Source organism: Alcaligenes nematophilus (assembly GCF_026344155.1).
Lineage (GTDB): Bacteria > Pseudomonadota > Gammaproteobacteria > Burkholderiales > Burkholderiaceae_B > Alcaligenes > Alcaligenes phenolicus.
Genome location: NZ_JAPKMZ010000001.1, coordinates 400,127 through 509,612, shown reverse-complemented (window position 1 = coordinate 509,612; position 109,486 = coordinate 400,127). Strand labels below are relative to the sequence as shown.

Annotated in this window: 124 protein-coding genes, 4 tRNA genes, 1 pseudogene and 1 riboswitch (1 of these 130 only partly in view); of the genes and pseudogenes, 68 read left to right on the top strand and 61 right to left on the bottom strand. The window is 54.8% G+C overall.

The features are described from left to right. The 7 genes from OSH04_RS02480 to xdhA all read right to left on the bottom strand — a co-directional run. Positions 1-90, bottom strand: partial view of a sensor histidine kinase gene (locus OSH04_RS02480; RefSeq protein ID WP_266107897.1) — the start only. 1,215 nt of this gene lie to the left of the window's left edge; the window shows 90 of its 1,305 coding nt (coding positions 1-90); it begins with the start codon at positions 88-90; the stop codon falls past the left edge of the window. A 3-nt stretch (positions 91-93) separates the two neighbouring features. Continuing rightward, positions 94-768 (bottom strand): response regulator transcription factor, encoded by a 675-nt coding sequence (locus OSH04_RS02475; RefSeq protein WP_266107896.1) that lies wholly within the window; start codon positions 766-768, stop codon positions 94-96. A gap of 59 nt (positions 769-827) precedes the next feature. Further along, a complete protein-coding gene (locus OSH04_RS02470; RefSeq protein WP_266107895.1) occupies positions 828-2,129 on the bottom strand; it encodes a methyltransferase family protein in 1,302 nt (433 codons plus the stop codon). Positions 2,130-2,321: 192 nt separating this feature from the next. Beyond that, positions 2,322-3,647 (bottom strand): guanine deaminase, encoded by a 1,326-nt coding sequence (guaD, locus tag OSH04_RS02465; protein ID WP_266107894.1) that lies wholly within the window; start codon positions 3,645-3,647, stop codon positions 2,322-2,324. A gap of 24 nt (positions 3,648-3,671) precedes the next feature. Further along, a complete protein-coding gene (gene xdhC, locus OSH04_RS02460) occupies positions 3,672-4,640 on the bottom strand; it encodes a xanthine dehydrogenase accessory protein XdhC (protein WP_052159430.1) in 969 nt (322 codons plus the stop codon). Then, positions 4,637-6,964, bottom strand: coding sequence for a xanthine dehydrogenase molybdopterin binding subunit (xdhB, locus tag OSH04_RS02455; protein ID WP_266107893.1), 2,328 nt, complete (start codon positions 6,962-6,964; stop codon positions 4,637-4,639). Before xdhB ends, xdhC begins: the two co-directional genes overlap by 4 nt. Further along, positions 6,964-8,457 carry a xanthine dehydrogenase small subunit gene (gene xdhA, locus OSH04_RS02450; protein WP_266107892.1) on the bottom strand — a complete coding sequence of 498 codons (1,494 nt, stop codon included), beginning with the start codon at positions 8,455-8,457 and terminating at the stop codon, positions 6,964-6,966. Before xdhA ends, xdhB begins: the two co-directional genes overlap by 1 nt. A gap of 143 nt (positions 8,458-8,600) precedes the next feature. Between xdhA and OSH04_RS02445 the strand changes: the two genes are divergently transcribed. Together OSH04_RS02445 and OSH04_RS02440 are read left to right on the top strand one after the other, a co-directional pair. Next, the gene (locus OSH04_RS02445) at positions 8,601-9,542 is read left to right on the top strand and encodes a LysR family transcriptional regulator (protein ID WP_266107891.1); all 942 of its coding nucleotides are present in this window, start codon (positions 8,601-8,603) and stop codon (positions 9,540-9,542) included. Then, positions 9,539-10,297 carry a LamB/YcsF family protein gene (locus OSH04_RS02440; RefSeq protein ID WP_009458868.1) on the top strand — a complete coding sequence of 253 codons (759 nt, stop codon included), beginning with the start codon at positions 9,539-9,541 and terminating at the stop codon, positions 10,295-10,297. The genes OSH04_RS02445 and OSH04_RS02440 overlap by 4 nt, the downstream gene beginning before the upstream one ends. On the opposite strand, the gene OSH04_RS02435 is transcribed toward OSH04_RS02440, so the two are convergent. From OSH04_RS02435 to OSH04_RS02425, 3 genes are all read right to left on the bottom strand, one after another. Next, the gene (locus OSH04_RS02435) at positions 10,298-10,486 is read right to left on the bottom strand and encodes a DUF3008 family protein (protein ID WP_009458869.1); all 189 of its coding nucleotides are present in this window, start codon (positions 10,484-10,486) and stop codon (positions 10,298-10,300) included. Positions 10,487-10,606: 120 nt separating this feature from the next. Continuing rightward, a complete protein-coding gene (locus OSH04_RS02430) occupies positions 10,607-11,809 on the bottom strand; it encodes a benzoate/H(+) symporter BenE family transporter (protein ID WP_052159431.1) in 1,203 nt (400 codons plus the stop codon). Positions 11,810-11,837: 28 nt separating this feature from the next. Then, positions 11,838-12,602: an AraC family transcriptional regulator gene (locus tag OSH04_RS02425; RefSeq protein ID WP_009458871.1), complete on the bottom strand. Its 765-nt coding sequence runs from the start codon at positions 12,600-12,602 to the stop codon at positions 11,838-11,840. A gap of 96 nt (positions 12,603-12,698) precedes the next feature. On the opposite strand from OSH04_RS02425, the gene OSH04_RS02420 reads away from it, so the two are divergent. Then, positions 12,699-13,895 (top strand): MFS transporter, encoded by a 1,197-nt coding sequence (locus OSH04_RS02420; protein ID WP_266107890.1) that lies wholly within the window; start codon positions 12,699-12,701, stop codon positions 13,893-13,895. A 212-nt stretch (positions 13,896-14,107) separates the two neighbouring features. Here the strand turns inward: OSH04_RS02420 and OSH04_RS02415 are convergent, their stop codons facing one another. Then, positions 14,108-15,280: an MFS transporter gene (locus OSH04_RS02415; RefSeq protein WP_009458878.1), complete on the bottom strand. Its 1,173-nt coding sequence runs from the start codon at positions 15,278-15,280 to the stop codon at positions 14,108-14,110. Positions 15,281-16,469: 1,189 nt separating this feature from the next. Between OSH04_RS02415 and OSH04_RS02410 the strand changes: the two genes are divergently transcribed. Further along, positions 16,470-17,258 carry a deaminated glutathione amidase gene (locus OSH04_RS02410; protein WP_266107889.1) on the top strand — a complete coding sequence of 263 codons (789 nt, stop codon included), beginning with the start codon at positions 16,470-16,472 and terminating at the stop codon, positions 17,256-17,258. 11 nt (positions 17,259-17,269) lie between these two features. On the opposite strand, the gene OSH04_RS02405 is transcribed toward OSH04_RS02410, so the two are convergent. Next, entirely contained in the window at positions 17,270-17,917 is a 648-nt protein-coding gene (locus tag OSH04_RS02405) for an alpha-ketoglutarate-dependent dioxygenase AlkB (protein ID WP_266107888.1), read from the bottom strand. Positions 17,918-17,996: 79 nt separating this feature from the next. Between OSH04_RS02405 and OSH04_RS02400 the strand changes: the two genes are divergently transcribed. Beyond that, positions 17,997-18,863, top strand: a complete 867-nt coding sequence (locus OSH04_RS02400; protein WP_083053383.1) for a pirin family protein — start codon at positions 17,997-17,999, stop codon at positions 18,861-18,863. 6 nt (positions 18,864-18,869) lie between these two features. Here the strand turns inward: OSH04_RS02400 and OSH04_RS02395 are convergent, their stop codons facing one another. The 4 genes from OSH04_RS02395 to OSH04_RS02380 all read right to left on the bottom strand — a co-directional run bounded on the left by OSH04_RS02395 (position 18,870) and on the right by OSH04_RS02380 (position 21,380). Further along, entirely contained in the window at positions 18,870-19,361 is a 492-nt protein-coding gene (locus tag OSH04_RS02395; RefSeq protein WP_266107887.1) for an OsmC family protein, read from the bottom strand. 318 nt (positions 19,362-19,679) lie between these two features. Then, complete coding sequence (locus OSH04_RS02390; protein ID WP_009458889.1) at positions 19,680-20,387, bottom strand: glutathione binding-like protein; 708 nt, start codon at positions 20,385-20,387, stop codon at positions 19,680-19,682. 99 nt (positions 20,388-20,486) lie between these two features. Further along, positions 20,487-20,711, bottom strand: coding sequence for a DUF3820 family protein (locus tag OSH04_RS02385; protein WP_003799391.1), 225 nt, complete (start codon positions 20,709-20,711; stop codon positions 20,487-20,489). Positions 20,712-20,717: 6 nt separating this feature from the next. Beyond that, entirely contained in the window at positions 20,718-21,380 is a 663-nt protein-coding gene (locus tag OSH04_RS02380; protein ID WP_266107886.1) for a dienelactone hydrolase family protein, read from the bottom strand. A gap of 146 nt (positions 21,381-21,526) precedes the next feature. Here OSH04_RS02380 and OSH04_RS02375 point away from each other — a divergent pair, with 146 nt between their 5' ends. Beyond that, positions 21,527-21,769 (top strand): hypothetical protein, encoded by a 243-nt coding sequence (locus OSH04_RS02375; protein WP_223254053.1) that lies wholly within the window; start codon positions 21,527-21,529, stop codon positions 21,767-21,769. 151 nt (positions 21,770-21,920) lie between these two features. Here the strand turns inward: OSH04_RS02375 and OSH04_RS02370 are convergent, their stop codons facing one another. The 6 genes from OSH04_RS02370 to OSH04_RS02345 form a co-directional block, all read right to left on the bottom strand. Further along, a complete protein-coding gene (locus tag OSH04_RS02370; RefSeq protein WP_266107885.1) occupies positions 21,921-22,463 on the bottom strand; it encodes a GNAT family N-acetyltransferase in 543 nt (180 codons plus the stop codon). A 325-nt stretch (positions 22,464-22,788) separates the two neighbouring features. Next, positions 22,789-23,919 (bottom strand): TIGR03364 family FAD-dependent oxidoreductase, encoded by a 1,131-nt coding sequence (locus OSH04_RS02365; protein ID WP_021446490.1) that lies wholly within the window; start codon positions 23,917-23,919, stop codon positions 22,789-22,791. Further along, on the bottom strand, positions 23,919-24,938 hold the full coding sequence (locus OSH04_RS02360; protein WP_035272329.1) for a putative 2-aminoethylphosphonate ABC transporter substrate-binding protein: 1,020 nt from the start codon (positions 24,936-24,938) through the stop codon (positions 23,919-23,921). Before OSH04_RS02360 ends, OSH04_RS02365 begins: the two co-directional genes overlap by 1 nt. A 38-nt stretch (positions 24,939-24,976) precedes the next feature. Further along, the gene (phnX, locus tag OSH04_RS02355) at positions 24,977-25,807 is read right to left on the bottom strand and encodes a phosphonoacetaldehyde hydrolase (protein ID WP_251196244.1); all 831 of its coding nucleotides are present in this window, start codon (positions 25,805-25,807) and stop codon (positions 24,977-24,979) included. Positions 25,808-25,853: 46 nt separating this feature from the next. After that, positions 25,854-27,662: a putative 2-aminoethylphosphonate ABC transporter permease subunit gene (locus OSH04_RS02350; protein ID WP_080748075.1), complete on the bottom strand. Its 1,809-nt coding sequence runs from the start codon at positions 27,660-27,662 to the stop codon at positions 25,854-25,856. Next, entirely contained in the window at positions 27,649-28,725 is a 1,077-nt protein-coding gene (locus OSH04_RS02345; protein ID WP_035272334.1) for a putative 2-aminoethylphosphonate ABC transporter ATP-binding protein, read from the bottom strand. The genes OSH04_RS02350 and OSH04_RS02345 overlap by 14 nt, the downstream gene beginning before the upstream one ends. A gap of 140 nt (positions 28,726-28,865) precedes the next feature. Here OSH04_RS02345 and OSH04_RS02340 point away from each other — a divergent pair, with 140 nt between their 5' ends. After that, on the top strand, positions 28,866-29,741 hold the full coding sequence (locus OSH04_RS02340; RefSeq protein ID WP_266107884.1) for a LysR substrate-binding domain-containing protein: 876 nt from the start codon (positions 28,866-28,868) through the stop codon (positions 29,739-29,741). An 8-nt stretch (positions 29,742-29,749) separates the two neighbouring features. On the opposite strand, the gene OSH04_RS02335 is transcribed toward OSH04_RS02340, so the two are convergent. Further along, a complete protein-coding gene (locus OSH04_RS02335) occupies positions 29,750-31,783 on the bottom strand; it encodes a DUF4139 domain-containing protein (RefSeq protein ID WP_266107883.1) in 2,034 nt (677 codons plus the stop codon). A 224-nt stretch (positions 31,784-32,007) separates the two neighbouring features. On the opposite strand from OSH04_RS02335, the gene OSH04_RS02330 reads away from it, so the two are divergent. Next, on the top strand, positions 32,008-32,688 hold the full coding sequence (locus OSH04_RS02330) for a prepilin peptidase (protein WP_321387000.1): 681 nt from the start codon (positions 32,008-32,010) through the stop codon (positions 32,686-32,688). Positions 32,689-32,899: 211 nt separating this feature from the next. Further along, on the top strand, positions 32,900-33,973 hold the full coding sequence (locus OSH04_RS02325) for an NAD(P)/FAD-dependent oxidoreductase (RefSeq protein ID WP_137430241.1): 1,074 nt from the start codon (positions 32,900-32,902) through the stop codon (positions 33,971-33,973). Positions 33,974-34,304: 331 nt separating this feature from the next. Here OSH04_RS02325 and OSH04_RS02320 read toward each other — a convergent pair. Continuing rightward, positions 34,305-34,389 (bottom strand) — tRNA-Leu (locus tag OSH04_RS02320). 162 nt (positions 34,390-34,551) lie between these two features. Here OSH04_RS02320 and OSH04_RS02315 point away from each other — a divergent pair. Together OSH04_RS02315 and OSH04_RS02310 are read left to right on the top strand one after the other, a co-directional pair. Beyond that, entirely contained in the window at positions 34,552-35,124 is a 573-nt protein-coding gene (locus OSH04_RS02315) for a PadR family transcriptional regulator (protein WP_022983141.1), read from the top strand. Between the two features lie 2 nt (positions 35,125-35,126). Then, complete coding sequence (locus OSH04_RS02310) at positions 35,127-35,927, top strand: siderophore-interacting protein (protein ID WP_083053396.1); 801 nt, start codon at positions 35,127-35,129, stop codon at positions 35,925-35,927. On the opposite strand, the gene OSH04_RS02305 is transcribed toward OSH04_RS02310, so the two are convergent. Continuing rightward, on the bottom strand, positions 35,924-36,268 hold the full coding sequence (locus OSH04_RS02305) for a hypothetical protein (RefSeq protein WP_083053397.1): 345 nt from the start codon (positions 36,266-36,268) through the stop codon (positions 35,924-35,926). The two genes, OSH04_RS02310 and OSH04_RS02305, sit on opposite strands and share 4 nt — an antisense overlap. A gap of 117 nt (positions 36,269-36,385) precedes the next feature. Then, a riboswitch (SAM-I-IV-variant riboswitch) is annotated at positions 36,386-36,479 on the bottom strand. Between the two features lie 153 nt (positions 36,480-36,632). Here OSH04_RS02305 and OSH04_RS02300 point away from each other — a divergent pair. Further along, positions 36,633-36,717: transfer RNA gene (locus OSH04_RS02300), tRNA-Leu, on the top strand. Between the two features lie 64 nt (positions 36,718-36,781). Here OSH04_RS02300 and OSH04_RS02295 read toward each other — a convergent pair. Beyond that, positions 36,782-37,675: a LysR family transcriptional regulator gene (locus OSH04_RS02295; protein WP_266107882.1), complete on the bottom strand. Its 894-nt coding sequence runs from the start codon at positions 37,673-37,675 to the stop codon at positions 36,782-36,784. A 146-nt stretch (positions 37,676-37,821) separates the two neighbouring features. Between OSH04_RS02295 and OSH04_RS02290 the strand changes: the two genes are divergently transcribed. The 3 genes from OSH04_RS02290 to OSH04_RS02280 all read left to right on the top strand — a co-directional run bounded on the left by OSH04_RS02290 (position 37,822) and on the right by OSH04_RS02280 (position 40,964). Next, positions 37,822-39,204 (top strand): M20 family metallopeptidase, encoded by a 1,383-nt coding sequence (locus tag OSH04_RS02290; RefSeq protein ID WP_266107881.1) that lies wholly within the window; start codon positions 37,822-37,824, stop codon positions 39,202-39,204. A 54-nt stretch (positions 39,205-39,258) separates the two neighbouring features. Beyond that, the gene (locus tag OSH04_RS02285) at positions 39,259-40,536 is read left to right on the top strand and encodes an MFS transporter (RefSeq protein WP_221079392.1); all 1,278 of its coding nucleotides are present in this window, start codon (positions 39,259-39,261) and stop codon (positions 40,534-40,536) included. Positions 40,537-40,709: 173 nt separating this feature from the next. Next, positions 40,710-40,964, top strand: coding sequence for a heavy-metal-associated domain-containing protein (locus OSH04_RS02280; protein ID WP_031231948.1), 255 nt, complete (start codon positions 40,710-40,712; stop codon positions 40,962-40,964). A 497-nt stretch (positions 40,965-41,461) separates the two neighbouring features. Here OSH04_RS02280 and OSH04_RS02275 read toward each other — a convergent pair. Next, positions 41,462-41,546: transfer RNA gene (locus OSH04_RS02275), tRNA-Leu, on the bottom strand. Positions 41,547-41,654: 108 nt separating this feature from the next. Here OSH04_RS02275 and rnr point away from each other — a divergent pair. From rnr to OSH04_RS02260, 3 genes are all read left to right on the top strand, one after another. Beyond that, positions 41,655-44,132 (top strand): ribonuclease R, encoded by a 2,478-nt coding sequence (rnr, locus tag OSH04_RS02270; RefSeq protein ID WP_083053400.1) that lies wholly within the window; start codon positions 41,655-41,657, stop codon positions 44,130-44,132. A gap of 69 nt (positions 44,133-44,201) precedes the next feature. Continuing rightward, positions 44,202-44,948 (top strand): 23S rRNA (guanosine(2251)-2'-O)-methyltransferase RlmB, encoded by a 747-nt coding sequence (gene rlmB, locus OSH04_RS02265; RefSeq protein WP_035272375.1) that lies wholly within the window; start codon positions 44,202-44,204, stop codon positions 44,946-44,948. A gap of 158 nt (positions 44,949-45,106) precedes the next feature. Continuing rightward, positions 45,107-46,342, top strand: coding sequence for a cystathionine gamma-synthase family protein (locus tag OSH04_RS02260; protein WP_035272377.1), 1,236 nt, complete (start codon positions 45,107-45,109; stop codon positions 46,340-46,342). Between the two features lie 13 nt (positions 46,343-46,355). On the opposite strand, the gene pdxR is transcribed toward OSH04_RS02260, so the two are convergent. After that, the gene (gene pdxR / locus OSH04_RS02255) at positions 46,356-47,828 is read right to left on the bottom strand and encodes a MocR-like pyridoxine biosynthesis transcription factor PdxR (RefSeq protein WP_247966709.1); all 1,473 of its coding nucleotides are present in this window, start codon (positions 47,826-47,828) and stop codon (positions 46,356-46,358) included. Between the two features lie 319 nt (positions 47,829-48,147). Here pdxR and OSH04_RS02250 point away from each other — a divergent pair, with 319 nt between their 5' ends. Genes OSH04_RS02250 through OSH04_RS02240 form a run of 3 tightly spaced genes read left to right on the top strand, consistent with a single transcriptional unit; the run spans position 48,148 to position 51,094 of the window. After that, positions 48,148-49,707 carry a nitrite reductase gene (locus OSH04_RS02250; protein WP_235332508.1) on the top strand — a complete coding sequence of 520 codons (1,560 nt, stop codon included), beginning with the start codon at positions 48,148-48,150 and terminating at the stop codon, positions 49,705-49,707. A gap of 13 nt (positions 49,708-49,720) precedes the next feature. After that, positions 49,721-50,065, top strand: coding sequence for a c-type cytochrome (locus OSH04_RS02245; protein ID WP_026483439.1), 345 nt, complete (start codon positions 49,721-49,723; stop codon positions 50,063-50,065). Positions 50,066-50,113: 48 nt separating this feature from the next. Next, positions 50,114-51,094, top strand: coding sequence for a precorrin-2 dehydrogenase/sirohydrochlorin ferrochelatase family protein (locus tag OSH04_RS02240; RefSeq protein ID WP_266107880.1), 981 nt, complete (start codon positions 50,114-50,116; stop codon positions 51,092-51,094). Between the two features lie 338 nt (positions 51,095-51,432). Here OSH04_RS02240 and nirJ read toward each other — a convergent pair whose 3' ends face one another. The 7 genes from nirJ to cobA are packed head-to-tail and all read right to left on the bottom strand — an operon-like array spanning position 51,433 to position 56,835. Further along, entirely contained in the window at positions 51,433-52,566 is a 1,134-nt protein-coding gene (gene nirJ / locus OSH04_RS02235) for a heme d1 biosynthesis radical SAM protein NirJ (RefSeq protein ID WP_266107879.1), read from the bottom strand. Between the two features lie 2 nt (positions 52,567-52,568). Beyond that, positions 52,569-53,066: a siroheme decarboxylase subunit beta gene (gene ahbB / locus OSH04_RS02230; protein ID WP_266107878.1), complete on the bottom strand. Its 498-nt coding sequence runs from the start codon at positions 53,064-53,066 to the stop codon at positions 52,569-52,571. Between the two features lies 1 nt (position 53,067). After that, on the bottom strand, positions 53,068-53,553 hold the full coding sequence (locus OSH04_RS02225; protein WP_035272387.1) for an Lrp/AsnC family transcriptional regulator: 486 nt from the start codon (positions 53,551-53,553) through the stop codon (positions 53,068-53,070). Then, positions 53,546-54,541 carry a siroheme decarboxylase subunit beta gene (gene ahbB / locus OSH04_RS02220; protein ID WP_266107877.1) on the bottom strand — a complete coding sequence of 332 codons (996 nt, stop codon included), beginning with the start codon at positions 54,539-54,541 and terminating at the stop codon, positions 53,546-53,548. Before ahbB (OSH04_RS02220) ends, OSH04_RS02225 begins: the two co-directional genes overlap by 8 nt. After that, the gene (locus tag OSH04_RS02215; protein WP_266107876.1) at positions 54,522-55,682 is read right to left on the bottom strand and encodes a cytochrome D1 domain-containing protein; all 1,161 of its coding nucleotides are present in this window, start codon (positions 55,680-55,682) and stop codon (positions 54,522-54,524) included. The genes ahbB (OSH04_RS02220) and OSH04_RS02215 overlap by 20 nt, the downstream gene beginning before the upstream one ends. Next, positions 55,679-56,002 (bottom strand): c-type cytochrome, encoded by a 324-nt coding sequence (locus tag OSH04_RS02210; RefSeq protein WP_238441784.1) that lies wholly within the window; start codon positions 56,000-56,002, stop codon positions 55,679-55,681. The genes OSH04_RS02215 and OSH04_RS02210 overlap by 4 nt, the downstream gene beginning before the upstream one ends. Positions 56,003-56,052: 50 nt before the next feature. Continuing rightward, complete coding sequence (gene cobA, locus OSH04_RS02205; protein WP_137430256.1) at positions 56,053-56,835, bottom strand: uroporphyrinogen-III C-methyltransferase; 783 nt, start codon at positions 56,833-56,835, stop codon at positions 56,053-56,055. 574 nt (positions 56,836-57,409) lie between these two features. Here cobA and OSH04_RS02200 point away from each other — a divergent pair. The 3 genes from OSH04_RS02200 (at position 57,410) to OSH04_RS02190 (ending at position 59,147) form a co-directional block, all read left to right on the top strand. Then, positions 57,410-57,682 (top strand): HU family DNA-binding protein, encoded by a 273-nt coding sequence (locus tag OSH04_RS02200; protein ID WP_003799450.1) that lies wholly within the window; start codon positions 57,410-57,412, stop codon positions 57,680-57,682. Positions 57,683-57,773: 91 nt separating this feature from the next. After that, positions 57,774-57,849: transfer RNA gene (locus tag OSH04_RS02195), tRNA-Val, on the top strand. Between the two features lie 179 nt (positions 57,850-58,028). Then, positions 58,029-59,147, top strand: a complete 1,119-nt coding sequence (locus OSH04_RS02190; RefSeq protein WP_266107875.1) for a site-specific integrase — start codon at positions 58,029-58,031, stop codon at positions 59,145-59,147. Here OSH04_RS02190 and OSH04_RS19725 read toward each other — a convergent pair. The 10 genes from OSH04_RS19725 to OSH04_RS02145 all read right to left on the bottom strand — a co-directional run bounded on the left by OSH04_RS19725 (position 59,095) and on the right by OSH04_RS02145 (position 63,156). Further along, positions 59,095-59,349, bottom strand: a complete 255-nt coding sequence (locus OSH04_RS19725; RefSeq protein ID WP_035272393.1) for a helix-turn-helix domain-containing protein — start codon at positions 59,347-59,349, stop codon at positions 59,095-59,097. The two genes, OSH04_RS02190 and OSH04_RS19725, sit on opposite strands and share 53 nt — an antisense overlap. An 87-nt stretch (positions 59,350-59,436) precedes the next feature. Further along, on the bottom strand, positions 59,437-59,667 hold the full coding sequence (locus OSH04_RS02185) for a hypothetical protein (RefSeq protein WP_239055370.1): 231 nt from the start codon (positions 59,665-59,667) through the stop codon (positions 59,437-59,439). Then, positions 59,664-60,533, bottom strand: a complete 870-nt coding sequence (locus OSH04_RS02180) for a ParB/RepB/Spo0J family partition protein (protein WP_266107874.1) — start codon at positions 60,531-60,533, stop codon at positions 59,664-59,666. Before OSH04_RS02180 ends, OSH04_RS02185 begins: the two co-directional genes overlap by 4 nt. Next, positions 60,530-60,814, bottom strand: a complete 285-nt coding sequence (locus OSH04_RS02175; RefSeq protein WP_266107873.1) for a hypothetical protein — start codon at positions 60,812-60,814, stop codon at positions 60,530-60,532. Before OSH04_RS02175 ends, OSH04_RS02180 begins: the two co-directional genes overlap by 4 nt. After that, positions 60,807-61,007: a hypothetical protein gene (locus OSH04_RS02170; RefSeq protein ID WP_266107872.1), complete on the bottom strand. Its 201-nt coding sequence runs from the start codon at positions 61,005-61,007 to the stop codon at positions 60,807-60,809. Before OSH04_RS02170 ends, OSH04_RS02175 begins: the two co-directional genes overlap by 8 nt. Further along, a complete protein-coding gene (locus OSH04_RS02165) occupies positions 61,004-61,291 on the bottom strand; it encodes a hypothetical protein (protein ID WP_266107871.1) in 288 nt (95 codons plus the stop codon). Before OSH04_RS02165 ends, OSH04_RS02170 begins: the two co-directional genes overlap by 4 nt. Further along, the gene (locus OSH04_RS02160) at positions 61,284-62,114 is read right to left on the bottom strand and encodes a hypothetical protein (protein ID WP_266107870.1); all 831 of its coding nucleotides are present in this window, start codon (positions 62,112-62,114) and stop codon (positions 61,284-61,286) included. The genes OSH04_RS02165 and OSH04_RS02160 overlap by 8 nt, the downstream gene beginning before the upstream one ends. Beyond that, complete coding sequence (locus tag OSH04_RS02155; protein ID WP_155274656.1) at positions 62,111-62,269, bottom strand: hypothetical protein; 159 nt, start codon at positions 62,267-62,269, stop codon at positions 62,111-62,113. The genes OSH04_RS02160 and OSH04_RS02155 overlap by 4 nt, the downstream gene beginning before the upstream one ends. Continuing rightward, positions 62,266-62,517 (bottom strand): hypothetical protein, encoded by a 252-nt coding sequence (locus OSH04_RS02150; RefSeq protein ID WP_266107869.1) that lies wholly within the window; start codon positions 62,515-62,517, stop codon positions 62,266-62,268. Before OSH04_RS02150 ends, OSH04_RS02155 begins: the two co-directional genes overlap by 4 nt. 423 nt (positions 62,518-62,940) lie before the next feature. Further along, positions 62,941-63,156: a hypothetical protein gene (locus OSH04_RS02145; RefSeq protein WP_266107868.1), complete on the bottom strand. Its 216-nt coding sequence runs from the start codon at positions 63,154-63,156 to the stop codon at positions 62,941-62,943. A gap of 153 nt (positions 63,157-63,309) precedes the next feature. Between OSH04_RS02145 and OSH04_RS02140 the strand changes: the two genes are divergently transcribed. After that, entirely contained in the window at positions 63,310-64,050 is a 741-nt protein-coding gene (locus tag OSH04_RS02140) for a hypothetical protein (RefSeq protein WP_266107867.1), read from the top strand. A 132-nt stretch (positions 64,051-64,182) separates the two neighbouring features. On the opposite strand, the gene OSH04_RS02135 is transcribed toward OSH04_RS02140, so the two are convergent. Further along, entirely contained in the window at positions 64,183-65,124 is a 942-nt protein-coding gene (locus OSH04_RS02135; protein ID WP_266107866.1) for a phosphoadenosine phosphosulfate reductase family protein, read from the bottom strand. Between the two features lie 164 nt (positions 65,125-65,288). On the opposite strand from OSH04_RS02135, the gene OSH04_RS02130 reads away from it, so the two are divergent. Beyond that, positions 65,289-65,948: a hypothetical protein gene (locus OSH04_RS02130; protein ID WP_266107865.1), complete on the top strand. Its 660-nt coding sequence runs from the start codon at positions 65,289-65,291 to the stop codon at positions 65,946-65,948. 37 nt (positions 65,949-65,985) lie between these two features. Here the strand turns inward: OSH04_RS02130 and OSH04_RS02125 are convergent, their stop codons facing one another. Beyond that, positions 65,986-66,873, bottom strand: coding sequence for a recombination-associated protein RdgC (locus OSH04_RS02125; RefSeq protein ID WP_266107864.1), 888 nt, complete (start codon positions 66,871-66,873; stop codon positions 65,986-65,988). Between the two features lie 78 nt (positions 66,874-66,951). Here OSH04_RS02125 and OSH04_RS02120 point away from each other — a divergent pair, with 78 nt between their 5' ends. After that, positions 66,952-67,635, top strand: a complete 684-nt coding sequence (locus OSH04_RS02120; protein WP_266107863.1) for a hypothetical protein — start codon at positions 66,952-66,954, stop codon at positions 67,633-67,635. A 64-nt stretch (positions 67,636-67,699) separates the two neighbouring features. Here OSH04_RS02120 and ssb read toward each other — a convergent pair. The 5 genes and pseudogenes from ssb to OSH04_RS02095 form a co-directional block, all read right to left on the bottom strand. Beyond that, positions 67,700-68,026: pseudogene (gene ssb / locus OSH04_RS02115) on the bottom strand (single-stranded DNA-binding protein); the annotation flags it as partial. Between the two features lie 2 nt (positions 68,027-68,028). Beyond that, on the bottom strand, positions 68,029-68,256 hold the full coding sequence (locus OSH04_RS02110) for a hypothetical protein (protein ID WP_203145718.1): 228 nt from the start codon (positions 68,254-68,256) through the stop codon (positions 68,029-68,031). 170 nt (positions 68,257-68,426) lie between these two features. Then, the gene (locus OSH04_RS02105) at positions 68,427-69,095 is read right to left on the bottom strand and encodes a hypothetical protein (RefSeq protein ID WP_266107862.1); all 669 of its coding nucleotides are present in this window, start codon (positions 69,093-69,095) and stop codon (positions 68,427-68,429) included. Between the two features lie 1,292 nt (positions 69,096-70,387). Beyond that, a complete protein-coding gene (locus OSH04_RS02100) occupies positions 70,388-70,924 on the bottom strand; it encodes a hypothetical protein (RefSeq protein WP_266107861.1) in 537 nt (178 codons plus the stop codon). 136 nt (positions 70,925-71,060) lie between these two features. Next, positions 71,061-71,459, bottom strand: coding sequence for a S24 family peptidase (locus OSH04_RS02095; RefSeq protein ID WP_266108049.1), 399 nt, complete (start codon positions 71,457-71,459; stop codon positions 71,061-71,063). 416 nt (positions 71,460-71,875) lie between these two features. On the opposite strand from OSH04_RS02095, the gene OSH04_RS02090 reads away from it, so the two are divergent. After that, complete coding sequence (locus OSH04_RS02090) at positions 71,876-72,133, top strand: hypothetical protein (protein WP_266107860.1); 258 nt, start codon at positions 71,876-71,878, stop codon at positions 72,131-72,133. A gap of 17 nt (positions 72,134-72,150) precedes the next feature. Here OSH04_RS02090 and OSH04_RS02085 read toward each other — a convergent pair whose 3' ends face one another. Then, positions 72,151-72,636 carry a hypothetical protein gene (locus OSH04_RS02085; protein WP_266107859.1) on the bottom strand — a complete coding sequence of 162 codons (486 nt, stop codon included), beginning with the start codon at positions 72,634-72,636 and terminating at the stop codon, positions 72,151-72,153. Between the two features lie 156 nt (positions 72,637-72,792). Between OSH04_RS02085 and OSH04_RS02080 the strand changes: the two genes are divergently transcribed. Further along, positions 72,793-73,068, top strand: coding sequence for a hypothetical protein (locus tag OSH04_RS02080; protein WP_266107858.1), 276 nt, complete (start codon positions 72,793-72,795; stop codon positions 73,066-73,068). A gap of 165 nt (positions 73,069-73,233) precedes the next feature. Here the strand turns inward: OSH04_RS02080 and OSH04_RS02075 are convergent, their stop codons facing one another. Both OSH04_RS02075 and OSH04_RS02070 read right to left on the bottom strand, forming a co-directional pair. Next, the gene (locus tag OSH04_RS02075) at positions 73,234-73,467 is read right to left on the bottom strand and encodes a hypothetical protein (RefSeq protein WP_266107857.1); all 234 of its coding nucleotides are present in this window, start codon (positions 73,465-73,467) and stop codon (positions 73,234-73,236) included. A 67-nt stretch (positions 73,468-73,534) separates the two neighbouring features. Then, positions 73,535-73,738 carry a hypothetical protein gene (locus OSH04_RS02070; protein ID WP_266107856.1) on the bottom strand — a complete coding sequence of 68 codons (204 nt, stop codon included), beginning with the start codon at positions 73,736-73,738 and terminating at the stop codon, positions 73,535-73,537. 103 nt (positions 73,739-73,841) lie between these two features. On the opposite strand from OSH04_RS02070, the gene OSH04_RS02065 reads away from it, so the two are divergent. From OSH04_RS02065 to OSH04_RS02035, 7 genes are read left to right on the top strand one after another with little or no spacing between them, the layout of a single operon-like run. Then, positions 73,842-74,363 carry a phage regulatory CII family protein gene (locus OSH04_RS02065; protein WP_266107855.1) on the top strand — a complete coding sequence of 174 codons (522 nt, stop codon included), beginning with the start codon at positions 73,842-73,844 and terminating at the stop codon, positions 74,361-74,363. Further along, on the top strand, positions 74,360-74,620 hold the full coding sequence (locus tag OSH04_RS02060) for a hypothetical protein (RefSeq protein ID WP_266107854.1): 261 nt from the start codon (positions 74,360-74,362) through the stop codon (positions 74,618-74,620). The genes OSH04_RS02065 and OSH04_RS02060 overlap by 4 nt, the downstream gene beginning before the upstream one ends. Beyond that, positions 74,617-75,141, top strand: coding sequence for a hypothetical protein (locus tag OSH04_RS02055; protein WP_266107853.1), 525 nt, complete (start codon positions 74,617-74,619; stop codon positions 75,139-75,141). The genes OSH04_RS02060 and OSH04_RS02055 overlap by 4 nt, the downstream gene beginning before the upstream one ends. Continuing rightward, the gene (locus tag OSH04_RS02050; RefSeq protein WP_266107852.1) at positions 75,135-76,013 is read left to right on the top strand and encodes a hypothetical protein; all 879 of its coding nucleotides are present in this window, start codon (positions 75,135-75,137) and stop codon (positions 76,011-76,013) included. Before OSH04_RS02055 ends, OSH04_RS02050 begins: the two co-directional genes overlap by 7 nt. Next, complete coding sequence (locus OSH04_RS02045; RefSeq protein WP_266107851.1) at positions 75,997-76,704, top strand: hypothetical protein; 708 nt, start codon at positions 75,997-75,999, stop codon at positions 76,702-76,704. The genes OSH04_RS02050 and OSH04_RS02045 overlap by 17 nt, the downstream gene beginning before the upstream one ends. Beyond that, complete coding sequence (locus OSH04_RS02040; protein ID WP_266107850.1) at positions 76,701-77,081, top strand: RusA family crossover junction endodeoxyribonuclease; 381 nt, start codon at positions 76,701-76,703, stop codon at positions 77,079-77,081. The genes OSH04_RS02045 and OSH04_RS02040 overlap by 4 nt, the downstream gene beginning before the upstream one ends. Further along, positions 77,078-77,491: a hypothetical protein gene (locus OSH04_RS02035; RefSeq protein ID WP_266107849.1), complete on the top strand. Its 414-nt coding sequence runs from the start codon at positions 77,078-77,080 to the stop codon at positions 77,489-77,491. Before OSH04_RS02040 ends, OSH04_RS02035 begins: the two co-directional genes overlap by 4 nt. 192 nt (positions 77,492-77,683) lie before the next feature. Here OSH04_RS02035 and OSH04_RS02030 read toward each other — a convergent pair whose 3' ends face one another. Further along, a complete protein-coding gene (locus OSH04_RS02030; protein WP_266107848.1) occupies positions 77,684-78,169 on the bottom strand; it encodes a type II toxin-antitoxin system HicB family antitoxin in 486 nt (161 codons plus the stop codon). A 315-nt stretch (positions 78,170-78,484) separates the two neighbouring features. On the opposite strand from OSH04_RS02030, the gene OSH04_RS02025 reads away from it, so the two are divergent. The 30 genes from OSH04_RS02025 to OSH04_RS01885 all read left to right on the top strand — a co-directional run bounded on the left by OSH04_RS02025 (position 78,485) and on the right by OSH04_RS01885 (position 105,041). After that, a complete protein-coding gene (locus OSH04_RS02025) occupies positions 78,485-79,264 on the top strand; it encodes a hypothetical protein (RefSeq protein WP_266107847.1) in 780 nt (259 codons plus the stop codon). After that, positions 79,261-79,752, top strand: a complete 492-nt coding sequence (locus tag OSH04_RS02020) for a terminase small subunit (protein ID WP_266107846.1) — start codon at positions 79,261-79,263, stop codon at positions 79,750-79,752. Before OSH04_RS02025 ends, OSH04_RS02020 begins: the two co-directional genes overlap by 4 nt. Next, on the top strand, positions 79,752-81,809 hold the full coding sequence (locus tag OSH04_RS02015) for a phage terminase large subunit family protein (protein ID WP_266107845.1): 2,058 nt from the start codon (positions 79,752-79,754) through the stop codon (positions 81,807-81,809). Before OSH04_RS02020 ends, OSH04_RS02015 begins: the two co-directional genes overlap by 1 nt. Beyond that, complete coding sequence (locus OSH04_RS02010) at positions 81,809-82,018, top strand: phage head-tail joining protein (RefSeq protein WP_009459028.1); 210 nt, start codon at positions 81,809-81,811, stop codon at positions 82,016-82,018. Before OSH04_RS02015 ends, OSH04_RS02010 begins: the two co-directional genes overlap by 1 nt. Beyond that, the gene (locus OSH04_RS02005) at positions 82,018-83,526 is read left to right on the top strand and encodes a phage portal protein (RefSeq protein WP_266107844.1); all 1,509 of its coding nucleotides are present in this window, start codon (positions 82,018-82,020) and stop codon (positions 83,524-83,526) included. Before OSH04_RS02010 ends, OSH04_RS02005 begins: the two co-directional genes overlap by 1 nt. Before the next feature lie 20 nt (positions 83,527-83,546). Further along, on the top strand, positions 83,547-84,653 hold the full coding sequence (locus OSH04_RS02000; RefSeq protein WP_266107843.1) for a head maturation protease, ClpP-related: 1,107 nt from the start codon (positions 83,547-83,549) through the stop codon (positions 84,651-84,653). 14 nt (positions 84,654-84,667) lie between these two features. Then, positions 84,668-85,021: a head decoration protein gene (locus tag OSH04_RS01995; RefSeq protein ID WP_266107842.1), complete on the top strand. Its 354-nt coding sequence runs from the start codon at positions 84,668-84,670 to the stop codon at positions 85,019-85,021. Between the two features lie 64 nt (positions 85,022-85,085). Continuing rightward, a complete protein-coding gene (locus OSH04_RS01990) occupies positions 85,086-86,084 on the top strand; it encodes a major capsid protein (protein ID WP_252606338.1) in 999 nt (332 codons plus the stop codon). 1 nt (position 86,085) lies between these two features. Then, entirely contained in the window at positions 86,086-86,412 is a 327-nt protein-coding gene (locus OSH04_RS01985) for a head-tail joining protein (protein ID WP_266107841.1), read from the top strand. Beyond that, positions 86,409-86,828 (top strand): hypothetical protein, encoded by a 420-nt coding sequence (locus OSH04_RS01980; RefSeq protein ID WP_266107840.1) that lies wholly within the window; start codon positions 86,409-86,411, stop codon positions 86,826-86,828. Before OSH04_RS01985 ends, OSH04_RS01980 begins: the two co-directional genes overlap by 4 nt. Positions 86,829-86,836: 8 nt before the next feature. Continuing rightward, positions 86,837-87,040 (top strand): hypothetical protein, encoded by a 204-nt coding sequence (locus tag OSH04_RS01975; RefSeq protein ID WP_035267789.1) that lies wholly within the window; start codon positions 86,837-86,839, stop codon positions 87,038-87,040. 3 nt (positions 87,041-87,043) lie between these two features. Next, positions 87,044-87,973: a phage tail tube protein gene (locus tag OSH04_RS01970; protein WP_266107839.1), complete on the top strand. Its 930-nt coding sequence runs from the start codon at positions 87,044-87,046 to the stop codon at positions 87,971-87,973. Positions 87,974-87,997: 24 nt separating this feature from the next. Next, complete coding sequence (locus OSH04_RS01965) at positions 87,998-88,408, top strand: phage tail assembly chaperone (RefSeq protein ID WP_252606341.1); 411 nt, start codon at positions 87,998-88,000, stop codon at positions 88,406-88,408. A 68-nt stretch (positions 88,409-88,476) separates the two neighbouring features. Further along, positions 88,477-88,779, top strand: coding sequence for a DUF1799 domain-containing protein (locus OSH04_RS19720; protein WP_407066149.1), 303 nt, complete (start codon positions 88,477-88,479; stop codon positions 88,777-88,779). A 5-nt stretch (positions 88,780-88,784) separates the two neighbouring features. Further along, positions 88,785-92,099: a phage tail tape measure protein gene (locus OSH04_RS01960; RefSeq protein ID WP_266107838.1), complete on the top strand. Its 3,315-nt coding sequence runs from the start codon at positions 88,785-88,787 to the stop codon at positions 92,097-92,099. Continuing rightward, entirely contained in the window at positions 92,099-92,440 is a 342-nt protein-coding gene (locus tag OSH04_RS01955; RefSeq protein ID WP_009459055.1) for a phage tail protein, read from the top strand. Before OSH04_RS01960 ends, OSH04_RS01955 begins: the two co-directional genes overlap by 1 nt. 150 nt (positions 92,441-92,590) lie before the next feature. Then, positions 92,591-93,322 carry a phage minor tail protein L gene (locus tag OSH04_RS01950; RefSeq protein ID WP_266107837.1) on the top strand — a complete coding sequence of 244 codons (732 nt, stop codon included), beginning with the start codon at positions 92,591-92,593 and terminating at the stop codon, positions 93,320-93,322. Beyond that, positions 93,319-94,092 (top strand): C40 family peptidase, encoded by a 774-nt coding sequence (locus tag OSH04_RS01945; protein WP_266107836.1) that lies wholly within the window; start codon positions 93,319-93,321, stop codon positions 94,090-94,092. Before OSH04_RS01950 ends, OSH04_RS01945 begins: the two co-directional genes overlap by 4 nt. Beyond that, positions 94,089-94,751: a tail assembly protein gene (locus OSH04_RS01940; protein ID WP_252606345.1), complete on the top strand. Its 663-nt coding sequence runs from the start codon at positions 94,089-94,091 to the stop codon at positions 94,749-94,751. Before OSH04_RS01945 ends, OSH04_RS01940 begins: the two co-directional genes overlap by 4 nt. Then, the gene (gpJ, locus tag OSH04_RS01935) at positions 94,751-99,622 is read left to right on the top strand and encodes a TipJ family phage tail tip protein (protein ID WP_266107835.1); all 4,872 of its coding nucleotides are present in this window, start codon (positions 94,751-94,753) and stop codon (positions 99,620-99,622) included. The genes OSH04_RS01940 and gpJ overlap by 1 nt, the downstream gene beginning before the upstream one ends. A gap of 12 nt (positions 99,623-99,634) precedes the next feature. Next, the gene (locus OSH04_RS01930) at positions 99,635-100,015 is read left to right on the top strand and encodes a hypothetical protein (RefSeq protein WP_266107834.1); all 381 of its coding nucleotides are present in this window, start codon (positions 99,635-99,637) and stop codon (positions 100,013-100,015) included. Beyond that, positions 99,990-100,181 carry a hypothetical protein gene (locus tag OSH04_RS01925; RefSeq protein ID WP_266107833.1) on the top strand — a complete coding sequence of 64 codons (192 nt, stop codon included), beginning with the start codon at positions 99,990-99,992 and terminating at the stop codon, positions 100,179-100,181. The genes OSH04_RS01930 and OSH04_RS01925 overlap by 26 nt, the downstream gene beginning before the upstream one ends. 23 nt (positions 100,182-100,204) lie before the next feature. Next, a complete protein-coding gene (locus OSH04_RS01920; protein ID WP_266107832.1) occupies positions 100,205-100,405 on the top strand; it encodes a hypothetical protein in 201 nt (66 codons plus the stop codon). Continuing rightward, a complete protein-coding gene (locus OSH04_RS01915; protein WP_266107831.1) occupies positions 100,392-101,915 on the top strand; it encodes a hypothetical protein in 1,524 nt (507 codons plus the stop codon). Before OSH04_RS01920 ends, OSH04_RS01915 begins: the two co-directional genes overlap by 14 nt. Continuing rightward, entirely contained in the window at positions 101,912-102,313 is a 402-nt protein-coding gene (locus tag OSH04_RS01910) for a hypothetical protein (protein WP_266107830.1), read from the top strand. The genes OSH04_RS01915 and OSH04_RS01910 overlap by 4 nt, the downstream gene beginning before the upstream one ends. Next, positions 102,297-102,731, top strand: coding sequence for a DUF4376 domain-containing protein (locus OSH04_RS01905; protein ID WP_266107829.1), 435 nt, complete (start codon positions 102,297-102,299; stop codon positions 102,729-102,731). Before OSH04_RS01910 ends, OSH04_RS01905 begins: the two co-directional genes overlap by 17 nt. A 49-nt stretch (positions 102,732-102,780) precedes the next feature. Further along, on the top strand, positions 102,781-103,212 hold the full coding sequence (locus OSH04_RS01900) for a hypothetical protein (protein ID WP_201024840.1): 432 nt from the start codon (positions 102,781-102,783) through the stop codon (positions 103,210-103,212). Beyond that, on the top strand, positions 103,209-103,784 hold the full coding sequence (locus tag OSH04_RS01895; protein WP_266107828.1) for a lysozyme: 576 nt from the start codon (positions 103,209-103,211) through the stop codon (positions 103,782-103,784). The genes OSH04_RS01900 and OSH04_RS01895 overlap by 4 nt, the downstream gene beginning before the upstream one ends. Further along, positions 103,777-104,025, top strand: coding sequence for a hypothetical protein (locus OSH04_RS01890; protein ID WP_266107827.1), 249 nt, complete (start codon positions 103,777-103,779; stop codon positions 104,023-104,025). Before OSH04_RS01895 ends, OSH04_RS01890 begins: the two co-directional genes overlap by 8 nt. A 323-nt stretch (positions 104,026-104,348) precedes the next feature. Next, entirely contained in the window at positions 104,349-105,041 is a 693-nt protein-coding gene (locus OSH04_RS01885) for an HNH endonuclease (RefSeq protein ID WP_266107826.1), read from the top strand. 540 nt (positions 105,042-105,581) lie between these two features. Here the strand turns inward: OSH04_RS01885 and OSH04_RS01880 are convergent. The 5 genes from OSH04_RS01880 to OSH04_RS01860 form a co-directional block, all read right to left on the bottom strand. Then, a complete protein-coding gene (locus OSH04_RS01880) occupies positions 105,582-106,091 on the bottom strand; it encodes a hypothetical protein (RefSeq protein ID WP_266107825.1) in 510 nt (169 codons plus the stop codon). Between the two features lie 414 nt (positions 106,092-106,505). Beyond that, on the bottom strand, positions 106,506-107,177 hold the full coding sequence (locus OSH04_RS01875) for an SOS response-associated peptidase (RefSeq protein ID WP_266107824.1): 672 nt from the start codon (positions 107,175-107,177) through the stop codon (positions 106,506-106,508). An 11-nt stretch (positions 107,178-107,188) separates the two neighbouring features. Then, complete coding sequence (locus OSH04_RS01870; RefSeq protein ID WP_108727211.1) at positions 107,189-107,521, bottom strand: hypothetical protein; 333 nt, start codon at positions 107,519-107,521, stop codon at positions 107,189-107,191. 140 nt (positions 107,522-107,661) lie between these two features. Continuing rightward, positions 107,662-107,838, bottom strand: a complete 177-nt coding sequence (locus OSH04_RS01865; RefSeq protein WP_203145752.1) for a DUF2158 domain-containing protein — start codon at positions 107,836-107,838, stop codon at positions 107,662-107,664. Between the two features lie 175 nt (positions 107,839-108,013). Further along, positions 108,014-108,196, bottom strand: coding sequence for a YodC family protein (locus tag OSH04_RS01860; RefSeq protein WP_203145753.1), 183 nt, complete (start codon positions 108,194-108,196; stop codon positions 108,014-108,016). A gap of 167 nt (positions 108,197-108,363) precedes the next feature. On the opposite strand from OSH04_RS01860, the gene OSH04_RS01855 reads away from it, so the two are divergent. Both OSH04_RS01855 and OSH04_RS01850 read left to right on the top strand, forming a co-directional pair. Continuing rightward, complete coding sequence (locus OSH04_RS01855; protein ID WP_266107823.1) at positions 108,364-108,597, top strand: hypothetical protein; 234 nt, start codon at positions 108,364-108,366, stop codon at positions 108,595-108,597. A gap of 603 nt (positions 108,598-109,200) precedes the next feature. Then, on the top strand, positions 109,201-109,410 hold the full coding sequence (locus OSH04_RS01850; protein ID WP_009461560.1) for a cold-shock protein: 210 nt from the start codon (positions 109,201-109,203) through the stop codon (positions 109,408-109,410). The last annotated feature ends 76 nt before the right edge of the window (positions 109,411-109,486 follow it).

Below are 109,486 nucleotides of genomic sequence, written 5' to 3'. Positions count from 1 at the left end.
GACCAGCAAGGTGGCAATCAGGGTCAGGGCCCAGGATACACGCTGGGTAAGGGTGCTCATGAAGCGGCTGCGGCGCGGGGCTTTGGCCATCCCTTAGCTCTCCTGTTGCAAACGCCAGCCCATGCCGGGCAAGGTTTCAATGGTGCCTGCGCCAGCCTCGGACAAGGCGCGGCGCAAGATATGGATTTGACTGCGCAAGGCTTCTGGCGACGGAGCGCCTTGGGGCCACAGGGTTTTTTCCAGGGAGCGGCGTGTCAGAATGGCTTGCGGGTCGCGTAACAGGGCCTCCAGTAACTGGCGGGCTTTGAGGCTCAGGTGCAGTTCCTGACCGCTGACGCTGACCAGTGCCGTATCCAGGTTGTATTCCAGACGGCCCCAATGCAGTGAGCCGTGCTGCACTTGTGGTGGGCCACGACGCATCAGAGCGCGTAGCCGGGCTTCGACTTCAGCCAGGGCAAAAGGTTTGATCAGATAGTCGTCCGCCCCTAGGTCAAAGGCCGTGAGCTTGCTTTCCAGCTGGCTGCGGGCTGTCAGTACCAAGGTCGGGATGGGGGTTTGACTGGACTGGCGCAGGGCCTGGAGTACACCAAAACCATCCAGACCGGGCAAGCCCAGATCCAGTACCAATGCATCAAAATCCTGTTCTTGCAGCAGTGTCAGTGCACCATTGCCGTCGTAGGCGGCATCCACAGCAAAGCCTTTCAGTTCCAGATAGGTATAAAGATTTTCGGCAATGGTCGTATCGTTTTCAACAATCAGGACACGCATGACAGCTTGTTCCACAGGGTTGGGACAGTTCTTGTGCAGCTTACTGCACTTGGGGACGATCAGGGTAGACGCAGAAGTACGGGTACCCAGCCATTGATTTGCAACCACTGTGCCAGGGCAAAGACGGGCCAGATCAGGAAGTAGGGCAAGGCATCGCGCAAGGTGCGGGCCAATCCTGTCAGGGACACTTGCAGTTCGTTCGGGCTGTTCCAGAGGCTCAGGCGTGGGATCAGGCGGGGCACGCGCTGGCAGTAGTCCTGATAATCCTGACCAAAGACTTTGTGCAGCAGAACCTGTTCTTCGTCGATCACATTGTTGAAGACGGCGTAGACAAACAAGGCGAGTATGGGGCCAAGCAGCAGGCTGCCGGACAGTGCACCCATGCCGGTGACGGCGCACAGGGAAAACAGATACAGCGGGTTGCGGCTGATGGAGTAGGGGCCTTGGCTGATCAGGCTGGAGCCTTTATGACCGCCCAGGTACAACATGCACCAGCAGCGGCCCAGGACGGCAATCAGGACCAGCCCCAGACCGGCCATGCGGGTGAATTGAAAGACCAGCGAGTCGACCGCCCAGGTGGAGGCGAAGAAAGGCAGAATCACGACCATCAGGCCACCAAACACCCCCAGGCTGCGGCGACGTTGTACCTGAATGCTGGCCAGATGTTCCCAGGCCTCTGCAACCGTGGCGCGTTCGCTATGGGAGGCTGACCAGCGTTTGGGATTCACGATCAAGGGGTAGAAGGCGATGCTGCCCAGCAACCAGACAATCGCCAGTGAGGCAAACACTTGGGTCAGATTGATACGCTCTTGATCCGCTTCCAGCAAGCCCAACAAAAAGGCGCAGATCAAACCGGCCAGCAGGCCCCCCCAGCGCAGGCGGGCCTGGTTCAAGGCCCAACCGGCAAAGTACAGGTGTAGCAAGCCAGCGCCCACGGCGACGATGGCACCCACTTCCAGCAAGGGTTTGATCTCGGGTATCTGGTGATACAGCGATTCCAGGCTTGGGGAGGCAGCGGAGTATTGCAGAAGCAGCATCAGCAAAGGCACGGCCAGGAACAGGCTGGTGCCCAGCAACAGGATGCGTTTGCCTGGCAAGGCCTCTTGTCCGCGCAGTTGGCGCAGTTTCCAGGCAGCCAGGAACAAACCCGCGGTGGCAATCAGGCCGGTCAGCAGACCTTGAGCCTCTTTCATTTCATGGGCCATATGGCCAGGTTGCTGGCTGGATGCCAACAAGGGATTGAGCGGAGACCAGTCCTGGGTCAGGCTGGCCAGCCAGAGAAACAAAAAGGTCACTCCCACAACCTGCGTCAGCAGGTAGAACAGGGAGTTGCGTTGCACCAGGGTTGATGTGCCGGACATAATCAAATCTCGCCAAGAAGAGGGGGAGCCGGGGCTGGCTTCCTACTGACGGGATCAATGTATCGTTGGCACCGTAAAATCCGCGTTAAATCGAAAAAACGTGTGCAGATATTTTTTGGGTAGACGGAAAAGAGTCCCTGGCGGCGGTTGTAATGATTGGAGTTGCCCGCCAGGAACCGGCTTCAGTTCTGTTTAGTGATCGCGCTGATGCACGCAGCGGCCTGCGCTGTAGCTGGCTTGAATGCAGCGATCGTCACCCAGCAGGGCCAGCATGAACAATTGCTCTTCCAGCGAGTTCAGCATGGTGCTGCGGCGGGCCATCAAGGGGGTGGCCTTGGGGTCCATCACAATAAAGTCCGCCTCGGCACCAGGAGCCAACGTGCCGATTTGACCCTGCATGTCCAGTGCCCGCGCGGCTCCTTCGGTGGCCATGTAGAACATGGATGCGGCGGTCAGATGGTAGTTGTTCAGACGGGCCACTTTGTGGGCCTCGTTCATGGTGCGCAGCATGGAGAAAGATGTCCCGCCGCCCACATCGGTGGCCAGGGTGTGCAGCACCTTGCTTTGGCGAATGGACTGGAAATCGAACAAGCCAGAGGCCAGGAACAGGTTGGAGGTGGGGCAGTGGGCGGCGATACTGCCGGTATCGTGCATGCGAGCGCGGTCCTGTTCGTCCAGCCAGATACTGTGGCCGTAGATGGCGCGGGGGCGTAGCAGACCAAAGCTGTCGTACACGTCCAGATAGCTGCGGTTCTTGGGGAACAGCTCGCTTACCCATTTGATTTCGTCCTTGTTTTCTGCCACGTGGGTTTGCAGAAACACATCGGGATAGGCGCGGGCCAGTTCACCACAGGCGGCTAATTGCTCCGGGGTGGAGGTGGGCGCAAAACGGGGTGTCAGAGCGTACAGTTGGCGGCCTTTGCCGTGCCAGCGCTTGATGAGGTCTTCCGAATCGCGTGCGCTTGACTCGGCAGTATCTTGCAGATAGTCCGGGCAGTTGCGGTCCATCATCACCTTGCCTGCAATCATGCGCAGATTGCGCTCGTGGCTTTCTTCAAAGAAGGCATCCACAGATTGGCGGTGCACACTGCCATAGACCAGGGCGGTGGTGGTGCCGTTGCGCAGCAGTTCGTCCAGAAACACGCCAGCCACTTCGCGGGCGTGTTCGCTATCGCCAAAACGACCTTCAGTTGGGAAGGTATAGGTTTCCAGCCAGGGCAACAGGCCGCTGGAGGGGGAGGCAATAATATCGGTTTGCGGAAAGTGCAGGTGGGTGTCGATCATGCCAGGCATGATGATTTTCCCGCTCAAATCCACGGTTTTTGTACCGGCTGGCAGGCTCTGCGACAGTTCGGCCCAGTCGCCACAGGCCTGAATCTGGCCTTGTTCGTTGACCAGCAGCAGGCCGTCACTGTGATAGCGCACGGCTTCGGAAGGATCTTCCAATGTGGCAGGGTCCGCGACAAAGTACAGCAGTTGGGCACGGTAGGCGCAGGCGGAGTGTAAAGAGGTAGTCATAGTGTCCTTGAAGTCGAGGTCGCATCAGCGACTGAGTTGCCCCATTTCATAGGCGTGGGCCAGCAATTCAGCGGCGACAGCCACGGCAATAATCGAGGGGGCCTTGCCCTTGATACCTGGCACGCCAATGGGGCAGACCAGTTCCTGAATACGGGATTCGGGCATGCCGCGTTGTTGCAAGCGGCGCTCGAATTGACGACGTTTGGTCATGGAGCCGATCAGGCCCACATAGGCCGTATCGGGCCGGCGCAAGATCTTTTGGCACAGAGCCAGATCGAGGCCGTGATTATGCGTCATCACCAGAAAATAGCTATTGGTCGGGGCTTGTTCGATCAGCGCATCGGGGATGTCGGTAATTTCCAGGCTGACATTGCTGGGTACCTGAGCGGGAAACAGTTCAGGGCGTTCGTCAATCCACAGAACCCGGCATGGCAGGGTGCCCAGAATCTGCACCAGTGCCTCGCCCACATGACCGGCCCCAAATAGCAGAATGGTCAGGGGCGGGGGCGGCAGGTCCTCCATCCAGACGCCTTGCGAGCCGTCGTAGTCCAGCCGGGATTCGTCCACAATTGAAGGGCTGTGGATATCAACCTGCTTGCTGCCATCCGACAGCAATTGTGAACGGCGGCTGGTCGCCTGACCGGCCCGCACGGCGCTATCGAGCTCTTCCAGCCAGCTCAGATCCTCGGTACCCAAGGTCTCGTACAGCAAGGTCACGACCCCGCCGCAACATTGACCCAGGCTGGGACCCAGTGGCAGGCGGCTCATGCTCCAGCCGGGTCCGGAGGACTGGCTGAGCATGACACGGGCCTGTTCTGCCGCTACCCATTCCAGGTGCCCGCCACCAATGGTTAACCACTGCTCAGTTTGGCTGAACAGCATGGCCGTGCCCGTGGTGCGCGGGGTGGAGCCTTTGGCCAGCGCCACCGAGCACAAAACCAGCCGCTCGCCCGCTTTTACACGGGCGAGGGCAAGAGATGGCCAGCTACTCATTTCGCTTTGCGAATAGCCGCAACAGCCCGCATGACGGCTTCCGCAGTCGCAGGTGCGTTCAGCACGGGTTCGATCTGGTAGTTGCCTACACTGGCAACGGCATCACGAATCGCGTTAAAGACGCAGAATGGCAACAGCAAAGGGGGTTCGCCCACGGCTTTGGAGCGGTGAATCGAATCCATGGCGTTGCGGCCATCGAACAGATTGACGCGGAAGTCCATGGGGCAGTCGCTGATGGCCGGGATCTTGTAGGTCGACGGTGCATGCGTGGTGAGCTTGCCTTGAGCGTTCCACACCAGTTCTTCTGTTGTCAGCCAACCCATGCCTTGAATAAAGGCGCCTTCAACCTGGCCAATATCCAGGGCCGGATTGATGGATTTGCCCACATCGTGCAGCACGTCAGCACGCAGAAGACGAGATTCCCCGGTCAGCGTGTCGATCAGCACTTCAGCGACGGCAGCCCCGTAGGAGAAGTAATAGAAGGGATTCCCCTTCATGACTTTGGAGTCCCAGTGCAGGCCAGGGGTGGCGTAAAAACCATCGGACCATAACTGGACACGGGCCTGGTAGGCGTGTTCCACCAGTTGGAAGAAGGGCATGGTCTGGTCACCGATCTCGACCTGACCGCGCTCGAACTTCACGCTGGATTCTTCAACCGAGAACAGCTGGGCAGCCACCGTCGTCAGGCGCTGGCGAATCTGGTAGGCCGCATCCTGGGCGGCTTTGCCGTTCAAGTCTGTCCCCGTGGACGCGGCGGTGGCCGAGGTGTTGGCTACTTTGGTGGTATCGGTGGCCGTGACCCGGATGTGCTCCAGATTCAGGCCCAGTTCATGGGCTACCACCTGGGCGACCTTGGTGTTCAAACCCTGGCCCATTTCCGTGCCACCGTGGTTCACCAAAACCGTGCCGTCACGGTAGACGTGGACCAGAGCACCAGCCTGGTTGAAGGCGGGTACGTTAAAGGAAATACCGAATTTCACCGGGGTCAGTGCCAGACCCTTTTTCAGCACCGGACTGCTGGCATTGAATTCACGGATGTGTTCACGGCGCTGACGGTATTCGCTGGTTTCCTCCAGTTCGGCCACCAGTTCGTGAATGACGTTGTCGACCACGGTCTGATCGTAAGGCGTGACATTACGGTCTTCTTTGCCGTAGAAGTTGATGCGGCGCACATCCAGTGGATCTTTGCCCAGACGGCGGGCAATCGTGTCCAGCGCTACTTCCATCACCAAGGCCCCTTGCGGGCCACCAAAGCCTCGAAAGGCCGTATTGGATTGGGTATTGGTGCGACCACACAAGGCGCTCATGTCTACATCAGACAGATAGTAGGCATTGTCAAAGTGACAGATGGCGCGGGTTGCCACGGGGCCGGACAAGTCGGCGGAAAACCCCGAGTTGGCCGTCATGTCCAGACGGGCACCCAGCAGGCGACCTTCGTCGTCGTAGCCAATATCGTATTCGTAGTAGAAACCGTGACGCTTGCCGGTAATCATGAAGTCGTCGTCGCGGTCCAGGCGCAGTTTGATCGGGCGTTGCAGCTTGACGGCGGCCACACTGGCCACGCAGGCGTACAGGGCCGATTGAGATTCCTTGCCACCGAAACCACCGCCCATGCGACGGCATTCTACGTGTACCTTGTGTGCACCAACGCCCAGACAGTGAGCAACCAGCTGCTGCATCTCCGAAGGGTGCTGGGTGGAGCACCAGATATGCACGGCGCCGTATTCCTTGGGCACGGCGTAGGAAATCTGGCCTTCCAGATAAAACTGTTCCTGACCATTGCACTGGAAGGTGCCTTGCAGGCGGTGTGGAGCCGATTCCAGTGCTTTTTTGGCGTCGCCTTGTTTCAGGCTCATCAGGGGCAGAACACCGGCATTCGCGGCCTTGGCTTCTTGCGGAGTCAAGATGGCAGGCAGCTCTTCATAGGTGATCTTGCCCAGACGCGCTGCACGGCGTGCCTGGTCGTGGGATTTCGCAATAACCGCAAAAATGGGCTGGCCAAAGTAATGCACCACGCCATCGGCCAGAATGGGGTCGTCATGCAGAATAGGGCCACAATTATTTGCGGCGGGAATGTCGGCAACCGTCAGGACGGCAATGACACCGGGCGCTTGACGCACAGCTTCCAGATCCATGTCCAGCAAACGGGCATGGGCTTTTTCCGATAGGCCCAGCGCAATATGGGCCGTGCCCTGCAATTCAGGCAAATCATCGGTATATGTGGCCGTGCCGCTCACGTGCAGGTCTGCCGACTCGTGCAGAAAGGACACGCCGACTCGTTGAGCCGTGGCGGTGTTCAGGTGGTCGATATTGTCAATTTTCATCACAAAGTCTCCAGGCTGGCTTGAGCTCGGTGAAAGACATTCAGCTGGGCGGGACTCAAAGCGTTTTCAGGGTGGGTTTCCAGGAAGAAGCGGTACAGCAAATTGGCCGCACTTTGATTGCGGTATTCGCTGCTAGCACGCATATCGCTCAGGGCCTGGTAGTCCTGTTGCAGCGCTTGCATGGCAGCTTGTACGTTTTCCTCGTTCCATTCCTGACCTTGCAGCACTTGCTCGGCGTGGCTGGCGCGTTTAGGGGTGGCAGCCATACCGCCAAAGGCGATGCGAGCCTGTTTGACGATCTTGCCGTCCAGTTCCACCGCAAAGGCGGCGCACACGGCAGAAATGTCCTGGTCGAAACGCTTGGACAGCTTGTAGGTACGGAATTGCCATTGTCCCTTGTTGCGTGGGACCAGCAGGCCTTGCACGAACTCGCCCGGTTCCATGGCGGTTTTCTGGTAGGCCAGATACAGATCTTCCAAAGGCAGCACGCGCTCGACTGCGCCTTTGCGCAGCACCACACGGGTACGCATGGCAATCAGGGCGGGCATGGAGTCGCCAATGGGCGAGCCGTTGGCCACGTTGCCGCCCAGGGTACCGGCGTTGCGGATAGGGAAGGAGGCAAAGCGTTGGCGCAGTTCTGTCAATTCGGGGTGGTCTTTGATCAGGGCGTCAAAAGCGTCGTTCAACAGCACGCCTGCACCGATATACAGATCGTCCTCGGTGGTTTTCAGTTCGCGCAGCTCGGCCACCTGACCGATATAGATCAGATGCGGCAAATCGCGGAATTGCTTGGTCACCCATAGGCCGATATCGGTGCTGCCAGCCAGAATGCGGGCTTGCGGATATTGCTCGCGCAGCTGGGCCAACTGGTCCAGCGTGCGGGGGGCATGGAAGGTCTGGCCCCGGTATTCATAGGCCAGCATGCCGTCCTGACGAATGGCACGCAGCTTGTCTTCAATGGATTGGCAATCCATGCGGACAGCCGGATAGCTATGCATGGCCTTGGCCGCATCAATAATGGGGCGGTAGCCGGTACAGCGGCACAGATTGCCCGAGAGCACATCGTCGATCTGTTCCCGGGAAACCGGGCCGTCTTCGGGCGAGTGCGTCATGTACAGGCCCCACAGCGACATGATGAAGCCGGGCGTACAAAAGCCGCACTGGGCACCGTGCCAGTCCACCATGGCCTGTTGCACGGGGTGCAGGGTGCCATCGTCCTGGCGCAGATCCTCAATGGTGTAGAGCACCTTGCCGTCCAGCGTAGGCAGCAGCTGGATACAGGCGTTTACGGCACGCAATTGCAGTTGATTGTTCTGGTCCAGTTCGCCAATCATGACCGTGCAGGCGCCGCAGTCACCCTCGGCACAGCCTTCTTTGGTGCCGGTGCAGTGCAGATCCTCACGGATATACTGTAAAACGGTTCGCGTGGTTGGGGCCTGAGCCACTTCCTGTACTTCGCCGCGATAAATAAAACGAATTGGTCTTGTCTCCATGATCTCACTCGACTGGTTTTTTACGGATCGAAGATAGCATTTGCTTAGGATGCGAACATTTGCTTGGAATGATGTTCACTATATAGGCGTATGAGTGTCTACACCGATCAACGAGGCGGGCCAGCGCTTGTATTATTTAAACCATGCCAAAATTACGAGAACAACTAGACCTACATTTGCTGCGGGTATTGCAGTCGCTGCTCAAAGAGCATAGCGTCTCGCGTACGGCTATCCGCTTGGGCATGTCCCAGCCAGCCGTTAGCAATGCCTTGCGGCGCTTGCGCGAAATCACGGGCGATCCGATTTTGTTGCGCGGTAAAAAGGGAATGGTGCCTACCGAGCGCGGCCCCTTTTTGCTGGCACATGCCACGGAAGCTTTGCAAGCTATCGAGCGAATTTCTGCCACGGCAGAGCCTATGGATCCCAGTCAGTCTACCCGCGTTTTCAATCTGGGCGCGCCGGATTATCTGGACGGCGCTTTTATCCCGGATATTGCGGAGCGGGTGCGTCGTCAGGCGCCGCAGGCCCGACTGGTGGTCCATACCATCAATCCGGACCTGGATTACGTACAGGCCCTGGAAGAGGGCGAACTGGACGTGGTGATCGGCAACTGGCTCGAGCCCCCTGAAAAGCTGCACCTGGCGCGTCTGTTTGATGACGAGGTGGTCTGTATGCTGGGCCGCCATCATCCCTTGGCGCAGCGTGGTCTGTCCTTGCAGCACTATCTGGACATGCCGCATCTGGCCCCTTCGGCCCACGTGACGGACAAGCGCGGCTTTATTGACGGTTGCCTGGCCGAGCAGGGCATCAGCCGTCACGTACAGATGGTGGTGCCGTATTTCGGCCTGGTTCCGGGGATTTTGAGTCGCACGGACATGGTGTTCACCACGAACCGCCAGTTTGCCGAGTACTATGCCCGCATTCTGCCGATTACGGTTTTGCCTTGTCCGGTTCATTTTCCACTGATGCGTTTTTACCAGCTGTGGCATCCGCGCACGCATAATGCGTCAGAACTGCTGTGGTTCCGGCGTTGCATTGCCCAGGCCGCAGGCAGGTTGGATGGATTATCAGAGGGAACTCCATGAGCTTGAGTATTGATTTGAATTGCGACATGGGCGAGAGCTTTGGCCCCTGGGTCATGGGCCATGACGAGCAGGTGATTCCGTGGGTGACGTCGGTAAATATCGCCTGTGGCTTTCATGCCGGAGATCCGGGCACCATGCGTCAGACGGTGGCCCTGGCCCTAAAGCATGGCGTGAAGCTGGGCGCACATCCCGGCCTGCCGGATCTGGCTGGTTTTGGTCGCCGGGTGATGGCGGTTACCCCCGAGCAGGTGTATGACATGGTGGTGGTGCAGGTGGGAGCCCTGGCTGCCGTTGCACGCACCCAGGGTGCTGCTTTGCATCACGTCAAGGCACATGGTGCTCTTTACAATATGGCCGCCCGTGATGGGGCCTTGGCAAAAGCCATTGCCCAAGCTGTGGCCGATATTGATCGCAGCCTGATTCTGTATGCGCTGGCAGGCAGTGTGCAAGTGCAGGCCGGTCGTGATGCGGGTTTGACGGTGGCTCAAGAGGTGTTTGCCGATCGCAGCTATCAGGACGACGGCAGCCTGACCCCTCGTCAGCAAGCTGGCGCCATGATTACCAATGCCGATCAGTCCGTACAGCAAGTGATGCAGATGATAGAGCAAGGCACCGTTACCAGTCTGTCGGGTAAAACGGTGCCTTTGTCTGCTGATACCTTGTGCCTGCATGGGGATCAGGCGGGGGCGGCCGAATTTGCGCAGCGTTTGCATCAAGCCTTCGAGCAAAGCGGCGTGCGCGTTCAGGCTGTCTGATTACTCCTTGTGTTCAGGCAGGTTGCGGCGCGCGGTATCGGTGCTGGCCAGTTCTTCCAGCTCCTTGGTACTCATGGTGTTGTACATTTCCAGCGATGCCCCTTTCAGACTGGCTACCGGAGTTTCCCCGCGTTTGGCGGACAAGGCTGCACCGGCAGCTTTTTGTTGGGCTTGAGATAAAGCAGGCATGAAGCACCTCCGTTAAAGAAAAGTGGTCATGCCTTTAGTGTGCCAAATGAAAAAGACGGCAAAGCAAGCAAATGTGAGGCTTGTTTGCCGTCTTGAACAGACGCCGGGGGGATGGCCGGATCAGGACACTTTTCGTTTCTGAATCAAGTACATAGCCATACCAAAAACCAGACCCCAGAAGGCACTGCCGATATTGAGCAGGCTCATGCCTGACGCGGTGGTCAGAAAGGTGACCAGGGCGGCGTCACGGGTGTCTGGGGCTTCCAGCGCCATGTGGATGCTATTGCCTATGGTGCCCAGCAGGGCCAGACCGGCAATGGCCGCAATCAGTTCGGTTGGGAAGGCGGCAAACAGGCTGACCACGGTGGCACCAAAGATACCGGCGGCAAAATAGAAAATCCCGGCCCAGACACTGGCGCGATAACGTTGACGCGGGTCCGCATCCACTTCGGGAGTCATGCACAGGGCGGCGCTAATGGCGGCCAGATTGTAGGCGTAGCCACCGAAGGGGCCAAAGATCAGGCCCACAATCCCGGTCCAGCTAATGACGGTGGAGTTGGGCGCATCGTAGTTATGCGCCTTCAATACAGCCACGCCCGGAATGTTTTGCGAGCTCATGGTGACGATGAAAAAGGGAATGCCCACACCAATGAGTGCCGTCCAGGAAAACTCGGGCCAGACCAGCACCGGCGTGGCGGGTGTCCAGCTCAGAATTTCCATTTTCAGCAAACCTTGCATGGCAGCAATCGTGACACCGGCCACCAGGGCCAGCGGCACGGCGTAGCGGGGCGACCATTGGCGCACCACCAGAAACACAATGAACATGCTCAGGCACAGCAGCCATTGGGTTTGCATGGCTCCAAACAGATCCAGGCCAAAGCGCAGCAAGATGCCGCCCAGCATGGCGCCGGCAATGCTGCGCGGCATGTACTGCATCAACTTCTGAAAGCTGCCGCTAAGACCGCAAATGGTGGTCAGCAGGGACGAAAACAGGAAAATGCCCACGGCCTGGGACATGGGCAGGCCCACCAGACCCGTGGCCAGCAGCGCTGCGCCAGGTGTGGACCAGGCAGTCAGAATTGGAATCTTGTAGCGCAGCGACAGACCTGCCGACAGCAGGCCCAGACCAATACCCAAAGACCACATCCAGGAGCCCAGCTCGGCGGTGTTGGCACCGGCCGCTTGAGCGGCCTGAAAAACAATGGCAGCAGAACTTGTGTAGCCCACCAGCACGGCAATCAGCCCCGCCGACATGTGAGAAATCTGGAACCAACTCAATAAGCGCTGCAGATATCCGGGGCGGGACAGGTGTGTGGAAGACATGGATGCGTGTGGTGAGGGTAGTAGGGACTTAAGAAGAATGGGTTTGGCTCAAGTAACGGCTGGGGGTTTCGCCCAAAATAGATTTGAAAACGGTAATAAAGGCACTGATAGAGGTGTAACCCAATTCCCTGGCCGTGCTCTTTACGGACATTCCCGAACCCAGTTTTTGCAGGGCCAGCATAATCATGAATTGTTGCCGCCAGCGCCCGAAGCTCATCCCTGTGTGTTTTAGCATATGTCGGGCCAGGGTGCGCTCACTCATGGCCAGTTCTTTTGCCCAGTCGGCCATCGTAGGGCGCGAGTCGGGCTGTTGCAGCATATGTTGCGCAATCGTCTGCAAAACTTTGTCCTCGGGCACCGGTACATGCAGCTGCCGGGTGGGCATTTGATTCAAGGTTTCCAGCAGCACCAGTGCCAGGCGATGCGTCTGGCTGCCCGGTTCGTAATGGGGATTCAGATCACTTAAATGAATGATCATTTCGCGCACCATGGGGCTCAGGTCCAGGGTGCTGCAGTGATCGGGCAGTTCATCCAGACCGGGCTGTATGTACAGGAAATGAATCAGGGCCTGATCGTCGGCGCGGGCACGGTGACGGATACCCACCGGCACCCAGACGGCGCACAGCGGCGGCACCATCCAATAGCCCTGGTCGGTTTGCAGGGTGACGGAGCCATATTGCGTCATGATCAGCTGTCCATTGGGATGGGTATGCAATGGATTTTCAGTATTGCTGCCCATCGCCATCTTGATGCTGAAAATAGGCCCGCCTTGCGGATTGGAGCTAAAACTCATGCTTTGTCTGGTTTGAGGTATAAGTTGTCATAATATCCTGTTTGCGTCGGCATCGAAACAGGATAGAGTAGGGTTTTCACCTACTGGCTACATTTCATGTCCCTCTCTCGACTCTCCTGGCTCTCCCACCCCTTACTGGTGTTGATTGGCGTCTTGCTGATTGCCGGCAATCTGCGAGCCCCGATCACGGGTATCGCCCCCTTGCTGGAGCTGATCCAGGCAGACCTCTCCCTGTCGTCCACGCAGGCCGGTCTGCTGACCGCCATGCCCTTGTTCATTTTTGCGGTGATCTCCCTGCTGGCCGCCTCCATGGCGCGGGTGGTGGGCTTGTCCCGTTCCTTGTTTATTGCTTCCGTACTGATTGCGGTAGGTGTGGTGGTACGTATCCTGGGCGGCACGATAGAGCTGTTTGCCGGTATCGGTTTGCTGGCTATCGGGATTGCCTTGGGTAATGTGCTGTTGCCTTCTCTGGTGAAACGCCATTTCCCCATGCGCATCAGTTTTGTGACGTCGCTGTACGTTTTGTTCATGGGTCTGGTCGCGGCGTTCAACTCCGCGATGGCGGTCCCTATGGCGGAGTGGACAGGCCAAAGCTGGCGCTGGTCGTCCCTGATGGTGGTGGGTGTGATGGCATTGGCTAGCGTAGTTGTCTGGGCTACCCAGTTGGACGCGGATCGACGTGCGGCACAAAATACGCCCGCTGGCGCGGCAACCAGTTCTTCGGTGTGGCGTTTGCCCCTGGCCTGGCATATCACCCTGTACATGGGTTTGAACTCGGTGGCTTACTACATGATTGCCAGCTGGTTGCCTGTGATGCTGGTGAACTATGGCTTTGAGCCGGATCATGCGGGCCAGATTCATGGTTTGATGCAGTTGGCTACCGCCGTACCGGCCTTGCTGCTGATGCCCGTGTTGAGCCGTGTGCACGACCAGCGTGCGGTGGCCTTGGCGGGTGCCTTGTTGCAGACCCTGACCTTTGTGGGCTTTCTGCTCTTGCCGTCCTGGTCCTTGCTGTGGGCGGTGCTGTTTGGCTTTGGTAGTGGCAGCGTATTCCTGATTGCCTTGGCCTTGATTGGGGTACGTTCTACGTCTACTTCGCAGGCGGCGTCCCTGTCGGGTATGGCGCAGTGCATGGGCTATTTGCTGGCCGCGTTTGGGCCTCCCGCCATGGGCGGTTTGCATGACCTGTTCAATAGCTGGGGCTGGGCCTTGGGCTTGTGCATTCTGGTCAGCTTTGGAATGGGCTACGCCGGTTGGTTGGCGGCTCGCCCCGCAGCTGCAAGCAAAGCCTGAGCTGAATTGCTGAAAGCCAGGTAGTCGGACCTCCGAGAGAGGGCTAAACAAAAGTGGCCTGTAATTGAAATACCCTTAGGGGCATCCAATTACAGGCCGTTTTGTTTTTTGGGTTACTGGCAGAGTTCAGTTTTGCAAAGGCTATTCCTGTGTTCAGCTTCTGTCGCCTACGACAAAATTGCCTGCTCCGAGTCACCCGCTCTGAGGTCTGACTATTCTTTAATGCGCAGCGAAATGGTGTGCAAGGCTAGGCCACCCAAGGCCAGCAAGGCACCTACCCAGGCGGTCGAAGTCCAGCCCCAGCCAGCGGCAATCGTCAAACCACCCAACCATGCACCTAGCGCATTGGCCATATTGAAAGCCGAGTGATTCAGCGCAGCCGCTAGTGTTTGGGCATCACCTGCCACGTCCATCAGGCGAATCTGCAAAGCGGGGCCCAAGGCCACCAGGGTGCCAATCAGCATGATGTTCAAGGGGCCAAGGATTGGATGGTGGGCCGTGATCATGAACAGCAAGAGCACGCCGGTAGCCCAGATCAGAACCAGGCGAATGCTGCGATCCAGGTAGCGGTCCGCATAGCGGGCGCCCAGTAAATTGCCCAGCACCATGCCAACGCCAAACAAGGCCAGCACGACAGGGATGGCGCTGACCGACAGGCCCGCCAGTTCCATCAAGGTGGATTTTACGTAGCTGAACACCGAGAACATGCCACCAAAACCAATTGCGCCTATGCCCAGCGTCAACCAGACTTGCTTGCGCTTCAGGGCCCCCAGTTCGCGCAAAGGGCTGGCCAGCGTGTTGGCGGGAATGAAAGGCACAAAGCGTAGTACCAGCCCCATCGTCAGCAAGGCGATCAGGCTGACGAAGGTAAAGGCCGCCTGCCAGCTCAGCCATTGTCCCAAGGTGGTGGCAATGGGCACACCCAATAAGGTAGCGACTGTCAGACCCAGCATGACGTAGGCCACGGCCTGTGCGCGGCGATGCGGCGGCACCAGGCGAGCGGCTACCAGGGCGGCAACACCAAAGTAGGTGCCATGCGGAAAGCCGGCCAGAAAGCGGGTGATCAACACGGTTTCATAGCTGGGGGCGATCACGGTCAGGAAATTGCCCACGGCATAAGCGCCCATCAAGGCTATTAACAGACGGCGCCAGGGCCAGCGTGCACCCAGTACGGCCAGTACCGGAGCGCCAATCACCACGCCTAAAGCGTAAGCGCTGATCAAGTGGCCCGCGGTGGGAATATCGATACCCAGATCCTGGGCCACATCGGGTAGCAAACCCATGATGACAAATTCGCCGGTGCCGATGGAAAAACCACCCACAGCCAAGGCCAGAATGGCCAGTAAAACCTGGCGGGGGGATAAGGAAGAGTGCGAAGAAGACAAGATAAACGCCTGAGAATCAAGAAGGGTAGTGTGTCCAACCCGTAAGAGGCCTTATTGTCGCGCAGTCATGGGGCAAGGCTCAAGATTTCTAAGGACGGAATAGGGTCATGTAACTGTAGGGAATTGAAGATCTTTTTAAGTTTTTAATCCTTATTACGTCCTAGCACAAATTAATTTATCAAGCTATAGCGTCAGCCCTAAACAACGTATGCAGATTTTTTTTAGTTTTTTATATAGAATCACGGTATTGGGTGTTTTGTATCCAATCATTTTCCTGTGGTAGCTTTCCCCTGATTTTGCAAGAAATCGGGGGTTTTTTTTATTCTGATTATTTTGGATTTCAATCATTAGTGCATTGAAAGTCCAATGCCAAAGCGGCTTGTCAGCTTGACAGGCGGGCATGTCGGACGAAGTGGCGTCGCAAGGATAATTCATGAATGGGCCAGTGCTGGTTTGCACTTGGCCCATTATTTTTAGCTCGATTTTATCCGGATTTGATTCATTTTTATTTAATCGCGTTTTATCGATTCTAATTATGTCCGGTCATATTTGGGTTGGAGATTTGCCCTCGAAAATTCTGGATGGGTGCAGAGATGCTTGCCAGAGTTAAGAACGTCTTTTTGTGCCGTCTATGAGATTTTGTCCGGCTTAATAAAAGAATCAATTTTGCCGATTTGCATAATGTTTATGGTATTGCAAATATAAGAGTTGTTTATATCTCATTATCATATATCTGCTGATTAAAGCCGAGCTTGAGAACTGAGCTCAATTGAGTTTCACGCTTATGAAGATAAATGGAATTGAACTGTACGGACGAAATAGAGCGTTCAAATTGATCGTGTTGATGTTTGGGTTTGTCACTATGCGCAGGACACTTTGTTTCAGGGCCTGATCGCTTAATTGACCTGCTAGCTGAGTAGAAATATTCTTTGATATGACCCGAATGTTTAGTGTGGTTAAACTCATTCAGGGTATTGACCTGATAAAAATTTATTTTTAATTGCAGTTTGTGTCCGAATTTTTACATGATGGGAAGTGGAGAAATATGACGCTGATCTGTTGGGGCTGAACGACGGGGATGGTTTGACATTTGACCATCTGGTGTTCAGTTTTTCTCCCTTGTTCGCTGGCTGGTCTGGGCGGGCGGCTGCGTTAGAATCACTTAGGCAGCACCGTAAAGGAGGTGGTCATGAAAGTTGCATTGGGCCAGATGGCCGTATCCAAAGATTCGCAGGAAAACCTGAGCGCTTGCCTGGGTTTGATCGAACAAGCCTTGCGCTCCGGCGCGCAGTTACTGGTTTTGCCTGAAGGTGTGCTGGCCAGAAATGTGGCCGACCCTGAAGTGGTCCTGAAATCCGCACAAGCCCTGGATGGGGAGTTTGTCAGCCGACTGAGCGCTGCCACCCGTGATACTGATTTAACCGTGGTGTTCTGCATTCATACCCCGGCCGGAGACGGCAAGGTTTGGAACACCTTGGTGGTGCTGCGCGATGGCCAGGTTCTGGCGCATTACAACAAGCTTCATTTGTACGATGCCTTCTCGGTACAAGAATCACGCTATGTACAGCCAGGTACAGAAATCCCCGCCTTGATTGATGTGGCCGGTTTCAAAGTAGGTTTGATGACTTGCTACGACCTGCGCTTTCCTGAGCTGGCCCGACGCTTGTGCGTGGACGGGGCGCAAGTCTTGCTGGCGCCGTCGGCCTGGCTGAAAGGTCCCTTGAAGGAACACCACTGGCGTGTGCTGACGACGGCTCGCGCTTTGGAAAATACGGCCTATATGGTGGCCGTCGGCGAGTGTGGTGAACGCAATATTGGCCAAAGTCTGGTGGTGGATCCCTTGGGTGTGATCGTGGCCCAGGCGGCAGAAACTCCCACATTGCTTTGGGTTGATCTGGATCGGGAGCGTTTGGCTTATGCCCGTCGCATTTTGCCCGTACTGGAAAACCGTCGCTTTGCTCCGCCCGAACTGGGCTGATCTAGCGGGGTTCAGCCTGCTTTTCTGAATGTCAGATTGACCCGGCCTGTGCCCCATACCGGATGGGCCGGGCCCTCCAGTCTGCGTACCCCATGGAAATTCAATCTGGACGGCCCCCACCAGACCAGCACATCACCATCGCGCAGTCGCAGGGTACGCACCGGGTCGCTGCGTTTTGCGCCGCCCCATAAAAACAAGGCCTCACGTCCCAGGGAGACCGAGACAATCGGGTGCTGCAAGTCGCGCTCGTTTCTATCCTGATGCAAGGACATATGCGCCTGCTCGTCGTAGTAATTGATCAGACAGGTATCGGGTTGAAAAGGGCCCTGGCCCGACTCCTGGGCAATGTGCGTTAATAGTTCCTTGAATATGGCCGGCATGGCGGGCCAGGCCAAACCGCTTTGCGGGTCCGTGGGGCTGTAACGGTAGCCGTGTTCGTCCGATATCCATCCCAGGTCGCCACAACTGCTTTGTGCGGCCGACATACGATGCCCTGAGGGAACCTGCATATGCCGCCAAGGAACGCTGTGCACCAGTTCTTGAACCGCCTGTGCCAAGCTGGCGGCATAGGGCAGGGCCAGCCCCGGAAGGGCGATCAGGCCGGTATCCAGAGTCAGGACGTTGCCGGGAACGGGATCAAAGAGGGAGAGCGTGGACATGCGCGATAGGGCGAATAAAGCAGTGACCAGAGTATAGTAATCGGGATTGTATTTTTGCGACTTCCCAGTAGAGGTGTCTATGGTCGAGCTGCTGATTCCACAACGTCAACACAGCATTGGTGCATTTGAAGTGGGGCGCGTTCTGCCCTTTCGCCAACGGCGTATGGTGGGGCCTTTTATCTTCTTTGATCGTATGGGGCCACAAGAGCTGACGGCACCTGTAGGGACAGAAAACGATGTGCTGCCACACCCGCATATTGGCCTGTCTACCGTCACCTATTTATTTGAAGGTGCCATGACACACCGTGACAGCCTGGGCGTGGAACAAGAGATTACGCCCGGCGCCTTGAACTGGATGACCGCTGGTTCAGGCATCAGCCATTCCGAGCGCTTTGAGCCCATGCGTACCCAAGGTGGCCGTATGGATGGCATTCAGGCCTGGGTGGCTTTGCCGGAACATAAAGAAGAGCAAAACCCGGATTTTGTGCATTACGAGGCCGAACAACTGCCTTTGATTCAGGACACGGGCCTGGAAGGTCGCCTGATAGCCGGATCGGCGCTGGGTCTGTGCAGCCCTGCCAGTGTGGCCTCACCCTTGTTCTATATGGAACTACGCGTACAAGCGGGCCAGTCTGTCCCCTTGCCAACCGGCCATGAAGAGCGCGCCATTTATATCTGTACGGGCGCGCTGGAGGTAGGCGCTCAACGCTATCACGCCGGTCAGATGCTGGTCTTTGCCAAAGGCGACAGCCCTCGCATCCTGGCCGAGCAAAACAGCCATTTGATGCTGCTGGGTGGCGAGCCCCTGGGACCACGCCATATCTGGTGGAACTTTGTGTCCTCGCGCAAGGACCGTATCGAGCAGGCCAAGGACGATTGGCTCAATGGTCGCATCAGCCTGCCGCCACTGGACGATGAGCAGTTCATCCCTTTACCTGCGGTGTAATGCTATTTACGTCGATGGTGGAGGTGTTTGACCTTGTACGTGGACCGTGACCTCATGGTGAATCGGAGTGTTGATGGAGCGGGCAATAAAGCAGTATTCACCTACGTGATCGTGAAGCGATTTGGACAAGGCAAGGTCACTGTCCGGTGTGATCGTGACAAAGGGGCGCAAGGTAACACTCTTGAATTGCCCAGCCCCGTTAGCCTCTTCAATCATGATGCCGGTAGGGTGGTCTTCATAGGCTGTGACCACAATGCCGGCTTCTGCCGCTATTCCCAGGTACCAAAGCATATGACACTGAGCAATCGATGCCAGGAAAAGCTGCTCTGGGTTCCAGCGGGCTGGGTCGCCTCGAAAGGCAGGGTCTGAGGAGGCAGTAATGGTCTCCAGGCCAACTGCCATCACGTCGTGGTTACGTGAGTAGGAGCGAAGGGTGCGGGTGCCGCTCCCGGTGTTGCCGGTCCAACTGATCAACAGTTCATAGTGGTGCGTTTTCATAGCTCTGCTCAGGCAAAGTGGCAAGGAGCAAAAAGAGTAGCAGCGGGGGGGGCAATCGTACATACAAAAAAAAGCCCTGGAAAGAATCCAGGGCTTTGAAGGCTTGCTCATCAGGCTGGTGGATTTGCCTGTATCCGCTCTATGAGCAGACTGGTTTTTTGATTGACGAGCAAGCCGGGCAAACGGAATAGTACCGCTTGCGCAGCTTGTTTAGGAGGCCAATTGTACGGACTGGCGTCAAGCGAAACAAAAAAGACCAGTTTGATAGCAGGGCTATTGCAAATTGGCTTATAAGCATTGATTGGCGCTGCTTATTCATCAATCACGGGCAGGAATGTTCAAGCCGCGTTGTACTGCCGGGCGGGCCTGAAACTGGGCCAGAACACGGGCCACATTCTTGAACTGCTCGTACTCCACCAGCTCGCCTGCGCCGTAAAAACCGATCAGGTTGGCAATCCAGGGGAACAGGGCAATATCAGCGATGGAGTAGCTGTTACCCACCATCCAGTCCTTGCCGTCCAGATGCTTGTCGATCACGCCCAGCAGGCGCTTGGATTCGTTGACATAGCGGTCGCGGGGGCGCTTGTCTTCAAAGTCCTTGCCAGCAAATTTGTGGAAGAAACCCAACTGACCAAACATGGGGCCTACGCCACCCATCTGGAACATCAGCCATTGCAGGGTTTCATAGCGTTGGGCCGGGTCTGCAGAGAGCAACTGGCCGGTTTTTTCTGCCAGGTAGATCAGGATGGCACCGGACTCGAACAAGGCCAGCGGTTTATTGCCGGGGCCATTGGGGTCCAGAATTGCCGGGATCTTGTTGTTGCTGCTGAGCGAAATAAATTCCGGGCTGAGCTGATCGTTGCGCTCAAAGCTGACCAGATGCGGCTCGTAAGGCAGGCCAATTTCTTCCAGCATGATGGATACCTTGACGCCGTTGGGAGTGGGCAAGGAATACAGTTGCAGGCGTTCGGGGTGCTGGGCCGGCCATTTGCCGGTGATGGGGAATGCGGAGAGATCGATTGTCATGACGTCCTTCACAATGGGGTGTAGAGGAAGTCTTGATAGTAGCAAGCTGTACGGTGACATACCGTCGCAGCCCGCTCCCCAGTAAGGTATTTGTTCCTCTTAGCGGCTGCGCGGGCGCAAGGGGTCCAGCAAGGATTTCAGGCCGTTGTGATCCAGTTCGTGCATCAGGGCCAGTAGCTGCCCTAGCCGCCCGGAAGGAAAGCCTTCGCGGGCAAACCAGTTCAGATAATGCCCCGGCAGGTCGGCCAGCAAGCGACCTTTGTATTTGCCGTAAGGCATGGTGGTATTTAACAGGGCAAGCAGGTCGTCGCTGGATTCAAGCATGGGGGCTTAACGTAGATGGTCGGCAAAGAAAGCTAGTGTACGTTCCTGAGCCAGTTTGTAGGACGCTTCGTGAAAATCGGGACGATGATCGCAGCCAAAACCATGCCCGGCTGGTTCGTACACGTAAATGGCCACATCCTTTTGCGCGTCTTTAATGGTCTGAATGGCGCTGGCAGGGATGGAGTGATCCTGGGCACCAAAATGCATTTGAACTGGAATCCTGGGCTGTTTCTGGGCGTTCTGGGCAATTTGCGAACCATACCAGCAACTGGCGGCTTTCAGGCCTTGCAAGCGGCAGGCGGCCAGCCAGCTCAAGGAGCCACCCCAGCAATAGCCGACAATACCAATCTTGCGCGAACCCAAGGCGTCCACGCAGGCCTGAATATCCAGCAGGGTCTTATCAAGCGCAATGCCGTTGCGCAGTGCCAGACCTGCTTGCACGTCCTCGGCGGTATAGCCCAGCTCTACATTTTTCTCTTGCCGGTCGAACAGGGCGGGAGACAGGACACGGTAGCCTTGCTCGGCAAAGCGTTCGCAGGTGTTGCGTATGTGTTGATTGACACCAAAAATTTCCTGCAACACGATCAAGCCGCGTTCGGCCTGTTCATCGCCTGCGACATAGGCTTCGAAACGGTGCTGGTCTGCGCTGGTCAAGCTAAGCGTACTCATGGCGTGTCCTTTAGCTGTAAAACAATAATTCTCTCTTATAACAGTCGCCCATACTGGGAGGCCAGCCTCAGGACGTTTACAATCCACCCAGAACGGCGGGGGTGTCTGGCTCTCGCCCAAGCCCCTCCTACTTCAATGGAATAATGATGCGTGACGTGCTAATGGACAGTCTGTTCTGGACGATTGTGATGCCCTGGTTCTTGTTTTTAGGGCTATTTCTTGTTCCCAAGAAACCTTCCTGGTTGCGAAACTACGCCTTTCCCGGCGTGTTTATTGCAGTAGGTTTGGGTCTGGTGGCTGGGGTGGCAGTCGGTGTGGGCATTTTCAGCATCGTGCTGGGTCTGATCGCCTTTGCCGTGTGCTACGAAAAGCCGAAAGCCAGCGCCTGAGTCAGGAGCAAACGGTTTGATGAAAAACCATCGCGGCGTGCTGCCTGCGATGGTTTTTTTTGTCGCCGGGCAGCCCCAAGGCTCGGCGCCCCCGGCGAAACCTCCCCCTCGAGGATGAGCGCAAGCCGAAGGCGTAGCGTGGAGGGGGGCTTCAGCCGTCGACTGGCTCGGCAGGCGTATCCAGCGTCAGCAAGTAGAAGGCGACATCCAGCCAGCGGCCAAATTTGAACCCCACTTCCTTGAAGGTGCCCGCATGGGTGAAGCCCAGGCTTTGATGCAGATGGATACTGCCCGCATTGCTGGCATCAATACAGCCTACCAGGGTATGCACATTGGCCAGACGGGCACGCGTGATCAGCTCTTGCATCAGAATCTTGCCCAGCCCTTTGCCGCGGTGCTCCGGGTGCACATAGACACTGTGTTCCATGGTGTATTTGTAGGCGGGAAAGGCGCGGAAGGTGCCCCAACTGGCAAAGCCCATCAACGTTCCTGCATCGTCAATGATGCCGACCACGGGAAAGCCGTTGGCGCGTTTGGTGGCAAACCAGCTCACCATGGCTTCGGGCGGGCGTGGCACATAGTCGTATAGCGCGGTGGAGTTCACGATGGCGTCGTTCAGGATCGCCAAAATAGCGGCTGTATGCTGCTCTTCATTGCAGTCTATAAAACGCAAGCCGCTTTCGCTGTCTTTCATTGATCCTTTCCTGTCAGGGGGAAGACCAGGGCTTCGTCGCCAATCGCGACGAGGTACTTGGCGGTCCGGGTGTATGGATGGCTACAGCTCAAGAGCGCTCGCTCTGGCCTATCGTGTGGCGTATTTTATTCCACTCTATTGGGTTTCTCATGGGAAATTCCCATTAAGAACATGTCGTGATTCCCCCTGGTTTGAGGCCCTGGATTCTGGCATCCAGACCTACGCCTCAGGAAAAGAAAAACGCGCAGCCTGGGCTGCGCGTTTTTTGCACTCTTGCTGCCTAGGTCAAGGCTGATCTGCTTGCCTACGCACCCATGTCCAGCAATCAATCGTAGCGAGCGGCGATATTGCGTTCACCAATGGCCAGACCCGTGGTCATCCCCAAGCCCGTGTGCATAACCGTCACTTGCGTACTGCCATCGGCCTGCAAGACAGAAAATGGAGCCGGGCCCTTTGCACCGTATACCCCTTGCCAGCGTTGCAGCACCTGCACCGGGCAGCCCAGCACGGTTTCTGCCAGAGCCAGCAAGTACTGGTCTGTTTCTTCCTGATTGAAAGGGCTGGCTTGCTGACCGTAGTCGTGCGAATCACCAATAATCAGATCCCCGTCCGGGGTGGGGCTAATCAGTAAATGAATGCCTTGATCCAGCAGGACGCCATGACGTTGCTGTACTTGCTCGCGCAGTGTGTCTGCCAAAGGCAGATCGCTAAAGGCACCATAGTGCAGGCAGGACAAACCTGTCAGCAAAGGTCGGTCCAATGCCCAGCCTGCGTCCTGTGCACGCACTTTCAGCATTTGCAGACGTGTCACCGACGGCTTGACGGTATCGAGCAGTTCGCGATGCAGGCTGCTGTAGTCGTGACCGGGGCACACAAAAATGCTGTTGGCGGTGAAGTTGCCCACGCTGCTGTGTACCTGCCCCTCTTGGGCATAGTGCACATGCGCTTGGGTATACACATCCACGCCCATGGCTTGCAGGCTGCTGGTAATGGCGGGCAGGGCGTCGCGCGAGTAGATCTGCAAATCATCCAGACCTTGCAGCGCGCCGTGGTGATGCCCCAGACGGCCTTCAAATAGTGTCGCCAGTTCCTTGCCGCTGAGCATCTGGCAGGCCACGCCTTCGTCCTTGGCACGGCCTTGGGCAAAGTCTTCCAGCAGTTCCAGTTCCAGGTGATTGCGTGCCAGGACCAGCGAGCCATTGCTGCGCACATGAAAGCCCGCTTGTGCCGCCAGATCCAGCCACAGACCTCGGCTTTGGCGTGCCAGTTCCATCATGATGCCCGGCGCCTGACCGGTCACCAGTACCTGACCAAAATTACGTATGGTGGCGCCTTGGGCCTGGTGGCTGCGCTCGAGCACAGCCACGCTAAGCTTGCGGCGGGCAGCCGCCCAGGCATGTGCCATGCCCAGGATGCCGCCCCCCACCACGATGACATCGTAGTGTTGTGTGCTCATTACTTCTTGGCTTCCGATTTACCGTCGTAACGTTTGGTCCACTCTTCGATGATGCGCTCGCGGTTTTCAGCGGCCCAGACGAAGTTGTTGTCAATCAGACGCTGGTTCAGGTCTGCTGGCAGGTGCGGGTTGGCCGTGGCGATAGAAGGGATGGCCAGCACGGCAAAGTTGGTCTTGTACAAGTGGTTGGCTTCTTCGCTGGCGGAGAAGTCAGCCAGTTTCTGCGCGGCTTCCAGGTTCTTGGTGCCTTTCATGATGGCAGCGGCTTCAATTTCCCAGCCCAGGCCTTCTTTGGGGAACACCAGTTCCAGCGGAGCGCCTTCTTCTTTCAGGCGAGCGCCACGGTAGTCAAAGGACACGCCAATCGTGTATTCGCCAGCGGCAGCCATATTGCAAGGCTTGGAGCCGGAGTGGGTGTAGGCACCGATGTTCTTGTGCAGACCGTCCATGAAGGTCCAGCCTTTTTCTTCACCAAACAGTTGCAGCCAGGCGCTTACGTCCAGAAAGCCGGTGCCCGAAGAAGCGGGATTCGGCATGACGATCTTGCCAGCGTACTCGGGCTTGGTCAGATCTTCCCAGGATGTGGGCATGGGCAGCTTGTTCTTTTCCAGCTCAACGGTGTTCACGCACAGGGCGGCGGCAAAACCGTCCATGCCAACCCAGCTGGGTGGGTTGTTTTGATCGCGCATTTTGGCGTCGATCTTGTCCAGACCCTGCGGGGCGTAAGGCTGCAGCATGTTCTGGCTGGCCATCAAGCCCAGCGAGGAGCCGGCCAGACCCCAGACAGCGTCAGCCTTGGGGTTGTTCTTTTCAGCCAGCAGTTTGGCGGTAATGATGCCCGTGGAGTCACGCACCCACTGGATTTTGATATCGGGGTTCTTTTTCTCGAAAGCAGCCTGGTAAGCCTTGAGCTGATCGGCTTCCAGCGCGGTGTAGACGGTCAGGGTCGTAGCGGCTTGAGCCAGGGAAGCGGCGCCCATCAAAGCGGCAGCCAAGGAGCTCAGAACAATGGTTTTCATGGAGAAGTGTCCTTGTGACAGCAAAAGGGGGGGTGGGGTTAGAGAGAGTCGCCAGGGCATTCGCCCTGGGCCATCCGCTCGGTGATTTGTTCAACCACGGCAGGCAGTTGGGCAACGGTGTCGATCAGGTAATGCGGTTGGGCGTCGGCGAAGGTGGCTGCGGCGCGATCACGCAGGGTTTGGCGGCTTTCTTCGTCCAGAGCCAGAAATTCCAGTTCGGTCAGTCCGGCGGCATTGCCTGACAGCAGCAAACCTACCGTCCACATACCGGCATTGCGGCCTTCTTCAATGCCGACCGGGGTGTCGTCAATCTTCACGCAGGCACCGACATTCTTGATTTCCAGACGAATGACGTTTTCCAGGGCCATGGCAGGCCAGGGGCGTGCTTGCGGGACTTCGTCAAAGGCGACGTGGTAGTCCACCAGTACTTGTTGGCGGTGAGCGTGTTGCAGCAGGTTGTCCAGAACCAGACGCGGGTAGCCGGAGCAGGAGCCGATTTTCAGGCCTTGGCGGCGTGCCCAGGACAAGGTTTCACGGGCACCGGGAATGGCGGCGGAGAACTCGCCCACGCGTTCGTTCTGCATGGGCAGGAAGGTGTTGTAGATACGGTCTACATCGCTGTCATCGGGTTCGCGCTCATGCAGGGCCACAAACTGGGCGTGCACTTCAGGCAACTCCAGCATGGCCTTGATGTGATCCCATTTACCGATGCCCATCGCGCTGCGGGCCTGGTCCAGGTTCAGATTCAGATCAAAGCACTTGAAGGCTTCAACCAGAATCTGGGTGGGAGCAAAGGATCCAAAATCCACCAGTGTGCCGGCCCAGTCAAAAATCAGGGCTTCAAGGCGTGGAGTCTGGTGATTTGGCATATCAAGCGATGTATTCGCGCAAGCTGGGGATGACATTGCGGTCCTATCAGGTTGGAGAAAGAGAAGTAGGGGAGCGCCAGGCCTGGCTGCGGCGCAAGGAAGCGCGGCTCAGAACATGAACCAGGACGCAGACAAAGCCGGAGCTGAGCATGATGACCGTGCACATGGCGGCGGCCGGGCCGATAAAGCCGGCGTCGTCCATATTCATGACCGCTACCGAGGCCAGCACGGTTTGCGGGCTGTACAGAAACACGACGGCAGACACGGTGGTCATGGCCGAGACGAACAGGTAGCGCGCCACCGACAGCAAGGCAGGCAGGCACAGCGGCACGGTGACACCCATCAAGGTGGACAGACGCGGAGCCTTCAGGGAGGCGGCAGCGGCTTCCAGTTCGCCAGGAATGGCTTTCAGGGCCGTCACAAAGTTCAGATGGGCACTGGTGTACAGGTGAATCACCGTACATAGGACCAGCAAGCTCATGGAGCCGTACAGACCGGACAAGGGATTGTTGGGGTGGTTGAAAAAGAAGATGTAGCCCAGGCCCAGCACCAGACCGGGAATGGCCATGGGGGCCAGCGCCAGCATTTGCAGCACGCCGTACAAGCCTTTTTCGGACTGACCACGGGCAGGCAGTTTCTCCAGCACCCAGGCGCCCAGAAAGATCAGGGCCGAACCCAGAATGGCGGTAAACAAGGCCATGGTCAGGCTGTTGCGCCAGGCCAGCCAGCCGCCACCGTCCATATTGTTGAAGTCGTAGGACTTCAGGGACAGGCTCAGGTTGTAAGGCCAGAACTTGATCAGGGACGCCCAGACCGCCATGCCCACAATGCTCAGAATGGCCAGGGATACCAGTACCAGAACGAGAGTGAAGTAACGGTCGCGCTGACGGTGTGGCAGAGGCGAGTAGGCACTGAGCGAGCCTTGAGCCTGACCGCTGGCACGAGCACGCAGATGACGGTCCAGAAAGAAGGTCAGCACAGCGGGAATCAGCAACAGCACGCCAATGGCCGCGCCTTTGGAAAACTGCAACTGACCGACCACGGCTTTATAGGCTTCCATGGCCAGCACGTTGTAGGAACCGCCCACCACTTTGGGCACACCAAAGTCGGTGACGGTCAGAGTAAAGACCAGGCATGCGGCGGAAAAAACGGCATAGCGGCTGGCGGGCAGGGTTACCGTCAGGAAGCGACGCCAGGAGTTGGCACCCATGGCGCGGGCAGCGTCATACAGACGAGCATCGGCCAGGGCCAGACCGGTACTGAGAATCATCAGGGCGTGGGGGAAGGTGTAGAAGGCTTCGCCCAGCACAATGCCCCAGAAACCATAAATCGTTTCACCGCCCAACCAGTGACGCAGCAAACCTTGGTTGCCAAACAGGTAGATCAGGGATAGGCCTGGCATCAGCGATGGGGCCAGCAAGGGCAAAAGGCCCAGCGCACGAAATAGTCCGGCACCGCGTATGCAGCAGCGTTGCAGGGCAAAGGCGAACGCGTAGGCAACGGGGATCACGATCAGCAAGGTGGTCACGCCCACCAGAATGCTGCGGCCCACCATGGGCATGAAGCCCGGGGCGCTGATCACCGACCAGAACTGACCCAAACCCACCAGTTGCCCGTCGCCGTCCTGAATGGCGCGCAGCAAGATGAACAGCATGGGCAGGGCCAGGAACAGGACCAGCAGGGCAAACAGGGCAATCAATAAGGCGCGTCGCGCTGCCGAGCCTATCCAGACTGGCAAAACGGGACGGGTCAGGGGATGGTTCTTCACGCTAGTTTCAGCAACGGGCAGGCCATACAGGCTGGTGGAGCGCAGGGACGCCGCGCCAGGCTGTGGTGTGGAATCAATGGTGGGCATGCAGCGCCTCGCTGGGAAGCTGAATGCGGCAGCGACGTGCGGCCAAGGGGTCAAGCAAGCGATCCCCTTGTTCGGGGTTGACGATGGCCTGGACAGTGAGCCCGTCCATGCCTTCGGGGCGCAGAATCAGCTTGTAGTGACGGCCCAAAAACACGCCGTCCACGATGTCGGCCAAAAAGGTATTGGTCGTGGTGGCCGGGCTGCTGTTATCCAGTACCCGAATGTTTTCAGGGCGGATGAAAAGACGCCCTGCTGCAGTAGGCGCTTCCTGACCCAAGTCCAGACGAACGCGCTCGACCAGCACCGAGCAATCGTGCAAGGGCGTAAAGGGCAGCCAGTTGGCTTCACCGATAAAGCCCGCCACAAAGGGATCAGAGGGGGCTCGGTACAAAGCCTGGGGGCGATCAAATTGCACCAGTCGGCCTTTTTCCATCACGGCGATACGGTCCGCCATGACCATGGCTTCTTCCTGATCGTGCGTCACCATCAAGGTGGTGATGGACAGTTGCTTTTGCAGCGCACGCAGCTCGATACGCAGCCGCTCGCGCACCTGGGCATCCAGCGCCGACATGGGTTCGTCCAGCAAGAGCAAGGAGGGTGAGGGGGCCAGTGCACGAGCCAGGGCCACACGCTGTTGCTGACCGCCCGACAGTTGTGCCGGGTACTTGTTTTCCGAACCGGACAGGCCGACCAGATCCAGCATCTCGGAGACGCGTTGACGCACTTGGGTGGCCAGGTTCTTGCGGGGCGACAGGCCGTAGGCAATATTCTGGGCCACGGTCAGGTTGGGGAACAGGGCGTAGGACTGAAACAGGATGCCGTAATCACGCTGTTGAGGGGGCAGGTGAGTAATGTCACGGCCCGCCATCACGATGATGCCTTGATCGGCTTGTTGCAGCCCGGCAATGCATCGCAGCAAGGTGGTTTTGCCACAGCCCGAGGGGCCCAGCAAACACACCAGTTCACCGGCTTGTATATCCAGGCTGACCTGGTCCAGGGCGGTAAAGGAGCCGAACTGCTTGTGCAGTCCTTGTATGGTTAAAAATGCGGGCTTGGCGCTCATCCTGGGTTCCGACTTGTCATGAATGTCATGAACGTCAGTATGGGAGTCGGATATGGCGGCACTATGACAGTACAACTAATTTCTGTAATACGAGCATCGGATAATTTGGGCTTTGATTCTTCCCCGAGGAGAGCGGCAGCATGCTGGCTCTGGAACTGAAGTCCTTTCACGCCACGGCTCATTGTGGCTCCATTACCAAGGCTGCCCAGCAATTGGGGATCAGCCAGCCCACCGTGACCTCGCATCTGCGACAGCTGGAAACCCGCTATGGCGTGGAGCTGTTCTATAGGCAAGGCAAGGGGGTGTACTTAAGCCAGCAAGGGGAACGCCTCTTGCCCCAAGTCGAGCAACTGATGCAGCAAGCTGCCCAGATCGATTTCAGTTTGCGTGATCTGCGCGATCTGAAAAGTGGCATGTTGCGAGTGGGCGCGACCGGGCCGTATTACATCATGGCTGTATTACGGAATTTCCATCAGGCTTATCCCGGCGTGAAGATGCGTTTGAGCATTGATAATTCGCAACGGGTCTTGAGTGCCTTGCATGACTATCAACTAGATGTGATTGCGTCCTCGGCGCTGGTTGATGATCCGCGTCTGGTGCGTCTGCTGCTGGCTTCTGATCCCTTGGTGGCCGTGCTGCGAGTGGATCATCCTTTGGCTAACCGGCAGCGTGTGCGTATTGTGGACCTGTGCCGCCATCCCATTCTGATGCGTGAGCCCGGGTCCATGACACGGGAACTATGCTATCAAGTGTTCCGGCAGGCGGGGCAGGAGCCGACGCAGCTGCTGGAGATAGGGAGCCGGGAGGCGATAGGGTGGGGAGTGGTATGCGGCATGGGGGCCAGTTTGCTGCCCTTGCGTGAAGTGCCTGCGCATCCGGACATTATCAGTGTGCCACTCAGTGATGTCTCGGCTCATTTGAGCGAGTTTGTGTATTGCTTGAAAGAACGCGCGCAGGGCCATGCCATACGCGCGTTTCTGGAGCAGGTGCAGGCCGAGCTGCCTACACCTGCATAAGGCCAGGATCAAGCCAGTTCGGCCAGACCTTTCTCAAAAGCCTGACGGGCCTTCTGTACAGCGTCGCGCTGTTCCTGAACGGCTTTGCGCTGGCTGGCAATCTGGTCTTCCTGCTGGGCCAGTTGCTCGCTGAAACGCTGACCCAAGGTGCTTTGTGCACTGACGGCAGCCAGGTTGGCGCGGATGCGTTCCTGTTCAGCGACGGTTTCGTTCAGGGCCTCAACGGCCTGATTCTGCGCTTGCTGGGCCTGACTTAGCTGACGACGCAGCTCGATCAGCTTGTCCATCCTGGCTTGTTGCGCGCTGTCCTGGCCGTTTCCACGCCACTGCAGCAGCATGTTCTCGTCGATTTCTTCCAGGCGCAATTCCATATGGTCTTGCAGGCTCAGCTGGGCCGTGACGGTGACCGTCTTGCCCTTGGCAACTTTCACTTTCAGGCGGTGCTCCTGGGCGGTATCGCTATCATGGGCGTCGGACTTGAAGGTCCAGCCATCCTGACGAGGCAACTGGATCAGCACCGTGCGATCTTCATCGGCCGGAGCCTTGATCTCGTAGCGGAAGTTCTGCAAGCGCGTCCATTCCGAACGGGCAACGCCATCAGTCACACGGGTTTTGCTCAGGCGGTATTCATCCGTTTGCTCTTCGCGGATTTGAACTTTGCTGTCTTGGGCAAAGTAGATCAAACGCTGCTCGCCAGCAGGCAGACCGGCCAGCTCTGCATCACCCACGTGACCGTCCTGTTCATTAAAGACGGTAATAATGCCGGGCGGCAGGCTATTGGCCTGTTCGTTCTTCACCCAAATGGCGGCTGTGGGATAGTCGCCAGCTTGGCCGCTGCGGTAAACCGAGAGGGACTCGGCCTGCAGCGATGTGTCGATAAAGGGCACCGAAACCGTCTGGCCGGTGGGTACGCTTAGCGTTTGTGGCAGGCTAAAGCGCACTTGAGTCTGACCTTCCTGTGCCTGGGTGCTGGCGCCAGCGCCGCCCGAAGCCCACTGTTTGGCCATGTTGCCATCGGCCGCATAGGCGGCGCTTTCCATCATGATGGGAGCGGGTGCGGCTGGAGCCATGCGAGCACGCATGGCCTCACCTGCTGCTTTACGGGCGTGATTTGCGCTGACAGTAGCCTGGGTGTCAGCTTGCGGCGCGATGGAGCTGCCTACCGCCACCGGCAGTTCAGGGCGCTCATTCCAGTAACGTTCCAGCAGACGCTGGCGCAGCATCACAGGCGAGCCCGAGCTTAGCGTGACCTTCACATCTTTCCAGTCCTCACCGCTGGTGTTCTCAAAAATGGCCCAGGCCTGCAGGCGGGCTTTGCCGTCCTGCATCATCAGGCGATAGGAGCTTTTCCATACCGGTGCAGGAATCAGGTAGGACAGGCGGGCTGTCTTGGCGTCGGTCTTGTTCAAGACCAGTTGAATATCACGCGACTGCTGATTGCTTTGACCGGCCAGCACTTCGGTGGCCTGCTGCAATTGCTGTTGCAAGGTCTTGTCCAGTACTTCCAGGCTGGTGTCCGGGCCCAATTCCAGGGTCTGGATCTGGCCCTGTTCTGTCAGCACGCTCAAGATGGCCTGGGCGGGATGTTCCTTGGTGGCAGCAGTGGCTTGCACCCCCAGGACGGCACCCCGTACCAGGCGGCCTTGCGAGCTGGCGCTGACTTGCTGGCCGCGCAGCGCTTGTGCCAGGGTGGCGGGCGAGCGCAGGTCTTTGGCCGAGAAGGGCAGGCTGTCAAAGCTTTCTTTCAGTGGGGCCAGACCCGACAAGGTCAGGGAGTCGATGCGGTTCTTGCCATCGACGGCCATCAGGGTTTTCAGAATGTCATCGACCTGGGTCAGGGGCACACGCAACTGAGCGGTACCGGTGTCAGAGACGGGGATTTGTCGCTCGATCTCGGCCATACCGGCACTGGATAAGGTAATGGACTCGATCTGCTGGGCCCAGGCGGTGCTGGCTGCCGAGCCCATCCAGACCAGGAGCAAGGCGCCGGTCAAAAAGCGCAGGCGAGGCGTACGCGCAGCGTGGGGCACAAAGTGGTTCATAGCGCTTCCTTATTCATCCGTAAGCGAAACAAAGGGTTGAAGCGCATTATGCCTAGCCTTGTGGGGCTCTGTCTGTCATTCGGGTAACAAAAAAATGCCACCGTCCGGCTTTCTCTACCTGGAGCAAAAAATACTTACGTCATCAAAAGCATGCAAGGCTCTGCTAGGATTTGGGCAGCGTAGCTTGTGCCAGCGCGCGTTTATCAATCTGGTGAAGGATCAATATGATGTGGACGTCGTGGGGCAATGCCTGGGCGGGGATGGGAGTTGCTCTGATCTTGGCGGTCTGTTTTTTCTGGCCAGCCCGACACCTGTCCTGGAGCCTGCCTGTAGAGCTGGAGCCTGAGTTGGACGGGCGTTCGCCGCGTGCTCATCGTCAATGGGGATGGGTATGCCAGAGTCTGGCCCTGGTCCTGATGTTATGGGCCGGTTGGCGCTGGCAGTTGACGCCTGCAGCAGTGGCGGCCTGTGTGTTTATCGCCGGTACTGCTCTCTTGGCCTGGATTGACGCGGAAACCGGCTATCTACCTGATCGTCTCACTTTGCCCTTGCTGTGGCTGGGCTTGCTGGTCAATCTGGATCACACCTTTAGCAGCTTGCCCTTGGCGGTGATTGGCGCGGCATTGGGCTACAGCCTGCTGTGGCTGTTAAACCATGTGTTCTTGTTGCTGACCGGGCGTGCAGGCATGGGCTATGGCGACTTCAAGTTGCTGGCTGCTTTGGGCGCCTGGCTGGGGGCCACCGCCTTGCCGGGAATTCTTCTGGCGGCATCGGTATTGGGCTTGCTGGCGGCTCTGGTCTTGCGCCTTGGTGGGCGTTTGCAAGCCGGGCAGGCCATTCACTTTGGTCCGTATCTGGTCCTGGGAGGCTGGGTCATGCTGTTTTCCTTGCCGCGCATTTTGTAAAACATGATTCGTTTTTTCCACAATTAAACAGGCTGTGCAGGCCTTGTCCGCGCTACCACAGCAAAAGTTTGGACCCGTATGGGAGTCGTGGTAAAACGTCCGGGGCCAGTCGGGCTGGCGGGAGTTCCGCCCGAGCTGTATGTGGAAGTACAACGCGGTTCCATGGACATTGTCCCGCTGACAAAGCAGACGGGAACCTGAGGATGAAGGCATGATTATTGTTGTTGGCGCCGGTGTGGCGGGCTTAGCGGCGGCGCGTCGCCTGAGTATGCAAGGTCAGGAAGTAACGCTGGTGGCTCCTCAGGAGCCCCAGCCCTCGTTTGGTGAGACCTTGTCCGAACGCGGGGCCGTGGTCTTGACCAGCCTGGGCTGGGCAGGCTGTCTGGATGAGACGGTAGCCTTGCGTTCACAAGGGCGTTTTTCGGTATGGGGTAGCGCAGGACTGCGCACCGTGCAGGATGAAGACGGGCAGGGCTACCTGCTGGACAAGGCCCGTCTGGAGCAGGCGTTGTTTGAGCGCGTGCAAAAAGAAGCGAAGGTCAGTATTCGCCAGACACGAGTTCTGGGCCTGGAGCACCAGCCTGAAGGTGTGGTTGCCAGGCTGGCAGACGGTACCAGCCTGGAAGCTGCTGCTTTAATCGACTGTACTGGTCGTGCAGCCTTGTCCGCCGGAGCGGCCGCCCAGCGTCATCGTCTGGATAGACTGGTCGCTGCCTGGCACGTCTTTGACCTGCCTGAAGGGGCAGAACCCTTGGCTGCTTCCCTGGTAGAAGCCGTCGAGTTGGGGTGGTGGTACTTGTCCCCCATGCCGGGTCATCGCTTGATGGTGGCCTTGTTTTCGGACTCGGATCTTTTGCCCGATGGTTTGAGTCGAGATGGTTCGGTCTGGGCCGGTTTGCTGGGCTGTGCCGATGCGGCACGAGTGCGTATGGAAAGCCTGGGCTTGGATAGTCAGATGGCTGATCACGCTCCTAAAGTCAGCGCTGCCGCTAGCTGCACCGTGTCTTACTTCGTGGAAGGCCGCATCTTGCGTGCCGGTGATGCAGGCGCGGCCATGGACCCCCTGGCCGCCAATGGCCTGGCAACGGCCTTGTGGAGCGGATCACAATCGGCACAGGCTGCTGTAGCTCTGACAAAAGGCAATCCCGAGCCGGCGCGTGCTTACGAAAAGGACTATTTGTTAGGTTTGGTGCGTCACCTGAATTCGCAGCATGCTTTGTATGGCATGGAGCAACGCTACGCGGCGCAGCCTTTCTGGCAGCGTCGTCATCGCGCCTTGGAGTGATGGTAAAGAGGGCGGGACAACGAAATAGCTTGCTGTAAGACCGCCAGAATCAAAAAAGCCGAAACAGTGCTCATGCTGTTTCGGCTTTTTTTATGGCTGATTGTTCTTCGGTAAGTCAGGGAGGTGTTTTGAATACGTCTACCTTCAGTCCAAAAGGAGTTTGATTTTTCGGAAGGTCGTCCTTCTGGAAGAGAGGCCCGGTCATATCAACACTGATTGGATCTACGTATCTGACTTCCTCGTCTTCAAACAGGGATTCAAGCTGCTTGCTTTCAGACAGAAAAAACAAAAAGCCGACCATCTTGCGATGATCGGCTTTTTGAGGAATTTGTGGTGCCCAGGAGAGGACTCGAACCTCCACACCCGAAGGCACATGGACCTGAACCATGCGCGTCTACCAATTCCGCCACCTGGGCTTTTGATCAAGGCTGCTGCCTGTCTCAAGCATTCAATTATAGAGTGAGTTTCCTTGGGAAAGCAAGCATTTTTCACTCAATAAATTTAATTTCAATTTCTAGTTGATTGGCATTCTCATTATCATTATAGTGTGTCATGTGATATAGCATAAGAGTATGGACATGAAATTCAACACAATGGATGTCGAGCGGATGCTGCTGGATATGGGCCAAGGCCGAAAATACTCTGCTCGGGCCATGCAGCTCATGCTGATGGCTCTGCTCAAAGAGGGCAGTACTCACGGGTATCAGTTGATACGCCGTTTTGCGCAGCTTAGCCAGAACAGCTATGTTCCCAGCGCTGGTGCGGTCTATCCCGCCCTGGCGTATTGCGCCACGCAAGGCTGGGTGCTGATTGAAGAAGAAGGCCGTCGCAAGATGTACAGCCTGACCAAGGAAGGGCACACGTATCTGGAAGAGCAAAAAGAAAAGTGCGATTACCTGATGCAGTCCCTGACCTATCGCGGGCGCAAGCTGGTGTGGATACGGCAGATGCTGGCCGAACACAATAGCGACGAGGATTTGAAGGCCGCGCAGGAACAAACAGGTTGGTTGCCGGAGTTTGTCCAGGTACGCCACAGCCTGAAGCAGGCCATGTTTGAACAATCGACAGCCAGTCTGGAACGACAGGCAGAGGTGGTGGCCATTTTGGAAAAAGCTATCGCTGACATACGGAACTTGCCCAAGGAGTCTTAAGAATGCAGTCTGAACAATTAACGCAGAAAGTTGCTCATACCTTGAAGTTGCGTTTGCTGACCGTAAAAAAGCGGCGCGAACTGGGGCCTGATATGGTGCGCATCACCCTGGAAGGCTCGGATCTGGAAGGTTTTTATACCCCTGGTTTTGATGACCACGTCAAACTGATTTTCCCGGACCCTGTCACTAAAGAATTGCGACTGCCTCAAATGGGCGAGCGTGGCATGGTCTTTGCCGCCGGTCAGGAAAAGCCACCTATCCGCGACTACACTCCTCGCGAGTTCCGCGAGCAGGAAAAGGAGATGGATATTGATTTTGTGGTCCACGGTGAAGGCCCTGCATGCCAATGGGCCATGCAAGCTAAAGAGGGCGACAAGCTGGGTGTGGCCGGCCCGCGTGGCTCCTTCCTGGTCAGCAAGGACCTGGATTGGCAAATCCTGATTGGCGACGAAACCGCTGTGCCTGCCATGGCGCGACGAGTGAAAGAACTGCCTTCCAATGTGAAGGTGCAGGTTTACGTATTGGCACGTAATCTGCTGACAGTCGGTGCGATGGAGGCACCGGACCATGTCACGGTGAACTGGATTCCTTCGCTGGCCGGTTTGAATGGCATTCTGGACGCATTGCGTGCCGCACCCGAGTTGAGCGGCACCGGCTATGTGTGGGTCGCCGCAGAATATTCCATCGCTCAAAGCCTGCGCGAGTACTGGGTGCAAGAACGCGGCCTGGATAAAGGCGCGATTCGGGCCAGCAGCTACTGGCGTCAAGGTGATCAGGGCGACGACGCCCCACGCTTGGACTAAGCGGCTTTTTGCTGAGAGTAGGGCTGGGCGCGCAAGCGTCCGCCCACGTTCAACACGGGCTGTAAATCTGTATCCAGCACCGTATTGGGATGAGCCAGACGGTGTTCGTCAATCAGACGGGCAATGGCATCCATGTTCAGCAACAAGGTGCTGTCAATATCGTGCTGGAAGCGGGCCCAATAGCCACCGCGGCAACTGGAACCCAGCCAGCGCGGCTCGTAATCTCCGACCTTGTCAGCATGTGCTTCGCACACTACAGCCAGCCGGGAACAACCGGGGTGCAGGACAATGCGGTAGTGGTGCTGCTCTAAAGTCAGATGGTAGCAAAACGGTGCAGACATGAAACACTCCTGTTTAGCTCTTGGAAGGGACTTCCGGGTGAGCAAGTTGGATTAAAGGACCCTTTGCCTGGAAACGACCAAGCATAAAAAAACCCGCTGGCAGCGGGTTCGTGTCTTGATGATCCCATTGATTGCCAGATGGCCATATCTTGAATCCACCTTGTGCGGGTACACAGGTTGGCATGGGTTGCCCCAACTCTTGATATAGCAATAAGCATAAAAGCGATTCTTATGAAGTGCAAGGGCTGCGCTTATTTCTGTCAGGCATGAAAAAAAGCAGAATTAGTTTGCACTCTTTCAAAATCATGTTATAGTTCTCTTCTGTCTTGCAGAGACGAGTTGAAAAACAAATCCAGCAGTCAGAGCCCAGGTGGCGGAATTGGTAGACGCGCATGGTTCAGGTCCATGTGCCTTCGGGTGTGGAGGTTCGAGTCCTCTCCTGGGCACCATAAATTCCTCAAAAAGCCGATCATCGCAAGATGATCGGCTTTTTGTTTTGGCTACTACGCCTGCTCAGGCTTGTTCGACCTGGCTTTCTTGCAGCTCCTGCACCAGCATCTGCATGAACTCCTGCACGCTGTCAGGCAACACGCGCTTTGCCATGCTCAGCACCTGTATATCTCGTTCCAGGCGGGGGTCGTGTACCGGCACAGCTTGCAGGCCATTGTCCCGACTGCTCCGATGACTGATGAGTGCGCCCAAGGCAATCGCTTCTGTCTGGCGCACATACTCATGCAGCGCCCCCGAGTAGTTGCAGGTAAAGACCTCATGAAAGCGCAGCTTTTCCATCTGACACACATGGTTGAAAAGCTGCTTTTGAGTCGATTCTTCGCTCGGCATCACAATGGGATAGGCCTGCAACTCCTTCAGTGACAGGCTTGCAGCCTTTGCCAATGGGTGTTCAGGCCGCATGATGGCAAAAAGAGGGGAGCGACAACTGTGGTTCACCTTCACATCCGGCACGGGCGCGGTGCTGAAAACTACCGCAATATCTACATCGCCATTTTTCACTTGATCCAGACAATCCGTGGGTGAGCCTACCCTCAATACAAACTGGGTCTGCGGCATACGAGCCGAAAGATCCGCCATTACACCAGGCAGAAAGTAGCGCGACAAACCTTCCGTAGCAGCTACCCGGATCATATGGGCTTGCGCATAGTCCTTGGTGCGCAGGCTTTGCAAAATGGCTTCTTCTTCCAGACGTACCCGCAAGGCATGGTCGGCCAGGGCTTGCCCGGCGGCGGTCAGCACCATGCCGCGTCGTCTGCGTTCAAACAGGCTGACTCCTACTGCTTCTTCCATCAAGGCAATTTGCCGACTGATGGCACTGGGGGCGATGTACAGCCGTGCGCTGGCAGCAGCCAGGGAGCCTGTCTCCATAACGGCCAGAAAGTATTTGTAGTCCATGTCCACCTTGGTGTTGCCGAGGCTGGTGAAAGCTTATTCTCAGGGTTCTAAAAATTAGCTTATTAGCTTCGAAAGATAGAAATATACAGAAGGAAAGCCAGATTTTATAGTCCCACTTTCTATATCAATGACAGAACGACAAACGAATGGGAAAAAGCGAAGCATTAGCCAATGTGCGTGCCTATCTGGCCGATGGGCGTTTTGAAGCGGAGCTGCGCCGACGTGTAGCCATTGAAAGCGACAGCCAGACAGCAGAAAAGGCCGATCAGCTGCTTCAGTATCTGGAGCAGGAATTAAGTCCCAGCCTGATCAAGCTGGGTTTCTCGGTTCGCATCATGGCCAACCCCAAAGGAGCGGGTCCGATTCTGGTGGCTCATCGTCACGAGTCGGACGACTTGCCCACGGTCCTGACTTACGGACATGGCGATGTTGTGCCGGGGCATGATTTGCAATGGCGTGATGGCCTGTCTCCCTGGTCTTTGCAGATCGAAGAGGATCGCTGGTACGGGCGCGGAACAGCGGACAACAAGGGGCAGCACAGTATCAATCTGGTGGCGCTGGAGCAGGTGATTCAGGCACGTGAAGGGCGCTTGGGTTTCAACCTGAAAGCTATTTTCGAGACGGGCGAGGAACGTGGCTCAGTGGGCCTGCGTGAGTTCTGCGAAGAGCAAGCGGATCTGCTGTCGGCAGATGTATTTCTGGCATCGGACGGCCCCCGCTTGAATGCCGCTCAACCCACCTTGTTTTTAGGCTCGCGTGGCACCGCCTTGTTTTCTTTGGAAGTGGTGTCCCGAGAAAGCGGCCTGCATTCGGGCAATTGGGGCGGAGTGATGGAGAACCCAGCCATTGTGCTGGCTAATGCCTTGGCCTGTCTGGTCGATGGCAAGGGCAAGCTGCTGTGTCGTGACCTGACGCCCGGGGACATCCCGCAGGATGTGCGCGCCGCCATCGCTGATCTGCAAATTGGTCAACACACTTTGGGGCAGGCTCTGAATGAAAACTGGGGCGAACCTGGTTTGAGTTATGGCGAGCGCTTGTTTGGCTGGAACACGCTGGAAGTGCTGGCACTGGATTCAGGTAACCCTCAAAAGCCGGTGAATGCCATCCCTCCACGAGCCAAGGCTTTCTGCAATCTGCGCTTTGTGCTGGGAACCCAATGGGAGAGGCTGGAAACTGCCTTGCGTCAGCATCTGGATGCGCATGGTTTTGAACAGGTACATATTCATGTGGACCGTATTACACCCGCCACGCGCCTGGATCTGGGGAATCACTGGATTGCTGTGGTCAAAGATGCGGTCAGCAAGGTGAGCTCCCAAAAGATTGCACTGATTCCGAATCTGGCCGGCACTGTCCCCAACGATATTTTTGCGGACGTGCTGGGCCTGCCCACCATTTGGGTGCCGCATTCCTATCCTGGTTGCTCTCAGCATGCTCCGAATGAACACATGCTGGCACCCGTCATTCAGGAAGGCCTGGACATCATGACCAGCATTTTCTGGGAACTGGGCGAGTTGGCCAGAAACACGTAAAAAAAGCGGCAGCGTGCTGCCCACAGAACAACAGGAAAAAGGAGGATACACACGATGGAACATACACAGGCAGCGACAGGCTCCACGCCGCGCTCTTTCTGGAAGCCGGTTGCGGCATCATTGGTAGGCAACACGCTGGAATGGTTCGACCTTTCCGTTTACGCCTACTTTGCGCTGACAATCAGCCATGTGTTCTTTCCCACCACGGACCCCACCGTCTCGCTGGTGCTGGCCTTTGCCACCTTTGGCATTTCATTCTTGATCCGACCTATCGGGGCGGCCGTCATCGGTTCTTATGCGGATACGCATGGCCGTAAAAAGGCCTTGTCGCTGTCCATCATCCTGATGCTGATCGGTACTTTGATGATTGCCTGCATGCCCAGTTATGCCACGGCTGGCGTCATAGCTCCTATCGGGATCTTGATTGCGCGTCTGATTCAAGGCTTCTCGGCCGGGGGCGAGTTCGGTAGCTCCACGGCCTTCATGATGGAGCATGCTCCTAAAAGCACCCGTACTTTTGTGGCCAGCTTGCAGTTTGCCAGCCAGGGTTTTGGTGTGGTGCTGGCCTCCTTGTTTGGCTACGTGCTGACCTCCAATCTTAATGAGCAGCAAATGCTGGATTGGGGCTGGCGTACCCCATTCATCTTTGGCTTGCTGCTGGGGCCAGTGGGTTACTACATCCGCAAGACAGTGGACGAGTCGCCGGACTTCAAGGAAAGCGAGCCGGGCAGTCAGCCTTTGCGTGAGGTGCTGACGTCGCAGAAAACCTTGTTGCTGATCGCCATGGGGACGCTGATTGTGTCTACGGCCTCGAACTTCATCATCAAGTACATGCCGTCTTATGCCGCGACCACCTTGCACATTCCGCAGTCCGCCGGTTTTCTGGCGACACTGACAGGTGGCTTGATCCTGACCTTTGCCACGCCGCTGGTGGGGTATGTGGCCGGCAAGATCAGCCGCATCAAGATCATGCTGTTTGCGGCGATCGTGTATGCCATTGTGATTTTCCCGTCCTTCATCTGGCTGAACACCGTAGCAACACAGACGGCCTTGATTCTGGTGGTGGGGCTGATGGCACTGCTCAAATCCATTTACTTCGCCCCCTTGGCGGGCCTGATGGCTGATGTCTTCCCAGTGCGTACCCGCGTAACCGGCATGTCCCTGAGCTACAACATTGGCGTGACGGTCTTCGGCGGCTTTGCTCCGGTTATCGCTACAGGGCTGATCTCCTGGACTGGCTCGCCCGTGGCGCCCAGCTATTACCTGATTATGGCGGCAGCCTTGAGCATCGTGGCCTTGTTGGCAGTCAGTCGCAAGCTGGGCATGAAATAAGAAAAAGCACAATCTCCCTTCGGCCTGGTTCGTCTGCGCATGAGCGGACAAGCCGGGTTTTTTCTATGGTGGTTTCCCGTCACTTGCCGTATCTATAAGATGTATTTAATATATATCTTTATGGGCGGTGGCGATTTCATCAACTGCCTCACCTCATGTTAAAGGGATAAAAAATGCAAGTTGGAATGCTGAAACTGGCGGGTTTGCGACACCCTGAATGCGCCGATAAAGTGGCTATTGCCTTGGCGGCTATTGAAGGCGTACAAGCGGCAGATGCCTCGTTCGAAAACGCAAAGGCGTCGGTTCGTTTTGATGAAACCCAGGTCTCGCTGGAAGATCTGCATGCTGCGGTCGAGCGGGCCGGCTATCAAATCGCCAAACCTGCGCATGGTGAAGATGGTGCATGTTGCGGTGGCTGCGGCGGTTAAACCTACTGCATCCTGAGACTGAAAACCGACTGTAGAAACACAGTCGGTTTTTTTATGGTTGTACAAAGCAGGGCAGGCGGTGTTTTGCTTTGAGTGTGTTGCCTTGGCTGCCCAGGTGCTTGCTTCAAGGGGTATTCACAGGCTTGTAAAGAAAGCAGCCGATCATGCGGTAGTGATTCTTTATGTGGAAATGGCTGTGTTTAAAAAAGAAGGGGGTCGTATTGCTGCTCGTTTTCTGCCACAGTCAGACGTAATCGGATTGATGCTGAAGGATAATAAATTTATGGAGCAACAAAATAAAAAAGGCCGACCATTGAGAAATGATCGGCCTTTCGGAATTTTGGTGCCCAGAAGAGGACTCGGTCACACGGGCGCGACCCCGGTTGGGCTTGCATGCCCGACCTTTCTCGCCCCCACGTCAGGTGCTCAAGCACCTGACTTTCTGGGCTGGAAAGCAAAAAGCCGACCATCTTGCGATGATCGGCTTTTTTGGAATTTGGTGCCCAGAAGAGGACTCGAACCTCCACACCCGAAGGCACATGGACCTGAACCATGCGCGTCTACCAATTCCGCCACCTGGGCATATCGTTGTATGCTTATGGCTGTGCCAAAAGCCTTTAACGACCTTGCTGCGTGAGCAGCAAAGAAAAAGGATTATAGGCATACTTTATTAATAATGGAAGTGTCCTTTTGAATAAAAAACATCAAGACAGTACTGAGGACCGTATTCAATCAACGGGCCGTTATGAGTTGCCGCCTGACTTCGACCCGGATACCCCGACGCGGGAAGTGATCCTGGCGGGGCTGCGCGAAGATGCAGACGGCCTGACCATGCAGGCTCTGGCGAAAAAGCTGGGCCTGGGCAAAGAAATTACGGTGGGTTTCGAGCGGCGTGTGCGCGCAATGGAGCGCGATGGTCAGCTGCTGATTTCCCCCGAAGGCAAAATTCGCAAAAACAACCAAACTGGTTTTATCGCCGGCAAAGTGTTGGGCCATCGCGACGGCTTTGGTTTCTTGCAGCGCGACGATGGGCAGCCCGATCTGTTCTTGTCGCCTCGAGAAATGGCCAAAGTGTTGCACGGCGACCACGTTATGGTGCGTATCGTCGGTGAATACCGCGGCAAGCCAGATGCCTCGATCGTCGAAGTTACTGCGCGCCACACCAGCAAGCTGGTGGGCCGTTTCCTGCGGGAACGTGGCACGTTCATCGTGGTGCCCGAAGATCAACGTATCAAGCACGACATCCTGATTCCCAACGGAGACCAGGGCGAGGCCGAGCCCGGTCAGGTTGTGACGGTAGAGATTACTCAGCAGCCCGAGCGCCATCGTCAGCCTTTGGGGCGTGTGATTGAAGTGCTGGGGGAAATTGACGATCCCGGCATGGAAATCGAGATTGCCGTGCGCAAGTTTGAAGTGCCGGTCGATTTTTCCGAGAAGGCGCTCAAGCAGGCTGCGCGCATTCCCGCCAAGGTCAAACCATCGGAATACAAAGGCCGCGTAGATTTGCGCGATGTGCCTTTCATCACGATTGACGGTGAAGACGCACGAGACTTTGATGACGCGGTGTACTGCGAACGCGTTGATATCGGCACGGGCAAGCGCTCGCGCTGGGCATGGCGTTTGCTGGTTGCGATTGCCGACGTCAGCCATTACGTGCGCTCTGGCGATGCCCTGGATGAAGACGCTCTGGAGCGTGGCACCAGTGTGTATTTCCCGCGCCGCGTGATCCCCATGCTGCCAGAAAGCCTGTCCAACGGGATTTGTTCTCTGAACCCGTCGGTAGACCGTCTGGTCATGGTGTGCGATATGGTCGTGTTGGCCGATGGTGCCAAATCCGGCACTGTGTCGGCCTACCAGTTTTATGAAGCGGTCATTCATTCACATGCACGCACGACATATTCCGATATCTGGAGCGCCTTGCAGCAGCCCACTGGCCCGGCGGCCACCCAGATTCAGCATGTGCTGGAGCCTGTGCAGAACCTGTACTCTCTGTACCGCTTGCTGGCCGAGCGCCGTACCGCCCGTGGTGCGATTGATTTCGATACGGTTGAAACCAAGATTGTGTGCAACCCCTTGGGTCGTATCGAACGTATTGAGCCCTTGGTCCGTAATGACGCGCACAAGCTGATTGAAGAGTGCATGTTGGCAGCCAATACCTGTGCTGCCGACTTTATTGCTCGCAGCCGTCGCAACGGTTTATACCGCGTGCACGAAGGCCCAACGCCGCCCAAGCTGGAAGCCTTGCGTGAGTATTTGCGCAGTTTAGGTTTGACGCTGGAAGGAGGCGACGAGCCTACTTCTGCTGATTACGCCAAAGTCGTGGCTGCGGCTCGTGGCCGTTCTGACTTTGCCGTCATTCAGACCATGTGTTTGCGGTCCATGCAGCAGGCTATTTATAGCCCGGAAAAAACGGGGCACTTCGGTCTGGCCTATTCGCAATACGCGCACTTCACCTCGCCGATTAGACGTTACCCGGATTTGCTGGTGCACCGTGTCATCAAGGGTATTTTGAAGGGCGAGCGCTACATTCCGGCTATCGACGAGGATCCGGGCGATGCCGCCTTGCCAGCCAGCAAGCGTGACTTTGCACGTTGGGAAAAATTGGGTGCCTTGTTGTCGGCGCGCGAGCGTCGTGCTGATGAGGCTTCCAAAGATGTGGAAGCCTGGCTCAAGTGCTGGTTTGTTAAAGAGCACGTGGGCGAGGAATACTCCGGCAAGATCAGCGGCGTGACCAGCTTCGGTCTGTTTGTGACGCTGGATACCTTGTATGTGGAGGGTCTGGTCCATGTCTCCGAGCTGGGTGCGGATTACTTCCAGTACAACGAAACTTCGAACGAGCTGCGTGGTGAGCGCACCGGTCTGCGTTATCGCCTGACCGACGCGGTGCAAGTCCAGGTTGCTCGTGTTGATCTGGAAGCGCGCCGTATTGAGTTCCGTCTGGTTAAAGGCGTGGGCTACAAGGCGGTGAAGGCGGCAGCTGAAGGGGGTGATCCATCCGAGCGTCCCATCAAGAAAGCGGCTCCAACCAAACCGCTGGCCTTGAAGGGCACCACGGCATCCCAACGACGTGCTTCGCAAAAACAGGCTGAGCGGGATGAAAAGCGCAGTGCGGAGAAGGCAGCCAAGTCTGCGAAATCCACGCGTAGCCCTAGAGGACGCCGTCGATAGGCGTACAATGCCAAGCCGGGCTTTTTGCCCGGCTTTCTTTATTTGCTCTTATTTCCCCCAAGGATTGTTATGCCTCAGCAGGTTTTGGCCGGTTTTCATGCCGTTATTGCCCGAGTTCGTTTTAGCGCTGCTTCGGTGCGCGAGGTCTATGTGGATCAGACCCGGCGCGATAAACGGATGCTGGCTTTTATCGAACAGGTAGAACAGGCTGGCTTGAAAGTCATGGCTGTGCCGGTCGAGCGTCTGGATGGTCTGGCCAAAGGCACGCGCCATCAGGGCGTGGTGGCATTGGCTCTGGAGCAAGAACTGGCTGTCGATGTCAATGAATTGCTGGACGATCTGGAAGAGGCCGGTCAGGTTCCTTTTCTGTTGATTCTGGATGGAGTGACAGACCCCCACAATCTGGGGGCCTGCTTGCGTAGCGCCAATGCGGCAGGTGCCCACGCCGTAATTGCGCCTCGTGACCGCGCTGTGGGTCTGAATGCCACCGTATCACGCGTGGCTTGCGGCGGTGCAGAGTCTACGCCTTACATTACGGTAACGAACCTGGCCCGTACCATGCGTATGCTGCGCGAGCGTGATGTCTGGTTGGTTGGCACCAGCGACCAGGCCACGCATACCTTCCACCAGGTCGATGCCCGCCGTCCCATGGCCTGGGTAATGGGTGCCGAGGGCGAGGGCATGCGCCGTCTGACTCGTGAAACCTGCGACGAGCTGGTTTCCATCCCCATGATGGGCGCAGTAGAAAGCCTGAACGTTAGCGTCGCCAGTGCGGTTTGCTTGTACGAAACCTTGCGTCAACGTAGCCAGTCTTAATTTCTTTTAAGTCTTGTTACTTGCTTAATTACTTATTTGTATAAAAAACGGCGGGTTTCATCCGCCGCTTCACCAGATAATAGGTAATTGGCCGTCAGCCGGGCAAAACCCAATCGGCGCTGACGGTGTGTACACGCATTATGGGCTTGGAAACGATCATGGAAGAAAACGGCTTTATTACCTCTACCTTGCACTCTGACCGTCGCTTGGGCACGCAACATGGCGCTATCCATCAGCCATTGCACCCATCGACCGAGTTCGGTTTTCAGGATGCGCGTGAGCTGGCTGCGGTCTTTCAGGGCAAGTCCGGCTTTACCTATTCCCGTCAAGGTACGCCCACCACGGCGGCGTTGGAAGCCAAGATTACACGCATGGAAAAAGGCATAGGCAGCGTCAGTTTTGCCACAGGTATGGCGGCGCTGACAGCAACCTTGTTTACCTTGCTGCGCCAGGGCGATCATCTGATTGCCAGCAAATTCCTGTTCGGTAATACCAATAGCTTGCTGGGGACTTTGCGCGACCTGGGTGTACAAACCACGCTGGTGGATGCAACCGATCTGGCCCAAGTGCAAGCCGCACGGCAGCCCAATACCCGCATGGTCTTTGTTGAGACCATTGCCAATCCCGGTACACAGGTAGCTGATCTGCAAGGGGTGGGGCAATGGTGTCAGGACGAGGGGCTGTTGTATGTGGTCGATGCCACCTTGTCCTCGCCTTACCTGTCGCCCGGCCGTGAGTTCAAGGCCTCTCTGGTGGTCAATTCCCTGTCCAAACACATTGGTGGTCACGGTAATGCCTTGGGTGGCATGGTGACGGATACCGGCCTGTTTGACTGGACGACCTACCCCAATATTGCCGAGGTCTACCGCACGGGCAATACGCAGAATTGGGGTTTGGTACAGATTCGGAAAAAGGGCTTGCGCGATATGGGCGGCACCTTGTCGTCTGACGTGGCTCACCGCCTGGCCGTCGGTTCGGAAACCTTGCCTTTGCGTATGGAGCGTATCTGTTCCAACGCCCTGGCCTTGGCGCGCCATTTGAAAGCGCATCCCAAGGTCAAGCACGTGCAGTATCCCGGCCTGGAAGATCACCCGCAGCACGAGCGTACGGCTCAATTGTTCGGCAATCGCTTCGGTGGCCTGATGAGCGTAGTGCTGGAAGAGGGCATTGAAATCTTCGACTTCCTGAATCGCCTGAAAGTCTTTGTACTGGCTACGCACTTGGGTGACAACCGCAGTCTGGTGCTGCCCGTGGCCCACACCATCTACTACGAGATGGGCCCTGAGCAGCGCGCTCTGATGGGCATTGCCGACAATCAGTTGCGCATCTCCGTAGGTATCGAAGAGATTATCGATCTGACCTCGGACTTTGATCAGGCGCTGGCCCAGTCCTAAGCTCTTCGCACATCTAGCCATGGTTCAGCCTGGGCTGTATCAGGGCTAGATGCTGCATTGCTTGCTGCAATTCCCTGCATTCCAGATTCGCATAGCCAAACAGCAGATGGCGTGGATTCGTGCTGTCTGTTTCCTGGCTGGCGGCCTGTGCCAAAGGGTAGAGCCGTATGCCATGGCGCAGTGCCGCAGCGGCAACGTGGTGGGCATTTGGGCTTTGTTGTGGCAGGCAAAAAGCCAGATGCATTCCAGCATTGTGTCCGCTGACTACGCCCGTATTTCCCCACACTTTTTTCAGTCCCTGCAGCAGCGTATTGCGTTGCTCCAGATAACGGCGGCGCAAGTATTGCAGGTGCCGTGGATAGTCATACTCATCAAAAAAACGTGCCAACACGGCTTGTGTTAGCCAAGGTGACCCGTTGTTGAGCAAGGCCTTGCGAGCAATAAAATCCTGGCTCAGGTGGGGAGGACAGACCATATAGCCCAAGCGCAAACCAGGGCCCAAGGTTTTGGAAAACGACCCCAGATAAATCACCTGCCCGGGGCTCATGGCCTTGAGTGGCGCGGGCAAGGCCGGGCCATAACAGAAGTCCCCGTCATAATCGTCCTCAATAATCAAAGCGCCACTGGTACTGGCCCAAGCCAGTAGCTCCTGTCTGCGACTTACCGTCAAGGTGTGCCCCAAAGGGTACTGATGGGAGGGCGTGACGAAAGCCAACTGAACAGCCTTGTCGGGCAGTTTGTCTGTGCGCAAACCGTGCTGGTCTACAGGCACGGGAATACTTTGTGCGCGGTGCCGCGCCAGCAAATGTCTGAAGCCGTTGTAGCCGGGCGACTCATGCACTGCACAGCTTTTTTCGTCCAGGAAATGAGCTGCGATCAGACTCAAGGACTCCTGTGTTCCTGCAGTGATGATGATGTGCTCCGGGTCAGCCAGTATGCCCTTGCTGGCCGCCAGATAATCCGCAATTTGCAGCCGCAAACCCCATAGACCTTCAGGCGGTGGATAGTCTGCCATGGCAGAGCCTGCGTAACGCAGCAACTGGTTGGACAAATAAATGAACTGTCGCAGCGGAAAAGCATGGACCGAGGGGCGTCCAATCTTGAAATCAAAACGAACGGGCACGCTGGCAGCAGGCACATGCACGCCGCTGGCCTGTGCCGTGCTGGTACGTGGGCTGCGTGAACAGTGGGCCGTCTCCAGCACAAAATCCGGTGCCAGGCGACTGCGACCATTGCGGGTAGGTGTAGCCACAAAGAATCCCCGGCTAGGTTCGCTATGAATCAGATTGGAGTCGATCAGCAAGTCATAGGCACCCATGATCGTATTTTTGGAAACCTGCAGCAGAGACGCCATTCGGTTGATTGAAGGCAGGCGATTGCCTTCTTGCAAACGTCCCGAACAGATCAGGGTTTCGATTTGACGTGCAATTTGTCGTTTATACGGTGGGCTATGAGTATGGGAAAGCGTAATCGGTAAAGAAAACATGGCGGGACCGGAAAAATAATCAAAACCATCAAGGGCGAGCCAGGCCGGGCCACTATAGGCAGCAGCCTCTAGTTTTAACTTGAGTTAGGTCAAAATGAATATTCGTTCGTGATAAATTTATCCGGCTTCTTGATCTGCCAACTGGCCCCTTGTCATGGATGTTTTTATCTAGGTAAGAGTATTTAATATCTCGTAATTACGATATAAAAAAACCATCCCCATTATTTAATCCGTATCCATACCTTCTCAGTAAAAAATAACAATCGTTATAGTTTGTTTGGTCTTGCCCTTTAGCAAGGCAATTGTTGGAGGTAATGGAATGTATAGAAAAATGATGACCCTGGCCTTCCTGTCTACCACCGTCAGCGCGGCTTTGGCGGCCCCGACGGAAGAGCAAGTTCGGGTAGACAACTTGTTTCAGCAAAACTGTGCGGTGTGTCACGCAGCCGACCGGGGAGGGTATATCGCTCCGGGCCTGCACAGTGATCGCCTGGTTCAAAGTGAGATTGCCTTGCGCGGCACCATCATGACCGGGATTCCGGATACCTTGATGCCACCTTTTGTCGGACGCTTGCCCGACGAGGACATTCGCGCGTTGGCCAAGATGATCAAGAACGAGCCCGTGGTGGAACGCACTTGGGATATGGATCAGATACGTGCCAGCGTGAAAGTGCTGGTAGACGAATCCACCTTGCCCGGCAAACCCAATTACGAGATCGATTCCGTCTACGACTTGATGGTCATCATGGCCCGCGGGCGTTATGGGCGGGGCGATGGTTCCAATCAGGCTCGTGCTGTTTTCATCAATGGCAAGAACAACCAGAAGGTGGGTGAAATTGCCACGGTTGGCGCGCCACACATCATGGAATTCAGCCCCAGCCACGAGCGCTGGGGATACCTGAAAAGTGATGATGGCCACGTCTACAAAATCGACTTGTACACCTTGCAGATTGTTCGTCAGGCCAAGGTGGGGCTGACTGGTACGGGTATTGCCTTATCCAAAGATGGCAAGTGGCTGGCACTGAGTTCCTTCGTACCCAACAGCATGGTTATCCTGAAGGCCGACACCCTGGAACCAGTGAAATATATCGCTCTGGAGGGCGAGGACCCGGACGGCAATTTCATCAAATCCGCCGGTGGTCCGATTATTGGTAGTCGTATCAATAACAAGTTTGCATTGACACTGCGCCAAGCCGGGCAGATCTGGATTATTGATCCAGACAAGCCGGATATGCCGGTCACCAAACTGGCCAAGGTCGGCCGCATGTTGCACGACACCTTCCTGACGCCGGATGGTCGCTATTCCATGGTGGCTTCTTACGACGACAACAAGTACGTGGCCATCGACCTGAAGGACGACAAGGTGGTACGTGACATTCCGGCTGGCTGTCAGCCCCACGCAGGCTCGGGTGCTGTCACGGAAGTGAACGGCCGCATGCTGGCCTTCGGCACCAATATGGGCACCTGCAAGTTAGGCTCCGTGGTTACTGCCTGGGATGTCAAAGACTTCTCTGTGGTGAAGCAGATTCCCGTTGCCGGAGCCACCGAATCCCCCGCCGCCCATCCTAATGCCCCGTATGTGGCGGTGGACATTATCGACAAGGACAAGCGCGCTTCCTGGATTCAGCTGATCGATAAAAACACCTTGTCCGTGGTGAAGACTTTGGACGTGGGTGGTCATGCCTTCTTCCCCAACTACAACCGCACGGGCGATTACCTCTACGTCAGTTCGGGTTACTGGGGAGATCGCTTGAAGATTTACGACAGCCGCAGTCTGGAGCTGGTAGCTGAACACAAGATGGAAAGCCCATCGGGCATTTTCTCGCGTGCCCGTACCCGTTGGCTCACCATTGGTCAGCCTGAAACCCAAAAATTCTAAGCAAAGGAACGTCATGAAAAAGCTTTTTATGGGTATGGCTCTTGTGGGCCTCTTGGGTTCCAGTGTCGCTTTGGCAGCGGACAAACCAGTGGGTTTACAAGGCTCGCATGGGCAGTCGCAACTATCGGCTCAGGCATCGTCCATGCTGCCTTTGTGCGCGTCCTGCCATGGGCTGGAAGGTGTCAGCACGGAGGGCATGTATCCCAACCTGGCAGGGCAGAAGGTGGAGTATCTGGTCAAGCAGCTACAGCAGTTCAAATCGCGAGAGCGCAACGATCCCATCATGAGCCCCATGGCCGAGCCTCTCAGCCCGGAAATGGTGAATGAACTGGCTGCCTACTTTTCCAGCCTGAAGTAAGTGTGAACCGGGCGCCAGTGTCTGCTGGCGCCTTAAGGATGTCGTGCAATGAATGTGTTTCCCTTGTTCTTCAATCTGACCGGTAAGGCGGTTGTCGTCGTAGGTGGCGGTACGGTTGCGGAGCGTAAAGTTCGGCTCTTGCTGCGTGCAGGCGCGCGAGTCACCGTCGTCGCACCGGAGCAAACCTCCTGGTTGAGGGCCAGTGCTCAGGCGGGTGCTTTAAGCAGCTTGTTTACTTCCTTTGTTGCCGAGCATATCCACGAGGCCTGGCTGGTTGTTGCAGCAACTGGACGGCGCGAGATAAATCGCATCGTGGCTCAGGCAGCCGACGCCTTGCGTCTGCCCTGTAATGTGGTCGACGATGGGCATCTGTCTACCGTACAAGTCCCTGCCATGGTCGACCGTTCGCCCTTGATGATTGCGGTCTCCTCTGCAGGTTCAGCTCCTGTACTGGCGCGGCGTGTTCGGGAGTGGATAGAAAGCGAGCTGCCTGAGTCAGTAGGGGACTTGGCCGGTTTGCTGGCTCGCCGCCGAGCCGATATCAAACAGGCTTTCCCCGAGGTACATACCCGTCGTCATTTCTTTGATTACGTACTAGATAGTCCTATCCCCGATCTCCTGGCGCAAGGCAAGGCTACGGAAGCGCTGGCAGCCTTTGATGCCGCCTTGAGGACAGCAACCCCTCAGCAGCATATTCAGGTCACCATTTTGCCTATCGCCGACTTGGAGGCAGTGGACTTGCTGACGCTGCGCGCCTTGCGCAAATTGAACCAGGCAGATTGGGTCTTGTACCTGCCACTGATTTTGCCTGCGATTTTGGAGAAGGCACGTCGTGATGCCCGTTTGATGGCCTTGGATCAGGCGGGGGTGGTCTTGCAAGACACCTTGTTGAATCGTGATTTCTGGGCACCCCTGTGCCAGTCCTGGGTGCCAGGCGAGCGCATCGTGATTGCCTGGAAGTCATCGTGGGATGTACAGCCTTTGGTTGAGCTGTTGCAGCAGCAAGGCTTGATCTGTGAGCTGGCCTAGGTGCGCTATCAGCTTGCTTAGGTGAACTGTGTGATGAAGAACTAAGTGAAGTGTTGTTGTTGTTGTTGTTGTTGTTGTTGTTGTTGTTGTTGTTGTTGTTGTTGTTGAGTGAGGCAAGATCGCTTGCCTCACTTTTTTTGGCCTTTCGATTCAGGTCTGTTTAGCCTGGTGCTCACCGCCTGTGGTGTCTTGATTCTGTACGTGTTTCCCCACAGCAGTTCACCTGATTCTATTGGGGCGCTGAGTGTTGTGTTGAGGCTTTAGACGGCAGGGGGGGGAGCCGTAGTTCCAGAACTGTGGCTGAGTAAAAAAGCTCTAGCTAATCGTTTGGAAAGTCTTCAGACAGTGATTTCCTGATCGTTGAGATAGCATCCCGGATCTTCTGCCCACACGTTGCCTGTGCTTTTTTCTGCCCGAGTGCGCGTATTGCCATTGCAGATATCCAGGTAGGCACAGCCAGCACAGCGCCCCTGTACAGGCCTGGGTCGTTGCCGCAGGCCTGTCAGCAAGGGATCTTGATCGTTGGACCAAATCTCCGAGAAAGGCCGTTGCAACACGTTTCCAAGGCTGTAATGCCACCACATGGTGTCGGGATGAACATTGCCACGGTTATCGATGTTCGCAATTCCTTGGCCGGAGGAATTGCCTCCCCATTGGCGCAACATAGTCAGAATTTTGGGAGCTTGCTCGGGGTAATGCCGTCGCACCCAGTGCAGAAAGAAAACACCGTCAGCATCGTTGTTGCCCGAGGTGAACTCCTTGGGTTTGCCGGCTTTTTGATAGGCCATGCAGGTTGTGAAAAGCTGCTCCATAGCCTGCCGGGTGACGGCGTGGTGACTGGCCAGGGCGCGGTTGCCCAAACCCCGACCTGCATAGTTCAAATGGGAGAGATAAAAGCGGTCGATTTGTTCCTGCTCCATCACAGCCAGCAGGCCATTTAGATCAACTGCATTTTCTTGAGTCAGGGTAAAGCGCAGGCCTACTTTCAACTGTTTTTCACGGCATAGTCTCAAGCCGTGCAAGGAGGCCGCGTAGGCTCCGTCCTCTCCACGAATTCGGTTATGGCGGGCCTGCAAACCGTCCAGGGAGATGCCTACGTAGTCAAAGCCGCAGTCGGCAATCTGATCAATATTTTGCTCAGTTATCAAGGTGCCGTTGGACGATAGTCCTACGTACATGCCCAATGCTTTCGCGCGTCGGCCCAAGTCGTAAATATCTGGGCGTAGCAAAGGTTCGCCGCCGGACAGGATCAGGGCGCGCACACCGAATTGATGCAGGTCATCCATGACAGTGCAGACTTGTTCGTAGCTCAGCTCGCCAGGGAAGTCCTTGTTGGTAGAGGCAGAGTAGCAGTGGCTGCAATGCAGATTGCAACGACGTATCAGATTCCAGATCACCACAGGGGCCTTGCTGACGCGTGTCGGCGCAACAGGAGAGTGCAGGGCAGCAACAAAACGGGATATCCGGAACATGCTCAAGGCCTCCGTAGACGCAGGCCGGTCTTTTTAAGAATGGCCGTGGAAAACAAAATATCGTGATCGTGCAGGACGCCAGGAAAGCGCTGCGATATTTGCAGGCTGATGCTCTGTGCCTGGGCACGTACCGTGTCATGGTCCTTGCCATGCAGCATGGCGAACAGGTTGTACGGCCACTGGGGTAGACGACGCGGACGACGATAGCAGTGGCTGACTCCGGCTTGCGAGCCTAGCCATGTACCGACTAGGTCCAGCTTGTCGTCCGTGATATTCCAGACGCACATGCCATTGGCTACGTAGCCCAGAGCATAGTGATTGGGGATGGCTGCAATGCGCCGTATCAAGCCTTGGTCCAGCATGGTTTGAAACTGCTTCATGACATAAGCTTCGGATACACACAACTCTTGCGCCAGTTTTAGGTAGGGCTGTGGCTCTATCGCCAAACCCCGCTGCGAGGCATGGATCAGTGCGGTATAGGCGGGATTCAAATGCTCCATATCAAAGTTCCAGTTTCAGGCTTAGGGCGTATTCCTGCTCTTTGGGAAAAGCAAAGACGGGCAGGCCGGTTTCAGCTTCGATTGTCTGCAGGCAGGATTCGATGTCTTGCGGTGTCGCCGTAGCCAGTACAAACCACATATTCAAGGCATGGGCGCGCCGGTAATTGTGAGCGACTTCAGGATGGCGGTTGACGGCTATGACGGTACTGTCCCAGCGTTTTTCCGGTACGGCCATAGCGACCAGGCAGTAAGCACCGCCTAAAGCCTCGATCTGGAAGAGGGGCCCAAAGCGGGTCAATATCCCGGATTGGCGCAAGTGCTGGACACGAGCAATCAAGGCAGACTCGCTCAAGGCAAAATCAGGTGCCAACTGTGCAAAGGGGCGGGAGCAGATGGGGAAACCATCTTGCAAGCGATTCAGAATGTGGCGATCGGTGTTGTCCAGTTCAACCGGCGCATGCAATGGTGGGGTGTGATGATCAGTCATGATGAGCCGGGCTAAGCAGTGCGCCTCGTTGTTTGAAGCAGCGAGTGGAGAACAACACTTCCTGCGGGAGCTGACCCAAGTCGAAACGATTATTCAACTCCGCATGGTGTGTCAGTACGTCCTGACGGTTTTTGCCATGAATCATGCAAAACAGATTGTGATTCCAATGTGGCGGGCAGGGCTGCCGCTGATAGCACAGCGTGATGCCGTCTTGCCTGGCCAGCTCCCCGCCTAGGGCATCAATGCGATGCTTGTCTACCGTCCAGACACACATGGCATTGGCTTGGTAGCCCAGTTTTCGATGGCGCAGGACCACGCCAAATCGCCGGAATATGCCTTGTTCCAGAAAGCCGCGTAGCTGTTGCAGCACTTGTTTCTCGCTGATCTGTACTTGCTCTGCCCAAGGCTTGAAGGGGTCGGCTTGAATCTTCAAACCTTGCAAAGAACACTCCAGCAGTTTGCGTTCAGTACTGCCTAATGCGGGCAGCCCCTTGCTGGGCGACAAGGAGCTGGTGCTCTTGGTATGTGGGACAAGGCTAAACCCCAGGTCAATGTGATAGGCCCGGATCATGGGCAAGGACAAGGGCAACAAGCCAGTATGTTCAGCGATGTGCTCCAAGGCCGCCTGCCGTTCTTGTTCATTCGCACAGGTCAGCACAAACCAGAGATTGATGGCGTGTTCGCGCTCGTAGTTGTGGTTCACGGCGGGCAGGGCACTGATCCAGTCCGCAACCGTGTTCAGATCCCTGGCTGGTACATGCATGCCCACCAAAGTGCTGCTCATACAGGCAGGGTTCAGTACTGGCCCGATACGGCTGATGATGCCTTGGTCTTGCCAGCGTTGCAGGTAGTCCATCACGGCTTGTTCGCTAAGCCCCAAAAGCAGTCCCAGCGTGCGGAACGGTCGGGGTTCCAAGGGGAAGCCATGTTGCCAGGCGTTCAATAGTTGAAAGGCAGAAGGGGAAAGATCAGAAACCAATGCGACCACTCCGATGCGTAAAAAACACTCCACTCGGGTGCTGAATATCCAGGCTGTCCAGACGCTTGAAATTGTGGGTGTCGTACACACTGACCTTGTTGTCGTCTCGCGCTGAAATCCAGACAGCCTCACCCCTAGGGGTGAATTCCATGTGGAGAACGGCTTTGCCTACGTCCAAGGTTTGAACCACTTCCAGGGTGGCGACATCAATTACCTGTACCTTGTCGTTGTCTGGAAAAGCGAAGTTCACCCAGACCTGACGGCCATCGGGCTGAGCCATGACAAAAACGGGCTGTCCATGAACCGGAATGCGAGTTTTCTCTTGCCAGTTCACGGTGCTGGCGACCAGAACCTCATGGCGTCCAATGGCCGGTAAAAACAAGTCCTGGCCAGCCAAGGACCAGCCCCGTAGATGCGGCATTTTGTAGACGGGCAGGGTGGTCTCTCCCCGGCCATAGCCTTGCAAGATTTTTTGGACTCCATTTTCAGGATTCCACAAATCCAGCATGGCCAGGGCATCCTCGCCAAACAGTCCGGCAATGTAGTATCTCCCATCCGGGGTGACCATGGCATCGTAGGGCTGACGACCCGCTGCAAAACGCCGTGTTGTGGGGCGTGAGGGGTCGGATAAATCGGTCAGCCAGATTTCGCCTGCCTCGAACAAGGAGTAGGCGAATTGCTGATTGGGTAAGTCAGCCAGACCAACCACTTTGGCGCGTTTGTTGGGGGCGTAGTAAGACGGAACTTCACTGATCAGGGCCAGGGTGTCCGCATCAAAAACCTTGATGCCACCCGGTTCGTAGTTTTGCACCACAATCAGCTTGCCATCCTGGGAGATGGCGCCACCTATGGCATTGCCGGACTGAATGATGCGATGGACTAGAACTTGTTGAAGCAGGTCCACTTTGCTCAGGCCACCGTCCCGCCCAAAGACATAGCCATAACGCCCGTCACGTGAGTAGGTGATATGGGCGTGGGACAGATCACCCAAACCTTCAATTCGCGCCAAGCGGCTACGATGACTGGTTTCAACGACAGCCACACTGCCTGTCGCACGCTCTACAACCAGCCCCAGGTCATTCGTGCCGCGTAGTGGGTTGGCACAGCCGCTTAAAGCGACAATCAGGCCTAGAGTCATCAGTGCTTTCATGGCGCTGCATCCGATTCATGGAGAAGAAAATGAGCCAGCCAGAGACTTTCTGCTGGCTGCAAGAAGCGGTTCCAGGCAGGCATGGCTGTTCCGGGACGCCCCTGCATGATCGTCAGGGCGATCTGCTGTGCGCTTTGGTCTCGCAAGGCGTTAGCTGTTAAAGCAGGCCCCAGGCCTCCTTTCAGGAGCAAGCCATGACATGAGCCGCATTCTTGATGAAGCAGCGTTCGTAAAGAGGCTTGCCGCTCCGGTGTCAAAGCGGTTTCATCAGCAGCGGCTTGTTGTGGCCAAAGAAGGGAGAGCAGCACAGCTAGCCACATGTTGGCCAGAAACTGCCTGCCACTGGGCTTCAAAGGGAAGTGCAAACCTTTCACATCACGGCCCAGGAGGGTTCGCAGGCGAGGGCATTTTGCGTGTTTGAGGCGGGTTGCGGGTAGTCCGGATGCAACTGCACCACCTGGCCGATAATCAACAAGGCTGGGGGACTGAAGGTTTGCGCAAGCTGTGGAAGTGTTTGCAAAGTACCCAAGCCCCAGCGCTGGCTTTTAAGCGTGGCATCTTGTGCCAAGGCGATAGGCGTATGCGGGCTGCGCCCATGTTGAATCAAGGCTTGGGCAATATGGCTGCAATTGGCCATGGCCATGTAGAACACCAGCGTACAGGTGGGATCAGACAAGGAGGCCCAGTTCAATTCCAGTCCTTGGTTGTCGCGCAGGTGCCCGGTGATAAAGCGCACACTGCTGGCCAGCCCGCGATGGGTCAAGGGAATGCCTAGAGAAGCTGCACAGCCTGTAGCCGCTGTAATCCCGGGTACAACTTCAACCTGGACTCCATGTTGTTGCAGGTACAGCTGCTCTTCGCCTCCACGGCCAAAAATAAAAGGATCACCGCCTTTCAAGCGGACAACGTGTTGATGGGTTCGGCTCAGCGACAAGAGCGTGTTGTTGATATCGTCCTGCATGCTGGGCTTGCAGGCGGCCACTTTACCGACGTCATGCAAGGTGGCCTCCGGGTTGATACAGCTCATGATGGCGCGGCTGACCAGGCGGTCATAGACCACCGCATCTGCATGTTGCAGCAGGTATAAAGCCCGTAGTGTGAGAAGTTCAGGGTCGCCAGGTCCCGCCCCAACCAAATAAACCTTGCCGTGCATCGCTGCGCTCCTTGACGGTAGCAAGTACCGAAAGACAGTCAAACAATGCAGAAAATTGTAGGAGGGCAGGCCGCTTCGATATGGGCATGGTTGGTGTTCAGGAGAGGGGTGCAGAAAGGAAGCTTCTGGCTCTCAGACAAGAAGGTAGGGTGGGGCTAAGTGCGAGGCATATAAGGAAATTTATGCGAGCGACGGCCCGCAGAGTCGCTGATGGACGTGCGTAAGTGCTTGAAGAAATGTTCAAAAACGCAGTATCAGCCAGCTAATTTTTTGGGGTTTCAAAGCCCAAATAACATATTTGAGGCAGCCTGTTAAGTTTCTCGATGCAAAATAGGGAAAGTCCTGCAACTTGTATCAACAGTGAGCAATGATGCGGGTTACAGGGGTTTTTTTGCTTGACACGGGTATTAAACGAAGGCTTAATACGCGGTAGCCAACCGGGGCACTTGTGCGCCCGGTAGCGATGACAGACGGTAGTGCTTGCTTGCCCTGTCGTTTGTCACTATTAAGTCTGACCGCCACAAACTGGTTCCCGCTGGGGGCCCGTAAAATAATTTTCAGGGGTATTTTCTCAATGAATAAAACCGAGCTTATCGAATTCATTTCCACCAAAGCCGATCTGTCCAAAGCTGACGCTGGTCGTGCACTGGATGCGTTTATCGATGCCGTGACCACCACGCTGAAAGAAAAAGATACGGTTACTCTGGTTGGTTTTGGCACCTTCGCTGTGTCGGAACGCGCTGCCCGTTCGGGTCGTAACCCACGTACCGGTGAAACCATCGAGATCGAAGGCGCAAACGTGCCCAAGTTCCGTCCCGGTAAGGCTCTGAAAGACGCTGTGAATTAATTTTTAAATTAATTTACGCAAAAGACTTGCAAAAAGAATTCTTTGGTCCTATAATTCTTTTTCTTCACAAGAAGAACGGCATCACAGAAATGGGTGCTTAGCTCAGCTGGTAGAGCGGCGCCCTTACAAGGCGTAGGTCGGGGGTTCGAACCCCTCAGCACCCACCATTTCTTTTGCTAGTCGAATCAAGCACTTAGGTAAAACTAAGTGCTTTTTTTGTGCCTGTTTAACCAACTTTTTGGGTAGTCTAAGGTAGCCTCAACCAACCAAGATTGGCTTGCTACCAACTCTACTACGCCCTACATTGAAGCCTGTTTATGCCTGAATGGCGTGCTGGAGAAATGTAATGGCTGGTAAGCGGATTCGCACAAACGGCACCTGGGAATACGTATTCAAAAAAGCCGGGTTGCTGGAAAAACCGATCTATATGACATTCGCCTCTGAGCAAGAGGGCGATGAGTATGCCCAACGGCTAGAGGCACTGTTGGATCGGGGCATCATTCCTTCAGAGCATCAGCCAGAAGGGCGCATCCTGACCATTGCTGCGCTGGACAGAGAGTACCAGCGTGAAGCCCACCCATCCTCAAAGGACGCCGCATCGCTGCGCGTGATTGTGCGCATGCATGGCGATTGGCCGTTGACCAGGATCACTGCCGGCTGGGTAGATAATTGGATTTCAGAAATGAAAAGGGTGGAGCAGCTTGCGCCAGCCACTATCCGTGCCCGTGTGGGGGCGTTGGCGCGTTGTACCGATTGGGGAATGAGAAAGGGCTACGTCCAGTTCCCTGATCATCCACTGCGCTCGTTACCGGATGGATACGCACAGTACACAAAGATGGATGCTGCGCTGTCTGGTGGTGGACGTGTTGATACAGAGCGGGACCGTCGGCTTGAGCGTGGCGAGTATGAAAAGATACTGGCAGTAATTCAAGAGGGCCGACTGCCGCGAGCAAGAACTGATCTACCGTATGCGCCAGCTTTGGAGTGCATTTTTATTCTGGCGGTGGAGACAGCGATGCGATTGAGGGAGATGTATACCTTGACGCTTGTGCAGGTGGATCTGGGTCAACGCACGGTGTTTCTTGAGAAAACAAAAAATGGCGATAAGCGTCAGGTGCCTTTGTCTTCGGTTGCTATGTCAGCATTGGAGCGATATTTAGCGTTCCGATCGGAGCAGGGATGGGATCATGATCGGTTGTTCCCTTGGTGGGGTGGGCGGCATGATGCGGCGAGTCTTTCAAAAATAAGTGACTTCCTCTCAAAGCTTTTCAAGAGAGTCTTTGCGGCGGCTGATATCGAGGACTTGAACTTCCACGACTTTCGCCATGAAGCTACCAGCCGCCTGTTTGAGAGAACCCGCTTGTCCGAGACGGCGATCATGCGGATCACTGGCCACAAGAGCCAGCGCATGCTCATGAGGTACGCGAACCTGCGCGGGTCCGACCTGGCTGATTCACTTTGGTGATCCCGCGCATGCGGTCAGCAGTCTGCTTGATCAAGAGCTGGTCCAAGTAGTTGAGAACGTCACGTGTCAGCATGACGTAGGCGCGTCCGACCTTCGCCGCTGGCACGGCACCAGACTGGATGATCTCAAGCATGGTCTTGGGGTGTACCTTCAAAATGTCGGCCGCACCCCGCAGATCAGTTGTGTGATTGTTGGTTTGCATGTTTCTTCCATAAAAAACCCGCCACGGGGGCGGGTAGATTCCAATCTTTGGCCGTTCTGGCCAGGACTTCCAAAATTCGATCTTGCATTAGCGGGCCTGCCGAAACTCCTGCAGGAACCGCTGGCGGAACTGCTCTGTATCCAGGTCCGTAGTGCGAACCTTCGTATTCTCAGGGTTATTCATCCAGTTCCACATGCGCGTGCTGAGCATTTGAGCGCCGGTGATCTGGCGCTGCAGCTCATCGATCTCGCAAGCTACGCATCCAGTGCGACTGCGATGCACCTGGGCTTCACTGTGTTTTTCGCAAGTAGCTTTCACTCTTCTTTCTCCGTATTCATAATGGCCTGCAGGTCGAGTAAGGCCTGGGCCGGAACAAGCACATAATCTGTGCCGCCTTGTTCAGTCCGTTCGTATTCGACGGTAGATCGCAGAAACTTCTGCAGTGGGGGCGCGATGGCTTTCACGGTTAAGCGGGGGCGGTCGGACAACATGCGGGGTGTGACCTTCGTCTTGCCTTCATCCTGTGCCCGCTCAGCCGCCTGTTCGATGATCTGGCCTGCTTGCTCGCCGTGCTGGCGCACCAGGCCGACCGCTGCTGATGCTGACACTTGGCCCGAGTTGATTGCCCGCTGTACGTCTGAATTTGAGTTGGCAAGCATCAGCATTTGCTCAACGTAGGTGCGAGATTTGTGCACGCCCTGGGCAATCTGGGTGGTGGTCCAGCCAAAGTGCGCCAGTCGTCGGTATCCCCGTGCTACTTCCAAGGCTCCCAGACGTCGGTTCTCCACGCTGGTCAGGATACGCAGCGTGCGCTCAGCATCACTTCCCTCAAACGGCACGATGCTGATCCATGCTTCTGGCGGCCCACCATCACGGGCTGGAGTTCTGGGCAGCTTTCCTGCGGCGTCGAGTAGGAGCAGGGCGCGTCGCCGCCGGTACCCGTCAACCACCCAAACTCCACCTTCTTCACGTGGGCGTACTTCCAGTGCTGGGTAAGTGCCTCCAGCCCCGATAAAGTCGGCCAGGGCTCGGATACTTTCGTCAAACGAGACTCCATCGGCATCGACCGCTGTTTCATCCCGCAAATTGAATCCCGGCTCCTCGTGGATGTCCTCCAGGCGGATCTTCATTGCATCTGCCCGCTTGATCGTTTTGTCACCGATCATGCGTTTGAATGTGGTCATGAGTTTGCTCCTTCACGTAGCATTTTGAGCAGGGCAGTCCGGTACTCACCCAGGCTCAGGTACGAGATAGCGGACGCATCGCAGGCGACGAAGGCCTCGATGTTGGCCAGGGTTCTTTGGTGTTGGTCGATCCGGTTAGCGGCTTCGAGCATGATCGCTGTAGGCAGGACCACGCCCTCTGCAGGCCCGCTAAAGTCCCGCCATCCAAATTCCGGCTCACCATTGGCCTGGATCGGTCCCATTGGATACTTGCAGCGCAAGCGGTGGGTGAGGTCATCCATGGGCAGCCTCCTTTCGTATTAACTTCACACGCACCTTGCGGCGCTTGGACTTAGACTTTCGTGAGAACCAGAGCGCCAGCAAGTAGGCAAGAGTGACGGCCATCATGAACCCAATGCCTGGCAGGAAGCCGTCAAGAAACTTGCTCAGCATCACCAGGTAATTGAACTCAATGCCGAAGAGGGTGACGGTCACTGGCCTGGCTCCTTACTGGCTGCGATGCGGTAGACTCCTTGGCGTTTAGGTATGCGGGCGATCAGACCGGCTTTGGCTAGCTTGAATAACTCCATACTCACAGCCTGCCGTTTCTTGACCTGACCAGTTGATCGGTAAATGTCGATCATGATTTGATCGATGCTTGCGATCTTTCGCTGCCGTATGCTGGTAAGGACCGGGTTCTCTGTCTGAGTAATTGCTTTCTTACTGAGCTGGGCCAGCAGCTCTGGCGGAAGTCCTTCAATATCTTTTTGTTTAAGCATTGCTATTCTCCTTACGGGCTGCTTCCATCAACCGGGTGGCGCGGTTGTAGCCAATCGACAGTCGTCGGGCCAGCTCAGCTATGTATTTCACGCCGCAGTCTTTCACCATCCAGTCTGCTGCGCCTTGAAGTGGGTCCTCATCCACCTTGTCGGCGTCCTGCTGACTTGACGATTTTGTCAACTTGGAAAGTTCATCATGCTGGGCGAGTGCGGCGCGGGCTTGCCATCCCTCTTGCCGTCCGTATGTTTGGGCAAAGACCTCTACGGCCCGAGCGAACCCCTTGAACCCAGGCGCATTGTGGCAGTCGTACTGCTTGGCAAGCATCTCGATTGCGGCATCTGTCAACCCATCAGCACCGCTTACAGGTTTCTGCTGACTTTGCAAATTTGGCGATTCGTCAACCGGCTTTCTTTGCATTTCGGGTGATCTGTCAACCAGCTGCGCCTGCAGCGTTTCGACTTGCTTACGCAGCGCTTCAATCTCCGCATCTCTCGCTGGGGTACCTGCCATCACATCCTCGAGCGTTTGCTGTGTGAGGCCTGGCTGGGTGGCAGCGGGGGCGGAACTATAGCGAGACAGCAGCGCACGGGCGAAAACGACAATGCCGTAGGGCATGCGATCGCAATCGATTCCCAGCGGCTCAACTGCAATGTCGATAATTTCGTCGTCGGTCGGCTCCGCACTCACAGGGGCGGCACCGGCGAAAAGAGGCACCCAAGCGCCGGATGCTTTGCGTACATCCTCGATCTGGCCATTGTGTAGTGGGCCTTCGTACCCACCGTCACTGCGCGGGCGATACCAGAAAAGTGGCTCTTGGTTCATCGTTTTTTCTCCCTCAGTTGGGGGTAATTAGGGTTGGGGGCAGCTTTGGAGGTCACCGGGATGAATGCGCGTGTGCCGTAGACCTGTGCTGCGCGTTGCAGGTTGAACGCTTCTTGCGGGGTAGACCGCGCCTGGTTGTGTGGGTGGGTGTTCATGCGGCCTCCTTGCGTCGGCGTGCCCCTGGATACTCGGGGTGGGGTTTGTACTTTGTAGGAGCGATCACATTCGCAAGCAGCGTTTTCCATACGTCCTTGGTGTTGGGCACTGCAAGCAGCTCCGATACCGGCATATCCAAGGTCACTCCATCGAAGTCCCTTGGGTTACCTGGGCGGGCTAGGGATTCAACAACTGCAACAGGCACGGCAATATTGCTGCCTGTGTTGTAGTAATCGAGGTGCGCCATGATCCGATCATTCGAGTACCGGCCAGCGCGGGACAAACGCCAGCGATAGCCCTTGTCGTCTTCCGCCCAAAGGGTGATGTACCGGTGCTCGCGCAATGTGTGCATTACGCTGATTACGATGTAGTCGGGCACTGTCTGGCCTCCCATCCGTTCTCACCCCAGACCACACAAGAGCGTTCCAGCTCATGGCACAGGGATGCATATCCGTTATTGAAATGACCGTGAGTACGTGTCTTGTGCAAGAGCACACGCACCTCCGGGTCATGGCGAAGGGTAAAAAATTGCCCCGGTTCGATGTGTCGAAGGCGGGGCAGGGGTCGGGCAAATTCGGCTTGTCTGGCCATGCGGCCTCCGTTTTCATCTACTGGGACGTCAGAGCTTCTGCTCTGGCAGTGGGGGTGGCAGATTCCTCTATCTGTCTGGCTACTCACCAGCGAGGGCCAGCGCACCATCCAGGATGGAGCGGATTGATTTCGCCACCTTCTCGGGCTGACCTAAGTCCACCACTAGTTCTGTGGCTTCGAGGTCGATTCCTGCAGCGTCAGCGAACGCCTGGGTGGTCTTGGCAAGCATATAAACGTAGGCGCGCAGCTTGCGTGCCTCCTCAGCGGTCGGCGCTGGAGATTCAGCGGTGGTCATGGGGTGATCCTAAAAAAGAAAAACCCCGGTTGAGTGAATCAAGCGGGGTTGTGGCGCGGCAGGTTTTAAAAGTGTTCTATTTTATAGTTTATGTACGTAAAAGTAGCTCGCTAAGCGTTACACTTTTGATTCTATAAGACGGAGGGTTTAGTAGTGGGTTTTGGAAAATTAAAAATATGGAATGAGCCTTGGTTTAAGGAAAACTGGGTTAAATCCTTAGTTGGCTTCTTAGTTGGCTTCTTAGTTGGCTTCTTGGTCGGCATTTTTGCTGGCTTTGTTTATTACAGTACAGATAAGCAAGGCTTGATTGGCGTTATTGGTACATGGGTGACCGGGGTAGCGGCAACATCTATTGCGTGGCTAGCCTATAGAGACCAATATAAGAAAAAAGAGAATACAAGAAAATATACATTTCATAAAATTAAGAATTTACAAGAAGACCTTGCTTTAGGGATGTTTGGTGTTTTTGATTTAATAGAAGTATGGGGGGGGAGGTTTGATAATTGGGGTGGTGAGAAAAAAACCATGTCGGAGATACTTGATGTACTTAAAAATGAAAAAAATTGGCCAGATTTAATTATTGAGTTGGATGTTAGGGATTGTTTTTCTTTTGAGGAATTAACGGAAATGGAAGGCCGTGATTTAAATATAAAAAAAATTAGAAGAGAGATGGTAGGCGTTTGTAGTAAAAGATATGGCTATGATAATGTTAATGAAGTTAAGGTATACGAGGGTATAGTTGATAATATGAGGTGTATTTCACGGGAATTGAATTATGTCTCTGGAGATACAAAACAAAAACTAGCAGAGCTATTGAAGAGGGCCGATCAAGTGTTGATTGATGTGAAGTTGCTGCCGGAACCTGATTATGGTTATGAGGATCTTGACGATTAATCAAATACGGGGCTCCGAACATATTTTGTCTTAAATGCAGTAAGCGTTGCGGTGAAGAAGGGGAGCGGATGGATTTCATCGTCCATATTGCAAGGTTCCCGGATGAGGGCGGCGGCGATTGTTGCTGTTGTTTCATTCGCATAAGCCATAGATAGACGAGCAGCTGGAGGCGTCTGCAAAGATTCGCGTAAGGTCGAACTGGCGGCCTCCACGGCTTGTCATCGCCCACTGGATAACCGACTGGATGCCGTGAGTGTCGTGATTGATGCTGATCATTTCGCGTGAATTGCCTGGGATAGTGTCGGCCTCGAACAGTGTGCTAGACCCTCTTTTACTGGCCTTGCTTACCATGCGCTCCCATTCTGAAACGCGCTCCACCTCTTCGGGGAAGCGCTTAGAAATTTCAAGTAGCTCATCTTTGCGGGCATGGATGCAGGGCATACAGCCGACGCGACCCATGCCTTGAAGATAAAGAGGGTTGGGCTCAATGCCCATGACGCGATGCGCATTAAAAACGTCTGAGACATTCCAGCGCAAAATTGGCCGGTAGTTGAAAAGACCGCCTCCTACCTCGTCGCACTCAGGCAGGCAGCGTCGGGCCAGGCTTTCGTCAGCTCGAACGCCTTGCCAAGAAAGTACCAACTGGTCCTTATCCATTAGCGGCATCATGACTTGTTCGATAAGCGGGTTGCGTTTCAGTTCTATTGAGCAGAATCTCGCTCTAGTTGATGGGAAGCGGCCCTTCCACAGGCAGAGGTCCAGAAATGGGATGCCAGTGGGATGCAGCACTGCCAGGGCCTGCTCAACAATCGAGTCCGGCACTCCCTGCTCACGCCACTTCGTATCCACATAAAGACGCTTTCTGGCGATCTGCTCAGAGAAGTCCGCTTTCACCCAGCGGATCGGCACACCAGTGGCCTGGGCTAGGTAATGCACATAGTCATAGGTCTGCTGATGTTCATGCCCAGTGTCAGCAAAGACGGCCTGCAGGTTGGGTGCTTCCTGAACGATGGCCAGCAGCAGTAGGGCTGTGCTGTCCTTCCCGCCCGAGACTGAGACGACGTTGTGGGTCATGGGTTGATCCTAGAAAAGAAAAACCCCGGTTGAGTAAATCAAGCGGGGTTATGGGGTGTTGCTGTAGTCGTGATGCTTCATAGGAGGGGCGTCCTATTTCAAGTCAGTTGGTAATCGGCTATCATTCTCCGAATAATAGGTAACAAAAAATTTTCTGGGATTTTATGAAGAATCAGGATAAAGAGGTCATTGCTTTGATAGGCATTGGCATCGTTTTAGGGCTAATAATTGGTGTTGCTATCGGCATGCTGACTTTGAGCAATTTTTATCCAACTTTCCAATCAGACAAATGGGCCGCTTGGCTACAGGCAGTAGGTTCAATTGTTGCTGTTATTGCGGCTTTCATTATTTCAGGAAATCAGACTAGAAAAGAGAGTTTAAAAAAATCAGAGGAAAATAGGTCAAAAATAGACGGAGTCTATGTGCTTGCAAGGCAGGCTAGAGCAACAGCTTATAAGAAAATAAAAAATATCAGAGAAGAAGGGGATATAGTTAAGAAGAAGGAAATAGCTATAATTGTAATAAAAAATTTTGAATCTTTTTATGATTTTATGAGTAGGGTTAATCGTCATGAGCATCCCTATTTATATATAGGAATTTATTTGAGTAACTCGAGGAATGCAGTCTCCAGGCTATTGGCTATTTTGTCTAAGTTTGAAGAATTGGATTGTTCATTGCCTCCTAATATTCCTTATATTAGGAGTTTGGAGTATCAGATGGAAATTCAGTTTCATTCATTGGATAGGGCTACGAAGAAAATCAAGTCTATTAAGAATAGATATAATGGAGAAACAGATCCAAATGTTGGTGTTAAGAAAAATTAAATATTTTATTTAATTGATATTGGCTCTTTTTTATTTCTTAGCTACCTAAGGCTTGTAATAGATCGTTGATCATCTTGTCCAGCTCGGAGGTCATCAAGGCCATGTCGGCATCAAAGATTTCGTCATCGTTGACGGCCGTCACGTCTTGCTTTTCAGTCAGGATGTCCAGTGGGGCCACGCGTTTGATGTCCAGTGCATCGGTCAGCACAAAGCTGATTCGATCCGCCCAGGTCATGGCCAGGCGGGTGCACTGCTTGCCGGCTTCAACGTGCTTGCGCACTTCGTCAATGTCGGCGCTTTGTTTCACGTAGCGCACAGCAGCACCGCTATTGCCGGTGGAGCGCAGTTCCGTGTCCTGGTCAACGGTGAAGTTGGCCAGTTCTTCTTCCTCGACCAGCCAGGCGGTCATGGCGGCACCGGGTGATTGCTCCGTATACAGGGGCTGAACTGGGAAGGGTTCCACGCTCTTTGCGAACAGGCCTAAAACCTCGTCGCTCTTAGCCACGACTGCAGCATCAATCACAAACCAGTGGTTTCGTGTGTCGATCCACACCATTGTGTCGCGCTGCACAGCGTGAGAGCGGGGCATCAGATCAATGATGATCTGCTCTTTGATTTCCTTCATCTGCTTGCGGCCTGGCTTGTAACCTTGTTGCTCTTCGATTTCGCGGGCCTTCTCGCGTGCAGCCTGGTTGACCACAGCGCTGGGCAGCAGCTTCTTTTCAGCACGCATGCAGATCAGGTACTGTCCGTTCACTTCATGGACCAGCTCACCGCCTTCGCGTGGCGGCACCCAGCCCAGGCTGAGAGGTTCTTGGCTGCCGCCAGGGGCGAATTGATGCTTGGCCAACAGATCGGCCAATTGTTGGGCGGACAGGGCAAATGCCGTATCCAAGCGATAGATACGCAGGTTTTTAAACCACATGGGTGTATTCCTTTCAGGATGGGCTATGCTTCTCGCGATCAATAAGTAGGGAGAAGCAGAATGAGCAGGAGAGAGGGGGTGAGAATACTGGCCTTAGGATTCTCTGCTGGCGCAGTTGGAGGCTTTTTGGGGATCGCGGTTACTTCTTGGCTCGCAGATGGCCACAAAGTACTAGGCGCCTCTTGGTGGGAGTTTATGACTGCTTTTGGAACAGTTGGCGCTACTCTATTTGCGGGGTACTCTGTACGTCAGAGCAGAATGATCGCAACGGAAAGCGCCAGACGGGCCAAAGCCTCAGTGCTTGAGCCCAAAAGAGCTGGCTATTACGCACTTTTAACTGATTGCAAAGCCACGTATGCCGCCATGACTGGAGTGATGAACTCTACGAATTTTGATCAGTCGGCTCGAGATCAGTGCAGCTCATATCATTGGACCAGACTGTGTAACCCTGTCGCATTCCAAGTTCCGGTTGTTGAGGTCGGGGAATGGGCTGGTTTGGATGAGAAATCAGCAGACTTGATAGCCCAGGTTGGGGCTTTGATCAATGAGGCGAAGACTGGAGTTTCTCGGCTGCTACCCTTGGAAATCCATGCTAGTGCTGATTCTGCTATTGATGTAATGAATAAAATAGATAGCGCGGTTTACAAGGCCAGTCTTGCAATTAACAGTTTGTATCCCGACTCTATTCACGAGCTAGGAATCAAGCAGGCACGCAATGATTTTATAAGAAAGTTGGAGGATTTTAAGAAACGATATTCTTAACGCCAGCTAGTCTCTATCTATTGGTTGCTTGATGGTTATTTGGTTGAAGGGGAGTGGCATTAACACCTAGCATTTGCATTTGTTCAACGATGATTTCCGTGGTGAAACGCTCCTGACCGTCCTGGCCTGTCCATTTACGGGTGCGCAGACGACCTTCTACGTAAACAGGGCGGCCTTTACGCAGGTACTCACCTGCAATTTCAGCCAGACGGTTGTAGAACACCACACGGTGCCATTCGGTTTCCTCTCGGGGTTCGCCAGTCTGCTTATCCTTCCAGCTGGAAGTAGTAGCAATCGAGATATTGCACACGGGGGCGCCACTGGCCTGGTATCGGACTTCGGGATCTCGCCCCAGGTTGCCGACAAGAATTACTTTGTTGACTGAAGCCATATTTAGAAGCCCGCTGCGGGGGCGATGAATTTAAGAGCCACTGCGATAACAAAGAACGCAGCAGGCATCCCCAGGCACCAACTGGTCGGGGTCTCGCTTTCAGCAGGCAGAGGCTCCCACCCAAAGTGGGCAGCCAGGGGAGGGCGCACAGAGCGCACCCAGAACTTGTCAGCCAGCAGTGCGATGGAAAGCACGCCAGCCCACATAAACAGATTTGCGAGCGCGGTCATTGCGCCTCCTGAAGCGAGTGGGTAAAAAGAGACCCCGCGCTCAAGTAGTGAGGGCAGGGTCGGAAGGTTCGGTTGTGTCGACATCACAAGTACGTCCACGGAGCACTGCTATCGTAGGGTGCCTGTATTTTTGACCAGCTGCGAAACAGCAGCTGCTGTGGATGATATTTTTAGCCTTTCTTCGTCTTTGAGATAATCGATCGGCAGTCCGCGATCGTTTTTTGAAGGTTCTTAGGAATTTCAAGTAGAAGAGAAACCTCAGGATTAAACGACGGGAGAGGATTGCTTAAGGGGCCAAGGGTAGATTCAAGTTCCAGTGAAACCAGTGGAATGGCACGATAGGCGTTGTGAACCGACTGAAATAACCTTTGTCCTTCAGCTACAAGTTTATTTATCTGATGTTGAGGGTTTTCGAAGTTAAAAGGCTCAGACTTACTGTGCACAAGTTTATTTCTAGCTAAAACAAGTCCTTTCAGCGCAGAGTACGGAGCTAGCTCCTTCTGGAATTCGTATCCAGCGACAAGTCGCATAACAATTACCCACTTTGAGAGGACATCGAGCTTATCCAAGTGATCTTTGACGTAAGCATCTCCAAGATGGTCGGCTGCGTACTCGTATATGGCTGACTCAAAGCACATCCCGGAAAAAACGATAGTCTGCAGCCCTGCGATATCTCTCAAACGTTCGGTTTCAACATATTCAGGATCGTAGTCGGACTGCTTTAATAATTTTATTTTTCTGTTTAATTCGATGAATTGGTCGTAGCCTCGTTCGCAAGTATCAGCAAAGACACCTGTGAGAGTTCCAATACGAGCAAAGTTTTGGCGCTGAATCTGCATACGTTATTAAAAAAAATAGAAAATATGAGACAGGCATGTCTAGAACGCAGAGTACTCTAAGAGCATTCAAATTACTACAAAGCCTGCCAACCCGCTGGCTTCAAGCTCAGACATATTGATGTCGACACTGACATTCAGGCATGCTTAGGCCATTTGCTGCTCTCCGTGAAAGTCACTTTCACTTCTTTGTTCGCATGAAAAACCGCCCTGAGTAGGACGGTTTCAGATGCGGCCCCACCAAAGGGGCCATGAGTGCTGGGATTCCAACCAGCATGACCGTTTCCGTTTTTGGCCGTCTGCGCCTCACCCTCTTTCTCCGTAAACCGTGCTTTGACGGACTGGAGACGGCAGAGATACCGCGCAGAGCCACAACCATGCTTGTGGGTGCTATTGAGCCGGACGAACACTCCCACATAGGCGGGGTGAGCAACATCGGCGGGTGGGTTGTTAAAGATCGTTGAACAAATATTAGCCTTAAGCTAAATAAAAGGTCAATGTTTATTTAGCTTAAGGCTATTTCAGGCGTAAATGGCTAATGGGCCTGAGCGTTATGGCAGGCTAAGATCGCTGTTACGTTTTGATTCCGCTGGTGAGTTTGTGGGAGAGTGCGATGCAGTTAGGCGGTTTGATGGCCAAGCGTAGTCATGGAGGGAGGGCCAGTCGGGGGCGAATGATGCAGTCCTTGAGGTCGTTGGGACTGCTTTTATCTATATGTAGCGTTCATTCAATAGCTGCAGGGTTTAGCTTGTTCGGGCCAAATCTCGACCCAGTAAAGGATTTGCTTGCTGACCCATACTCAGCGAAGTTTGAGAAGGTACAGACGGTTCGCCCTGGTGTCGTATGTGGAACTGTTAACTCTAAGAATCAGTATGCTGCCTACACTGGCCCGAGGTTGTTTGCGATAGTTGATGGCAAGGGGTATTTAGCAGAGACATCGCCGGAGGAGGTTGGACTGCAGTGCGTCTACGCAAAAGACTGCAAAGATGCTGAATGTGTTCAGGAGGTTGCGTCAGCTCGGGCGCAAAAGGACCGAGATCTCCAAATGGAGCCCAAGGCACAGGAATTGCGGGGAAAGGTGCAGGCTACATGTACTGCAAAGGTTTCTGAGGATCCCAACGCCGCGATTAGTTGTAGCAATGCATTAGTAGCGTGTCGCGCTATCAAGAGGGCAGAAGTTGAAGTGGATTGCTTGGAAGAAATATTAAAATAAGTAGGTAGATAGCAAGAAAGCCCTGATAAGGGCTTCTAGTTTGTGTCATTAAAACGAGTTTCAAGAAAATGGTGCCGCTCTTCTATCTTGTCATGATGATACGAGGAGATTTCCCGCCTTCAACCTTGGCTCGCGTCAGCAGCAAACCTCCTTGATAGGCCTGTGCCTGCCAATATACGGCTGTATTGATGTAATATTCGCCATCTTTTACCTGTGAAAATTGAAACTCTCCATTTGCATCACACTTAGTGACTTTGGAATACTCTTTGTACTCTGGTGGATCTGGGACAAATGAAGGTTTTCTATTTAGCACATTGCGAATATTTTGAGTGACCGTGCGATTAAGCGATGGCAAACCACCGTACAAGTAAGAGACTCTATCGGATGCGTACTCAGTAACAGGAAATAGGTGAACATCTTGACCTGCACACGTTACAACGCCACCGCCTTTCTGCGTAAGAAAAGCTGTTCCATTTATTTCTCCTAAGCCGTCAGCGATTTGGTTTCGTGCAAACTCACTGTTGAAGTCGCTGGCAATCTTGTACTCCACCTCTTTAGGTTGCATGGTTACACAACCTGTTAGACCAGCTAATACAGCTACTCCTAAGAGTCTTTTCACATTACTCTCCACATATGCAACTATTAAGATAGTTGCCTTCTAAGAAATAAGGAGCCAAATGGCTCCTTGTGTATTTTTGCTTAAACCTTAATGATTAAAACCTCGAAAGGACAGGCCGAATAGGCGTATTTCATAATTACCCCTTTCTGAGACTCCACCAAGCCATGACCTTTCCACACACTGTAATTGCCTCAGCAATATGGCGCAGATCGTAGCGCTCTTCATCTGGGTACTCATCAATATTGTCGCTGCGGATAATCAGCGTCCCGCTGCTCAGGATCATCGCCTTCTTGAGTATCAACCGACCAGCCACATCCAGCACGTAGATACCGGCTGCCTCGATGCTGCGACACTCCACATCCACAAACACTAAATCCCCATCATTGATAGTGGGAGACATACTGTTGCCACTTCCCGTCAGAACCTTAATGCGGGATGGGTTCACACTTCCTACTTTCTCCCGCACCCATTGCTCTAGCACATCCAAGTGCTGAACAAGTTGCACGGGGGCCTCCACTTCCCGGCCACGGCCCATAGAAGGGGTGGGGGAGAGATGCTCCAGGCGTACATAGCCAGGGGGCGGTGAGATTAGTTGCGCTGGAGCGAGCTCCGTAGTCCCTACGCCCTGGTTACCACTATCGTGTGAGTGGTCCATCCACCCACTTGGCTTACCCGTCATCCGCTCGATGTGTCGGCAACTGTCTGAGCGCATGCCGCGCGGTTTCCCTGTCCCCGAATTAAGTGACGCGTTGACCCACTGGCTAACCTGAGATTCTGAGCGCTCAATAGCGGCTGCAAAGGCCGTCAATGTCCCGTAGCTGGATATTAGTTGCGCCAGGTTATGGCGTCGGATCTCGTCAATTGTCATCGTTGTATTTAATAGCGGAAAGCTAAAAAAATGAATTAGCCAAAGGCTTGACTTGATATTTAGCCTAAAGCTAATATCGTGGCATGAAGCTATCAGAACTCTACAAATCTCTTTCAAAAACTGAGCGTGCTCTTCTTGCGGAACGGGCCGATGTTGGTCACGGCTACCTATGGCAGATCGCTACAGGTTGGAGAGGGAAACGCCCATCTCTGCTTGTGCTGGACCGACTTTTGAAAGCGGATAGTCGCCTGAAAGCTAAAGACTTAATCGCTGAGTTTGCCGAGAAGCAGACTAAGGAACCCCACATGCCCAACACTTCAGGCCTGAAGGAAACGCTATGAATCACTCAACGTCATTTTCAGTCCCCATTGAAAAAAGACCAGTGCATCTTGCATCCGGGGCACTCCCAGTAGGAACTGCCTCTCACACGATATCTGCGCTGCAAGACAGACTTAGCCTTAGTCGGCCCATCGAAGCACTTTTGGCAGATGTAGTGATCCGGCTCCGAAGTTCCTGGGTCGCTGGCCCCGCCAAGTGCTGGCAGGGGATTCATCCGATAAGCGAATTGGCCAGCACTGAGCTCGACAAGCGAGTAGCGACCGCGCTCTGCGAGGGTTTCTCCCAATTCTCGCAATTTCTGTGTGGCTTCGAAGTTCTCATGCTGCAACGCGTTAACGGCAGCCGAGAGTTCGAAGAGACGTTGTTGGGCATCGAGCAACTTTTCGTTCATGGCCCGAACTATTTCCATCGCCTTGGCCTCGTCCCGGATGGACAAAGCTCCTTTGCCGAGGTCAATGGCGCCGTTGATGGCGGTGACGGCGCCTGTAATCAGCGAGAAATCCATAAAAGCTTCCCAGTCGAAGATGAAGGTTGTGTGAGAACTCCCGATTCTACGGCGTGTGGGAATTCTGAAGGTGCGCCTTCCAGTGATGGTTAGTGCACCAAGTAGGTTTCGCTGTGCCTACCTCAATGTGGGCAATTAGGAGTCAAGGTAACAGCCATGTCGATTTCCAAAAATATTACTAAACAAGACAAATTAATCAGCCGCATTTTCGAGGCGTCTGGACCTAACAAAGTATCCGCGCTGTTTGAGGCTTATCGCGTATCTGGGCCTCAAAAAGAAGAGTTTGTTGCTGCATTGATCCACCGTCTCTGTTTTGTAGAGATCAATAGCCAATCGTTCAAAGGAGGCATTATGCCCACCAATCCCGACCCCAAGCCTGACGACCGTATCCCCATCGGTCCCCCTGACTGCATTACGAAAGGGGGCATATGAAAGTCCATCTTGATGGTGACAGGCTGTCATTGACTGCCGAGACGCAAGAAGAGCGTGCGGCCCTGCATGAGTTCAAGTTTCGGGGAGGTATCAAGGCCATGCAGCTACATCGCTGCACGGAGCGGAATTCCGAGCTTGAATTGACTATGCACCAGAGCCCCTTCGCTACTCATGACCCCAGTCCGGCAGAAGTTGTAGGGAGTCGCGAAGCCTTGAAAGAGCTTCGGGAGGCACTTCAACGGTGTAGCGATTTAGCCCATCGTTTTCTTGATTGAGTGAGCCGATGCGGATGAAGACTTTTCCACCCAGTGTGAAAACTTCCAGTTGACGCTGGTCTCCAGGCTTAGTTTCTGGTCCCTCGGCTGGAAGCATTCTGTCAAAGAAGAAGTTAGCGCCCATGGTCAATTCCTTTCAGAAAAGTTTAGTTACTTGCATCTCTAAGCATAGCTGATCGGGATTGGCCACCTCAATGAAGGGTAACGGCCCCGAGTTCACCCAGACCATGCAGTTCATTCCAGACAAGCCGGTCATATATGCCGGTGATGTGGTCATCGGTAGGGCAGCTGAAGACCTGGTACGCCAACTCAGTAGCTCTATCAATGATTTCAAAGCGGGGAAGTTCTTTTTTATCCATCCCCGCATTCTCAGTTTCACGACCGATTTTTTCCATTTGTAGATCCCACTCCGCATTAATCACTACGTACTTTTCACACTTTTACTGTAGCGATTGTCAGGGGAGGGCGAAACGCTGAAATACACAGGAGTTCAGCCCAATGACAAGACGTTTTTCTTCCTTGAACTGGCGAGACGCGCTCTACAGTGCCGTCCGCCAGGCCCCAGGCGGCGTTGGCGCGGCTGCCGTATTTCTCTCTGACCGTCGCGCTGTAACCATCCACCCAGAGTCCCTGCGCCGAAAGCTGACGGGCGGCGAGCAACTGGATCTGGACATAGCTTTTCTGCTGACCGAATGGCTCGATGAGCTGGCTGACTGCCGTGAAAGCGCTCGGGACTGGCTCATCGCTGCCGCTCAGCAGGGAGGCCTGCATGTGGTTGATCTACCACCTGAGCCGGTAGGGGGATTCGAGAACGAGGCCGGTGCTCTGAACGAGAAGGCACTCAAAGCAGCCGCTGAGCTTGGCGAAATGTGTAGCGCCATCACCGGCACCACAGCAGACGGTCGTGTGACCCATGAAGAGCGGGAGCGTGTGGTGGCTAAAGCCTTGGACCTGATCCGCCTTTGCTTTCGCATCATCCGCAACGTGACCCGCTGGCACCGCAAGGAGGCATCGGTATGACGAAAGCACCCTACGGCACCTACTACACCGACCTGTACAAGCTGGGCTGGTTCAACAATCCCCAGGTATGCAAGGCCCTGAAAGTCGCTTTCGATCAACAGCCCCATGAGCGCCAGCAGCAGATCAAAGACCGGCTCTACGCAGAGTTCGGCACTGACAGCTTGGCCATGGTGAGCCCACAGCACTTCGTTCGCACGCTCGACGGCATGGGCCTGTTCTTCACGCTGCCGACCTCACTCAAGGACCAGTTGCGATGAAGAAAACAGAATGGCCGCAGCGCACACAGCTGCAGCGCCGGCAAGCACTCAAACGCAGTGCCTTCAAAGCTAAGCCAAAGGAAAAGAAGGGCCCCAGCCTTGGGCAGCGTATTGCCCAGATAGTCGGAACAGCCCTGCAGCATCGGCCCAAGCCCTTAGCTGTCTACCGCTCCGAGCAGCACCGTCGCAACGTCGCGGCACTGCCATGCGCCAACTGTGGCCGGTGGTATCGCCCTCAGGCCGCCCACATGAACGGCATTGAGTTCGGCAAAGGGCAGCGTCTGAAAGTATCTGACGCTCTCATGTTCCCTCTGTGTGTAGATGAGGTTGGAAGCCGTGGGTGCCACAGCATGCTGGACCAAGGGGGCGTCTACGACAAAGCCACAGCAGTGGGCTTGCAGATCACCTGGCTGCACCAGACCCGTGATGAATTGAAACGACTGGGCCAATGGCCTGAGCAAGCCGACCGCGACGTAGAGACGTTCGTGGGGGCGTATTTGAGGAGGCAGGTGACATGCTAAGTGCATCCGACCTGATGCGTACGATAGGGCGCCCAATCGCCTATCACCCCGCCTTGGCACGAATGGTAGGGGGCGTTAACGCAGCCATCTTCCTGTCTCAGCTCATCTATTGGGACGAGCGCATGGAGGATGCCGAGCTGGGTGTGTACAAGACCGCAGAACAGTGGGAGGCAGAAACAGGTTTGTCCGTTCGCGAGCAGACGACAGCACGTCGCCAGTTGCGCGACCGTGGGCTTATCACCGAGACCCACAAGCGCATAGAACACAAGCTGTACTTCAAGCTGGACCGTGATGCTTTTGACCGGTTGGTTGCGGGGGCGGCTGACACCGAAAACCCCGAACAACAAAACGTCGATTCCCTAAACGCGGAAACGCAATTCGGGAATAGCGAAAGCGCAAATACCGAAACCCCCAAAGCGCCATCCCCGAACCACCCAAAGCGCAGTTCGTTAATAAAGACAGAGATTACTACAGAGACTACAGAAGAAAAAAATACCAAAAAAGAAAACTCGCCTTCGTTCAGCTTTGAGCACTGGCCTGTGAATCCATCGCCAGAAGTCTGGGCCGACTACCTGCAGCACCGCAAAGCGATCAAAGCACCGTTGACCCAGACCGCTGCAAATCGCTTGGGGGTAGAAGCGCATAAAGCCCAGGTGGCTGGGTTCAGTGTTGACGACTTTCTGGCCGAGTGCATGTTGCGCGGCTGGCGGGGAGGAAAAGCCGACTGGCTAACGCGGGGAATGTCGCAGGACCAGCAAGGAGGCGGGCAAGTGGCTCGGGGTGGGAAGTTCGACCCGAATGCGTTTCTGGAGCAGCGCCGCAAAGATCGGATGAAGGGAAGCCAAGGAGGTGGCGATGTTGTCGACGTTTGAGCGTGAAAGCGCCTGGTTAAAACCAGTGCCCAAGCTGGCCGGCAAAACGCTGATGGAGCACCTGTACGCTCGAATGGACGGCCTGTACCCCGGCAAGTGGAAATCCAACTTTGTGGGCGAAGCAGCCATGTCGAACTGGGAACAAGCCTGGGCCGAAGCATTCGATGAAGAGGGCATTGTGCCGGTGGATGTTGCCCTGGGGATTCAGAATAGCCGACGCATGTACGACTGGCCACCAAGCCTGACTGAGTTCTTGCGGGCCTGCCGTCCCTACCTAGAGCCGGATGTGGCATTTTTCGAGGCGGTGAGGGGCATGCAAGCGCGAGAGCGCGGTGAACGTGGCGAGTGGTCACACCCTGCGATTTTTCATGCCGCTGCAGCCGTTGGCCGGTTTGACCTGCTGAACCAAGCCTACCAGCAGATGCAAGGGCGTTGGAAGAAGGCGCTCCATGCCCAGTTGGCCCTGGGGGCGTGGCCCGATATTCCAGACCCAGCACCCGCGCTGCCTGCACCGTCGAGCACGGCTCAGAGTGAACAGGGAGCAAAGGCCATGCGTGAAATGGCTCAGCGAGCTATCAGCAGCAAAGGGAAGGACCACAAGGCGTGGGCAAAGGGGATTATGGCTAATCCCAAGGGGCGGTCTCCCGCAATCGTTCGTATGGCCCAGGCGGCGGTAGGAGAGTCAGCATGACCGAGGCGACCGCGTTAACTCTGGTGCTGCCTTGGCCGGATATGCGGCTGATGCCCAATCGCAAGAACGGTCGGCACTGGGGCGGCGTCCAGTCAGCCAAGGAGCAGGCAAGGCGCGATGGGCGTGTAGTTGCTGCTGTTGAGCTGGGGAGGCGTCGCTTTATCGGTGGGGACCGCATTCCAGTGAAAGTAACTTTCATGGCTCCGGACCGCAGAGGCCGCGATCTGGACAACCTGCTGGCCTGCATCAAGCCGCAAATTGACGGCATCGCCAAAGCCCTTGGAGTGGATGACAAACGGTTTCGACCGCTGATTGTTGATGATGGACTGGACCCAGCCAAGCGCGGGTATCTAAAGATTGAAGTGGGGGATGTATGAAGACGAGGCTTGAGATCCTGCTGGGGGAATGGGGCTGCTGGAAACAGAAGGAGAATGTGCGGGCGCTTGGTTTGCCACCTGGTTCTGTGTATACGCGGGAGCGTGTGGATGGGGCGCAGATGGTGGAGCCGAACGTGTTGCTGGTGGATGACGATCTTATGCGGGTGGATCGAGCAGTAGATGCTTTGCACCCTGATATGAAAGTCGTTGTCATTGCTCATTACATCTGGCAGGGACTGGTCAAGGTCAAGGCAGACCGCCTGGGAATATCTCGCACGGTTTACTATCGCCACATTGAGTTCGCTCATAAGCAGCTAGCGTCCACTCTGGGCGGGGCTTATAGCCAGGGCTACGAGCAGAACTATTTTGTCCCCACACATTGTTTAAGTGTGGGGACGCAAGTAATATAAATCCCGTAGGCTGGATATTGTTCAGCCTGAAGATTGAAGAACCAAGCCCTGCCGGAAACGGTGGGGCTTTTTGGTTAGGGGCATAAATTGCTAGGGCTTAGGATGCTGCGTAAGTTTCCTGTCCCACGGGCACAAGCCGCCAAGGTAACTCAAAGCCGATGTATGACATGCAGAAAACAGTAAGAGCGGCAGTTAAACATGCTCATACCCGATTATCTCTACAGAGTCTGGGTCAATACCAGCTTTCTCAAGCTTAGACTTGGTGAGTTCTGTGCTTGCACCCTCCTCCATATTGAGATGTTTAAGATTAAGAAATTCTGCAAGTGCGATTCGAGCAGAAACGGTATGGAAAATTTGCTTATCGTGAATGAATGATTTTTCTTCACCGCTTGTAGTTTTGTATGAAATTTTTGTTCGCATTGCGCGAGTTCCTTGATTTAGTGAAAGAGCGGCAATCTGTCCGCTGCGTGTTTCCCCAGCTGCACTAACTTGATTGTCAATTCGCTTAGTAATCCGCTGTGGCAGGTTAATGTTGATTTTTTCGTTAGGCTCGTCCAGAACTGCAGGATCGACTACGACTTTAGCCCATACTGCCCCTGAAAATCTGGGTCTGATAGATGTGCGGCAATCTGTATCGCGGTAAATGCGGAGTGAGTCGTTAATTCCTGTGTTATCCATCTAGGCTGTCTAGTTGGCTTGGTTGTTCTCTATGGTTGTGAGGTATACGCACAATACACAAAATTGAGTGTTGAGACTTTTTTGACTTGGCTCACGTGTCACCATCGGTAGAAGACCGGGGGCCCCTGGGGGATTAGACCCAGTAAGGGGGATTCGAACCCCGAGCTCTCGCTGTTCACGAGTTTTTTCAATGGGGGGGTTATATTTTTTTCCCTCCAAAGCTAATGCACATGCGCCTTCCTTGAAAAAAATGGCCTCCCTTAAAAGAGGGGGGGTTATATTTTTCGAGGGGGGTTATATTTTTTGGGACGTCCTATGCTCGAATACACCAGCACCGCAAAAGAGGGCGCTCGGTGGCTCAGCCGTGGCGAACGCCAAGTGCCTTACGCGACGTCACTGGCACTTAATAGGACGGCATCAGCAATTCAAAAAGCACTTGTTGAGCAGATGGGACTAGTGTTTGATCGTCCAACGCCGTATACGTTGCGCTCGCTGCGGTTGCAGCGGGCTACAAAACAGAACCTGACAGCGTCTGTTGCTTATAAGGACTTTGCAGGCAAGGGGACGGCGGCAAGTAAATATCTGCGTCCCCAGGTCGATGGCGGCAAGCGTCGCCAGAAGCGATTCGAAAATGCCCTGGGCCGGATTGGCCCCAGCGGTTACTACGTTCCTGCTGGTGGTGCTGATCAAGATGCCTACGGGAATATGTCACGCGGTCAGATCGTTAAGCTGCTGTCCTACTTGCAGGCCTTTGGGGAGCAGGGATATCGGGCGAATGCGACAGATAAGAGCCGTGCACGTACCGCGAAGGTACGGCGTAGTGAAGCTGGCTACCGTCGCATCAATGGAGTCGTGTACTTCATTTCCAGGGGGAAGGGCACGGTATCGGGGAACCGGACGCAGCATTTACCGGCTGGTGTGTGGCGCAAGACAGGCACTCATGGGGCTGATGTAGCGCCGGTGCTGCTACACGTCGAGAACGTGAACTATACGAAGCGTCTACCCTTTTATGAGACCGCTGATGAGGTGTATGGAAAGCGGTTTGAGGATGAGTTCACCCAGGCTTTTGAGCAGGCCATGGCCACAGCGCGATGATTGATCCAGATAAAAAAATCACCCAGGCCAGGTTTGCTCAAGTTGTGGGCATTACTCAGCCTGCTGTCAGTGGCTTGCTTGCTCAAGGAGTCTTAACGGTGGGCGACAACGCCGGAAACTGGCTCTTGTCGTACTGCGGGCATTTGCGTGAGATAGCGGCTGGTCGCACCCGTCAGTCTGACGACTCAATTGATCTGGTCTCTGAGAAGGCGAGATTGGCTGCCGCCCAGGCAGACAAGATTGAGATGGAAAACAACGTCAAAAAGGGGGAGCTTGCTCCTGTTGCTGTGCTGGAGGAGGTGCTTGTGCGGGCAGGCGGCAAGATCGCAGCACAGCTCGACACGATACCGGCATCTTTAAAACGCCGCATACCGTCACTGACGGATTCTGACATCGGTTTTGTCAGGCGAGAAATTGCGAAGGCCCGCAACGCGGTTGCAAATCTGAACCTGGAGGATGTCGAGGTAGACGAAAATGAGGCGAAATAATGCTGGTCACGCAGAATCGAGCAGCGATTGCACGCGCTTTGCGCCGTGGCCTGGCTGGCTTTGCCGCACAAGAGCCTATTTCTTTGCGGGAATGGGCTGAAAGTCACTTTTATCTGTCTGCAGAGTCCTCATATGTGGAACAGCGCTGGGAGTCATGGCCATTTCAACGTGCTGTTTTGGCCTGTATTGGAAGCGATGATGTTCATGAGGTGGATGTCATCAAATCGGCTCGGGTTGGCTATACCAAGATCCTACTGGCGGCAGTTGGGTACTTTGCGGAGCATAGACGACGCAACCAGGTACTGTGGCAGCCTACCGATTCAGCGCGGGATGAGTTTGTAAAAACTGAGCTGGACACGATGATTCGTGACGTCTCTGTGCTTCATCCTATATTCCCAATGCGGGAGGCCAGGCACAAAGACAATACGCTGCTGGTAAAGAAGTTCATTGGCAGCATGCTTCACCTGCGCGGGGGGAAGTCAGCAGATAACTACCGTCGCTTGTCGGTCAGCGTTGGGTATTTGGACGAGTTCAGTTCGTTCGATAGCAATATTGATGGGGAAGGCGATCCCGGCAAGCTCGCATTGAAGCGTTTGGAGGGGGCGACATTCCCCAAGTTGGTCGTCGGTTCCACACCGAAGATCAAAGGCCTGTGCTTAATGGAAAAGCGGGCGGAGGGGGCAGACGCTCGCTATACCTACCATATCCCTTGTGCCCATTGTGACGAGCTCCATGACTTGGAGTGGGGCGGGAAGGGTGAGCCCCATGGCTTCAAGTGGGTTGATGGTGATCCTGAAACGGTGCGCCATCTTTGCCCGCATTGCGGTGCCTTAGCGACTCAAGGTGAGTATTTAGCTGCTGCAGAGCGCGGTATCTGGGTTGGGAATGATGGGACGACCATTGATCAAGATGGCGTGTTCCGCGACTCAGAAGGTAATTTAATCCAGCCGCATCTGCGTGTTGCTTTCCACGTTTGGACCGCATATAGCCCGTTGGTTTCATGGTCCAAGATCGTTAAGGAGTTTCTGGAGGCCCACGAAAAAGCATCCACTGGTGAGGATGAGGAGCTGCGTACCTTCTGGAACACCACACTCGGTCGCACCTGGGAGGGTGAAATTGAACGCATGGAGTCCGATGAGCTGCAGCGCCGAGCTGAAGTTGAAGGCTACCGCTCTCCTGGCCTTGATGATGGGTTGGTCCCCAAGCGATGCATGCTGTTGCTGGCGGGGGCTGACATACAGGGCAACCGTATTGAGGTTGGGGTATGGGGAGTAGGTAAGGGCGGGGAAATGTGGGTCGTAGACCACCAAATCCTCTTTGGGAACCCGTCTGAGGACGAAGTGTGGGCCAGGCTGGATGAGCTGCTGTTTGAACGCCGATATTTGCATGAGGGCGGGCAACAGATGCCAATCTACGCTACCGCCATCGATACGGGCGGCCACCACTCTCATGCTGTCTATGAATATGCTCGGAAGAATCGTGCACGCCGGGTACATGCGATCCGGGGGCGGCCGACAGGTGAGAAGCACATCAAGGATGGTGTCACACAAGTGGACATTGACTGGCGAGGGAAGCGTGTCAAGAAAGGTGTGCGGCTTTGGTACGTCGGCACCAATATGGCCAAGGATCTTTTGTTTGGGCGACTGCAGGTTGAAGAACCGGGTCGAGGCTATGTTCACTTAGCGGCAGATATGTCGGAAGAGTGGTTCAGACAGTTTGCCGCTGAAGTTCGAGCGGTGCGTCGTACCGCATTCGGCTCACGTTCAGTATGGACGCCAATTCGTAAGCGAAACGAAGTGCTCGACTGCTGTGTCTATGTGCTTTGGCTTGAGGCTCACCTTGAATTGGCCAGAAAGACAGACAGATGGTGGGCGAACTTCGCTGAGAAGCTCGGCGTTGACGAGCCTGGCGATGATCTAGGTCCCACCGAAACTCCACAGAAAACGCCCGCAACTGCGGGCGTTTCTGTTTCTAAACCACGAACACAACCGGCCACTGGTGACAGGCGGGCTGCGGTGAGAACGGGGTCATCAAGTTACTTACGGAGCAGACGCTGATGGCGTATACGCGTGAAGATTTGGAGGCAGTGAACAAAGCGATTGCCAGCGGTGTGCTGAAAGTTCGATATGGGGATAAGGAGGTTCAATATCCCTCGGTCAATGATCTGATTCGGGCAAAACAGCACATTGTCGCTGAGCTCAATGCTGAGAGCGGCAGACGTAAGCCTTGGGTGTTCCGCATTCGGAATAAAGGAAAGGGGGTCTGATGCGGCATCAAACATTGCAGCAGGCCGGTTTCGTGTTACCTACCCGTTTAAATGCTGCCTCATCCTCTGCCTATGAGGGAGGAAGTGCCACGGGGAGCCGCTCTAAAAGCTGGAACCCCTCGGCGGCTGGCCCCAATAGTGCTGCTACGGGCAATCTTGGAACTATTCGCAGACGAGCTCGGGATGCTGTACGTAATGATCCTTGGGCAAAAACAGCGGCGGCACGTTGGGTTTCTAATGTCATTGGGACGGGAATTCAACCATATCCTCGGCACCCTGATTCGGGAGTGCGTAAGGCGCTTAAAGAACTATGGTCAGATTGGGTGGGCGAGTCCGATGCCGATGGGCGACTTGGGTTTTATGGGCAACAAGCCTTAGCAGCCAGGTGCTTGTTTATTGATGGCGAGGCCTTGGCACGGATTCGTATGCGTAGACCGGAGGATGACCTCGTAGTACCCATGCAGATTCAACAATTTGAAGGTGACTTCCTGCCGGTCGAGGAAACAAGAAGTCTGGCAAATGGCCATGAAATTGTGAATGGTGTGGAGTTTGACCGCATCGGTCGGTGCGTCAACTATCACTTGTGGGACCGGCACCCCGCAGAGCCAGGAGGGTTCAAGAGCAGAACTTTACGTCCTGTACCTGCAGATATGGTTGTTCACGCCTTTCCGGTGCTTCGGCCAGGCCAGGTGCGAGGTGTATCTGAGCTCGCCACTGTTCTTCTGCGACTGAAAACCTTAGATAACTTTGATGATGCTGTCGCATTCCGGCAGGAGGTGTCGAATCTTTTTGCTGGTTACGTCGTGACAAAAGACGATGAGAGTGAGGGGCCAGATCCAAGTAGCTTTGGCGACCCTAGTATTGAAGCCGACTCTGACGGTGTGGCGCTGATTGGTATGGAGCCGGGGTCTGTCACCTCGTTGCCTCATGGGACAGATATCAAGTTTGCGTCGCCGCCTGGGGCGCCCGACAACTATGCGGAGTTCATGCGGCAGCAACTGATGGCCGCATTTGCATCCGTTGGCATGCCTTATGAGACGACTGGGGATCTGCGCAATGTAAGCGATCGGACTTTGCGCGTCGTAGTTAACGAGTTTCATCGCCAGGTTGAACAGTACCAGTGGGGGGTATTTATCCACCAATGGTGTCGACCGATCTGGAACGCCTGGATTAACGCTATCGCGTTGTCCGGGATTCTGCCGATGAAGTACTTGGATCGTCGGTTGTTTCGCCGAGTTCTTTGGGTTCCGCAAGGGTGGGCCTATTTCAATCCTGTACAGGACGTAAAGGCAAACACCGATGCGGTGCGTGCTGGCTTTACGGCGCGGTCCACAATCATCCTCTCGCAGGGTGAAGACCCTGAAGAGGTAGCGGCTCAGATTCGCACTGATAACGACCAGGCCGACTCGGACGGCTTGAGCCTAGACAGTGATTCCCGTCATGCACGAAACAAAGGCGCAGAGTTTGGTGACCCAAGTGAACGTGACGATGATCCCTCCGGGGTCTGACTTAACTTTTAGGAGCCTCTATGGCTAAGAAATGGCTTTCGATTCAAGCCAAGCAGATTGGCGAAGAAAAGGTCGCCGAAGTGCGGATCTACGATGAAATTGGTTTCTGGGGGATGACGGCGAAATCATTCATCGAAGAGCTCGATGCGGCGACGGTGGATGCCACCAAGATTGTTGTATCGATTAATAGCCCAGGCGGAAACGTATTCGACGCTTTCGCTATTTATAACGCTCTGATGCGTCATAAGCTGCCTGTTGAAACCCGAGCTGATGGTGTCGCGGCTTCGGCGGCGTCGCTAGTGTTCATGGCGGGCGACGAGCGCATCATGCCTGAGAACGCAATTTTGATGGTCCACAATGCTTGGATCATTACGGCGGGCACGGCGGACGAGTTACGCAATACCGCTGAGATGATGGACAAAGCGCGTGATGGCATCGTCGCAGCTTACCGGCGCAGTGGATTGGCTGACGAAAAGATCATTGAGCTGATGGATGCCACCACATGGATGGACGCATTGGAAGCGCAATCAATGGGGTTCTGCTCGCTCATTGAAGAGCCCGTGAAGCTGGCCGCGTCAGCCGATTGCGTGGACATACTGGAGAAACTGGATGGAGCCCCATCTGAGTTCGTAGCCGAGCTTCGTGCGCAGGTTCAGGGGGCTGATGATTCGAAAGCATCCGACCCGGTGCCCGGCCCCGATCCAGAGCCGGAACGTGATCCAGCGCCTGAACCCACGCCTGCAGCTCCGCAGGACGCTTCAACCATCGCCGCACAGATCTACGCCCAAAGTCGTGAGCGAGGCATTCCTCAATTAGCTGAAGCCGTTTTGTTGTCGGGTGGGCTGGGGGGCGCAGATGAGGCAACGGCTCGCCTAGATGCGGCAGAGCAGATTGCCGTCTTGTGCGCATCGGTCAAGCTGCAGGATAAGGCAGCAGAGTTCGTGGCGGCAGGTTTGTCGGTCGAGCAGGTGCGTGCTCGACTTTTTGAACATGTAGTGACTGCGGCTGACTCGATTGAGATTAGCAATTTGCAGCGCGACCACCCCTCCAATAGTTCATCGGCCCCGGAGCGGAGCGGGCCGAATCCTCAGGCGATCTACGCCAAGCGTAAAGCCCTCTCCGCATAATCAGGAGTAAACACATGCCTTTTATTGAACAGAAACCCCGTACGGCAGATTTCCTGCTGTCAGAAGCCAATGGTTCTCGCTCTCGTGAAACAGGAGAGATGGCACCTACCGCAACCGCTATCTATGCCGGCCAAGTCCTGGCATTGAATGCCGATGGCCGCTACGTGCCATTTGCGGGTAAGGGCGATGAGCCGGACTCCCCTGTCAAAGCGGTCGGGGTGCTGTATGCCAATGTCCCCGCATCCGATGAACCCCAGGCTGTGGTGGTTATTCGGCGCGATGCTGAGGTGGCTGGTGAGCTGCTTTTTGGCCTGGATGCTGACGCTTCCGCGAACTTGAAAGATGTCGGCGTGATCGTTCGCATTTAACTTCGACTTATCGCAAACAAACTCCAGGCCGCCTAGCGGTCTTTTTTTATTTTTAGGAGCCGTAATGGCAGATATCAATATTTTTCAGGATGAGGTGTTCTCCGTCCCTAACCTGACTGCTGCAATCAACGAAACCCCTCATGTCCCTGGGCGTATAGGTGCCCTTGGTTTGTTCGCGGAAGAAGGTATTTCGACGGTTGTCGCTCAAATCGAGTATGACGGTCAAACTGTTGGATTGGTTGCGGCCAAGCCACGCGGCAGTGACGGCTCGACCGTTACTTTGTCGGGTCGGCGGGTTATTCCGATTAACACCGTGCACTTGCCTGAGCGCTCGACCATGATGGCTGACGAGATTCAAGGCATTCGTGCGTTTGGATCTCAGTCCGAACTGGAGACAGCAGAATCGCGCGTGCAGAAATACTTGGCGAAGCACCGTATTCAGTTGGATCTGACCCATGAGCACCATCGCTTGGGGGCCATCAAAGGGAAAATTCTTGATGCTGATGGCAAGACGGTCATTTTGGATATCTACGATACGTTTGGCATCACGCAGGCCGAGTACAACATGGATCTCGGTACTGCTGGAACTATTGTTCGTACGAAATGCTCTGAAGTGCTGGACAAGATTGAAGATTCGCTGGGTGCCGCGCCGATGCAAGGGGCTCGCGCGCTGTGCGGCAAGAATTTCTGGAACTCGCTGATTGAGCACAAAAGCGTGCGCGAGACGTTTCTGAATACCCAGCAGGCGGCTGAGCTACGCGGTAAAGCGCCTGACAGTTTCGAGCTTGGCGGCATCACATTCGAGCGCTATCGCGGTCGTGTGGCTGGCAAACCGTTTGTGGGGGATGATGAAGCCTACGCATTCCCCGAGGGCGTGCCCGATTTCTTCATCACACGTTTCGCGCCAGCCGATTACATGGAAACTGTGAATACGGATGGTCTGCCGTACTACAGTCGTGTGGAGCCATTGCGGATGGGTAAAGGCCTTGAGATTGAAAGCCAATCCAACCCATTGCATATCTCCACTCGCCCTAAGGCCATTATTAAGTTGCTGCGGGCCTAGTATGTGGGATAACTCGGTCTTTGATCGGGCTTTCGACCAGGCGGGTATGCGTCAAACCGTTGCTCGCCTGGTCGATGGGCAGCCTGCAAGTAAGCCGTTCCAAGCTCGCTTTGATCGTCCACAGCAAATTGTTCTGGATGGCGAGGTCCACACCACCGAGTACTCGATTGAGTTCACGACATCGGACTTACAACCTCCACTTGAGCATGGCAACGTGCTGCGGGTGGAAGTCTCCAAGGGGCAGTTTCAGGACTTCCGCGTGAAACAAGAGCCGTTGGTCCAAGGTGACGGCTACTGGACCAGAGCAGAGTTGGGGATCATCAAGTGAAAACATGGGTTCAGTTGTATGTCGAAGGCGTGCGAGCCGCACTGCGCGCAGCGCCTGGGTTCCCTGCTGAAGTGGAGGACTCGCCTGTACGTGCCCACACATTTATCCGGGATAGGGTCATTACAGTCCAGCTTGGCGCGGAAACGGTGACCGAGGGGGCGACGCCTCGCGTAAACCGGGTTCGTGAGATCCACCTTCTGGTGCATACAGCAGGTGATAACGGACTGGAGTTGTCGGAGTCGATCTTTGCGGCAGCTCATCCCATTGTGATGAATTTCTCTGGCCCAGGCCTTGTGCAGGTCCAAGAGCTGCGCACAGATGAGCCGCGCTACGCAAATGGCGATCTGGAGCGGCAGGTGATCACAAAGCGCTACCTGTTCTATTACCAAACCGCTGAGGACTCTCTTAGCGAGTAGGAGCAATCATGAAAGAAACAAGTCCCGTGGCTGAGCGGGAGGCTGAAGTGTTGCCGCTAGATTCGGTGCCTGTGGTCGCGCCTGTGGCAGCGGCCCAGAATCCTGGCCGTGGTGGTAGCTACGTTCGCAACAAACAAACGGGTGGTCTGAAACGGGTCCAGTACACGGAAACGTGTAAAGACTGCGTACTGACGCCAAATCAAAAGGGGTAGTTCATGGCTAAGTCTGCCAAGAAAACACTGTTGATGGCCAAGCTGCAGACTGCAGCAGGTACAGAGGCAGTACCGACCGGCGCAACGGATTCGATTTTGCTGCGCAATCTTACGGCCACACCGCTGAGTACGGAGACCGTAGAGCGTGCCTTGCTGCGTCCCTATATGGGCAATGCTGGTCAAATCGTGACTACGGTGTACACGCAGATCGAGGGAGAAGTGGAGCTGGCAGGTTCGGGTACGCAAGGCAAGGCCCCCGCATGGGGCGGCCTGTTGCGAGGCTGCGGATTTGCTGAAGTCGTTGAAGACGCAGAAGTGGTTTACACGCCAGTATCTGACGATTTCGAGATGCTGACGTTGCACTACTACCTTGATGGCTTGTTCCACAAGATTACGGATGCGCGGGGCACCGTGTCGTTTGATATCAGTGCCAAAGGCATTCCGTTCATGCGCTTCCGATTTATGGGCGTGTACCACCCGATTACCGACCAGGCCGCGCCCACTGATGTGGACTTCAGTGCGTTCCAGACTCCACTGGGTGTGAACAAAAAGAACACACCGCAATGGAGCCTGGGTGGCTATAGCGGTTGTCTGCAGTCCTTGAATATAGATCTGGCCAACTCGCTGGTTTGGCGCTCCCTGATTAGCTGCGAAGGCGCAGAAATTACCGACCGTCAGCCTACTGGCCAGATTTCGCTGGAATTGCCCAAGATTGCAGACCTGAACTGGCCTGAAATGGTACGAAACGCCGTCCTGCAGCCGCTTTCGATCACACATGGCACGCAGCCAGGCAACATCGTCACCCTCAGCGCACCTGGTGCGCAACTGAGCGAACCTTCGTACTCCGAAGCTGACAACGTGGCCATGCTGGGCATGAACATGAGCCTGCAGCCTGGCCAGGGCAATGACGATATCAAGATCGTCGTCTCGTAAACCTACTTTCATTCCGAGGTCATCATGAGTTTCAAAATCGCCCAGCGCCCTGTGGTGGGTTACCCCGTGTCCATCTCTGTCTATGACGAGAAAGGTAAAACGCAAAAGCTGGAATTTATCGCGCAGTACAAGCGCTCGAAACGGCCTGAGCTGCAAGGCCTTATTGCGGCTGCTCGTAACTTGGCACGAAAAAATGCCGGTCTGGAGCCAATCGCTGAAGAAGGTGGTAAGCCGAAAGAATGGCCCTATGTCGCCGACGAGGACTTTTTCAAGGCCCATGTGTGTGGCTGGGTTGGCGTTAAAGGCGAGGACGGCAAAGACCTGGCGTTCTCGCATGAAGAACTGGATGGTCTGCTCGCCGAGTATCCCGAGTTCCATCAGCCCTTGTTTGACGGTTTCTTTAGCGCTCACATTGGGGCCCGCGCAAAAAACTAATTGAGGCCGCTCGTCACTGGGCAAAAGGTTGGCGCTCGAAGTCAGAGGATTTTGAGCCTGATGCCCTGGTGCTTGAGGCGCTCAAAGCAGCCGGTGCGCCTGATGCAGTGATTCAACGCGTTCAGCAAGAAGAGCGCACCGACTTTGAAGTGTGGCCTGAAAACGAAGCGCTTGTTGAGGCTTTCCTTCACTTGTCTAGCTGTTGGACCGTAGTCATTCCCCCGATGGGGGGTCTTCTCTACTTCGGTTTGCCTTCCACAGAAATTGAATCGACTTTACGTCTTTTGGGGTTTCCCAGGCGCAAGCGTGCCCAAGTGTTTCGATATCTCAAAGATATGGAACGAGCGGCCCTATCTGTTTTTTATGAGTAGCGGGTATGACAGATCGAGTTATTGGCGTAACGCTCAAAGGTAACGCCTCCCAGCTCCAGCAGACCTTTGCCACCGGCTCCATGGCGGCCAGCAATTTCGGTGCGGCGGTCGAGAAGAGTATGGAGCGGGCCAAGGCGGCCAATCAGGGGTATGCCTCTTCAGCCAAAGGGGCGGTTAGCGCACTGGAAGAGGTGCGGGGTCTGATTAAGGGCGTAGCGGCTGGCTTCTCGGTCATGAAGCTGACTGATACAGCGGACGAATGGGGACAGTATGCGAGCCGAGTGGAGATGGCCACGCGCAGTGCGGACGAGTTTGGTCACGCTCAGGAGCGGTTGGCAAAGTCTGCTGCTGTCACGTACCGATCGCTTGCTGAGACCCGCGAAGGCTTTATCAATATGTCTCCTCCCTTGCGGGAGTTGGGGCTGTCGCTTGACCAGTCCATTGATGCAATCGATACCTTTTCTGGCCTGTTGGTGACGAACGCAGCCAGCGCTGAAAAAGGCAAGTCCGCCATTGGTGCGCTTTCCTCAGCAATGCAGAAGGGCAAGCTGGACGCTAATGGCTGGGGCACGATTCTGAGCACGATGCCTTCAATTGTGGACCTGCTGGCGCAGTCCATGGGGCGCAGTGCAGCTGAGATTCGTCGCCTTGGGGCAGAGGGGAAACTGACCGCCAAGGACCTGGCAAAGGCGCTGGTCGAAGGAAATGCCGAGGTCATCAAGCAAGTTGAGTTGATGCCCACGACGGTGCGTGACGCCTTTGGCCGTCTGACCGCCGTTGCAACGGAATTCCTTGGCAAAAATAACGAGGCAATCGGTGTTACGGCGACACTCGCCGCTGGTATTGATTTCCTGGCACAGAACTTTGATTTGTTGGCCACGGCTGTTGGTCTGGTGGCCGCGGTTCACGGTGCACGGTTTGTGGGGGCGCAGTACGAGGCGGCTAAGGCTCTGTGGGCAACTGCGGGGGCGGCTACGGCTCAGACCCGTGCGGCACTGGCTCTATCCGCGGCTATTTCGGGGTCCAGTCGCGCCGCTGTGATTGGTTATGGTGCCATGGCTACTGCGGCTCGCACAGCCAGCGCTGCGATGGCATTGGTGGGTGGCCCTGCTGGCTTGGTTACTTTGGCACTTAGTGCCGGCGCAATTGCATGGGTGAATTGGGGCAATGCAACCGAGAGTTCGATCAGGTCAATCAACGCTGCCAAGCGTCCTCTGAAAGAATTGGAGGAGGACTTCGCTAAGTTGAGCAAGACTCAGCAGCGAGGGATGGAGCTCTCCATTGCTACGGAACTGCGGGAGCAGGAGGCAATCGTTAAGGATGCGATGGCCTCTATTCGGTCCGAGCTTAACGGTTTGGTTTATCAGGGCGGGATGGTGGGCGCCAGTGAACCCATCGAACGGTTTGCCGCTGCTTTCAATGAGATTGTGAGCTCCGCCGATGGAGCAACCGAGAAGTCAGAGCGATTAGTAAAGGAGTTGGAGAAACTCCGTGGCGTGGTGCCTGATGCAGTGGTCCTTAAGCTGAGGGAAATGACCCAGGGGCTTTCTGAGGGGGCAGAATCTGTTGAGGATCTCAACCGGAAGCTGGAGCGTATCCAGGGGATTTTGGCTGACTCAGGTATAGGGAACCTTGGCGACACACTTCAAGGTCTGACTGATGCCGACTTCGGCAAACTCATCACGGGACTTACGGAAGCGTTTGATGTTATCGGGATGAGTGCCAAACAAGCTGAGGAGTACCGTGCAAAGCTACGCGGTGCCTCAGACGAGCAGGCTGCTCTAGCAGGCGTCGTGGCCGGGATGGCAGAGGCCGCCAAAAAGCTCGAAAAGGCGACTGCAGACCAAGACGCGAAAGCTGTTCAGGGGGCTCGTAGTCTACTTTTAGAACTGGCTGCTCAAGAAGTTCAGTTGCGCGTAAATATTGCGCGAGCAGCAGAGTACAAGGCGCTGATTGCACTTGGGGTCTCGGAGGCTGTCGCGAATCAGGGCGCCGATACAGCGGCTGAATTGGCAGGCTTGAAAGCACAAGAGGAAGTGCTGAAACGGATTAAAACCGTTCAGGACAATATTGCCGCAAACACGAAACCGACGAAAAAGGGTGCTGGCTCTAAGAAGCAGGACGAGGGCGAGCGCCTGCTGAAGCAAATGAGGGAACGCCTGGCTCTTCTTGGCAAAGAGACCGAATACGAAAAGCTGCTGGCAAATATCTCTACTGGGGCGGTCAAGTTCCGCAAGGGGACTTCGGAGGAAGAGGCCAAGAGGCTGGCCAAGCAGTTAGATGATGAGCAGCGCAAGATTGATCTTGGGAAAACGCTTCAGTCATTGCAGGAAGAGCAGGGCGTCACTCAACGCCGGTTCATGCGTGAGCTGGATGCGTTTGGAAAGGGAGACTGGGCAAACGGCGTCATTGAAGCGATTTCCTCTGTTGAGGAACGATACCAGCAGATTATTCGTGATCGGCAGAACTCCCCTCATGGCTTAAGTCCGGATGAGTTGAAGGCGATTCAAGAATCGCTACACGAAGAACTGATCATGGTGCGGGATCACTATGCTCAGTTGAAAAAGCTGCAGGGTGATTGGAGCCTAGGCGCAAGTAGCGCACTTCAAAACTATGCGGATCAGGCTGCGAATCTCTTTGACTCTGTTGGAAACATGGTTTCCAACGTGTTCCAGGGCATGGAGAGCTCATTGGTGCAGTTTGTACGCACCGGGAAATTGGACTTCGCTAGCTTAGCGGACAGCATTATTGCGGACATGGTCCGAATCGTAATTCAACAGTCAATTACTGGGCCGTTGGCCGGTGCTATTGGAGGTTTTTTCAGCCCCTTGAGTGGGGTCAGCGCGGCACCGAATTTCGCGATGGGCAGTCTGGGTGGTGGGGCAGGTGCGACATTTGGTCCAATGATGGCATTGTCTTCGGGGGGCTACACCGGAGACGGTGGCCGTTATGAGCCAGCTGGCATTGTTCATAAAGGTGAGGGGGTTCTCAATCAGGATGAGATTCGCGCCCTTGGCGGTGAATCTGGGTTCAATGAGCTGCGCCGTGCATTGCGTGGGCCAGGGCATTCGCTTGGCGGAATGGCAGGAAACCCAATGCTGATGAGTCCCTCCTCTGGAGGCCGCGAGACGCTAGCGCCAAACATCACGATTTATGCATCAGGTGATGCTGGAGGGGGGCGTACCAGTGCGCCCGATGGTTGGCAGCAATTTGCCAAAGAGATTGGTGAGTTTGTAGATGCGAAGATACGTGAGCGTGAGGTGCGGACTCAGCGGCAAGGCGGGCTGGCATGGCAGGCTAAACAAGGGGTATTCAACTGATGGCATACGAACAGTTCACATGGTGCCCGATGAAGGGGCCGGACGGCTCTAGTGCGTTTCGCACCTTTTCCGTCCAGCTTGGGGATGGGTATGTCCAAGAGGTGGGTGATGGTATCAATAATGAGATGCGGACATGGCCTTTGCAGTTTTCGGGCCTTGAGGGGGAAATAAAACCAATCCGCGAATTCTTGCGACGGCACGCTGGGTTTCGACCTTTCCGTTGGACGCCGCCGATGGAGTTGGAGCCAGGGCTATTCATTGTGCGGGAAGTGAAGCTGCAGCCAATGGGTGGGAATGTATACACGCTGTCAGCTACGTTTGAAGAAAGGTTTGCACCCTAACCGCTTTTGAGCGGTTTTTTATTGGAGGCTACATGTTTGGTGGAAACGAGAAAGGTAGCTGGGATGATATTTTTTATCCACATCGATCACGGCGCGCTGTATAGGGGCGTAGTGATACCGGCTCAGGCCGGTTTTTTTTGTGAGTGAGCAATGATTCTTGAAGACGTGCAGAAACTGGTTCCTGGCAATCTGGTCACATTGTACGAACTCGATTGTCGAGCCATTGGCGGTGATGTAGAGCGTTACCACAACCACAACGATGGTGTGATTACTTGGCAAGGCAAACAATATCAGCCATGGGCTATTGAGGCGCGGGATTTTGAGCGGACAGGCGATAGCCAGCAGCCGCTGCCCACACTTATGGTGGGCAACATTGGAGACGATTCGAGCGGGGAGCCTATTACAGGTGTTTTGTCTGCATTGTGTTTGGCGCTGGGGGATCTGAAGGGGGCTACATTGATTCGTCGGCGTACGTTCGCCCGGTATCTTGACGCAGTGAATTTTCCGCAAGGTAATCCCACAGCGAACCCTGGCGAGCATCTGCCCGATGAGCGCTGGATAATTTCCCAAAGAAGTGGTGAGTCACCCGAGTTTGTGGAATTTGTGCTCAGCTCGCCTTTGACACTTGATGGCGCACAGTTGCCCAGTCGTCAGGTGATTGCCAATGTCTGCGGCTGGTTGACCAAGGCGGCACCAGAGGGCGGCTATCGTGGGGCCTGGTGTGGGTACACTGGAGCAGCGATGTTCGATAAGGATGGCAACCCAGTTACAGATCCGGCGCAAGACCGGTGCGGTGGGTTGTTGAGTGACTGCAAGAGGCGTTTTGGTGAGTGGGCGCCACTGCCGTTTGGCGGGTCTCCGTCAGCAGATCGGGTGCGATGATGCGTGCCGCTATAAAACGCGCTATCGAGCGTCACGCACTGGCTGATTATCCGCGTGAGGCGTGTGGTCTTATTGTCGCTGTGGGCAATCGGCAGCAGTATGTGCCGTGCCGCAACATTGCAGAGGATGGGCGTGATTTTCATTTGCCAATTGATGACTACGACCGAGTCGAAGCTGTTGGCCAGATCCTTGCGGTGGCGCATTCGCATATCGACCGTGATGCACAGCCCACCGAGGCAGACTTGGTCTCTTGTGAGGAGACTGGTTTGCCGTGGCATATCGTAGCGGTTGGTCAGAATGCAGGTGAGCTAACGCCCGTTGTGCGTGATTGGCATTCATTTGAGCCATCTGGTTATCAAGCACCATTGGTCGGACGCTCGTTTCATCACGGCAGCCTGGATTGCTATGGCCTCATCCGCGACTTTTACGATTATGAGCTAGGGATTGAGCTGCTGGACTTTGAACGTCCTGACGATTGGTGGAGTAAGCCCGAGTTTGGCGAGCTGTATTTGGATAATTTTGAAAGGGCAGGCTTTCAGCCGGTCAGCGGTGAGCCCGTGTACGGGGATGTGATTTTGATGCAGTACCGCAGCGACCGCACAAATCACGGAGGCGTCTATTTAGGCAATGAGTCTTTGAAGACTCAGCCAGATCTGCACCCTATTCCAGGGGCATTGTTGCATCACGCGATGCCACGCTTATCAGAGCGTGTGCTGTATGCGGGCCATTGGCGTGACATAACGCGAATGATTGTGAGGTATCGGAAATGACAACAGCAGCACTACCGGCCACTGCCGGTTTTTTTTCGCCTGAAGGGTCGGACCGGCTGCGCACAATCCGTCTGTCTGGGGCTCTTGGCAAGCAATTTGGGCGTCTTCACCGCTTTGTTTGCAATGACATCGCGGGCGCGGTGCGCGCGTTGTGCCTGATGGTCCCTGGCTTTGAGCAGGCATTGCATGCCAGCACAGATAGGGGCGTGGCTTATACATGCTGGATCGGCAAGGAGAATGTAGGCGAGGACATGCTGAGTGCACCAGTCGGTACCGATGCGATTCGCATTGCACCGGTCGTGATTGGTTCTGGGCGAGGAGGTTTGTTTCAGGTGGTGCTGGGCGCAGCGTTGATCGGTGCAGCGTTCTTAACTGGCGGTGTGACAATTGCAGCAGGCACCCTCAAGGCTGGCAGCCTGCTCGGGGGGATGGCGTTTGGGATGGGGGTCTCAATGGTGTTGGGCGGGGTATCTCAACTATTAACAAAGCAGCCGCAAGGGCTGACTAGCGTTGACTCGCCAGACAACGGCGCTAGCTACAACTTTAATGGCCCGGTTAACACTACCGCACAAGGTAATCCTTTCGGTGTGCTCTACGGTGAAATGATTGTTGGCGCGGCCACGATCTCTGGTGATATGTACTCTGAGGATCAGCAGTAATGACAGTCGTGCTTGAGCCTAAACGTGGGGGCCAACGGATCTTAGGGTCTGGTGGCGGAGGGAAGGGGGGTGGTAGCGCTCGCACGCCTGTTGAGCAACCCGATAGCCTGCACAACATTTCTTTTGCCGCTGTTCTTGACGCGGTAGGTAATGGGGAAATGGCGGGGCCGGTGCATGCCGACCAGCCTTTGCGCGATATCTATCTTGATGGGACGCCCATCCAGAATGCGGATGGAAGCTTGAATTTTCGAAATGTTCAGGTTGACTATCGAGTCGGCACGCAGGACCAGGAGCATATTGCAGGTTTCCCCGCAGCAGCTAATGTTGTGTCCGTTGGTGCTGAGGTGAGCATTAAAACGCCTTGGTCGCAGTTGATTACGAACCCAGACCTGTCGGCGGTGAGAGTAAGCCTGCATTGGCCACAGCTACTGACGATGGTCGAGTCAGGTAAGAACGCAGGGGATCGCGTAGGTGCACGGGTTGAGTACGCGATTGATTTAGCGATTGGTAGTGGCTCCTTTGTGAATATCCTCACCTCGGCGGTCGATGGGAAGACGGTGAACGGCTACACGCGTACCCATCGGATTGATTTGCCGGTTGGTGCACAAGGCTGGACAGTGCGGGTACGACGTATAACGCCGGACTCCAACAACAGCGCTGTGCAGGATCGGATGCTGATTCAATCCTACGCTGAAGTGGTTGATGGCAAATTCCGCTACCCAATGACAGCATTGGTTGGCATCCGCGTGGACGCAGAGCAGTTTCAGGCCATTCCAACCCGCGCCTATCATTGGCGTGGCCAGGTTATTCGGGTGCCATCGAACTATGACCCCTTGTCGCGCACCTATAGTGGCGTGTGGGATGGAACTTTCAAGCGTGCCTGGTCGAACAATCCGGCTTGGGTGTTCTATGACATGCTGACAAATCGCCTGTATGGTCTGGGTGATCGAATTGATGCCTCAATGATTGATCGCTATGCCTTGTACCAGATCGGGGCATATTGTGACCAGTCTGTGCCGGACGGACAGGGTGGCACAGAGCCGCGATTTGTTTGTAATGTCTACTTCCAATCGAGTGCCGATGCGCTGCGGGTGATTAATGATCTGACCAGTGTCTTTCGAGGGATGACGTATTGGGCCAACGGTCAGGCTGTAGCTGTTGCGGATATGCCCAGCGATCCGGTGTATACGTACTCGAATGCGCGTGTGGTGGATGGGCGGTTTAACTACATCGGTGCGGATCTGACCACACTTAAAACCGTGGCCCTGGTGTCTTGGAATGACCCCACGGATTTTTATCGTGCAAAGGTCGAGGTGGTGACTGATTATGATGGCGTGCGCAAGCATGGCATTCGTAAGACTGAGGTGGTCGCGTTCGGGTGTACATCTCGTGGTCAGGCGCAACGAGTTGGTCTGTATCAGCTGTATACGTCTCGCATGGAGCAGGGCGGTGTGTCGTTTTCGGTCGGGCTTGATGGGGTGATCCCTCAGCCAGGCAGTCTGATTAAGATTGCTGACCGAAATCGGGCAGGACGCCGTTTGGGTGGTCTGGTTCAGTCTGCGACGAGCATCAAGATCACACTGGATGCCGAGCACCCAGTAAAAATTGGTGATCGGCTAACGGTTAACTTGCCTTCAGGACTTTCGCAAACACGTCCAGTGTCCGCAGTGAATGGCCGGGTCGTTACAGTGAGCCCAGGCTTTAGCCAGGCCCCCGTTGCGCAGGCCGGTTGGGCTGTGGAAGCGGATGATTTGGCGCTGCAAACTGCACGCGTTATCTCCATCAAAGAGCGTGATGGCATTACGTTCGATGTGTCTGCTGTGGAACATCATCCTGGCAAGTTTGATGCCATAGATCATGGCGTACGCTTGGAGCCATTACCCATCAGTGTCGTGCCACCTCGCACTCAAATGTCCCCGAGTAACGTCCAGATCCGGGAGCATTATGTGCTCAGGCAGGGCCTGAGTCGCCACATTGCCGAAATCACATGGGATGCGGTTGAGAATGCCCTGCTGTATGACGTTCAGTGGCGGCGTGACAATAGCGGCTGGGTGCAGGTTCCACGCACCGGCGAGCGTCTTGTGGAAATCCCAGATTTCTATACGGGTGAATACAGCGTGCGCGTTCGTGCAATAAATGGCCTGGATGTGCCTTCTTTGTGGGCTTACTCGGATGTAACCACGTTGACAGGGCAGGTATCGGCTCCGCTGCCGGTCACGCATTTGGTCACGGCCTCGATTCCTTGGGGGATTCGACTAAGTTGGGGCTTCCCTACCGGGCCCAACATCATCGAGCGTACAGAAATCCGTTACAGCCCTACGCAAGAGTTTGCTGATTCGCTGCCGACAGGCGGTTTTGCCTATCCCTCAGATTCTTTTGAGCAGACGGGCCTGGCGATCACCACTCAACACTTCTTCTGGGCGCGGCTGATCGACAAGAACGGCACCTTGGGCCCATGGTATCCGTCAGAGTCCGCGCCAGGCGTGCGCGGCACACCCAGCCAAGTGGCGAGTGAGTACAACGATCTGGTTACCCAAGAGATAGTCGAGGGTGGGCTGGGTGATCTCATTATGGGTAACATCCGCGAGATCCCCAGCATAAAGGATGCGGTTGGCGATTTAACGCTTGAACTGGGTGAGTTGAACCTGCGGGTGGATGAGGTCAATGGGCAGGTTCAAGAGCTGCTCAATGCCAATGAGTGGGACGCTACCGCTATCTATGCGAAAGGTGCAGTCGTCTTCTTTGACGGCAAGATGTACCGTGCAAAGAAGGCAGTCCCAGCCGGCAAGCCAGTATCGGACAAGGCGCATTGGGAGCTGATTGGCGATTACGCCTCAATCACGGATGGTCTGGCCGCCTTGGCGGTTCAGTCGCAAGAGACGATCAGCCGAGTCGAACAGGCTGAGGACCAGATCCAGGCAAACGCCGAACGGATCAGCACAGTGGCGGGCAAAATTGATGATCCAGAGTCTGGGCTGGGTGCGCTGGGGTCTGCTGTTCAGTCAATGCGCACGCAGGTTGGCCAACTGGCGTCTGGCCTACAGTCGCTGTCTGAGGCGACAACCGCACTGTCCAGTAAGGTCGAAGGACTGGAAGAGGCTCAGAGTGGTCTGGCGACGGCAGTAAGCCAGCTCAGCACTCGGGTGGGCACCACTGAGGGCAAGCTGGAAGCCCAGGCATCGAGCATTACCCAGTTAAAAACTGACCTGGGCGCGTTGGCATCGCCATCAGGCAATCTGCTTCTGGATTCAAACTTGGAGTTGGTGCGATCTACCCCTACCTATCTTTGGGGCAGGTACAACTTGGTAGAGAACCTGGAGCCAGGGCAGGAGTACACCCTTGTGGTCTGCTACACCCACAAGCCTGAAAGTGGTGATACGACGTCCGCAATTGGTATTTGGGCAGGAGGCAGCTCACAGAAGGTTGGAGAACTGGACAAGGGCCTCATTCGCAGCGTGCAAGTGATCAAGTTCAAAAAGAGCACTGCCAACACCTTGCCTAAAGAACTGCGCTTTTATTACGTCCCATCGCCCGGTACCCAGGCTGGTGAAGCTTCCATTCATTGGGCCACGCTTTATAAAGGCTCGGTCATTCCGGCCATGGAGTGGCAGCCGAGCCTGGTGAATTTGCAGACGCAAACTCAGGCGAACGCCAGTGCGGTTGATGGACTGTCAACGAAGGTGACTCAGCAGGGCGATACGATCACCTCCCAAGGCGAGAGCCTGACTGTACTGCAGAACGAAGTTCGTGACCCTGCTACGGGTTTGGCTGCTACTGCCGGTGCATTGAACGATACAAAGTCACGCGTGACGGACGTAGAAGGCCGACAGGAGGCGATGGCCAGCAATCAGCTGGTGCTGAATGCTGAGATCAAGCGCCAGCAATCGGGTGAAGATGCTTACCTTGAAAGCGTGTTGAATCAGTACCAGACAAACGTGGGGCTGACACAGGCGCGTGCCGCATTGTCCGAGTTCAGGAACGTGCAAGCTGAAGAGAACCGGGCCTTGGCTGAATCGATCGAGACGCTCACCGCAGGATTGGGTGAAGGGTCGGCTGCGGTCGAGGAAGTGAAGCGTGCGCTAGTGGAGATTGAGGGGGAATTTACCAAGATCTCTTCTTCCTGGGGGGTAAAGCTTCAGGCCAATGAAAATGGCGTGCGCTACGTCTCAGGTGTCGGGCTGGATCTGACCAACGAGTCCGGGGTGATGCAGTCCACCTTTGCTGTGCTGGCGGATCGATTTGCCGTGATGCATGCGATAAATGGTGCCCCAGTTACCGTGTTCTCGGTGCAGGGTGGTACGAGTATTCTCAATACAGCACTGATTGGCTTTGCATCTATCACTGAAGCTAAGATCGCGAACGCTGCGATTACGCGGGCGAAGATTCAGGATGCAGCAATCAATGCGGCCAAGATTGAGGATGCAGCAATCACCAGCGCAAAAATCCAGAATGCCGCGATTAAAACGGCACATATTGGGCATGCAGAAGTTGATACTTTAAGGCTGGCGGGCAATGCAGTGACTATGCATGCAGCGCGTAATGGTGCCGGGGATATCCATATTTATGCTCCATTCGGTGGCGTAGCCACTGTACTGACTTACTACGGTGGCTACATTGAGACTGCTGCAGGGACGTCTTCGGTTTGGGTAGAGATCAAACTTAACGGCACACTTGTTAAACAAGGCTTTTCGTCTAGCGGGGTCTTAGACCCCGAAAGATTAAACGTCAGGTTTCAATATCCGATCCAATGCCAAGTGAATATTGATCTTCAGCCAGGTAATAACGTCATTAATGCGGCGGCCAAATTGAACTGGTTCGGTTCAGTGCAGGATGTGTGGGCTGATACGGTTGTATTGTTTGCAATGAGGTAAGAGATGGAGGCTATGGAGAACGCTTACATTAGTTCATTTGACGATCAAGGGAGGTATGTTGCGTCGATTTGGGGGCATCCGTTGTATGTATTAGCGCCATCTGCACAGGCTTGGCCACATCACACAGCGGACGGTCGGTTCGATGAGTCTTGGTGGTTTAACGGGATGGAAGTTGTAAAGCGACAAGCATGTCCAGCGACAGTTGAGGGGGCGGTATTGTTGGATGTGCCGCCTGATAGCAAGATCCTAATTGAAGGCGTCAGCTATGAGTGTATTGATGGGGGGGAGGTTGAGCTTTCTTTCGATCAGCCGGGCTCTTACGAGGTGAAGGTTATCTGCTGGCCTTATTTGGAAGGGGTTTACATTGTTGAAAATCCGCCATCAGTCAAATAATTATGGTGAACGCCGCCGCCGGGAATATCCAGAGATTGGAGATCAGCTCGATGCCGTGTACAAGTTGGCTCGCCATATGCAGGAGCAAGGCCAGCAGCTACCACCCGATGTAGAGCAGTGGGTGGCTCAATGCCGAGCCGTCAAAGAAAAGTATCCAGCCGCCTAGAGCGGTTTTTTTATGGGTAATCAATGAACATTCATCGTTCTATTGCGCAGGTTTTCGAGAACAACATGGGTAATCGCATCACGCCTGAGTTAGCCAGTGGCATGATTCGTAGCCTGGTCGAGATTCTGGCGGCCAGCGTACAACAGGCAGGTGATTCGCAGCAGACGGAGGCGGCTGCTGAAGCCCGTCCTCATGGACAGGAGGGCGGAAATGGCCTGGTATGACACAGGGGTGGTAAAGGTCACCATTAACAGTGCGACGGTGACAGGCACCGGGACAAAGTGGTTGGCAGGGGCGCGTCAGGGGGAGGCTTTTGTTGCACCAGACGGGCGTTTGTATGAGGTTCTGAATATCGCCTCCGACACTTCTTTGACGCTGACTAAGCCCTATATCGGCGCTACGGCTACTGCTCAGAAGTACGCCTTGGCACCAATGCAAGGCTACGTGAAAGAGCTGGCGGATCGCGTCGCTGAGTTGCTACCTGTTTTGTCTGAGATCGGAACTGCAGCAAAGGGGACCGTCACTACAGAAACGACCGATGCCACAGTGGGCAGAGTGGCTCGTATTGGTGACTGGGGGCTGGGGGCCAATGCCGGTGTTGCGGCAGATGCGGTGGTTCTCAATAATTCCGCTAACGGTTTCTACCGATCGGGTACTGGCGCAACAGCAGGAAAACCAGTTAACAATTCGGGTGACGGGTATATCAAGTTTGGGTGGTCAGGTGCTTATAGTACGTATCTTTATGGCTCACCGACCGCGGATAAGTTGTGGTATCAGCATCTTAATAACGGTGAGGCCAAGGGGTGGAAAGAGCTGATGACGGTAGGGCAGTATGGCGTAGGCCGTTCGGGTGCAGACGCCAACTTGGACGTATTCCCAGCAGCAAAGCTTGATAATTTGAGCGTGGGATCTGGGGCTTACTACTACAACGAGGCAATTGGCTCTGTATCAGGGCTACCATTTGACAACGTAGCTGGGTATAACGCCGGGGTCGTTTTCCACAGGCAAGCCGGCTCAGCCGGGGGGCAAGTGGTAGTCAGTTCCAGTAACAGATTGGGTTGGCGTGGTCGGCGTGCTGGCGCTTATCACACTTGGCGCGAGGCTATGTATGTTGGGGAGTATGGTTTCGGTGGTGCCCAAGCATCTCCGACCTCGTGGGATGCACAAAAGACTGGGTGGTATTACCGATCTGGAGCTAAACCGGCTTGGGGAGGCGGGGGGTTTTTCCTAGACCTGGCCTATAACACAACTGCCTTTAACTCTGGCCTGCGTATTTCGACGGATCCCTATACCGATAACTTCTATATGAATGGGGCTGTGTCCGGACAAAAGACATTCCGGGATGCCTGCAAACTCGTCCATGACAAAAACATTGTTGGAGCCATTGCCGATGGCTCGGTTATTGAGACCGGCTTTAACGCCAATGGGAAGTGGGCCAAGTACGCGGACGGGACTCTTATCTGTTGGTCGCCGAAGCTGATTGCCAACTGGGTGAATGGCACATCGGGCAGTCTATGGGTGAGTGCTAGCAATACTTGGACACTGCCCATGGCATTCATTAATGCGGATAACTATGTGCTTCATGTTGAGGCTCAAACCAGCGTACACCCTATCTTCGGCATGGCTGGAGAGGTAAAAACTGCATCCGCATGTCAATGGAAATTGGCTGCCAGCATTAAGTGGGACGTTGGATTAATCGCATACGCCATGGCGATAGGGAGGTGGAAAGCATGATCAAGATTTTATTGAACCCGCAAGTGCCCAGCGGCGCTGTTGAGCGCCTGGTGATTGAGCGCTCAGGTGACGCTCTTATTTTGAATGGCGAGCGACTGGACTTGTCCTTCATGTCGTTGGGTGATTGCCTTCCTGCTGGTGCGATCGATCACCCATTGCTGACGAGTGCAGAGATCAAATGCACATCCGAGGGGCTGGAAATTAATGGTCTGCTCTTTCATATCGACGCGCGCCAGACGGACCCAGCTGCGTGTTTTCCAGCTCCAGTGGTCATCACTCATGATGGTGTCATAGCTTTGCCTGCACAGACTCCAGCACCTCCGCCGCCTGTTCCAGAGCCCGAGCCGGAGCCAGTTGAAACCCTTACTGCGGAGCCTGAAGATGAACATCAGGATTGATACCAGCAAGCTGCGTACTGCCGTGACACAGCTACAAGAATATAAGGAGGCCAAGATTGCTTCGTTGTCTGCAGCATGTCGGCAGGCAATTACGGCAGGGTTTGAATCAAGCGCCCTGGGTGCGCCACATTTATACCCAAGCAAGGAGACGGACCAATTGAACCTGGCTGGCAGTGTGGCCGACTCCTTGTTGCCGAGCGAAGACGCTAGTTGGTCTACGCCATTTTGGTGCGCTGATATTCATGGGGCATGGGCTATGCGGCCGCACACCGCCGGGCAGATCCAGCAGGTAGGTCGCAAAGCAAAGGCCAGGATTCTCGCGCTGATGCAACACAACGCTGCCCTTGCTGAGCAGGTCCAGTTAGCCCCTGACAAACCGAGTGTCGATCAAATAGTTTGGGAATACCCGGCCGCCTAAGCGGCTTTTTTACGTCTGCTGCTTTTGCAGCGCTTCACGGGAGACAGCCATGCCGACCGTATTACACAAGGGGAAGGACTTGGAACCGACAAGCACGGGGACATCGGCGGCTGGTCTGGCCGTCTGGAAGGCAATGGGAGGAATAGCAGGGATGGGGGCCATTGGCGCGGGGCTGGCCACGCTGGTGGTGATGTGCATTCTGCGGCCGCGTACGCAATCTGAATGGATAGTAGGCGTAATCAGCACGGTGGTTGCCTCTATCTCGGGTGGCGCTGCGGTAATCCAGCATTACGAGCTCCATCACTGGGCAAACAATCCGGTAGGGCTGGTGGCCATGTTGGGCCTGGCATTCGCATGTGGGTTGCCTGGGTGGGCCGTTGTGCGCTGGGCTTTTAACTTTTTCGACAAGCGGCGCAAGGCTGACCTGCTCGAAGTAATGACTGAACTGCGCGAAGGCGCCATTGGAGGAAAAACAGAATGAAGTTGTTGTTGAGTCTTATCTCGGGCCTACTGGCCCTTTTTTTTCGTCCGCAGAAAGTGGAGCAGGCTACACCAGAGCCAGAGAAGGCTGCGCCTACTGGCATGTCTCCTGACGGCCTGGCTATTTTGCAGTATTTCGAGAGCTGCCGGCTGGAGGCTTACTGGGATGCTGACGGCAAAGTGTGGACCATCGGCTGGGGTGATACCGGCCCCGACGTCGTAAAAGGTTTGCGTATCACTCAGGCTGAGGCCGACGAACGGTTGCAGCGCCGGCTGGCCCGTGAGTTCGTGCCTGGTGTTCTGAAAGCCCTGACTCGTCCTGCGACCCAGGCTCAGATCGATGCCATGGTGGATCTGGCCTACAACATTGGCGTATCCGCATTTCAAGGTTCTATGCTGGTGCGCCTGTTCAATGCGGGGGATGCGGCCGGCGCTGCAGAACAGTTCTCGCGCTGGAATAAGTCGAACGGCAAGGTGCTGCTGGGCCTACGCCGTCGGCGTGCTGCGGACCGAATGCGCTTCCAAGGCTCGTCTGGCAATGAGGCCATAAGGGTAGGAGCCGCCATTGTTTAAAGCACTATGGGGGAAGGTAGCAGGCTGGCTGGGCCTGCTGGGCGGCCTGGTCCTTGCCGCGCTGGCGCTGCTTCAGGTCGGGCGGCGTCAGGGCAGGGCTCAGGTAGAGCAGAGATTAACAAAGGCGGACATGGTCGCCGTGGAGGTAGGACGTGATGCAGCTGAAACGATTGAGCGCCTGGATGATGATGCTGTACGTGATTGTGCTCGTAAGCGGATGCGCAACGCCGAGGGGCGGTAGCTACTGCTCCGCCGTACAGCGCCCGTTCCAGTGGCGCTCTGACGCGGAGATAGACGCAACGCCGATCAGGGTAATGCGTTATGTGGAAACAGAAGCGGAGATTTGGGGGCGGCTGTGTCAGAGATAAGGCCAATGCTGATAGGTGTCCAATGCGTCATTATTCAAGTGGATGCTCCCGACCCAAAGCGGAAGTTGGGTTCATATCAAAGTGCTGTAAAATAGAATTAATAGACTACCTTCATTGCAGAAAATTGCTGCAATTAATTTTTATAGATTCTTAAATATTTATGCCATTTATAGAAAGCAGGCTTAATGTTTTGGCAATGGATATTGCTGCATCCACCCAGGATAGAATAAACGGAACATATCTCGAAAAAAGTGGAAATAGTTTTGACATAATCCCATTGGAAGAGGCTTTGCCCCTTGATGATGATTTTTTAAGTAAAGCGTCTTCTCCAGCGCGACACACTCTTCTTCATAAATTTATTGAGAGCTACCTGGAGGCAGAGTATTACTATGCCAGTAGAAAATATGAAGAGGATTTTTCAAGTATGGCTCGTGATCTTCTTGAGGCGTATGGCTGTGAATACCGAGCAGTTCCTTACAGCGGACGTGAGAGCAACTTAAAACTATACGAACAACTAGTTCCTTTGTTTCGATTGCTAGCTCACGACGCGTTTGGCATCCTATATAAAAATAGAGAGCTTATGCGTGATTTTGGTCGAATAGTGGCGAAAGTGAGCGGCAGGAATTTTCCCAGAGCAACCTATTGGCCGGCTTGGGTAAAGGATGCACTATTTCATCGAGATAATGGTCGATGTGGAAAGTGTAATTGTGATTTGACTGGAGTTTTATCCATTGAACGTAGGTTTCATATTGATCACATGATTCCAATAAGCTTGGGTGGGACCAATGATCCAACAAATCTGCAAGTTCTATGCGATCGATGCAATTTGCAGAAGGGAAATCGAAACGACAGCACGTCGTTAATTCGCCACGTCCCTTGGCTACTATAAATTCAAGGCAGTCTTATCACGCCAGCTTTGTTATTGATTGATCTTGGGGAAGTAAAGCTGCTATGAATACGGATTTGATTTTATAAAGAAGGCATGTTGAACCATCAAAGTGTCTTGGCTAATTTCAAAGTTCGTCTACGCTGGATGCTTTGGCTGTGAGTCAAAAATTGACAACTGTAGTGAAACTACGAGCCGAGAATCTCGAATTTTTAGAACATCAATAGGTCGCTTTGCGAACTTCCGCTCTTGGCCGATTGTAGGCATAAGGACGGCGAGATGTCTTGCTCGATTGCGGGTAGCCTACACGGCGATCCGAATGTTTGCCGAGCTGCTTGGCGAGCTTGATGAGGCTGCGGAAATCTACGCAGCAGAGGCTGACCGACGCCTAATAGCGGGTTTAGCGTGTGAGGCAGCCTATTTAGCAGGACATACGCAAAAATAAAGTTGCGCTGACCAAAGTGATTTGCTCATTGCAACGGGAGCCGTGGATTAATCTGCGTCTGTATGTGTGTTTGGGCGCTTGTTTGTCTTTGTAATAGATTATTCCATATCCCAGAACTCATCATTTGAGGCACTGCTTAACCCAAGAGTATCAACTCTTATGCCTGTTTCGCAACGCGACATATGAACTCCTGAAAAGGCATTCCAAGACCGACCTCTGTCTAAAGATATGTCCAAACGATTTTCGTCACCTCGAAGGGCTATGTCATGTGAGAACATATTTAGGCGTTCTATAACGATCTCGTCCGGCGGCTCCATTCTGAGGGAGAGCAAAACTTCACCTACACCGCTTCGGAAAATAATACGTTTCCCAACCGCTTCAACATCCCACGTCTCAGTACTGGCAGAAAATTTATTGTTTTGGATATCAACAAGCTTTTGTCCAAATTTATCTGTAAAAAAACCGCTTAAAAGTATTGGTTGGTTTTTTTCTAATGGCGGGTCAATTTTTAGTACCGGATAGCCATTTAAAACAATTAGGTTTTTGCAGTCATGGAATGTAACTCCGGCGAACTTTACGGTGATAGGTTTGGAGTGAAAATCAAACATTTCATGAGAAAACCCTTGATCTAGGCATCTCGGTGAGAGATTTGCTAAAGCGACAGTTTCTCTAGACAGCCGGCCTCTGGCTCTCTTTTGATTGCATTGTGAGCAAAGCAGCGTGATTCCAGCCGGATTGTGCTCCAATGCTTCTGCAAAATCAGGTTCAAAATGTTCGTAGTCATAGAAAGCTAGTCCACATATTACGCAGCCAAACCCACATCGTTGTCTAACCTCTCTCCGGACACCAGCTGGGATAGATCTACTGAGTCCGTGCTTATTCGTATTGCTCATGTTGCGTAATAGTATTATGCGATGTTGAAATTAATGACTATTTGAGTGTCTGCGTGACTGCTGAGAGGACCGCGTGGTTAGGTTCGCATAGTAACGGAGATCTACCCGAAGATAATTAAGAGTTAGCCCTCATAGCGAGGTTGGGTGATCGGTATTGGGCGCTTGATATTTCACATTGCTCATCTGACGCGTCACCGGGTGCCATTTGAATGCAGTCTCTGGCCGCGCTGTGCTTAGCAGTTCCAGCGCCGCCTCGACGCTAGTGCTTGGCCAAGTCCATTCTCTTGCCGCCTCGTCTGTCAGGACTACGGGTCTACGGTCGTGAATATCGACCATGCCGCCTGCACTGGCATCAGTGACGATAGCAAACCCGTGCTCAACATCATCGTCCTTGCCTGGCTGCCAAGCCGTGATTGCCGCCATAAAGAGTGGGGCATCATCTTTACTATGGATGAACCAGGGCTGTTTGTCGCCGGCTTCTCCAGTCCACTCGAACCATCCATCTGCTGGTACAAGTACGCGTCTGCTGAGTAGACCGCGCCACATAGGTGACTTCTTCAAGATTGTATCCAGTCTGGCATTAATTACCGGCGAGCGTTTGTACCACTCCGGCTTATAGCCCCAGAAAAGACGATCGATCTGGTCGCTGCCGTCTCCAAGTCGGTGCAGGACGAGAGGGCGGGTGCCAGGCGGAACGTTGTATTTCAGGCCGTCTGTCAGTTTGCCGAGGTCGTGTGGGTTCCAGTTCATTGACTCTATATAGTCAACCGGTTCGCGGGCCTGCCTGATTCGTCCACACATGCATTTCTCCATCAAGGTTTGGTTGCTGGATCTTGCTTGTAGCGCTTTAGGTAGTATGCCATGTCCCCGTCTCGGCCCTGGGTGCGATGAGGGAAGTTGAGCCGGTCTCGATGCTCTGATGCCCGCATATACCCCTGAACGGCATTCTCCATCTTTAAGGCTTCGAGTAGTGGGCTCAGGCGTAGCCGGTTCTCACCCAGACCGTTCAAAGGCATGGTGCCCAGTATGGAGTAGGTCAGCACGGCCAGTTCGCGTAGGCGTTTCACCTCGCGCAACAGGTTCATCACGTCCTGATTGCGCCGGTTGCCTTCTTGGATGGCTTTCAGTTCGCGGTAGGTAAGCATGGTAAATTGCTGTATATAAAAACAGTAATTTAGCACTTAACCGCTTGACAGGTGTTACAGACCGTGGAGCGATAGACAGCCTGTCTGCCTACGGCGTAATGGTGGGAAGTTAAAAAAACCGCCCGAAGGCGGTAGCGTACTTATTGGGAGTGCTGCGCTAACTGTAAGGCAGAGATGGGCAGTGTGACGAACTGGTATTCGCCGTCCGCAAACCATGAAACACCAGCTTTATTGTCTGAATTGACAAGTTCAACCGTCAGTTTTGGGCTACCACTCTTCAGGATGACAATGCTTCCGGGGGTAATTTGATCTGTCATAGCGTTCTACCAATGAAAGTAAGTGTCATAACGTTATAAGCCGAAGGAATAAAATATTCATTGTCATAGGTCAAATAAATCCTAATACGACCATAAAGTCTGTTTGCTTGCAGTGCTTTGTTCTCTGGCGAATGTCAAACAGGAAACGCAGAAAATCGCTTGGAGGACGCTCTGTCTAAGGGTTTACCAACTCAACCACCATCAGGGCGACCGTAGGTATTGCCTGTGTCCTGGACTCATTGTCAGCTACAAACCACATGCACTCCACTTTGCTGCCATCCAGCCCCTTGTCAATAACTGTCATTTCAGGGCCGCCGCTTTTCAGTTGAACTACATCGCCCACCTGGAACGTACTCATGAATCCTCCGTGTGTAATAAGAGGGCACAGTATGCCAACCGGCAGTTAAATTATCCAGAAAATTATTTCGAACGAAATATAATGTGGAGCGTCGAAGGGAGACTGACTCAGCTATAGGCAGGCTTTTTCTAAGCCCGTGCATTACGAAGATAATAATGGAGGCAGATATGCATTTTGAGATTAACGCTGGCCATTTAACGCCCACCTATGTATCCCTTGTGGCTAGCACCAACGAGGCCTGCATCCCCAGTGCAAAGTCACCGGGGGTGATGATTTACCAAAACATTGCGCCACATCACGCAGAGAGCCTACTGAAGCTGCTTGAAGAGAAGGGGATTCCATACAAGATATCGACGGATGGCAATTGGCAGCGCTACAACGGAGCAAGCTGGGAGAGCTAATAGAGTTAACATAGGACTGCTGCGGACAGCGGCAATCAGTCCGATAACCTATTTAATTATTGGGCGTCGTTCCCTGGCCACAATCTGCTGGTCAGCAAGATGTGGTTGGTGAGAAAGCTGATTGTTTGTGTAAGTAATTGATTTTTAATTGCTATCTAATCCCTTACAAGGCGTAGGTCGGGGGTTCGAACCCCTCAGCACCCACCATTTCTTTTGCTAGTCGAATCAAGCACTTAGGTAAAACTAAGTGCTTTTTTTGTGTCTGTTTGGTTTGTGTTTCAGGTCAATCCATACTAACGCTGCTCTATCAGGTTCGGGCCCTTGTGCTGCGATATAAGCATACTGAAACCATGTAAGCATTGGTAAGTCGCTTGTCGGAACGGCGTAGCCACGTAATCCCTGCTCGTAAGGCGCTGCAAGCGTTCATCAGATAAGGCAGGCGAACCAGCGTGGAACTTGGCGTGTTGACCTTAAGGTGCAGAGGCGGTTGCTGCATGAATGTCAGTGAGCAGCAGCTTAGTTTGTAACGGTGCTATCTATATATGCGGATAGCGTCCATAGTGTGTCCAGGGACATTTTTCCCCTGATTAATTAGGACATACATTGAAAACAGAAATTGGTATTGTGAAGTGGTTCAATAACGAAAAAGGCTTCGGCTTCATCATGCCGGAGAGTGGCGGTAAAGACCTCTTCGCGCACCACAGTGAAATTCAGGGTTCTGGGTTTAAATCTCTGGAGGAGAACCAACGCGTTTCCTTCGTTGCTGGCGTTGGTCAAAAAGGCCCTTGCGCTACCCAGATCCAAATCGTTTGACCCCCTGCTTGCCTGTCTAGGCAAGTGTAGCGTCGGTCGATAAAGCCGAACCCTTTGAAATATTGGGTTCGGCTTT

Bases quoted from the DNA above. Each gene is read 5' to 3' on its own strand.
- OSH04_RS02475 (WP_266107896.1), bottom strand. From the start codon at position 768: ATGCGTGTCCTGATTGTTGAAAACGATACGACCATTGCCGAAAATCTT.
- OSH04_RS02470 (WP_266107895.1), bottom strand. From the start codon at position 2,129: ATGTCCGGCACATCAACCCTGGTGCAACGCAACTCCCTGTTCTACCTG.
- guaD (WP_266107894.1), bottom strand. From the start codon at position 3,647: ATGACTACCTCTTTACACTCCGCCTGCGCCTACCGTGCCCAACTGCTG.
- xdhC (WP_052159430.1), bottom strand. From the start codon at position 4,640: ATGAGTAGCTGGCCATCTCTTGCCCTCGCCCGTGTAAAAGCGGGCGAG.
- xdhB (WP_266107893.1), bottom strand. From the start codon at position 6,964: ATGAAAATTGACAATATCGACCACCTGAACACCGCCACGGCTCAACGA.
- xdhA (WP_266107892.1), bottom strand. From the start codon at position 8,457: ATGGAGACAAGACCAATTCGTTTTATTTATCGCGGCGAAGTACAGGAA.
- OSH04_RS02445 (WP_266107891.1), top strand. From the start codon at position 8,601: ATGCCAAAATTACGAGAACAACTAGACCTACATTTGCTGCGGGTATTG.
- OSH04_RS02440 (WP_009458868.1), top strand. From the start codon at position 9,539: ATGAGCTTGAGTATTGATTTGAATTGCGACATGGGCGAGAGCTTTGGC.
- OSH04_RS02435 (WP_009458869.1), bottom strand. From the start codon at position 10,486: ATGCCTGCTTTATCTCAAGCCCAACAAAAAGCTGCCGGTGCAGCCTTG.
- OSH04_RS02430 (WP_052159431.1), bottom strand. From the start codon at position 11,809: ATGTCTTCCACACACCTGTCCCGCCCCGGATATCTGCAGCGCTTATTG.
- OSH04_RS02425 (WP_009458871.1), bottom strand. From the start codon at position 12,602: ATGAGTTTTAGCTCCAATCCGCAAGGCGGGCCTATTTTCAGCATCAAG.
- OSH04_RS02420 (WP_266107890.1), top strand. From the start codon at position 12,699: ATGTCCCTCTCTCGACTCTCCTGGCTCTCCCACCCCTTACTGGTGTTG.
- OSH04_RS02410 (WP_266107889.1), top strand. From the start codon at position 16,470: ATGAAAGTTGCATTGGGCCAGATGGCCGTATCCAAAGATTCGCAGGAA.
- OSH04_RS02405 (WP_266107888.1), bottom strand. From the start codon at position 17,917: ATGTCCACGCTCTCCCTCTTTGATCCCGTTCCCGGCAACGTCCTGACT.
- OSH04_RS02400 (WP_083053383.1), top strand. From the start codon at position 17,997: ATGGTCGAGCTGCTGATTCCACAACGTCAACACAGCATTGGTGCATTT.
- OSH04_RS02395 (WP_266107887.1), bottom strand. From the start codon at position 19,361: ATGAAAACGCACCACTATGAACTGTTGATCAGTTGGACCGGCAACACC.
- OSH04_RS02390 (WP_009458889.1), bottom strand. From the start codon at position 20,387: ATGACAATCGATCTCTCCGCATTCCCCATCACCGGCAAATGGCCGGCC.
- OSH04_RS02385 (WP_003799391.1), bottom strand. From the start codon at position 20,711: ATGCTTGAATCCAGCGACGACCTGCTTGCCCTGTTAAATACCACCATG.
- OSH04_RS02380 (WP_266107886.1), bottom strand. From the start codon at position 21,380: ATGAGTACGCTTAGCTTGACCAGCGCAGACCAGCACCGTTTCGAAGCC.
- OSH04_RS02375 (WP_223254053.1), top strand. From the start codon at position 21,527: ATGCGTGACGTGCTAATGGACAGTCTGTTCTGGACGATTGTGATGCCC.
- OSH04_RS02370 (WP_266107885.1), bottom strand. From the start codon at position 22,463: ATGAAAGACAGCGAAAGCGGCTTGCGTTTTATAGACTGCAATGAAGAG.
- OSH04_RS02365 (WP_021446490.1), bottom strand. From the start codon at position 23,919: ATGAGCACACAACACTACGATGTCATCGTGGTGGGGGGCGGCATCCTG.
- OSH04_RS02360 (WP_035272329.1), bottom strand. From the start codon at position 24,938: ATGAAAACCATTGTTCTGAGCTCCTTGGCTGCCGCTTTGATGGGCGCC.
- phnX (WP_251196244.1), bottom strand. From the start codon at position 25,807: ATGCCAAATCACCAGACTCCACGCCTTGAAGCCCTGATTTTTGACTGG.
- OSH04_RS02350 (WP_080748075.1), bottom strand. From the start codon at position 27,662: ATGCCCACCATTGATTCCACACCACAGCCTGGCGCGGCGTCCCTGCGC.
- OSH04_RS02345 (WP_035272334.1), bottom strand. From the start codon at position 28,725: ATGAGCGCCAAGCCCGCATTTTTAACCATACAAGGACTGCACAAGCAG.
- OSH04_RS02340 (WP_266107884.1), top strand. From the start codon at position 28,866: ATGCTGGCTCTGGAACTGAAGTCCTTTCACGCCACGGCTCATTGTGGC.
- OSH04_RS02335 (WP_266107883.1), bottom strand. From the start codon at position 31,783: ATGAACCACTTTGTGCCCCACGCTGCGCGTACGCCTCGCCTGCGCTTT.
- OSH04_RS02330 (WP_321387000.1), top strand. From the start codon at position 32,008: ATGATGTGGACGTCGTGGGGCAATGCCTGGGCGGGGATGGGAGTTGCT.
- OSH04_RS02325 (WP_137430241.1), top strand. From the start codon at position 32,900: ATGATTATTGTTGTTGGCGCCGGTGTGGCGGGCTTAGCGGCGGCGCGT.
- OSH04_RS02315 (WP_022983141.1), top strand. From the start codon at position 34,552: ATGAAATTCAACACAATGGATGTCGAGCGGATGCTGCTGGATATGGGC.
- OSH04_RS02310 (WP_083053396.1), top strand. From the start codon at position 35,127: ATGCAGTCTGAACAATTAACGCAGAAAGTTGCTCATACCTTGAAGTTG.
- OSH04_RS02305 (WP_083053397.1), bottom strand. From the start codon at position 36,268: ATGTCTGCACCGTTTTGCTACCATCTGACTTTAGAGCAGCACCACTAC.
- OSH04_RS02295 (WP_266107882.1), bottom strand. From the start codon at position 37,675: ATGGACTACAAATACTTTCTGGCCGTTATGGAGACAGGCTCCCTGGCT.
- OSH04_RS02290 (WP_266107881.1), top strand. From the start codon at position 37,822: ATGGGAAAAAGCGAAGCATTAGCCAATGTGCGTGCCTATCTGGCCGAT.
- OSH04_RS02285 (WP_221079392.1), top strand. From the start codon at position 39,259: ATGGAACATACACAGGCAGCGACAGGCTCCACGCCGCGCTCTTTCTGG.
- OSH04_RS02280 (WP_031231948.1), top strand. From the start codon at position 40,710: ATGCAAGTTGGAATGCTGAAACTGGCGGGTTTGCGACACCCTGAATGC.
- rlmB (WP_035272375.1), top strand. From the start codon at position 44,202: ATGCCTCAGCAGGTTTTGGCCGGTTTTCATGCCGTTATTGCCCGAGTT.
- OSH04_RS02260 (WP_035272377.1), top strand. From the start codon at position 45,107: ATGGAAGAAAACGGCTTTATTACCTCTACCTTGCACTCTGACCGTCGC.
- pdxR (WP_247966709.1), bottom strand. From the start codon at position 47,828: ATGTTTTCTTTACCGATTACGCTTTCCCATACTCATAGCCCACCGTAT.
- OSH04_RS02250 (WP_235332508.1), top strand. From the start codon at position 48,148: ATGTATAGAAAAATGATGACCCTGGCCTTCCTGTCTACCACCGTCAGC.
- OSH04_RS02245 (WP_026483439.1), top strand. From the start codon at position 49,721: ATGAAAAAGCTTTTTATGGGTATGGCTCTTGTGGGCCTCTTGGGTTCC.
- OSH04_RS02240 (WP_266107880.1), top strand. From the start codon at position 50,114: ATGAATGTGTTTCCCTTGTTCTTCAATCTGACCGGTAAGGCGGTTGTC.
- nirJ (WP_266107879.1), bottom strand. From the start codon at position 52,566: ATGTTCCGGATATCCCGTTTTGTTGCTGCCCTGCACTCTCCTGTTGCG.
- ahbB (WP_266107878.1), bottom strand. From the start codon at position 53,066: ATGGAGCATTTGAATCCCGCCTATACCGCACTGATCCATGCCTCGCAG.
- OSH04_RS02225 (WP_035272387.1), bottom strand. From the start codon at position 53,553: ATGACTGATCATCACACCCCACCATTGCATGCGCCGGTTGAACTGGAC.
- OSH04_RS02215 (WP_266107876.1), bottom strand. From the start codon at position 55,682: ATGAAAGCACTGATGACTCTAGGCCTGATTGTCGCTTTAAGCGGCTGT.
- OSH04_RS02210 (WP_238441784.1), bottom strand. From the start codon at position 56,002: ATGTGGCTAGCTGTGCTGCTCTCCCTTCTTTGGCCACAACAAGCCGCT.
- cobA (WP_137430256.1), bottom strand. From the start codon at position 56,835: ATGCACGGCAAGGTTTATTTGGTTGGGGCGGGACCTGGCGACCCTGAA.
- OSH04_RS02200 (WP_003799450.1), top strand. From the start codon at position 57,410: ATGAATAAAACCGAGCTTATCGAATTCATTTCCACCAAAGCCGATCTG.
- OSH04_RS02190 (WP_266107875.1), top strand. From the start codon at position 58,029: ATGGCTGGTAAGCGGATTCGCACAAACGGCACCTGGGAATACGTATTC.
- OSH04_RS19725 (WP_035272393.1), bottom strand. From the start codon at position 59,349: ATGCAAACCAACAATCACACAACTGATCTGCGGGGTGCGGCCGACATT.
- OSH04_RS02180 (WP_266107874.1), bottom strand. From the start codon at position 60,533: ATGACCACATTCAAACGCATGATCGGTGACAAAACGATCAAGCGGGCA.
- OSH04_RS02175 (WP_266107873.1), bottom strand. From the start codon at position 60,814: ATGGATGACCTCACCCACCGCTTGCGCTGCAAGTATCCAATGGGACCG.
- OSH04_RS02165 (WP_266107871.1), bottom strand. From the start codon at position 61,291: ATGCTTAAACAAAAAGATATTGAAGGACTTCCGCCAGAGCTGCTGGCC.
- OSH04_RS02160 (WP_266107870.1), bottom strand. From the start codon at position 62,114: ATGAACCAAGAGCCACTTTTCTGGTATCGCCCGCGCAGTGACGGTGGG.
- OSH04_RS02155 (WP_155274656.1), bottom strand. From the start codon at position 62,269: ATGAACACCCACCCACACAACCAGGCGCGGTCTACCCCGCAAGAAGCG.
- OSH04_RS02150 (WP_266107869.1), bottom strand. From the start codon at position 62,517: ATGGCGCACCTCGATTACTACAACACAGGCAGCAATATTGCCGTGCCT.
- OSH04_RS02145 (WP_266107868.1), bottom strand. From the start codon at position 63,156: ATGACCACCGCTGAATCTCCAGCGCCGACCGCTGAGGAGGCACGCAAG.
- OSH04_RS02135 (WP_266107866.1), bottom strand. From the start codon at position 65,124: ATGACCCACAACGTCGTCTCAGTCTCGGGCGGGAAGGACAGCACAGCC.
- OSH04_RS02130 (WP_266107865.1), top strand. From the start codon at position 65,289: ATGAAGAATCAGGATAAAGAGGTCATTGCTTTGATAGGCATTGGCATC.
- OSH04_RS02125 (WP_266107864.1), bottom strand. From the start codon at position 66,873: ATGTGGTTTAAAAACCTGCGTATCTATCGCTTGGATACGGCATTTGCC.
- OSH04_RS02110 (WP_203145718.1), bottom strand. From the start codon at position 68,256: ATGACCGCGCTCGCAAATCTGTTTATGTGGGCTGGCGTGCTTTCCATC.
- OSH04_RS02105 (WP_266107862.1), bottom strand. From the start codon at position 69,095: ATGCAGATTCAGCGCCAAAACTTTGCTCGTATTGGAACTCTCACAGGT.
- OSH04_RS02095 (WP_266108049.1), bottom strand. From the start codon at position 71,459: ATGGGCCGTGGCCGGGAAGTGGAGGCCCCCGTGCAACTTGTTCAGCAC.
- OSH04_RS02090 (WP_266107860.1), top strand. From the start codon at position 71,876: ATGAAGCTATCAGAACTCTACAAATCTCTTTCAAAAACTGAGCGTGCT.
- OSH04_RS02085 (WP_266107859.1), bottom strand. From the start codon at position 72,636: ATGGATTTCTCGCTGATTACAGGCGCCGTCACCGCCATCAACGGCGCC.
- OSH04_RS02080 (WP_266107858.1), top strand. From the start codon at position 72,793: ATGTCGATTTCCAAAAATATTACTAAACAAGACAAATTAATCAGCCGC.
- OSH04_RS02075 (WP_266107857.1), bottom strand. From the start codon at position 73,467: ATGGGCGCTAACTTCTTCTTTGACAGAATGCTTCCAGCCGAGGGACCA.
- OSH04_RS02070 (WP_266107856.1), bottom strand. From the start codon at position 73,738: ATGGAAAAAATCGGTCGTGAAACTGAGAATGCGGGGATGGATAAAAAA.
- OSH04_RS02065 (WP_266107855.1), top strand. From the start codon at position 73,842: ATGACAAGACGTTTTTCTTCCTTGAACTGGCGAGACGCGCTCTACAGT.
- OSH04_RS02060 (WP_266107854.1), top strand. From the start codon at position 74,360: ATGACGAAAGCACCCTACGGCACCTACTACACCGACCTGTACAAGCTG.
- OSH04_RS02055 (WP_266107853.1), top strand. From the start codon at position 74,617: ATGAAGAAAACAGAATGGCCGCAGCGCACACAGCTGCAGCGCCGGCAA.
- OSH04_RS02050 (WP_266107852.1), top strand. From the start codon at position 75,135: ATGCTAAGTGCATCCGACCTGATGCGTACGATAGGGCGCCCAATCGCC.
- OSH04_RS02045 (WP_266107851.1), top strand. From the start codon at position 75,997: ATGTTGTCGACGTTTGAGCGTGAAAGCGCCTGGTTAAAACCAGTGCCC.
- OSH04_RS02040 (WP_266107850.1), top strand. From the start codon at position 76,701: ATGACCGAGGCGACCGCGTTAACTCTGGTGCTGCCTTGGCCGGATATG.
- OSH04_RS02035 (WP_266107849.1), top strand. From the start codon at position 77,078: ATGAAGACGAGGCTTGAGATCCTGCTGGGGGAATGGGGCTGCTGGAAA.
- OSH04_RS02030 (WP_266107848.1), bottom strand. From the start codon at position 78,169: ATGGATAACACAGGAATTAACGACTCACTCCGCATTTACCGCGATACA.
- OSH04_RS02025 (WP_266107847.1), top strand. From the start codon at position 78,485: ATGCTCGAATACACCAGCACCGCAAAAGAGGGCGCTCGGTGGCTCAGC.
- OSH04_RS02020 (WP_266107846.1), top strand. From the start codon at position 79,261: ATGATTGATCCAGATAAAAAAATCACCCAGGCCAGGTTTGCTCAAGTT.
- OSH04_RS02015 (WP_266107845.1), top strand. From the start codon at position 79,752: ATGCTGGTCACGCAGAATCGAGCAGCGATTGCACGCGCTTTGCGCCGT.
- OSH04_RS02010 (WP_009459028.1), top strand. From the start codon at position 81,809: ATGGCGTATACGCGTGAAGATTTGGAGGCAGTGAACAAAGCGATTGCC.
- OSH04_RS02005 (WP_266107844.1), top strand. From the start codon at position 82,018: ATGCGGCATCAAACATTGCAGCAGGCCGGTTTCGTGTTACCTACCCGT.
- OSH04_RS02000 (WP_266107843.1), top strand. From the start codon at position 83,547: ATGGCTAAGAAATGGCTTTCGATTCAAGCCAAGCAGATTGGCGAAGAA.
- OSH04_RS01995 (WP_266107842.1), top strand. From the start codon at position 84,668: ATGCCTTTTATTGAACAGAAACCCCGTACGGCAGATTTCCTGCTGTCA.
- OSH04_RS01990 (WP_252606338.1), top strand. From the start codon at position 85,086: ATGGCAGATATCAATATTTTTCAGGATGAGGTGTTCTCCGTCCCTAAC.
- OSH04_RS01985 (WP_266107841.1), top strand. From the start codon at position 86,086: ATGTGGGATAACTCGGTCTTTGATCGGGCTTTCGACCAGGCGGGTATG.
- OSH04_RS01975 (WP_035267789.1), top strand. From the start codon at position 86,837: ATGAAAGAAACAAGTCCCGTGGCTGAGCGGGAGGCTGAAGTGTTGCCG.
- OSH04_RS01970 (WP_266107839.1), top strand. From the start codon at position 87,044: ATGGCTAAGTCTGCCAAGAAAACACTGTTGATGGCCAAGCTGCAGACT.
- OSH04_RS01965 (WP_252606341.1), top strand. From the start codon at position 87,998: ATGAGTTTCAAAATCGCCCAGCGCCCTGTGGTGGGTTACCCCGTGTCC.
- OSH04_RS01960 (WP_266107838.1), top strand. From the start codon at position 88,785: ATGACAGATCGAGTTATTGGCGTAACGCTCAAAGGTAACGCCTCCCAG.
- OSH04_RS01955 (WP_009459055.1), top strand. From the start codon at position 92,099: ATGGCATACGAACAGTTCACATGGTGCCCGATGAAGGGGCCGGACGGC.
- OSH04_RS01950 (WP_266107837.1), top strand. From the start codon at position 92,591: ATGATTCTTGAAGACGTGCAGAAACTGGTTCCTGGCAATCTGGTCACA.
- OSH04_RS01945 (WP_266107836.1), top strand. From the start codon at position 93,319: ATGATGCGTGCCGCTATAAAACGCGCTATCGAGCGTCACGCACTGGCT.
- OSH04_RS01940 (WP_252606345.1), top strand. From the start codon at position 94,089: ATGACAACAGCAGCACTACCGGCCACTGCCGGTTTTTTTTCGCCTGAA.
- gpJ (WP_266107835.1), top strand. From the start codon at position 94,751: ATGACAGTCGTGCTTGAGCCTAAACGTGGGGGCCAACGGATCTTAGGG.
- OSH04_RS01930 (WP_266107834.1), top strand. From the start codon at position 99,635: ATGGAGAACGCTTACATTAGTTCATTTGACGATCAAGGGAGGTATGTT.
- OSH04_RS01920 (WP_266107832.1), top strand. From the start codon at position 100,205: ATGAACATTCATCGTTCTATTGCGCAGGTTTTCGAGAACAACATGGGT.
- OSH04_RS01915 (WP_266107831.1), top strand. From the start codon at position 100,392: ATGGCCTGGTATGACACAGGGGTGGTAAAGGTCACCATTAACAGTGCG.
- OSH04_RS01910 (WP_266107830.1), top strand. From the start codon at position 101,912: ATGATCAAGATTTTATTGAACCCGCAAGTGCCCAGCGGCGCTGTTGAG.
- OSH04_RS01905 (WP_266107829.1), top strand. From the start codon at position 102,297: ATGAACATCAGGATTGATACCAGCAAGCTGCGTACTGCCGTGACACAG.
- OSH04_RS01900 (WP_201024840.1), top strand. From the start codon at position 102,781: ATGCCGACCGTATTACACAAGGGGAAGGACTTGGAACCGACAAGCACG.
- OSH04_RS01895 (WP_266107828.1), top strand. From the start codon at position 103,209: ATGAAGTTGTTGTTGAGTCTTATCTCGGGCCTACTGGCCCTTTTTTTT.
- OSH04_RS01885 (WP_266107826.1), top strand. From the start codon at position 104,349: ATGGATATTGCTGCATCCACCCAGGATAGAATAAACGGAACATATCTC.
- OSH04_RS01880 (WP_266107825.1), bottom strand. From the start codon at position 106,091: ATGTTTGATTTTCACTCCAAACCTATCACCGTAAAGTTCGCCGGAGTT.
- OSH04_RS01875 (WP_266107824.1), bottom strand. From the start codon at position 107,177: ATGTGTGGACGAATCAGGCAGGCCCGCGAACCGGTTGACTATATAGAG.
- OSH04_RS01870 (WP_108727211.1), bottom strand. From the start codon at position 107,521: ATGCTTACCTACCGCGAACTGAAAGCCATCCAAGAAGGCAACCGGCGC.
- OSH04_RS01865 (WP_203145752.1), bottom strand. From the start codon at position 107,838: ATGACAGATCAAATTACCCCCGGAAGCATTGTCATCCTGAAGAGTGGT.
- OSH04_RS01860 (WP_203145753.1), bottom strand. From the start codon at position 108,196: ATGAGTACGTTCCAGGTGGGCGATGTAGTTCAACTGAAAAGCGGCGGC.
- OSH04_RS01855 (WP_266107823.1), top strand. From the start codon at position 108,364: ATGCATTTTGAGATTAACGCTGGCCATTTAACGCCCACCTATGTATCC.